Origin of the sequence: Lacihabitans lacunae, from assembly GCF_042649125.1 — a bacterium.
In the GTDB taxonomy this organism is placed as follows: domain Bacteria; phylum Bacteroidota; class Bacteroidia; order Cytophagales; family Spirosomataceae; genus Leadbetterella; species Leadbetterella lacunae.
Genome location: NZ_JBHRYQ010000001.1, coordinates 3,921,660 through 4,037,002 on the forward strand (window position 1 = coordinate 3,921,660; position 115,343 = coordinate 4,037,002).

The 115,343-nt window shown below is 36.1% G+C and carries 93 protein-coding genes and 3 tRNA genes (2 of these 96 cut by a window edge); 44 read left to right on the top strand and 52 right to left on the bottom strand.

The features are described 5' to 3' along the window. Window positions 1–701: the 3' portion of an MFS transporter gene (locus ACFOOI_RS16835; RefSeq protein ID WP_379839199.1), read on the top strand. It extends 517 nt beyond the left edge of the window; 701 of the gene's 1,218 nt are visible here — the last part of the coding sequence; its start codon lies off the left edge, out of view; it ends in the stop codon at window positions 699–701. A gap of 51 nt (window positions 702–752) precedes the next feature. Here ACFOOI_RS16835 and ACFOOI_RS16840 read toward each other — a convergent pair whose 3' ends face one another. Next, window positions 753–2,768: a protein-disulfide reductase DsbD family protein gene (locus ACFOOI_RS16840; protein WP_379839200.1), complete on the bottom strand. Its 2,016-nt coding sequence runs from the start codon at window positions 2,766–2,768 to the stop codon at window positions 753–755. 118 nt (window positions 2,769–2,886) lie between these two features. Then, window positions 2,887–3,930 carry a PorP/SprF family type IX secretion system membrane protein gene (locus tag ACFOOI_RS16845; RefSeq protein ID WP_379839201.1) on the bottom strand — a complete coding sequence of 348 codons (1,044 nt, stop codon included), beginning with the start codon at window positions 3,928–3,930 and terminating at the stop codon, window positions 2,887–2,889. Between the two features lie 310 nt (window positions 3,931–4,240). Here ACFOOI_RS16845 and ACFOOI_RS16850 point away from each other — a divergent pair, with 310 nt between their 5' ends. The 4 genes from ACFOOI_RS16850 to plsY all read left to right on the top strand — a co-directional run bounded on the left by ACFOOI_RS16850 (window position 4,241) and on the right by plsY (window position 10,772). Beyond that, window positions 4,241–6,895 carry a PKD domain-containing protein gene (locus tag ACFOOI_RS16850; protein WP_379839202.1) on the top strand — a complete coding sequence of 885 codons (2,655 nt, stop codon included), beginning with the start codon at window positions 4,241–4,243 and terminating at the stop codon, window positions 6,893–6,895. A 90-nt stretch (window positions 6,896–6,985) separates the two neighbouring features. After that, a complete protein-coding gene (gene ruvB / locus ACFOOI_RS16855; protein WP_379839203.1) occupies window positions 6,986–8,011 on the top strand; it encodes a Holliday junction branch migration DNA helicase RuvB in 1,026 nt (341 codons plus the stop codon). A gap of 185 nt (window positions 8,012–8,196) precedes the next feature. Beyond that, window positions 8,197–10,056, top strand: a complete 1,860-nt coding sequence (locus tag ACFOOI_RS16860) for a glycogen synthase (RefSeq protein WP_379839204.1) — start codon at window positions 8,197–8,199, stop codon at window positions 10,054–10,056. Window positions 10,057–10,166: 110 nt separating this feature from the next. Then, the gene (gene plsY, locus ACFOOI_RS16865) at window positions 10,167–10,772 is read left to right on the top strand and encodes a glycerol-3-phosphate 1-O-acyltransferase PlsY (RefSeq protein WP_379839205.1); all 606 of its coding nucleotides are present in this window, start codon (window positions 10,167–10,169) and stop codon (window positions 10,770–10,772) included. A 186-nt stretch (window positions 10,773–10,958) separates the two neighbouring features. Here plsY and recO read toward each other — a convergent pair whose 3' ends face one another. Continuing rightward, the gene (recO, locus tag ACFOOI_RS16870) at window positions 10,959–11,651 is read right to left on the bottom strand and encodes a DNA repair protein RecO (protein WP_379839206.1); all 693 of its coding nucleotides are present in this window, start codon (window positions 11,649–11,651) and stop codon (window positions 10,959–10,961) included. Then, a complete protein-coding gene (locus tag ACFOOI_RS16875; protein WP_379839208.1) occupies window positions 11,641–12,225 on the bottom strand; it encodes a cytochrome c oxidase subunit 3 in 585 nt (194 codons plus the stop codon). Before ACFOOI_RS16875 ends, recO begins: the two co-directional genes overlap by 11 nt. A 216-nt stretch (window positions 12,226–12,441) precedes the next feature. On the opposite strand from ACFOOI_RS16875, the gene ACFOOI_RS16880 reads away from it, so the two are divergent. The 4 genes from ACFOOI_RS16880 (at window position 12,442) to ACFOOI_RS16895 (ending at window position 19,245) form a co-directional block, all read left to right on the top strand. After that, on the top strand, window positions 12,442–14,544 hold the full coding sequence (locus ACFOOI_RS16880; protein ID WP_379839209.1) for a gliding motility-associated C-terminal domain-containing protein: 2,103 nt from the start codon (window positions 12,442–12,444) through the stop codon (window positions 14,542–14,544). A gap of 87 nt (window positions 14,545–14,631) precedes the next feature. After that, on the top strand, window positions 14,632–16,650 hold the full coding sequence (locus tag ACFOOI_RS16885) for a T9SS type B sorting domain-containing protein (RefSeq protein WP_379839210.1): 2,019 nt from the start codon (window positions 14,632–14,634) through the stop codon (window positions 16,648–16,650). Between the two features lie 37 nt (window positions 16,651–16,687). Next, window positions 16,688–18,169 carry a capsule assembly Wzi family protein gene (locus tag ACFOOI_RS16890; RefSeq protein ID WP_379839211.1) on the top strand — a complete coding sequence of 494 codons (1,482 nt, stop codon included), beginning with the start codon at window positions 16,688–16,690 and terminating at the stop codon, window positions 18,167–18,169. A gap of 74 nt (window positions 18,170–18,243) precedes the next feature. Next, on the top strand, window positions 18,244–19,245 hold the full coding sequence (locus ACFOOI_RS16895; RefSeq protein WP_379839212.1) for a sugar transferase: 1,002 nt from the start codon (window positions 18,244–18,246) through the stop codon (window positions 19,243–19,245). 13 nt (window positions 19,246–19,258) lie between these two features. Here ACFOOI_RS16895 and ACFOOI_RS16900 read toward each other — a convergent pair whose 3' ends face one another. From ACFOOI_RS16900 to ACFOOI_RS16960, 13 genes are all read right to left on the bottom strand, one after another. Beyond that, window positions 19,259–20,260 carry an NAD-dependent epimerase/dehydratase family protein gene (locus ACFOOI_RS16900; RefSeq protein ID WP_379839213.1) on the bottom strand — a complete coding sequence of 334 codons (1,002 nt, stop codon included), beginning with the start codon at window positions 20,258–20,260 and terminating at the stop codon, window positions 19,259–19,261. Then, a complete protein-coding gene (locus tag ACFOOI_RS16905) occupies window positions 20,260–21,360 on the bottom strand; it encodes a glycosyltransferase (RefSeq protein WP_379839214.1) in 1,101 nt (366 codons plus the stop codon). The genes ACFOOI_RS16900 and ACFOOI_RS16905 overlap by 1 nt, the downstream gene beginning before the upstream one ends. 52 nt (window positions 21,361–21,412) lie before the next feature. After that, window positions 21,413–22,531 (bottom strand): glycosyltransferase family 4 protein, encoded by a 1,119-nt coding sequence (locus ACFOOI_RS16910; protein ID WP_379839215.1) that lies wholly within the window; start codon window positions 22,529–22,531, stop codon window positions 21,413–21,415. Window positions 22,532–22,552: 21 nt separating this feature from the next. After that, window positions 22,553–23,788: a hypothetical protein gene (locus ACFOOI_RS16915; RefSeq protein WP_379839216.1), complete on the bottom strand. Its 1,236-nt coding sequence runs from the start codon at window positions 23,786–23,788 to the stop codon at window positions 22,553–22,555. Next, on the bottom strand, window positions 23,778–24,605 hold the full coding sequence (locus ACFOOI_RS16920) for an FkbM family methyltransferase (protein ID WP_379839217.1): 828 nt from the start codon (window positions 24,603–24,605) through the stop codon (window positions 23,778–23,780). The genes ACFOOI_RS16915 and ACFOOI_RS16920 overlap by 11 nt, the downstream gene beginning before the upstream one ends. 1 nt (window position 24,606) lies before the next feature. Beyond that, window positions 24,607–25,707, bottom strand: a complete 1,101-nt coding sequence (locus ACFOOI_RS16925; protein ID WP_379839218.1) for a glycosyltransferase family 4 protein — start codon at window positions 25,705–25,707, stop codon at window positions 24,607–24,609. After that, complete coding sequence (locus tag ACFOOI_RS16930; protein WP_379839219.1) at window positions 25,680–26,648, bottom strand: hypothetical protein; 969 nt, start codon at window positions 26,646–26,648, stop codon at window positions 25,680–25,682. The genes ACFOOI_RS16925 and ACFOOI_RS16930 overlap by 28 nt, the downstream gene beginning before the upstream one ends. A 298-nt stretch (window positions 26,649–26,946) precedes the next feature. After that, complete coding sequence (locus ACFOOI_RS16935) at window positions 26,947–27,696, bottom strand: glycosyltransferase family 2 protein (RefSeq protein ID WP_379839220.1); 750 nt, start codon at window positions 27,694–27,696, stop codon at window positions 26,947–26,949. A gap of 69 nt (window positions 27,697–27,765) precedes the next feature. Continuing rightward, a complete protein-coding gene (locus ACFOOI_RS16940; RefSeq protein ID WP_379839221.1) occupies window positions 27,766–29,196 on the bottom strand; it encodes a hypothetical protein in 1,431 nt (476 codons plus the stop codon). Between the two features lie 106 nt (window positions 29,197–29,302). Beyond that, window positions 29,303–30,337, bottom strand: a complete 1,035-nt coding sequence (locus tag ACFOOI_RS16945) for a Wzz/FepE/Etk N-terminal domain-containing protein (RefSeq protein WP_379839222.1) — start codon at window positions 30,335–30,337, stop codon at window positions 29,303–29,305. Window positions 30,338–30,355: 18 nt separating this feature from the next. Continuing rightward, window positions 30,356–32,665 carry an SLBB domain-containing protein gene (locus ACFOOI_RS16950; protein WP_379839223.1) on the bottom strand — a complete coding sequence of 770 codons (2,310 nt, stop codon included), beginning with the start codon at window positions 32,663–32,665 and terminating at the stop codon, window positions 30,356–30,358. A gap of 142 nt (window positions 32,666–32,807) precedes the next feature. Beyond that, window positions 32,808–33,347: a UpxY family transcription antiterminator gene (locus ACFOOI_RS16955; protein ID WP_379839224.1), complete on the bottom strand. Its 540-nt coding sequence runs from the start codon at window positions 33,345–33,347 to the stop codon at window positions 32,808–32,810. A gap of 142 nt (window positions 33,348–33,489) precedes the next feature. Then, window positions 33,490–34,743: a nucleotide sugar dehydrogenase gene (locus ACFOOI_RS16960; RefSeq protein WP_379839225.1), complete on the bottom strand. Its 1,254-nt coding sequence runs from the start codon at window positions 34,741–34,743 to the stop codon at window positions 33,490–33,492. 171 nt (window positions 34,744–34,914) lie between these two features. Between ACFOOI_RS16960 and ACFOOI_RS16965 the strand changes: the two genes are divergently transcribed. After that, entirely contained in the window at window positions 34,915–35,361 is a 447-nt protein-coding gene (locus tag ACFOOI_RS16965) for a peptidylprolyl isomerase (RefSeq protein ID WP_379839226.1), read from the top strand. Window positions 35,362–35,450: 89 nt separating this feature from the next. On the opposite strand, the gene ACFOOI_RS16970 is transcribed toward ACFOOI_RS16965, so the two are convergent. Genes ACFOOI_RS16970 through hisIE form a run of 3 tightly spaced genes read right to left on the bottom strand, consistent with a single transcriptional unit; the run spans window position 35,451 to window position 36,822 of the window. Next, window positions 35,451–35,837, bottom strand: coding sequence for a hypothetical protein (locus ACFOOI_RS16970; protein WP_379839227.1), 387 nt, complete (start codon window positions 35,835–35,837; stop codon window positions 35,451–35,453). Between the two features lie 38 nt (window positions 35,838–35,875). Then, the gene (locus ACFOOI_RS16975) at window positions 35,876–36,217 is read right to left on the bottom strand and encodes a phage holin family protein (RefSeq protein WP_379839228.1); all 342 of its coding nucleotides are present in this window, start codon (window positions 36,215–36,217) and stop codon (window positions 35,876–35,878) included. Beyond that, on the bottom strand, window positions 36,214–36,822 hold the full coding sequence (gene hisIE / locus ACFOOI_RS16980) for a bifunctional phosphoribosyl-AMP cyclohydrolase/phosphoribosyl-ATP diphosphatase HisIE (RefSeq protein WP_379839229.1): 609 nt from the start codon (window positions 36,820–36,822) through the stop codon (window positions 36,214–36,216). The genes ACFOOI_RS16975 and hisIE overlap by 4 nt, the downstream gene beginning before the upstream one ends. 147 nt (window positions 36,823–36,969) lie before the next feature. On the opposite strand from hisIE, the gene ACFOOI_RS16985 reads away from it, so the two are divergent. Beyond that, window positions 36,970–37,042 (top strand) — tRNA-Gly (locus ACFOOI_RS16985). A gap of 57 nt (window positions 37,043–37,099) precedes the next feature. Then, a tRNA-Leu gene (locus ACFOOI_RS16990) sits at window positions 37,100–37,185 on the top strand. 262 nt (window positions 37,186–37,447) lie between these two features. Here ACFOOI_RS16990 and ACFOOI_RS16995 read toward each other — a convergent pair. Beyond that, window positions 37,448–39,214 (bottom strand): alkaline phosphatase, encoded by a 1,767-nt coding sequence (locus ACFOOI_RS16995; RefSeq protein ID WP_379839230.1) that lies wholly within the window; start codon window positions 39,212–39,214, stop codon window positions 37,448–37,450. A 322-nt stretch (window positions 39,215–39,536) separates the two neighbouring features. On the opposite strand from ACFOOI_RS16995, the gene ACFOOI_RS17000 reads away from it, so the two are divergent. The 3 genes from ACFOOI_RS17000 (at window position 39,537) to ACFOOI_RS17010 (ending at window position 45,299) form a co-directional block, all read left to right on the top strand. Then, window positions 39,537–42,482: a SusC/RagA family TonB-linked outer membrane protein gene (locus ACFOOI_RS17000; RefSeq protein ID WP_379840229.1), complete on the top strand. Its 2,946-nt coding sequence runs from the start codon at window positions 39,537–39,539 to the stop codon at window positions 42,480–42,482. 14 nt (window positions 42,483–42,496) lie between these two features. Next, the gene (locus ACFOOI_RS17005; protein ID WP_379839232.1) at window positions 42,497–44,182 is read left to right on the top strand and encodes a RagB/SusD family nutrient uptake outer membrane protein; all 1,686 of its coding nucleotides are present in this window, start codon (window positions 42,497–42,499) and stop codon (window positions 44,180–44,182) included. Window positions 44,183–44,252: 70 nt separating this feature from the next. Continuing rightward, a complete protein-coding gene (locus ACFOOI_RS17010) occupies window positions 44,253–45,299 on the top strand; it encodes an alkaline phosphatase (protein WP_379839233.1) in 1,047 nt (348 codons plus the stop codon). 56 nt (window positions 45,300–45,355) lie between these two features. On the opposite strand, the gene ACFOOI_RS17015 is transcribed toward ACFOOI_RS17010, so the two are convergent. Both ACFOOI_RS17015 and ACFOOI_RS17020 read right to left on the bottom strand, forming a co-directional pair. After that, entirely contained in the window at window positions 45,356–46,645 is a 1,290-nt protein-coding gene (locus ACFOOI_RS17015; protein ID WP_379839234.1) for an aminotransferase class V-fold PLP-dependent enzyme, read from the bottom strand. Window positions 46,646–46,862: 217 nt separating this feature from the next. Further along, window positions 46,863–49,541, bottom strand: coding sequence for a hypothetical protein (locus tag ACFOOI_RS17020; protein ID WP_379839235.1), 2,679 nt, complete (start codon window positions 49,539–49,541; stop codon window positions 46,863–46,865). Window positions 49,542–49,725: 184 nt separating this feature from the next. Here ACFOOI_RS17020 and ACFOOI_RS17025 point away from each other — a divergent pair, with 184 nt between their 5' ends. After that, window positions 49,726–50,598, top strand: coding sequence for a hypothetical protein (locus tag ACFOOI_RS17025; protein WP_379839236.1), 873 nt, complete (start codon window positions 49,726–49,728; stop codon window positions 50,596–50,598). 909 nt (window positions 50,599–51,507) lie between these two features. Here ACFOOI_RS17025 and ACFOOI_RS17030 read toward each other — a convergent pair. From ACFOOI_RS17030 to ACFOOI_RS17060, 7 genes are all read right to left on the bottom strand, one after another. After that, entirely contained in the window at window positions 51,508–52,149 is a 642-nt protein-coding gene (locus ACFOOI_RS17030) for a transposase (protein ID WP_379839237.1), read from the bottom strand. A 545-nt stretch (window positions 52,150–52,694) separates the two neighbouring features. Continuing rightward, complete coding sequence (locus ACFOOI_RS17035) at window positions 52,695–53,453, bottom strand: SDR family NAD(P)-dependent oxidoreductase (RefSeq protein ID WP_379839238.1); 759 nt, start codon at window positions 53,451–53,453, stop codon at window positions 52,695–52,697. Between the two features lie 9 nt (window positions 53,454–53,462). Beyond that, window positions 53,463–54,812, bottom strand: coding sequence for a putative oxidoreductase C-terminal domain-containing protein (locus ACFOOI_RS17040; protein WP_379839239.1), 1,350 nt, complete (start codon window positions 54,810–54,812; stop codon window positions 53,463–53,465). A gap of 240 nt (window positions 54,813–55,052) precedes the next feature. Beyond that, the gene (locus tag ACFOOI_RS17045) at window positions 55,053–56,042 is read right to left on the bottom strand and encodes a VWA domain-containing protein (protein WP_379839240.1); all 990 of its coding nucleotides are present in this window, start codon (window positions 56,040–56,042) and stop codon (window positions 55,053–55,055) included. Beyond that, a complete protein-coding gene (gene murQ, locus ACFOOI_RS17050; RefSeq protein ID WP_379839241.1) occupies window positions 56,042–56,875 on the bottom strand; it encodes an N-acetylmuramic acid 6-phosphate etherase in 834 nt (277 codons plus the stop codon). Before murQ ends, ACFOOI_RS17045 begins: the two co-directional genes overlap by 1 nt. Further along, window positions 56,868–58,250: a dipeptidase gene (locus ACFOOI_RS17055; protein WP_379839242.1), complete on the bottom strand. Its 1,383-nt coding sequence runs from the start codon at window positions 58,248–58,250 to the stop codon at window positions 56,868–56,870. Before ACFOOI_RS17055 ends, murQ begins: the two co-directional genes overlap by 8 nt. 142 nt (window positions 58,251–58,392) lie before the next feature. Next, window positions 58,393–60,801: an alpha-ketoacid dehydrogenase subunit alpha/beta gene (locus ACFOOI_RS17060; RefSeq protein ID WP_379839243.1), complete on the bottom strand. Its 2,409-nt coding sequence runs from the start codon at window positions 60,799–60,801 to the stop codon at window positions 58,393–58,395. 268 nt (window positions 60,802–61,069) lie between these two features. Here ACFOOI_RS17060 and ACFOOI_RS17065 point away from each other — a divergent pair, with 268 nt between their 5' ends. The 3 genes from ACFOOI_RS17065 to ACFOOI_RS17075 all read left to right on the top strand — a co-directional run bounded on the left by ACFOOI_RS17065 (window position 61,070) and on the right by ACFOOI_RS17075 (window position 63,248). Further along, window positions 61,070–61,462 carry a DUF1573 domain-containing protein gene (locus tag ACFOOI_RS17065; RefSeq protein ID WP_379839244.1) on the top strand — a complete coding sequence of 131 codons (393 nt, stop codon included), beginning with the start codon at window positions 61,070–61,072 and terminating at the stop codon, window positions 61,460–61,462. Window positions 61,463–61,567: 105 nt separating this feature from the next. Next, window positions 61,568–62,773 (top strand): ATP-grasp domain-containing protein, encoded by a 1,206-nt coding sequence (locus ACFOOI_RS17070; RefSeq protein ID WP_379839245.1) that lies wholly within the window; start codon window positions 61,568–61,570, stop codon window positions 62,771–62,773. A gap of 25 nt (window positions 62,774–62,798) precedes the next feature. Further along, window positions 62,799–63,248: a 3-oxoacyl-ACP synthase gene (locus ACFOOI_RS17075; protein WP_379839246.1), complete on the top strand. Its 450-nt coding sequence runs from the start codon at window positions 62,799–62,801 to the stop codon at window positions 63,246–63,248. Here ACFOOI_RS17075 and ACFOOI_RS17080 read toward each other — a convergent pair. Continuing rightward, window positions 63,242–64,843, bottom strand: coding sequence for a hypothetical protein (locus ACFOOI_RS17080; RefSeq protein ID WP_379839247.1), 1,602 nt, complete (start codon window positions 64,841–64,843; stop codon window positions 63,242–63,244). The genes ACFOOI_RS17075 and ACFOOI_RS17080 overlap by 7 nt on opposite strands. Before the next feature lie 202 nt (window positions 64,844–65,045). Between ACFOOI_RS17080 and ACFOOI_RS17085 the strand changes: the two genes are divergently transcribed. From ACFOOI_RS17085 to ACFOOI_RS17105, 5 genes are all read left to right on the top strand, one after another. Further along, entirely contained in the window at window positions 65,046–65,948 is a 903-nt protein-coding gene (locus tag ACFOOI_RS17085) for a sugar phosphate isomerase/epimerase family protein (protein WP_379839248.1), read from the top strand. A 195-nt stretch (window positions 65,949–66,143) separates the two neighbouring features. Beyond that, window positions 66,144–67,181: a LacI family DNA-binding transcriptional regulator gene (locus ACFOOI_RS17090; RefSeq protein ID WP_379839249.1), complete on the top strand. Its 1,038-nt coding sequence runs from the start codon at window positions 66,144–66,146 to the stop codon at window positions 67,179–67,181. A 115-nt stretch (window positions 67,182–67,296) separates the two neighbouring features. Further along, complete coding sequence (locus ACFOOI_RS17095) at window positions 67,297–69,396, top strand: prolyl oligopeptidase family serine peptidase (RefSeq protein WP_379839250.1); 2,100 nt, start codon at window positions 67,297–67,299, stop codon at window positions 69,394–69,396. A 180-nt stretch (window positions 69,397–69,576) separates the two neighbouring features. Beyond that, window positions 69,577–70,659 carry a Fic family protein gene (locus ACFOOI_RS17100; protein ID WP_379839251.1) on the top strand — a complete coding sequence of 361 codons (1,083 nt, stop codon included), beginning with the start codon at window positions 69,577–69,579 and terminating at the stop codon, window positions 70,657–70,659. Window positions 70,660–70,764: 105 nt separating this feature from the next. Beyond that, entirely contained in the window at window positions 70,765–72,027 is a 1,263-nt protein-coding gene (locus tag ACFOOI_RS17105) for a sterol desaturase family protein (RefSeq protein ID WP_379839252.1), read from the top strand. Window positions 72,028–72,053: 26 nt separating this feature from the next. On the opposite strand, the gene ACFOOI_RS17110 is transcribed toward ACFOOI_RS17105, so the two are convergent. From ACFOOI_RS17110 to rpsJ, 3 genes are all read right to left on the bottom strand, one after another. After that, window positions 72,054–73,307, bottom strand: a complete 1,254-nt coding sequence (locus ACFOOI_RS17110) for an MFS transporter (protein ID WP_379839253.1) — start codon at window positions 73,305–73,307, stop codon at window positions 72,054–72,056. A 28-nt stretch (window positions 73,308–73,335) separates the two neighbouring features. After that, on the bottom strand, window positions 73,336–73,980 hold the full coding sequence (gene upp / locus ACFOOI_RS17115; protein ID WP_379839254.1) for a uracil phosphoribosyltransferase: 645 nt from the start codon (window positions 73,978–73,980) through the stop codon (window positions 73,336–73,338). Between the two features lie 169 nt (window positions 73,981–74,149). Next, window positions 74,150–74,455 (bottom strand): 30S ribosomal protein S10, encoded by a 306-nt coding sequence (rpsJ, locus tag ACFOOI_RS17120; RefSeq protein WP_379839255.1) that lies wholly within the window; start codon window positions 74,453–74,455, stop codon window positions 74,150–74,152. Window positions 74,456–74,800: 345 nt separating this feature from the next. On the opposite strand from rpsJ, the gene ispE reads away from it, so the two are divergent. From ispE to hemB, 4 genes are all read left to right on the top strand, one after another. Continuing rightward, window positions 74,801–75,619 carry a 4-(cytidine 5'-diphospho)-2-C-methyl-D-erythritol kinase gene (ispE, locus tag ACFOOI_RS17125; protein ID WP_379839256.1) on the top strand — a complete coding sequence of 273 codons (819 nt, stop codon included), beginning with the start codon at window positions 74,801–74,803 and terminating at the stop codon, window positions 75,617–75,619. 290 nt (window positions 75,620–75,909) lie between these two features. Then, window positions 75,910–77,487: a F0F1 ATP synthase subunit alpha gene (gene atpA / locus ACFOOI_RS17130; protein WP_379839257.1), complete on the top strand. Its 1,578-nt coding sequence runs from the start codon at window positions 75,910–75,912 to the stop codon at window positions 77,485–77,487. Between the two features lie 74 nt (window positions 77,488–77,561). Beyond that, a complete protein-coding gene (atpG, locus tag ACFOOI_RS17135; RefSeq protein WP_379839258.1) occupies window positions 77,562–78,446 on the top strand; it encodes an ATP synthase F1 subunit gamma in 885 nt (294 codons plus the stop codon). A gap of 131 nt (window positions 78,447–78,577) precedes the next feature. Continuing rightward, window positions 78,578–79,561, top strand: a complete 984-nt coding sequence (hemB, locus tag ACFOOI_RS17140) for a porphobilinogen synthase (protein ID WP_379839259.1) — start codon at window positions 78,578–78,580, stop codon at window positions 79,559–79,561. A gap of 65 nt (window positions 79,562–79,626) precedes the next feature. Here hemB and ACFOOI_RS17145 read toward each other — a convergent pair whose 3' ends face one another. From ACFOOI_RS17145 to ACFOOI_RS17160, 4 genes are all read right to left on the bottom strand, one after another. Then, window positions 79,627–80,598: an AAA family ATPase gene (locus ACFOOI_RS17145; protein WP_379839260.1), complete on the bottom strand. Its 972-nt coding sequence runs from the start codon at window positions 80,596–80,598 to the stop codon at window positions 79,627–79,629. 75 nt (window positions 80,599–80,673) lie between these two features. After that, a complete protein-coding gene (prmC, locus tag ACFOOI_RS17150; protein WP_379839261.1) occupies window positions 80,674–81,507 on the bottom strand; it encodes a peptide chain release factor N(5)-glutamine methyltransferase in 834 nt (277 codons plus the stop codon). Window positions 81,508–81,561: 54 nt separating this feature from the next. After that, the gene (locus ACFOOI_RS17155; protein ID WP_379839262.1) at window positions 81,562–82,356 is read right to left on the bottom strand and encodes a 3-keto-disaccharide hydrolase; all 795 of its coding nucleotides are present in this window, start codon (window positions 82,354–82,356) and stop codon (window positions 81,562–81,564) included. 89 nt (window positions 82,357–82,445) lie between these two features. Beyond that, window positions 82,446–82,982: an NADPH-dependent FMN reductase gene (locus tag ACFOOI_RS17160; protein WP_379839263.1), complete on the bottom strand. Its 537-nt coding sequence runs from the start codon at window positions 82,980–82,982 to the stop codon at window positions 82,446–82,448. Window positions 82,983–83,057: 75 nt separating this feature from the next. Here ACFOOI_RS17160 and ACFOOI_RS17165 point away from each other — a divergent pair, with 75 nt between their 5' ends. The 3 genes from ACFOOI_RS17165 (at window position 83,058) to ACFOOI_RS17175 (ending at window position 85,459) form a co-directional block, all read left to right on the top strand. Further along, complete coding sequence (locus tag ACFOOI_RS17165; protein WP_379839264.1) at window positions 83,058–83,765, top strand: DNA alkylation repair protein; 708 nt, start codon at window positions 83,058–83,060, stop codon at window positions 83,763–83,765. 112 nt (window positions 83,766–83,877) lie between these two features. Next, on the top strand, window positions 83,878–84,960 hold the full coding sequence (gene fbaA, locus ACFOOI_RS17170) for a class II fructose-bisphosphate aldolase (RefSeq protein WP_379839265.1): 1,083 nt from the start codon (window positions 83,878–83,880) through the stop codon (window positions 84,958–84,960). A gap of 94 nt (window positions 84,961–85,054) precedes the next feature. Then, on the top strand, window positions 85,055–85,459 hold the full coding sequence (locus ACFOOI_RS17175; RefSeq protein ID WP_379839266.1) for a Dabb family protein: 405 nt from the start codon (window positions 85,055–85,057) through the stop codon (window positions 85,457–85,459). Window positions 85,460–85,531: 72 nt separating this feature from the next. Here the strand turns inward: ACFOOI_RS17175 and ACFOOI_RS17180 are convergent, their stop codons facing one another. The 4 genes from ACFOOI_RS17180 to ACFOOI_RS17195 form a co-directional block, all read right to left on the bottom strand. Then, window positions 85,532–86,995, bottom strand: a complete 1,464-nt coding sequence (locus ACFOOI_RS17180) for a S41 family peptidase (RefSeq protein WP_379839267.1) — start codon at window positions 86,993–86,995, stop codon at window positions 85,532–85,534. 100 nt (window positions 86,996–87,095) lie between these two features. After that, window positions 87,096–88,316, bottom strand: a complete 1,221-nt coding sequence (locus ACFOOI_RS17185) for a DUF2130 domain-containing protein (RefSeq protein ID WP_379839268.1) — start codon at window positions 88,314–88,316, stop codon at window positions 87,096–87,098. A 163-nt stretch (window positions 88,317–88,479) separates the two neighbouring features. Beyond that, window positions 88,480–89,337 (bottom strand): fumarylacetoacetate hydrolase family protein, encoded by an 858-nt coding sequence (locus ACFOOI_RS17190; protein WP_379839270.1) that lies wholly within the window; start codon window positions 89,335–89,337, stop codon window positions 88,480–88,482. Between the two features lie 5 nt (window positions 89,338–89,342). Continuing rightward, on the bottom strand, window positions 89,343–90,116 hold the full coding sequence (locus tag ACFOOI_RS17195) for an SDR family NAD(P)-dependent oxidoreductase (RefSeq protein ID WP_379839271.1): 774 nt from the start codon (window positions 90,114–90,116) through the stop codon (window positions 89,343–89,345). Between the two features lie 223 nt (window positions 90,117–90,339). Between ACFOOI_RS17195 and ACFOOI_RS17200 the strand changes: the two genes are divergently transcribed. The 6 genes from ACFOOI_RS17200 (at window position 90,340) to ACFOOI_RS17225 (ending at window position 95,814) form a co-directional block, all read left to right on the top strand. Then, window positions 90,340–90,413: transfer RNA gene (locus ACFOOI_RS17200), tRNA-His, on the top strand. 239 nt (window positions 90,414–90,652) lie between these two features. Further along, a complete protein-coding gene (locus ACFOOI_RS17205) occupies window positions 90,653–91,612 on the top strand; it encodes an alpha-E domain-containing protein (protein WP_379839273.1) in 960 nt (319 codons plus the stop codon). Window positions 91,613–91,669: 57 nt separating this feature from the next. Continuing rightward, a complete protein-coding gene (locus ACFOOI_RS17210; RefSeq protein WP_379839274.1) occupies window positions 91,670–92,392 on the top strand; it encodes a peptidase in 723 nt (240 codons plus the stop codon). A 2-nt stretch (window positions 92,393–92,394) separates the two neighbouring features. Then, window positions 92,395–93,246, top strand: a complete 852-nt coding sequence (locus ACFOOI_RS17215) for a transglutaminase family protein (protein WP_379839275.1) — start codon at window positions 92,395–92,397, stop codon at window positions 93,244–93,246. 120 nt (window positions 93,247–93,366) lie between these two features. Beyond that, window positions 93,367–94,767 carry a phosphoglucosamine mutase gene (gene glmM, locus ACFOOI_RS17220; RefSeq protein ID WP_379839276.1) on the top strand — a complete coding sequence of 467 codons (1,401 nt, stop codon included), beginning with the start codon at window positions 93,367–93,369 and terminating at the stop codon, window positions 94,765–94,767. Between the two features lie 60 nt (window positions 94,768–94,827). Beyond that, entirely contained in the window at window positions 94,828–95,814 is a 987-nt protein-coding gene (locus ACFOOI_RS17225; protein ID WP_379839277.1) for a glycosyltransferase family 2 protein, read from the top strand. A gap of 24 nt (window positions 95,815–95,838) precedes the next feature. On the opposite strand, the gene lgt is transcribed toward ACFOOI_RS17225, so the two are convergent. Continuing rightward, window positions 95,839–96,657 (bottom strand): prolipoprotein diacylglyceryl transferase, encoded by an 819-nt coding sequence (gene lgt, locus ACFOOI_RS17230; RefSeq protein WP_379839278.1) that lies wholly within the window; start codon window positions 96,655–96,657, stop codon window positions 95,839–95,841. Window positions 96,658–96,897: 240 nt separating this feature from the next. Between lgt and argC the strand changes: the two genes are divergently transcribed. Further along, window positions 96,898–97,866, top strand: coding sequence for an N-acetyl-gamma-glutamyl-phosphate reductase (gene argC, locus ACFOOI_RS17235; protein ID WP_379839279.1), 969 nt, complete (start codon window positions 96,898–96,900; stop codon window positions 97,864–97,866). Window positions 97,867–97,879: 13 nt separating this feature from the next. Further along, window positions 97,880–99,001: an aspartate aminotransferase family protein gene (locus tag ACFOOI_RS17240; RefSeq protein WP_379839280.1), complete on the top strand. Its 1,122-nt coding sequence runs from the start codon at window positions 97,880–97,882 to the stop codon at window positions 98,999–99,001. 49 nt (window positions 99,002–99,050) lie between these two features. On the opposite strand, the gene ACFOOI_RS17245 is transcribed toward ACFOOI_RS17240, so the two are convergent. After that, on the bottom strand, window positions 99,051–100,613 hold the full coding sequence (locus ACFOOI_RS17245) for an alanine/glycine:cation symporter family protein (protein ID WP_379839281.1): 1,563 nt from the start codon (window positions 100,611–100,613) through the stop codon (window positions 99,051–99,053). A gap of 234 nt (window positions 100,614–100,847) precedes the next feature. Between ACFOOI_RS17245 and ACFOOI_RS17250 the strand changes: the two genes are divergently transcribed. Further along, window positions 100,848–101,411 carry a YceI family protein gene (locus ACFOOI_RS17250; protein ID WP_379839282.1) on the top strand — a complete coding sequence of 188 codons (564 nt, stop codon included), beginning with the start codon at window positions 100,848–100,850 and terminating at the stop codon, window positions 101,409–101,411. 67 nt (window positions 101,412–101,478) lie between these two features. Here the strand turns inward: ACFOOI_RS17250 and ACFOOI_RS17255 are convergent, their stop codons facing one another. From ACFOOI_RS17255 to ACFOOI_RS17265, 3 genes are all read right to left on the bottom strand, one after another. Continuing rightward, window positions 101,479–102,768 carry an ATP-grasp domain-containing protein gene (locus tag ACFOOI_RS17255; protein ID WP_379839283.1) on the bottom strand — a complete coding sequence of 430 codons (1,290 nt, stop codon included), beginning with the start codon at window positions 102,766–102,768 and terminating at the stop codon, window positions 101,479–101,481. A 21-nt stretch (window positions 102,769–102,789) separates the two neighbouring features. Next, complete coding sequence (locus tag ACFOOI_RS17260; RefSeq protein WP_379839284.1) at window positions 102,790–103,497, bottom strand: WbqC family protein; 708 nt, start codon at window positions 103,495–103,497, stop codon at window positions 102,790–102,792. A 126-nt stretch (window positions 103,498–103,623) separates the two neighbouring features. Further along, the gene (locus ACFOOI_RS17265) at window positions 103,624–104,895 is read right to left on the bottom strand and encodes a DUF349 domain-containing protein (protein ID WP_379839286.1); all 1,272 of its coding nucleotides are present in this window, start codon (window positions 104,893–104,895) and stop codon (window positions 103,624–103,626) included. A 137-nt stretch (window positions 104,896–105,032) separates the two neighbouring features. Between ACFOOI_RS17265 and ettA the strand changes: the two genes are divergently transcribed. Genes ettA through ACFOOI_RS17280 form a run of 3 tightly spaced genes read left to right on the top strand, consistent with a single transcriptional unit; the run spans window position 105,033 to window position 108,589 of the window. Continuing rightward, entirely contained in the window at window positions 105,033–106,697 is a 1,665-nt protein-coding gene (gene ettA, locus ACFOOI_RS17270) for an energy-dependent translational throttle protein EttA (protein WP_379839288.1), read from the top strand. 8 nt (window positions 106,698–106,705) lie between these two features. Further along, a complete protein-coding gene (locus tag ACFOOI_RS17275; RefSeq protein WP_379839289.1) occupies window positions 106,706–107,527 on the top strand; it encodes an aminotransferase class IV in 822 nt (273 codons plus the stop codon). 48 nt (window positions 107,528–107,575) lie between these two features. Further along, window positions 107,576–108,589: a TonB family protein gene (locus ACFOOI_RS17280; RefSeq protein WP_379839290.1), complete on the top strand. Its 1,014-nt coding sequence runs from the start codon at window positions 107,576–107,578 to the stop codon at window positions 108,587–108,589. Between the two features lie 26 nt (window positions 108,590–108,615). On the opposite strand, the gene ACFOOI_RS17285 is transcribed toward ACFOOI_RS17280, so the two are convergent. After that, the gene (locus ACFOOI_RS17285) at window positions 108,616–109,320 is read right to left on the bottom strand and encodes an SDR family oxidoreductase (RefSeq protein WP_379839291.1); all 705 of its coding nucleotides are present in this window, start codon (window positions 109,318–109,320) and stop codon (window positions 108,616–108,618) included. A 72-nt stretch (window positions 109,321–109,392) separates the two neighbouring features. Between ACFOOI_RS17285 and ACFOOI_RS17290 the strand changes: the two genes are divergently transcribed. Further along, window positions 109,393–109,896 (top strand): dihydrofolate reductase, encoded by a 504-nt coding sequence (locus ACFOOI_RS17290; RefSeq protein ID WP_379839292.1) that lies wholly within the window; start codon window positions 109,393–109,395, stop codon window positions 109,894–109,896. Between the two features lie 24 nt (window positions 109,897–109,920). Here ACFOOI_RS17290 and ACFOOI_RS17295 read toward each other — a convergent pair whose 3' ends face one another. From ACFOOI_RS17295 to ACFOOI_RS17310, 4 genes are all read right to left on the bottom strand, one after another. Beyond that, complete coding sequence (locus tag ACFOOI_RS17295) at window positions 109,921–112,476, bottom strand: phosphoenolpyruvate carboxylase (protein WP_379839293.1); 2,556 nt, start codon at window positions 112,474–112,476, stop codon at window positions 109,921–109,923. A gap of 230 nt (window positions 112,477–112,706) precedes the next feature. After that, on the bottom strand, window positions 112,707–114,074 hold the full coding sequence (locus tag ACFOOI_RS17300) for a Gfo/Idh/MocA family protein (RefSeq protein ID WP_379839294.1): 1,368 nt from the start codon (window positions 114,072–114,074) through the stop codon (window positions 112,707–112,709). Between the two features lie 413 nt (window positions 114,075–114,487). After that, window positions 114,488–114,736 carry a YHS domain-containing protein gene (locus tag ACFOOI_RS17305; protein WP_379839295.1) on the bottom strand — a complete coding sequence of 83 codons (249 nt, stop codon included), beginning with the start codon at window positions 114,734–114,736 and terminating at the stop codon, window positions 114,488–114,490. Continuing rightward, window positions 114,736–115,343: the 3' portion of a transporter gene (locus tag ACFOOI_RS17310; protein WP_379839296.1), read on the bottom strand. 298 nt of this gene lie beyond the right edge of the window; the window shows 608 of its 906 coding nt (coding positions 299–906); the start codon falls outside the window, past its right edge; it ends in the stop codon at window positions 114,736–114,738. Before ACFOOI_RS17310 ends, ACFOOI_RS17305 begins: the two co-directional genes overlap by 1 nt.

The window sequence follows — 115,343 nt, forward strand, 5'->3', positions numbered from 1 at the left end:
TAATCTTGGCAATCGGTATTTTAATAACCCTGATAATTAAACTAAAACCAGTAGATGAGCATTTGAAATTAAAAAACGAAAAGAATGTTTTTGCTCATTTCAAACATGTTGTTTTTCTCAAAAACTACCGAATTGCTTTTCTCTCCACCGCTTTGTTGTCTATCAGTGGGTATTTGATGATGCCATTTGGTAGTGCATTTGCGGTAAATAATTTGGGAGTATCGCAAGAGCAACTGCCTTTGATATTTATGTTTACGGGAGTTTCTTCTCTGGTGGTCATGCCACTTGTGGGGAGACTTAGCGATACTTACAATAAGTTCAAAATATTTGTCATTGGCTCTGTTTGGGCCATGATCGTAATTTTGATTTATACCAACCTTGGACCAACGCCTTTGTATTTAATTATACCTTTAAATATTCTCCTTTTTATGGGAATAATGTCGCGTATGATTCCGGCCACTACTTTGACTTCGGCTATACCGAATATGCAAGACAGAGGTGCTTTTATGAGTATAAATTCATCACTTCAGCAGATAGCGGGTGGTTTGGCTACGCTCATGGCGGGTTTAATTATCGTACAGAAAGACAAACACAGTCCTTTAGAAAACTATCCGCTATTGGGTATTATTGGGGTGATAGTTATGGGTATTGCGGTTTGGTTTATATATCGTGTATTTAGAATAGTTAAAGCAAACGCATAAAAAAAGCACATTCCGTTGTCTGAATATGCTTTTTCAAGGTCAGTATTAAAATTACTTTTTTGCCGCTTTGGCTTTATCTAAAAATTTCACAAAATCTTCTACCGTGCTATATCCCAATGGATTCACGATAGTTTCGCCATTTGCATTTACGATTATATAGTATGGCTGAGCGTTGTTGTTGTATTTTGTTATTTCTAAATCCATGTTTTTTTCGCCAACGGTAGTTTTTAGTTCTTGGTCGTGGGTAGAAACAAACTGCTTTTCTTTTGGAAGTTCTTTTTTATCATCCACATATAGTGATGCTATCACAAAGTCATTTTTAAGTCTTTCTAAAACTTCTGGTTTTGGCCAAACGTTTTCTTCCATTTTTCTACAATTAGCACATGCATAGCCGGTAAAATCTATAAGAATCGGCTTACCAACTTTAGCTGCGTGTTCTTTTGCGTCATCGAAATCATAAAACCCAAACAAACCATGAGGCAATGCTCTCATTTTGTCGCTTTCTGGAGCAGCCGAACTTGCAGCTACCGGCATTGGAGGTAAAATGCCAGAAAGTAATGAAAGCGATTTACCAGTGACACCGGGTAACATATATGCCGCTAATGCAAAAAACAATACTGCGAAGCTAATTCTTAGCCCGCCTCTTTTAGTTATTTTGTCATCTTTTGGCATTCTTAAATACCCCAAAATATATATACCAATTAGAAAAGCAACCAATATCCAAATAACAAGGAAAACGTTTCTATGGATTAAGTTCCAGTGATAAACCAAGTCAATGTTACTTAAAAACTTGAGTGCCAAAGCAAACTCTAAGAATCCGAAGACGGCTTTAAGTTCATTTAACCATCCACCAGACTTTGGTAGGGTTTTTAATATTTGAGGAAACATTGCCAACCCTGAGAAAACAAGGGCAAATGGTAAACCGAAAGCAAGCATACCATATAGAGGCCTCAGAACTTCGCCTTGGGCAGCAGCTATAAGCAATGTGCCCACCAAAGGCACTGTGCAACTAAATGAAACGACCACCAAAGTAAGAGCCATGAAAAATATACCAATAAAACCACCTCTATCTGACATGCGGTCTATTTTATTGACGGCATTGTGAGGCAATATTATTTCAAATCCTCCCAAAAGTGAGATTCCGAAAAGAATAAAAATTACGAAGAATATTAAGTTTGGAATCCAATGTGTACTCAAGAAATTTAGAAACGGAGCACCCAAAGACATGGTAACTAAGCCCATCAAGCCAAAAATAAACATGATAGAAACGCCATAAAAAACAGCCTTAGATTTTCCTTTTTCTTGTTTTGTGAAAAAGCTAACCGTCATTGGCATAATAGGATATATACACGGCATAAATATTGAGGCAAAGCCGACTCCGAATGCCGCCAAAAGGAACTTCCAAAGGTCCTCGGTAGAGCCACTTTGTGGTTCAGTTGGCGTAGAAGTAACATCGCTTTCAGTATTCACTACGGGAGTTTGTTGAGTTACTGATACCGAGTCTATTTTTGTCTCCGTGCTATCTTTGATTACGCTTGCTATTTCTTCTGTAGTGGCAATAGTTTCTGGAGCTATTTTGCTTACTTCTGCTTGTGAAGCAGCTGAAGTCTTGATGGAAACATTAATCTTTTCATCACCATTTATACATCTACCATCCACGTCTGTGCACGACTGATACGATATCTTTCCAGTAATGCTTGGGTTTTCTTTTAGGATTTTGACTTTTTGAATAAACTTAGCAGATTCTTTGTATATCAAAACATCTGATTCCCAAATGTCTTCGTAAACTTTTTTGGGAGCTTTGGCTTGAATTATTTTGCCTATTGGTTCAAAATCGGCACTTTTTTTAAAGTTAAATTCTGTAACTATAGGGCCAATATTTGGGTCCATGTTTGCCGCATATATTTTCCAATTTTTTTGGATTTTGGCAGTAAACTCTATCGATACCACGTCGCCCACTTTAGGGTTTTCGGGACTGACTTTAGTGCTCCAAGTGGTAGGAGTGTCTAACTGAGCAAAGGCTGAAACGCCTAGAAATACAAAAAATAACAGTTTTCTTAAGAACATATAATTTTACTTTTCAAAGACCTATACGAATGAATATTTTTTTTCGTGTGTATGAGAAACAAAAAGCCTCCTAAAATTATTCCATTTTAAGAGGCTTTTATTAATATTTTACGAATTCTTAGAATTTAGGACAAGCCAATTCTTTCTTTCTTTGTCTTTTATATGGACTAATATCGCTTTCAAATTTATCTAATTGATAAGATATAGAAATCTCATGTGAGCCGCCTGAAGTAGAGCCCAATCCCGAAATTGTAAGGTCATAACTATAGCCAACTGAGAAGTTTTCAAATCTAAATCCAACCAAAGCTGAGACGGCGTCTTGATTTGGGAAATTAGAAAAAACCTTTTTAAGTGGAATACCTCTATACCATAAACCCGCCGTAAGTGGCGTGTACGTTACATAAGCCCCCATGTCTAATTGAGAATACTGCCCTTGTTTTTTATACAAAAAAGTAGGGGTAAGTGTAAATTCTTTGTCTGGGCCAGCATTGTGGTCACCTAATGGAACTACCAAACCACCATTTACAGTAACTTTTCTGTTAAGGCAATCGCCATTCGCACAATCGCTGCTGCCACCTGGAATTATGTTGATTTTGGGTTGTAAAATATGATTTAGAGAGACTCCCAAAAACGCATTTGGGTTATAATATAAAACTCCCGAACCAAGGTCAAATATTTTCACAGTTTGATAATTAGCTGGATTGGCAGCAGGGTCAGATGAGCTTCCTCCTGTGCTTCCATTATTGTTTAACATATCTCCGAAAATCAAACCATTGGGGTCAAAGCCACGAATCGAGTATCCACCTTGAAGTCCCATTCTAAGGAAGTTTTTGGCACCTATTTGTAGTTGGTATGAATACAAACCCGTTATTTCGGTATTTTTAAAATGATTGCCTTGGTTATCGTTTAAGATGGTTAATCCTATTCCACTATTCGCTTTTTCTATAAAATGATCGATAGAAACTAACGAAGTTATAAAGTTAGCATTTAGGGATGGCCACTGATTTCGGTAGTTAAACATTACCCTAGGAGCATATCCACTACCAGTAAAGGCGGCGTTGTGATATAAAGGAGCAGCGTAAAACTGGGTAAACTGTGGATCTTGACCCTTTGAAATCAAAGAGCTACACAAGAGGCACAATATGATATATATTTTTTTCATTCTCAATAATTATGGAACCTTTTGATGTACCATTGCAAAATTCATTCCAAAAAAAACAATTCCAACTTTTAACGTTTTAAGGAGATCTTAAGTATGTTATTTAATATGAATTGATTAGCTTTTAATTCCTCTTTTTTGGGGAGCCGAAACTTTTTTTCTTAAAAAATCAAATAAAAATAAGCAAAATTGCAATTTGTTTGTTCTATTAATACGTATAGTAAATATATAACATCCATTATTTTAAAAATAAAAGCGGATTTAGTACGTTTTTTGTACACTAATTTATTAATGACTTTAAGGCCTTAACTGTTTGAAATTATTTAAAAAACATATCTCTCTTTTTATGTTTCTGTGTATGTTTGGCATAGGTGGGCGAAGCTTTGCACAGTTTTATTCTAGTCCAAATGTGTGTGTTTCCAATAAAGTGGTAGATCCAGTTTCGGGAGTTGCCTCTGGTTGCTCAGAATCCACGATATTTTTTGATGAATTACCCACTGCTACTTCTTGGGAGTGGAATTTTGGTGATGGTAGCCCCATAGTCACTACCAGAAATGCATCACACAATTTCCAAACCGTGGGTACATATACTGTTACTTTAAATAGGCCAACTGGCCCGGGTTCAGGTACTCCCACTACTAAAACTGTTACAGTAGGTAGCTATCCGCAGCAACCGATGTTTAACAAAAAAGAAGTAGCCGATACCACCGTATGTGGCGGGAAAACTTTAAAACTGGACCCATATAAAGGCAATCTGCTAAACGGTGGTGGAAATTATAGGTATTTATGGTTTCCAAATGGAGAGACCACTCCAACCATTTCGGTAGATTCCTCAGGTTGTTATTCCGTTCAGGTTTATGATGGTAACTCCAACTGTTCGCTTACAGCACGAATAAATGTTAAGTTTTGTTTACAAAATCCACCAAGTGGAAATGAGCCACAAAAATGGTATTTTGGTTTTGGGTCAACTTTAGAATTTAATCAAACGGGTACAGTAATACCAAGAGATTCGACGGCCTCCACAGGTGATTTTTTGTTAATTCCTGGAATAACCGATCCCGTTTTTAACGCTTCTGGTACCACCACTAGTAATCCACTGAATTTACAAGGAGCAGCAGGTATGGTTTACGGTCCAGACGGTAGGCTCGCTTTTGCTTCCGATGGAAAAAAAGTATACTCAGGCTTAGATGATTCTGAAATATTGATGGTGGATAGCTCGGCATATCAAGGTTTAACTACGGTTCCGTCTCAAGGTGTCGTTATTGTGCCAAAAAATTCGTGTAACGAATGTCAGCACCATCAATATTATTTGTTTACGGTTAATCCTACAAATGGCTTGCTTTCCTATTCGATTATAGATACCCGATTTAATAATAAAAAAGGAGCGATAGTAGCTACCAATATTCCAGTAATAATGCCTGTGGAAGAGCGAATTTCGGTCACGCCAAATGGTGATGAAACCGGTTTTGTGCTCTATGCCAACTCCCTAGATGGAAGTGGTTTTCAAACCATAATGATAGACTCAAATGGCGTTAGCGTAGTTCCTCAAGCAGTGGGCAATACTCCTGATCCTGGTTATGTGGCCTCTGGCCAAGCAACCGTATCTCCAAATAACAGGTTGATGGCAAGAGGAACTGTGATTGGAAACAAAAACTACGTTGAGATTTTTGATATAGACGCCAATACCAGTCAATTGCTAAATCCGAGATTGATAGATATTGGGGTTGATGCTCCACCCACCATTTATGGCGTAGCTTTTTCTAACAATTCGGATGTTTTGTATGTCTCTGTTAGTGGTGATCTACTTCTGGGGCAGGAATCTCAACTTATCCAACTTAATTTACTCGCTGGCACTGATGCTGCAATAGGAGCTAGTAAAATTATAATAGATAGAAGTGCTTCCTTTCAGTTTGGGGCAGTTCAATTAGGTCCTATTGGAGGCGACGGCTCTAAGCTAATATACTTGAGTATTTTAGATCAAGATTTCGTGCCTTATATTCAAAGACCTGATCAAGTTGGAGATGCTGCCACAGTAGGTTATTCAAATACACCGGGTTCGACAACGAAAGGTATAACTGTAGCTGGCACAACCAAGCTCGGTTTGCCAACAGTGGTAAAAGCTGTTCCACAGCAAGAGAGCGATGGCTTAAGTGCTAGTTATGACGGAAACTGTCATAAAAGCCCTACTATTTTGACTGTAAATCCGATATGTGACCCTCTAAAAAGTGAATTTACGTGGATGTTTGAAGATGGTTCTGAGCAAAAAGGTGAGCAAATTTCGTATACATTCCCTAAACTTGGATGGAATACCTTTAAGATAAAAGTGGTGATTTTTAATAAGTCTCCACTCGAAAAAATAGTGAATAATAAAACCATCAATTCATTATTAGAAACCGAATGTTTAGAAAGGATTTTTGTAGATAGTATTTATATTAAGCCTTCACCAATTTTAACATTGCCTTCGATCGAATATTTATGTGTGGTAGAAGGAGAAAGTAAGCTTATTGGCCCTGCCACTGTTGGAGGTAAAGGTTTTGAATATGATTGGCAAACAAGTGTTGGTACTTCATTGAATAGTCCAGATTCTGCATATAAGTTTGCTCTTCCAGGTTTATATTTATTAGAGGTAGAGAACGATTTGGGCTGCATAACCAATTCTAAGATTACAATTTTGGAAGGTTGTGAACCTCGGATTTTTATTCCCGATGCTTTTACTCCAAACGGAGATGCTATAAATGACCTTTTAGAGATACATGATGCCCACATAATAGAACCTGAGCTACAAATATATAATAGGTGGGGGGAGGTGGTCTTTACTACGGATAACCTTGATGTAAGGTGGGACGGAAAGTTTAAAGGTCGATATTTTGGCAACCAACTTTACACCTACACATTGAAATATAAATCTAAATATTTTCCCGAACGGGGCATCTTAACTGCAAGAGGAAGTGTGATTGTGTTGCACTGAGTAAAAAGTTATGTTTTCTGAAGGTTTTGCGTATTAGTATTCCTATTTTTGTTTGTTTAAAAAAGAGAGAATCAATATAGAAATAAAGGTATGCGTGAAGATTATTTAACCGGCGACGAAGAAAATCTAGATCCTATAGATAAAGATTTAGACAGAGCCTTACGTCCGATTTCTTTTGATGATTTCTCTGGACAGGATAAAATCTTAGAAAATCTTAAAGTATTTGTAAAAGCCGCCAAACTAAGAAGCGAGGCACTTGACCATGTGCTTTTACATGGCCCTCCAGGTTTAGGTAAAACTACCCTTTCACATATAGTGGCAAATGAACTTGGGGCATCCTTAAAAATAACCTCAGGGCCAGTTTTAGATAAGCCCAGCGATCTTGCCGGTTTATTGACCTCACTTGAAACCAACGACGTACTTTTTATTGATGAAATCCATAGGCTAAACCCCATCGTGGAAGAATATTTGTATTCGGCCATGGAAGATTACAAAATAGACATCATGCTCGATTCTGGCCCAAATGCCAGAAGTGTGCAGATTGGCTTAAATCCGTTTACATTGGTAGGTGCTACTACGCGTTCGGGTTTATTGACCTCTCCGCTGAGAGCGAGGTTTGGTATCAATGCCCGTCTTGAGTATTATGATGCAGAGTTATTGAGTAAAATTTTAAAGCGTTCGGCTTATATTTTAAATACGCCAATAGACGATGAAGGGGCATACGAAATAGCAAGAAGGAGCAGAGGAACGCCTAGAATAGCAAACAATTTATTGAGAAGAACTCGCGACTTTGCCCAAGTAAAAGGTAATGGTAAAATCACAGTTGAAATAGCCGAGATAGCATTGACCGCACTCGAGGTTGACCAAGATGGATTAGACGAAATGGACAACAGGATTTTGCTGACCATCGTAGAGAAGTTTAAAGGCGGACCGGTTGGTTTGTCTACAATAGCAACAGCCGTAGGCGAGGAGGCCGAAACCATTGAAGAAGTTTATGAGCCATTTCTGATTAAAGAAGGTTTTTTGAAACGAACAGCTCGTGGAAGAGAGGCTACAGAAAAAGCATATATCCATTTAAATATTGTTCCAAAATACAGATTAGGGGAGCTTTTCTGATATAAAAAGCTTGTAATAATCCTCAAAGCTGTTTTTTTTATTTCAAACTAACATTTACTTTAATGAATGTTATTATTTAATTAAAAATTATAATTATGTTTAGGCAAAATAAATAATTGACCTTATTTATTAAACCCAAAAACCTATCGGTATACCAAAGAAACCTAGATTAAATATAAAGAAGTATGTCTGTTCCTAAATTGAAAAAAGAATCTGAAGAAGTGATAAAAATAGAGAAGCGGGTAGGAGAGAAACCAATTCTTTTTGAATGTGCGTGGGAAGTTTGTAATCAAGTAGGAGGAATCTACACGGTTATCCGTTCGAAAGTACCTGCCATGGTAGAAGAATGGGGTGAAAATTATTGTTTAATCGGACCGTATTTTCCACAAACAGCAGCCATCGAATTTGAAAGACAAGACGATGATAATTCCATTTTTTCGGAAACAGCAAAAATACTTCGCGACGAAGGTTTTGATGTATATTATGGCAGATGGCTAGTAACCGGCAGGCCTAGAATAATTCTAATAGATTTTCATAAGCATCTAGAAAAAATAGACAGTATAAAATATGAGCTATGGGAGAATCATAATATTTCTACTATAAATTGTGAGGATCTTGTAAATAGTGTGCTTGCTTTTGGTGATTTAATTAAAAAATACCTAACCTTATTTGCTGAGAAAAATAGCCGTAAATATGAAATAGTGGCTCATTTTCATGAGTGGATGGCCTCTTCAGGATTACCAGACTTGAGGCTAAAGGGAGTTAACATAGGAACGGTATTTACTACACATGCTACTATGCTTGGTAGATATATTGCCGGCAATGTAAATGATTTTTATGAACAACTTCCATATTATAATTGGGAAAAAGAAGCACGCGAATATGGAATAGAAGCCCAAGCAGGCATAGAAAGGCAGTCAGCTCAACGCTGCCACGTGCTCACCACCGTAAGTGATGTTACGGCAAAAGAGTGCGAGGTGTTTTTTGGAAGAGTGTGTGATTTGATTTTGCCAAATGGTTTAAACATAACCAGATTTGCGGCTACTCACGAGTTCCAAAATCTTCACTTAAAGTATAAGCAAAAAATCAATCAGTTTGTGATGGGCCACTTTTTTCAAAGTTACTCATGGGATCTTGACAATACCTTATATTTCTTTACCTCAGGCAGATATGAGTTCAAAAACAAGGGGTACGATTTAACCCTTGAAGCCTTAAAACGCCTTAATTTTAAGATTGTGCAGGCAGGTATAGATACCACCGTAGTGATGTTTATGATCACCCGAAATCCTGTGTATTCTATTGATCCGCAAGTGTTGCAGTCAAGGGCTGTAATGGAAGAAATAAGACAAACCGTAGAGTCTATTGAGAAAGAAATAGGGGAGCATTTATTTTATGCTTCTGCCTCAAATGATGATGCAAAGCTACCAGACTTGAATCAGTTTGTGGAGGAATATTGGAGATTAAGGCTAAGAAGAACTATCCAAACTTGGAAAACCAAAACCTTGCCTCGCACAGTAACGCATTTGCTTCAAAAGCCAGATGAGATTACTGAGTTTTTTGAGAACTCAAACATGAAAAACCACCAGCAAGATAGAGTGAAGTTTGTATATCACCCTGACTTTATTTCACCTACCAATCCGCTGTTTGGTTTAGAATATAGCCAGTTTGTGAGAGGATGCCACTTGGGTGTATTTCCGAGTTACTATGAGCCTTGGGGCTATACGCCACTTGAGTGTGTAGTAAGAGGTATTCCAACGGTTACGTCTGATCTTTCTGGCTTTGGTGACTTCATGATGCAGCTTATGCATGACTACGAAAACGTAGGGGTATATGTGGTAAACAGAAAAGAGAAAACCTTTAATGAAGCTGCCGAGCAGTTGGCCGATATTTTGTTTAAGTTCGTGACCATGAGTCGTAGAGACAGGATTCGCCAAAGAAATAGAGTAGAGAATATCTCTGATGTGTTTGACTGGACCAATTTGAGGTCTTATTATGACACTGCTCACGACTTAGCCTTGAAGAAAAAAGGTATTGGAAAAAGTTAATTCAATTAAATATTAAAGTGTTGTTTATTAGTGGGTTGTTTGTATTTTTATTGCAAGTCTATTGAAATCGTACAATTTTGCTAACTTTGCATTCCTTTTTAAATTAATTGATGGTTATAACTATTTTACTTTTTATTCTAAGTTACTTTTTTGGCTCATTTCCTACTGCGGTTTGGTATGCAAAACTTTTCCATGGTATAGACATTAGAGAGCATGGAAGTGGAAATGCGGGTGCTACTAATTCATTGCGTGTATTAGGCAAAAAAGCCGGAATAGTCGTGTTGCTTTTCGATGTAGTTAAAGGGTATTTGCCTGTTTATTTATTTAAAACTTTTTCGGAAACTCCAGATCTTGCTTTTTTAGTGGGGATAGTGGCTATTTTGGGTCATGTTTACTCAGTTTTTTCTGGGTTTAAAGGCGGCAAAGGAATCGCGACTTCGCTTGGGGTTATTTTAGCGGTTCAGCCTGTAGGAGCTCTCATAAGCGTGGTTGCGTTTGTGCTTACAGTAGTTGTATCTAAATATGTTTCTTTGGGCTCGCTTTTGGCGGCTTTGGTCTTCAATATCTACATTTCATTTTTTACAGAAAGCCCGATTCTTATTATGGTTTCAGGATGGTTTTTGTTGGCCCTGTTGGTTTATACACACCGAACCAACATAAAAAAGCTAATAGCAGGAACTGAGAATAAAATTAACGCAAAAAAAGCGGGTAAGTAATTCGGTACCTGCATAGCCAACACTTCGTATTGGAAACTAAACCTATTTCTAGTTTTAAAATCTTCAATTCATTTTTTTTAATTGAATGTGTCGCAGTAAGGATGGAAGCGGTTACCCCACAGCGAGGCACGAGCGAGGAGTATGAGCGGACAGCCTGACCCTTTAGGGGACTGCCCAAATAGAGCATTAAGAATCAAGTACGGTTTTTAGCACCGAAACAGACTTTATTTCGCCAAAGCCTTCGATGTGTATTTGATAAAATCCGATTAGAATATCCAAAACTTGTGACCGATGTTCTCTTTTTAGGGGTAAAAAATCTTCATAGTTGGACTTTAATAGTAAGTTTATTGAGCTTTCGTGGACTTTGTCAATCGGTATTTGCAATGCAAATTCATAAAGCTGGTTTTTTATTTCGGTTGCCGATTCGGCCCCAAAACCTATATAAAACGCAAAGTGAAGCAAGAAAACAAGGTGGAAGTTTTCAAACTGTGTTTCTTTTTTGTCGAGGCTATCTATGGATGTAATCAAGAAATTATACATTTCGATGTTTTCTGCATGCTCTTTCAGCGACTTGCTTAATATCTCGTTTATAAAAAGTGCTATGCTCGATTTTTTGATGTTGTAAGGAATACTCAGTAGAGGATTAGGGCATTTTATTTCTGAAAGTCGATTGATGTCTTTTTTTGGGTCGTGGTAAACCACCAAATCAAGGATGGTTAAGGGTTGAAATAGGGCTATTTTGTTTTTTCCTTTCGAGCTCCTAACGCCGTTTTCGATGTAGGTTTGTATGCCAAATTTCTCAGTGTAAACTTTGACAATTATGGAGGTTTCTCTGTATAAAATGTAGCTGATTACGATGCCGGAGGTTTTATGAAGCATGATAAAGCATGAATAAAAAGATAATGAGCCACATGATATCTAAGAAATGCCAATAGATGCTGACTAGTTTAAGGCGAAGTTGATTTGGTGGGTTTACGTTATATACAAACGAATCCACATAGCTCGCGTGTTTGAATGCTTTAAAAACGGTCATAGCAAGGGCTACGAGGCCACCCAAAGTGTGAACAATATGCAAAGCTGAGAGTATAAACAAAAACGAAGCACCGGTGTGGTTTTGTATGGTGATGTTTTTCTGATAAAGTTGCTGCCAACCGATGATTTGGAAGGTGATAAACAAGATTCCGAGAATAAACGAAATGACTAATGCAAGTCTGTAAAGTGAGAATTTTTCGGCTTTAACGTAGCTTTTGGATAAGAAAAGCCCCAAACTACTTAATAATATAGTGGCCGTACTCAACCAAAATATTTTGGGAGTAGCTACGGGGATGTCTTGATTGCTGTATTCTTTTTTGAGAAATATTAAAAAAATAAACAAAAACAAGATGCTACTACCTATAATTCCTAGGTAAAGCATGTAGGTGAATGGTTCTCTTCTTTTGGTGAGGCTGTTCATTATTAATTTTTACTATAATATTTTAAACACCAATTTTCTTTAAATTGATTTAAGTTTAATATTTTTGTTATAGTTTTTTGAATATCAGTGGTATACATTTTTTAATACAAATGGCTTTCAAGGCCATTTTTGTAATGTAAACTTTCTACGATATTAATCTGTAATCAAAGATAATATTCGAAAGCGAAATAACCCATATTAAAAGTTACGAAGTTATTGAGAGAATTATTTAATAAAATAAAAAATGGCGTTTTGGTTTTTGCCTTGATGCTGAGCTTTGGTGTTGTGGCAAATGCACAGAACCTGTGTGACGATACACGCTACGCAAAAGCAGATTTTAATATTTCGGCCACTACCATTTGTACGCCAGATGTAGTTACACTGTCTAACTTGACTGCCGGTACGGGCTACAGTTTTGTGTATGACTACAAAGGAGAGCCTTGGGATTATGTTTATAAAAAAGGCACGGCCAGTTTACAGAATCAGTATACGACCATTGATAGACCAGCAGAACTCACAATACTATTTATGGGGGTTAATGCCAATAAAGAAAAAATGGTGGGCTGCAGAAATATTATCGTTAAACCAAGCACAAAACCTGTTTTTTCGTATCAAGTTTGCAGTAATAATGCTGTAGAATTGGTTATTCCACAGCATAAACTCAATGACTACGACACCTATTCGATTGATTTTGGACCAGGGATTGCAGTAAAAAATATTACAAAGGCAGATTTGCCTTATACCGAGAAAGCCACGTATACATTGCCGAGGACTTTGAAAATAAATGGCGGATATAATAATTTCAGTAAAAACTGTCCGAACGCTGATGCCGGAACCCAGGTAAAGCCAGTTGTGTATTCGCTCACTGGACCGGGGAGTTATCAAGAGTTTAATGCAAACATGACCAAGTTGGAAATGACGAGTCCTAACCGAGTGAAACTTACTTTCGATGGGCCTTATGTAACTAATCCAACGTACGAGTTTAAGTTGTTTCAGTATATAAAAGGCAATCCGGCAAACACGGCTACTTCTCTAATTAATAACCTCATACCAGGAACTTATGAGATAAAAAACCTGGATTCCACCAAGGCCTATTGTTTTTATGCTTCGAGAAAAGATGCTTGTTCAATTGGTAATGAAAGAACTGCGGAGCTATGTACACACCCGCTACAGCCGGCTATATTCTCTCCCATTAAAAATAATCTTTTTTGGACCAAGTATCCGCAACTACTGTTTGGTTCTCCTAGCTTTTTCTTTTTTGGTGCTGAGTACAATAACTCCCAGGAGATAATTAGAACTGAAAATGGGCTAGAAACAGCTATATCAATTCAAAAAGATAGAATTTCCTATACAGATAACTCCATCAACTGCACCAAAAGATATTGCTATCGGATAAAACAAACTACATGGGGCAAGTACGATTACATGCAGTTTAGAGGAGAGAGTTATTCGAATGAGCGATGTGTGGATAGGAGTGAGGTTCACCCGCCACAAATAGAGGACGCCTATGTGAGTTCTGATGCGGATAAAAATGTGGTTACCTTTACCAATAACGTGACGTGGTATTTGCCATTTAAACGTAATTTTTTATACAAAGAAGTAAATAATAAAACCGTAGTGGTTGATAGCGTAGATGCCACTGTCTTTAGTATTTCGGATAATAATTACTTGGGAAACGCAGTTAAGGCTTTAGAAAAACCAGAAAAATATTGGGTTACATTTAAAGATATTTGCAACTCTGAATCCGAGTTGTCGCCCATGGTCGAATCTGTTTTTTTAAAAGCCGAAGCAGGCGAAAGAGTTACCTGGAGTAGTGGAAATCCGTATTCGATGAGTACCCCAAGTACCTATGAGCTGATTCCTTTAGATGAAACCACAAAGGTGGCCCAGGCAGCAGTTTTAATGTCCGCAGGACAATTCACTTTTGGACCAGACTTAGATAGGTTTGAGGAGAATGCTTTTTTCAAAATAAAGGTAACACCTGCAGACGGAAGCGGTAAGGTGTCGTATTCTAATGTGTTGTCATTTCCAATAGTATCTCAAATCGTATTGCCCAATGTTTTTACACCTAATGGCGACGGGTACAATGATTTGTTGGTATTTAAAGGTAAAACCAAGAAGTTTACAAGTTTTGAATTTGAATTATATGACCGTTTCGGGGCACTTATTTATCAAAATAAAGACAAAAATGCAAGTTGGGACGGGAAGGTAAACGGGAGGCCTTTAGCTGCTGGTGTATACTTTTATAAATTTAAAGCCGATGTAGCAGGGGCAAGCTCTATTTATACCACTTCTGGAAGTCTCGAGATAATGAGATGATAAAATATTGCCGCTGAATAAAATTTAGGGATAGGGTATTCCTAAATTTTGTATTTTTACTCGTAACTATCCTCAAGAAATTCATAAATGTATCGGATTGGACATATCGTTTGTTTTTTGCTTTGGGCACTTACAGCACAAGGCCAAGCGAACCTATGTACGCCACCCGCAAATTCTGGAGTAGGTGGTTTTGATATAGTTGGAGGGATTAATGAAGGATGCTCGCCATTAAGAGTAGAAGTAATAAACACCTCAGGCAGCACAAACGTATATTATGACTTCGACTACAGAGGACAGGACCTAAGTACCCTCAAATATGATACTTTGTCTAAATTCCCGCTTTTTGCTAATACAGTTGCACGGAATTACGAAATATTACAATACGGCAAAGATGCGAGTGGTAAGGCCATTTATGCGTGTAAGACTGTTTCGGTTAGGCCTAATCTGCAGCCTGAGTTTAGTTATAGTACGTGCAATAATAATTTACTCAATTTAATTATTCCAGCCACTTCTGCTAATAATTTTGATTATTACACGATAGATTGGGGAGATACAAGCCCAATTCAGAACGTTTCCGCCTTGCCTTTTTCATTTAGTAAAAGCTATTCTACAAGTGATTTAACTAGAAATATAAAAGTCCAAGGACATAATACTGTGCCGAATGGGTGTGCTCCTCCACCTTTTAAAACTATTGCTATGGATGGTGGTGGTGATGTACCCAAAATCACTAGTTTAGAAACACTTCCTGGTGGCAAAAATGTAAAATTGACATTTACGGGACAATTTGATCAACATGATATTTACCAAAGAGAGGTTGATAAATCTTATACGTATCCTAATAGTATTTTAAAGTCAAATCCGGGTTCTATAACATTGCCAATAATTGGGAATAAGGCAAATTGCTTCATGGTGTATCGAAATCCTGGATGTATTCAGTTAAGTGGGGAGGCGTGCACAATATCTTTAGATTCTATTGTTCCGAATGGACCATTCGAAAATATTGTCAATTGGGAGAGTTTTGTAATTGGCGGCCCTCAGTTAATTTTGCAAACCTCGCAGGTAAATTCTGTTAATTATAAACTTAACATTCAAGAGATTGAACCAAACACTATTTTCAATAGGCTAAAGTCTCTTGCTGTGTCTCCATCTCCAGATGTGATTACTAAGTGTAATATTAAATATTGCTATCAGGTGGAAGCTCTGTTTTCAGGAACCTGGGGGCAGTCGCCTTGGGTTCCTTATACATCTAAAGTACTTTCAGAAGTTAAGTGTATTGATAGAAAGGCACTAAAACCTCCAAGTATTGAGAAAACGTGGGTTACCGTGGAAGATGAGACTTTAATAAAGTTTTTGTATACCAACCCAGTTAGCTGGCCAGTACCTATTGATTCCGTTTATTTATATGAAGAGAAAAATTCAAACACGGCTTTGTTCTCTAAAGCTGTAAATATCCCTGCCAGTCCGTTTTTTGAAATAAACAAAAACACCATTGATGATTCCTATTGTTTCAAAATGACTTTTAAAGATAAATGTGAAAGTGTTTCTCAATTTTCTGATTTGGTATGTACGGTAAACTTAAAAGAGAATAACGCTTTATTGAACTGGAGTGAAGAATTGCCATTTTCAAGTGAAAATATTCAATCCTATAAGATTTTAGAAACAAATGAAAATACGGGAATTGAGTCTGAAATTAGTAATTTCAATTCATCAGTATTAAGCGAGTTAGTTGATTTGTCAGGGTTTGACAAAGAAGCAAAATATCGTATTAAAACAATAGGTGACAATGGGGGTGAAAGTTTTTCAAATTCTGTCGAAATTCCTATTGATGTTTTATTGTTTCTACCCAATGTCTTCACGCCTAATGGGGATGGTAATAATGATCTATTACAAATAAAAGGTAGATTCGGTAGGGTGAAAAGCCTTAATTTTCAAGTTCTTAATAGGTGGGGGGAGGTTGTTTATCGCTCAACAAAATTTACAGATAGTTGGGATGGAATTATTAATGGAAAACAAGCATCGATAGGGACCTATTTTTACAAGGCTAAAATACTATTAACAGATGGTGAAGAGTTGATAAAAAGTGGTAGTTTTGAATTAATTAGGTAGCTTTACACACATATTTACACATGAATCTTTATTTAGTTTGAAGAAATTTATATTTTTCCTTTCTTTATTAATGTTTAGTTATACCACTTTTTCTCAAAAGTGGTACAAGAAAGCTAGGGCTTATACTGGCGTTGGCCTTGTAGTTGGGTCCGATTCCTTGGCTCCTTTTTTAATTAGAAGTAATCAATACGGTACACTTTTAAACACATCTAATTCGCTCTATTTTAATAGTGGCATAAAGAAACAATATGATAGTTTATATACCTTAAACAAAAAACTAAAAAAGTTTGATTATGGGTATGGAATAGAAGGTCATGTAAATATTGGTCGAACACAAGACTTTAGATTACCCGAAGCATATGCAAAAATCAGGTATGGCATTTTTGAGCTATATGGAGGCAGACGCAGAGAAATTCAAGGTTTGGTAGATACCCTAGGAACAATGGGCAGTTATATATGGTCGGGAAATGCTCTTCCTTTGCCTAAATTAGAAGTAAGTATAGCCAACTATACCCCAATCATTGGTAGGGGCTTAATATCAATAAAAGGGAACTTTGCTCATGGTTGGTTTGGAGATGCCGATTCCGTTAAAAACTATTGGTTACATCAAAAGAGTTTCTATGCCAGAGTAGGAAGGCCAAGTTGGAAAGTGAAATTCTATGGAGGCTTTAACCATCAAGTTCAATGGGGTGGGAGACCCGCAAAACCATTTTATGATCCTATATCTAATCAAACTATATCAAAGTTTGGGTCAGACTTTGCCACCTTCGTAAAGGTGGCTACAGGCGTAAGCTTGGCTAGTGGTGCGAATGATTGGACCAACCAAACAGGAGTTGCTGCAAATGAGGCTGGTAATCGATCGGGAAATCATTTGGGAACTGTAGATGTGGGGATGGAGATTTATTTAGCCAAAGCAAAGATATTTATATATCGTCAGAGTATTTATGAAGATGGGTCTTTGTATTATTTGACAAATATTAGCGATGGCTTAAATGGAGTTTCAATTAAATTGAATGATTCTAAAATTTTTAAAAAAATATGTGTCGAATATCTAAATACTACGTCACAAGGTGGAAATTTATTTAGTGATGTGGTTTCTGAATTAAGGGGGGTAGATAATTATTTTAATAATAGTTTATATAAAGATGCTTGGACATATAAAGGTATGGTGCTAGGAAGTCCATTTATGCAAACCAAAAATAATTACTATAAAAGAATTGGTTTAAACTATGTTGATTTATCGAAAAATATGTTTTTTAATAATAGAGTTCGGGTTTTTAAAATTGGTTTTGACTATCAGCTGAGTAATAGTATATTTATCTCAAAAATTTATTTTACTGAGAATAATGGTAGCTTTTTGACCCCTTTAAGATTTTTAAATAATCAAGTTTCTTTTTCTCAAAGAATTCAATTTGATTTGTTTAAGAACATAGTCTCAATAAATATTGCATCAGACCTGAATAATAATCTTTTTAAAAATAATATAGGGGCAAATTTAAGTGTTAAAAAAGTATTTTAGATTAACCGTATAATAATATTAAATGGGATATATAAAATTTAAAATTTAAATTTACACTTTACAAGAGCTTAGAAATGGTGAAAATACTACAAAAAGAAGATGTTTTTTTTCATTCCTTAAATGGAATTACTAGTAATAGTCAAGTATTAATAATTCTTCACTTTGATTATTTTATTAATAAAGGTGATTTGAAAATTTTAAAAAATAAGTATGAAAATATTATTCTAATTCCTATCGATGAATCGAAATCAATAACAAAAAATGCTGAGTTTATTTTCGAATTAATTGCCAAAGGAAATAAAATCACAATAGTATTCAATAGTTTTTACAAAGAATCATTTGGAGACTATTTTAATTTTGAGTTTAAAAATAATAAATTAATCTCATTTATTGAAGTTTCGAAGTTTTGTGAAAGCATGCTGAAAAAGTGTTATGTTTCCGATAATATTAATATTCATAATTCAGATATCGTTAATCTAAAATATTTTACGATATATCCAAGAATAGTAAAAAAAACAATAGATTGGATTTTCGGAATTGTAATTTATGTTATTTCTCAGCCCCTTTGGTTAATTAGTGCGATTAAAATTTATTTTGAATCTCCTGGTCCAATATTTTACATTCAATCCAGGATTGGGATAAATAATACAAACATTAGAGTTTTTAAGTTTAGGTCAATGAGAATAGATGCCGAACAAAATGGAGCACAGTTTTCAAATAAAAATGATGATAGGATTTTCCCCTTTGGAAAAATAATGAGGGCAACTAGAATAGACGAGTTACCGCAATTATTTAATATACTAAAAGGGGAACTCTCTTTGATAGGGCCAAGGCCTGAAAGAAAAGTATTCATAGAAACTTTTGAAGAACACATTCCTCACTACAATGAAAGGCATGCTATAAAGCCAGGAATTAGCGGTTACGCTCAGATAATGTATCCCTATGGAGCAGGATTGAAAGATGCAAGACACAAATTGATGTATGATCTGTATTATATTAAGAACTGGAATTTAAAATTGGAAGCAAAAATCATTTTTTTAACAATATATACAATTGTAACAAAGAAGGGTATTTGAAACAAAGTAGTCTTTAATTTTTACAATAATATTCCCGAAACCATTGGATATAAGATTTAATCCCCTCATGTATTTCTGTTACAGCTAAATAACCAAAATCGTCCCTAATTGAACTTGTATTAGCATTAGTACTTTTAGATTCCCCTTTATTCATTGAAACAAACTTTAAATTAGCTTTAATTTTTGTTTCATCCTCAATTGTTTTTATGAAATCAATAATTGAAACAGGATTACCAGAGCCAATATTATAAGTGTCCCTCAATTCAGCATTATTAGAAAAACAAATATTTAATATTCCAGTAACAATATCGTCTATATATGTAAAGTCTCTTTCTAAGTTACCATTGTTAAGAACTTTGATTACAGAACCATCTAAAATAGATTTAGTAAATATATAGGCAGCCATATCAGGCCTACCCCAAGGACCATAAACCGTAAAAAACCTTAAGCCTGTAGATTTAATACCATATAAATTAAAATATGCTTTTGCCATTAATTCATTTGTTTTCTTTGAAACGGCATATATATTTAAAAGATTATCAGTATTATCCCCCTCATGTAATCTTCTTTTCTCAATATTACTCCCATAAACACTTGAGCTGCTAGCATAAATTACATGCTTAATATTATTTTCACGTGCTAATTCAAGAATATTTAAAAATCCACCAATGTTTACTTTTATATACTCGGAAGGGTTTTCAAAACTATATCTCACACCAGCTTGAGCAGCTAAATGTATGATTTTATCTATTCTTTTTTTAGTAACGAACTTTCTTAACTCCTCTAAATTATTAATATCAATTTTACAAAAATGCAAATTCTCATATAATATAGAAGTTTCTTCTGTTATTCCTATTTGATTAAACCCGAGTTCAGAAAGCCTATCCAATTTAAGAGTAGTTGAATAATAATTATTAAGGTTATCTAAACAATAAATACTATTTTGTGTATTTCCAAGAGCTTTTGCAAGGTGAAAACCTATAAATCCTGCAGCACCCGTAATTAAAATATTCATTAACTAATATAAGTATTTTCAAATTGTTTAAAAATAATATTATTTGCAAATTCTTTCTTAGCAAGATTCCTACTAGAAGTTCCCATTTTATCCCATTTAAATTTAGACTTTAGCATATTTTTTATTGCGTTTTTAAGCTCTAGGACTGAGTGAGGTTCTACCAAAATACCATTCTGATTATTAACTGTCAAATTGCAGCCTCCTATGTTAGTTGATATAATTGGCAATCCTGTTGCTAGAGCCTCTAAACTTGACCTAGGAATGCCCTCCCTATAATATGAAGGACAAACATAAAAATCAGCTATGGCAAAATACTTTTCAATATTATTAATTTCACTTTTTAGAATTATTTTTTTAGAATTTTTATATTTTTGAAATATGCTAATTGGAATAAATCGGTTATTCTTTAATTTATGACTTCCAATAACACATAATTTAATATTAGGATAATCAAATGAAAGTTCCTCAATAGCTTCTATTAATTCTAAAATTCCTTTCTGAACTAATAATCTAGATACATATAAAATAAAGATATCATTCTCTTCAATAATAATTTCTTTTCTAATTTCAGCAATATTATACTTCCTTTTATCGAACCTAATCAAATCAACACCAGAACCTTTGATTAACTCATATTTTTTGTAAAATAAACCTTTAAACCTTAGCTCAAGTCTATCTTCCTCATTTTGAAATATAACTTTAAAACTTTTAATGATTAATATAAAATAAACTAATTTCATAAATAAAACTCTATAATATTTGCATCCTTTCTCAGAAAACAAATATCCTAATCCGGTTATATGCAATACAATCTTACTTTTTGAAAAAAAATTAACAACAACTGTTAAAACATGTAGTTCAAATTTAAATGAATGTATAATGGAGGGCTTAAAAGAGATAATAGCGTTAATAAGATTTAACAAATTATAAATTTTCGAATATTTAAAAACTAAAATCCCCTTTGTTTTTATAATATTTATTAACTCTGGATTAGTGTCTGGAATATAGGCTGCTACAGTATATCCTTTATGCTGAAGAAACTCCGCATATTTTAATCTAGAATTGCAAAACTCTTTAACATTTTTTTCTAATAATAACACTCTTAGCGAATTTCTAGGCAAAATAAATTTATTATTTGATTGTTTATTCGGATTATTTAGTAGCTATTTTAGAGTAAACTTTAAAAGTCTCTAAATACATATTTTCAATAGTAAACTTTTCCAAAAAAAGTTTTCGTGAATTATTTCCCATTTGTATTCTTAACTCTTCATTTGATAACAAATATCTAAGGGCATTTGAAAGTTCCGAAATGTTTTTTCGACCTACAAGGATACCATTATATCCAGCTATAACCTCCTCTTTAATTCCGTCTAAATTAGTTGCAATAATTGGTAAATTGAAAGACATACCCTCTAATATGGAAAGAGGCAACCCTTCCCAATTAGTAGATAACACCATTATTTTAGAGCTTTCCAAAAAGGCATGAACGTTATTTATTGCTCCAGTAAATATAATTCTATTTTCTAAATTTAGGGATACAACTAATTCTTTCATCTCATTTAATAACGGCCCGTCACCAATAAAATATGCTTCCCATTCAAAGTCTACAATATTCTTTAAAGACATAATTAAGGTAAAATAGTCTTTTTGAGGTCTAAAACCCGCAACCATAACTAATCGTTTATTTAATCCAGTTCTTACATCTTCTTTATTTATTATAGGCTCATTTCTTTTATTCAAATCATTAATACCATTGTAAATAACCTCAATTTTAGATTGATTTGCAACACCTTTCTTTATGGCATAAGATTTACTACTATGAGATACACAGATAATCTTATTTGAAATTAGACCCATTAGTCGCTCAACCTGCAAGAAAAAAAAGCGAGAGTAAGTATTTATGCCCTCCTCAAAAGACCACCCGTGAACAGTAAAAACATTAGGGATTTTATATAAAAAACAAACCAGCCTTACTAAAATTCCGGCTTTACTAGAATGAGAAGCGACTAAATCGGGTTTAAATTCTTTAAAAAGGATTATCAGTTTATAAAATGCTACTATATCATAATAAATATTAATATTTCTTTTTAAAAACTTCAACTCATAAAATGATATACCTCTTAAATCTAATTCATTTGTCATATTACCTTTCGATCCCACAATAACCAAAATTTGATGCCCATCATCTTTAAGTTTTTCTGACAAGTCTAAAACATGTTTTTGGGCACCATATAACTCATGACCCTGTGTAATAACTTGTATGATTTTCATAGTATATATAATGTAAATTATTTACATATTTATGTAAAGTTTATTAAATAAATATTTGAATCTTACGATTGTATAGTAAGATCCTAGTATTAAAGAAAGAAAAACTGATATAACTATTCCAATACTTTTAAAGAAAAAACCAAATATTAAACCTAATAAGATTATGACTATTGACATAATAATATGAGATATTAAATTAACATTAATATATCCCAATCCAATTGAACTAAAATAAGCAGGGGCTGATAATGAATTAATCATCCAACCTAAATTCAAAAGACCGAATATTATTAAAAATATATAATCGACTTTATCAAAAAAGTAAAAAGAAACAAATGGAGATGTAATAAATAAAACAACAAATGAAATCAAAGTGAATTGAAATATTCTTTTTGAAATATTCAGATACTCTTTACGGAAAAAGAATTTATCTCTGGCAGCAATAGGCCCAAGATATTGAACCGAAGAAACAAGAAGATTTCTAACCAATAGAATAAACTTATTGCTAATTTCATAATAAGATAGGCCTTCAATATTTCCAAAATAATTTAGAAAATATTTAATTGTAGGTTCGAAGAAAAAATTTAAAAATGAAATTATTTGACTTTTTCCTCCATATCTAAGAAATAAAACGATATAAGTTTTTCTAATAAAGTTTTTATTGTATGAAATTTCTTTTGAAAAATAAAAAAGAAGGGTTAGAATGACTGTATTTTGAATAATAGTGGCCCATAGTAAACCATAAATTCCATTATCTTTTAAAAAAATAAAATACACTAATATTAAAATTATGTTTCCTAGTATTTGAATATAATTTCTAGTATAAATTTTATTTTTACTATCAAGGTATGAATAGAAACACGAATTGATGGCTAATAATAGAATTAAAAAGAAATTAAATTTTAAGCAAATTTTTAATAAACTAAAGTTTACTATATTATATATTGAACTGAATAAATAAAAACTTAAAGACCCAATGATCAAATAGGTTATAATAGCAAACACAACAGAAAAAGATATGCCCATCATGAATAGTTTGCCTACATTTAAAGAATCTAATTTAGGTACATACTTAATGAAAACCGCATTCATATTTGAAGCAGATATATTAGCAATATTAGTAAATGATGAGATTGTTATCCACACAGAAAAGACATATAGCGGATTACTAGAAAGTATTATTTTATATAAAATAAATATTGAAGCCCCATTGACCAATACTTGGAGTACCGAACTACTTATGTTTTTATTTTTCAAATTTATCTTTTAACATTTTGATATGATTGCCTTTTAAGCAGATTATTTCAGAACCATTATAAGTCTCTAAATCAAACTGCTTCAAAAAAAAATTTTCTAAAATAAATAATTGATATGAATAACCGTTTAATATTTCTTGGTAAGATTCTATAGAGTGGCCAAAACCATAATTTGAATTTTTATTAAACTCACATAAAATAATGGGACCATTTTCATGAGATAACAAATCTCCTCCGCCTTCTAGTACTAGGAGTTCAGCACCTTCAGTATCAATTTTAATTACATCTATTTTAGATATGTTATTTTCTTTGCAATAATTATTAATTGTAGTTGATTTAATTTTGATAACCTCTCTAATCTTTTGAAGAGGCTTTTCTCCAATAGAATTATATGCATCATCTTCGCACAAATTAAACAACAATTCACCAGTGGAAGATGAAACTCCCATTTGGTTTACTTTAACGTTTTTGAATTTATTAAGATTAATATTTTGAGTCAATTTAGAATACGCATTTGGGGCAGGTTCAAATGAATGTACAAATCCAGAATTTTCCATCTTTTGTAACGCAATTAATGAATACAAACCTATATTTGCTCCAATATCAAATACGATCATATTTTTTTCAATGATTGAATTGAAAAAAAACTGCGAGTCAAGTTCAAAATAATCCAAATATATTTCTCTGTCAACTTGATTCTTTAAATTCAAATTCATTGCAAAGCCAAATTTAGTAAGATAATTTTGTTCCTTCGAAACAAAAAACAAACCAAATTCCTTAACTTTTCTAATGACAAATTTTGTTAATTTTCGAAACATTTTATTTTTGATTTAATATTATTTTTAGATTGTTTATTATTTCTTGTGGATAGTCTTTCGTTTTTGAAAAGCTATCAATAGAATTACATGAGATGAGATTAAAGAGTGCAGGATTTTTAATTATACTCTCAAATTTTAAAAAATTTTCTTCTAAAAAGATGTTTTGATTTTTAATTTTGAAATGTATGGCATTACTTAAATCTTTAGTATAGTTCGCTATTTCACCTACTGGAGTAACTATACATACGAGACCATTTTGCATTGCTTCAACAACTGACAATGCCTGGCCTTCGTATTTACTAAGTTGGATAAAGAAACTATAATCTTTAAGCTTATCATTTAATTCTTCGGAGTTCAAACATCCACCATAATGAGCAGAAGAAAAATTCAATTCATTACAAATTTTAAGCAATTTATTCAATGTATTATCTTCATCAGGTCCGAAAAAATCAAAAACTATTTTTCTACCTAATCTTTTTTCCAAATAACTTAAGAATCTAATAGATAAATCGATTTGTTTTACCGGATGTAGTCTTCCGTAAAAGATAAATTTAATTGTGTTATTTAAATTTAAAGTTTTTGGTTTAAGTTTACTAGATGTTGCTTTAATTACCATTGGAACAATAATACATTCAAATTTAGCATTTTTTAGGTTAATCGAATCCTTAGATGCTTGAGAGTCAGCAAAAACAAAGTCAACAAGTTTAAAAGAAATAAGATGAATTACACTATCTAAAAAGTGTTTATATTTAGAACTGTGTTTAAAAATTATCCATTTTGTTTTTTTATTAAATAGCCTATAAAGTAATCCAATAAAAACTGATCGCCATAATGAGGTAATAATAATTTCAGGTTTTTCTTTATTTAAATAAATTAATATTTTAATAATATTGATAAAATCTAACGGAAAATTACCAGTAAATAACTTAACGTTCTTTTTAAGAAAATTAACATCAAAGGTGATACTAGGATTTATTTTATCAATTACTAAAATTTCATAATTTAAACTATTCCTAATTAATTCATTGCCTGAAAACACTGCGTTTTCAACACCTCCAATTTTAAGGGAATGTATTATATGTATAGTTTTCTTTGGTCCCATCTAGCAATTAAATTAATTAAAGCTGCTACTATCCAAATCCACGGATAATAGTAATTACCGATAAATAGATAATGAACAATGCCTGACAATAAACTGATTAATAATGAATTTCTCAATGCTAAATTTTTTATTCGAAAATTATTAATAACGGTTAAAACGAAAAACATAATAAAGAAAAACAAGCCGAATACTCCTGTCTCAAATAAAAGAACAAAATACAAACCTATTACTGGGTCGATTAAGTTAGTATCGTAAGCTGCTGGACCAAATCCGAAAAATATATTAATTAAATTTGCATCTTTAATAATTTCTAAAGCATTTTCAATTCGGTAACTTCTATCATATCCAGAAGTAGTAGAATTAACTTTATCAACTGTAAGAGTTTGAAAAATCTCAATTAGGCTAAAATCTAATTCTAGAATTAAATATTTATTAAAAAAAATATAAGATAGAAACAAAAAAAATAAACCAAAAATTATTGTAATGCCAAATTTGAAATTTATAGCCCTAATTTTTTTTATCGAATATATAATAAAAAACATTAAACAAAATGTTCCGAAAATAACGATTCCTGCACTACTAAAAGTTAAAATAAAACAAACTATGAAAAGTAAAACATATAAATTTTTTAATGTTTGGGGAATCTTAGAAAAATCTGAGTAAAATAGGTAATAAAAAGTTATGGGAAAAAGGAGTTCCAAATAGAAAGCATAATGTCCAGATTCCTCTACAAAGGATCTCACTCTAATAAACTTACCCAAAAAAAATGGTGAATAATCTTCTACTATAGGCCTTGGTATTAACTCATCAAAACTAAAATTAAGGGTGTTTTTTAATACAAATTCAGAAAAACCAAATATTAAAGAAACTAATACTCCTATACTTACAAAAACAAGGAATTTTTTAAAAGAAATGTTATTGGGAAATATACAAATTTCCATGCCTTTTTTTACACCTAGATATAAAACTATAATAGTGAAAAAATATGCAAAAATGTGATTATAAGGTTTATTCGACCTAAAGCTATTATGATTTAAAAAAAAACTTACTAAAACACATATTAAAAATAATATTAAAAAAACATCCTCGAAATAAAACGAAACTTTTTTTTTTTTGACTTTAAGTATAATCAAAATAAAAAACATAATAACCGGTAAAACAATAGGAGCCGAAACAGTCCACGTTATCGAAAAAGCACTTGTAAGAGGTAAGACCAACAAAAATGCAAAAAACAAAAACCTATAGATTAACATATTGAATTAACTTATAATATAACCAGATTCTAATAAAAAGAAAAGACCGTACAATAAAATTGGTTTTATATAAGTCATTTGACTTTAAAATTAATTTTCTCTCATTATTTATTTTCCCTGATGATGTTATGCTTTCAGAATGGCTTCTAAAAACTGTTACTGTTATTTGTAAAAATTTCGATTCATACGTTTTAGCCAAATTTAATATGTAATCAAAGTCTGAGGCATATAAATATTTTAGATTATATATATGTTTTTGTGCAATTTTTTTACTAATAAATAGTGCAGGATGCGGAATGAAAGTACCATGGCGAGAATGTAAAATTTCTGAATATGAACATTGAAATGTATTTCTTTTACTAACTGTATTTCCTTTTAGTATACTTAAATTTCCGTAATAGAATTCAAAGCCAAGATTCTTTTGTATTAGATTTACAATTTCTGAAATTACATAACAATTTACTAAAAAATCGTCCGAATTTAATATTAGTACAAAGTCCCCTGTAGCAATTTTTAAACCTTTATTAATTGCATCGTACATACTTTTGTCTTTTTCAGAAATAACATTAGAGATGTTAGCTTTATATTGATTTATTATTGAAAGAGTACTGTCACTTGATTTACCGTCTATTACAATATACTCAATATTATTATAGGTTTGATTAACTACAGACTCAATAGTATCTTTTATATACCTTTCTCCATTATATACAACTGTTATTATACTAATCTTCATTTAAAATCTAAAAAATAAAGCTGCGGAAATGTTTTCCACAGCTTTAAATTATAAAATACATATTTATGATTATTTTTTCAATAATTCAATTTCCTTTTTTAGTTCTATAACATAAAGAGTTAATTCTTCAATTTTTTCCATTAACATCTTACTAGTTTTAGCCAAATCTAAACCTGATTTAACTAAATCGTCGGCAGAAGGAACATTTGGAAGATGCTTATTTTTTAAAATGAACTCTTCTACTTGATTCAAAGGCAAAAGATTATAATCTTTTTCAAAAACATAATCAGCCCAATCAGTCGCAGACGATTTTAAAGCTACCTTAACTTTTTCTGTTAAAATTCCATCTTGCACTATTAATCTGTAGCCAGTTGGTGTTGGCATTGGTGTGATTGCATCAAAATCTCCCACTGCTAAAAAACCTGTGGTTTTAGAATTCACTTTCAAAGTACTCGAAGAAAAATCACCTTTTATTAGAGGATTTGTTACATCGGAGTTTGAAATATAAAGTTTATCACTTCCAGTCTCATTATATCCTGCTCTTAATCCGATTAAAACGTTATTTGAACCTAGCACATTTTGACCTGCATTCCTACCTATTGCAACGTTGCCGCTTCCAGAAATTGTATTATATAAAGCTCCGTCACCAATAGCAACGTTCCTGTTTCCAGTTGTTGCACTTTTCATTGACTCATAACCTATTACAACATTTCCATCGCCAGTTGTATTATTCCCTAACGAAAAACCTCCAACTGCAGTGTTATAACTTCCGGTGGTATTTAAATTCATTGAATTATACCCCATAGCCAAATTAAAAGTTGCAGTAGTACTATTCTGTAAAGCCAATCCTCCCAGACCAACATTCCCGCTTCCTGTGGTATTTGAAAATAGTGATTGAGTTCCAATCGCCACATTATATTGTCCTGTACTAGTAGATCTCATCGCAGATCCACCCAATGCTACATTGTACGAACCAGAAGTTGCACTATTCAAGGCCTGATTCCCCATTGCTAAGTTATTTACTGCGGTTGTTAACGCTATTCCCGCTTGATATCCAAATAATGTATTCCCATTACCAAAATCAATAAATCCTGATCTTTGATTATTGACTCTAAATGCTAAAGAAGCACCATCTGTTGTTCCTAGGAAATTGGAGGAAGGATTCGTTCCAGCATCTCCAGTTTTTGACCAATTTGCAACGTCTAAAGTTACTGACTTAGCCTCTCCTTCAGTGAGGGCTCTATTCCATTTCTTTCCATCAAATGAATATTCTCCAGGAGTTCCATCTGTTTGATAAATCTTAAGTCCTATGGCTGGGTTTAAGATAGCATCTCTATCAGAGATACTCATTCTAGGAATCAATAGACCTTTGCTGCTTGATGATAAATCTAAAATTGCAGAATTGTCCGGTTTTACTGTGCCAATTCCTACACTCCCATTTTGGGCAATAGCACCAACTGATAACCCTGCTAATAATAAGGATAAAATTTTCGTTTTCATATTTTTGTAAATTTAATGTCTAAAATGTTTATCAAATATATCCTATATTTATTCCCAAATATATTTTTTTGATGAAATTTTATTAAATGGTGTTTAATGCTAAATGTTAATTGTAAATAAATTTACTGTAGTTTTTCTTTATTAATGCAGATGTTAAAACGCTAATTAACATTCCTGCAAATAAAAATAATGCTATTATTATTGCTTTTTTAGGCTCACTTTTTAAATTAGGTACAATAGGAGGTTCCAATACTTGAATCACTGGGGTTTCTTGTTGCATTTGAAGTTTGGCTTCTTCATATTTTTGTAAAAGTGTATTATAAAAAGAAGAGGATATTTTGTATTCGGATTCAATTCTTTCTCTTTGTAAGTCAGCCGATTGAAGTCTAAGTGCTCCTAATGGCATTTGGTCAGTATAGGTAGCTTTTTTGCTTTGGGTATTGTAATACTTGCCTTTGGCAGAAGATAATCTTTCGGCAAGGAAGTCTAAATCTCTTTTTTGTTTTTCTGTCCTATAGTTTATAATATAATCGGTTAAATATTTCATACTGAATGAAGCAATATTTGCCGCAATAACGGGATCTGGCATTTTTACCGATATGCCAATTACTCCAGTTTTTTTATCATATGAACAAATTATGCGTTTTTTTAGATCGGAAATATTTTTTTCCGTTTGTCTATTTAAAGCTATATAGTTTTTACTCTTTGGGAAGTTCAGCTTTTGGTCTTCTTTTTTTATTTTACCGTCAATAATTTCTTTCAGGTAATATTCGCTAAAAACCCATTCTTTATTCTTTTTGTCATTAAACTTTTCTGTTAAAAGTTGTAGAAAAAAATCTGTACTCTTTAATACATCTGGATATAAATCAGGTCTGATGGCATCTACGCCACCAGATGAGGAACCCAAATCAATTCCCGCTAAAGCCGCCAAGCCTGCGTATTGACCTAGGCCACTGTTTTTTCCTGATGCTTCTGGTAGTATTTTGCCTTCTGAAACAAATTCCTCTTTAAGGCTGAATGCATAAAAAGCTCCTAAGGCAGTAAATAGTGTTATTATAGCTAAAATTATCCATTTCTCTTTTTTCAGGACTTTGAAAAATTCTTTAATGTCAATTCTGATAATATCTGATTCTTGCTCCATTTATTTTACTTAAATAGTTTAAGGTATAACTCTTAAAACGATTGAGATTAAAACCGTTGAAATTGAAATAACTGCCGAACTAACTGATATTCGTTCTGCTGCTGTCCATCTTTGTTTTTTATAGATTGGAACAATTATTTCTGAACCATTTTCAATCTTTGGATAAGATTTGATGCCTAAAAAGCTTTTAGTATTGTTAAGTTTTCCATTTCCATACTTTACGTATATTTTTTTTACGTAGGCGGAGTCATTTGTGCCTCCTGCGTAGTTTAAGTATTTTTTCAGACTTAATCCTTCTTGGTAAGGTACTGTAATCGGATTATAGACATTGCCAGAAATAGTTACGGTTTCTTTTCTTCGTGGAATTTCAAGGACATCACCTGGTTCCAACAATAAGTTTTGAACATTGCTTTTGTCAATTTCTATTTTCTTTAAGTCCAGTCCCATTTGTATTCCTCCACGAACAAATTTGGCACTCGCCAAGTCCGCTAAACTTTTTACACCGCCCGCTTTTTCTAATAGGTCAGATATCCTTTCCTTCTTATCATTTAGAGCATAGGGGCCAGGGTAATTTATTTCACCTGTTATTGTAACTATTTTTTGAGTTTCGTAGCGTGCAAGCTTTCTTATATAAACCCTATCAAACGGCTGCAGTTTTGTTTCTTTGTCTTTAGGTAGAATTCCAAGTTTTGGGTCAATGTTTATTTTTAATATTTCAATATTTTGTTCGCTATCACCTTCATCCATGTTTATTCTTCTTGCTATCTCTATTCTAGATGGGTTTGCACCGTATTTCAATCCACCGGTAAGCAAAATAGCATCTGAGACTGTAAGGTTTTCTGTAAAAGGGATAAGCGAAGGTGTGTTTATTTCACCATCTACCTGAACGGTCATTTTTTCTCTTGTTTCATCAATAGACTTAATCTCTAATACATCATTTTTTTTCAACAATACATTTGATTTTTCATTGGGTAAATCATTTAAATTTAATGATATAATCTCAGTATCCCCATTAGCAGATTCTCTTCTTAAAAATGCTCTTTCTTTAAATGCAGTAGGCTTCAATCCTTCGGCTTGATTAATCAGTTGACTGATTCTCATCCCTTCCACTAATTCAAAATCACCATTTTTATATGCAGCTCCAGAGATGGAGACTTTGTTTTCATATTTTTCTAATAAAGAGTCCACCGTAATCATATCACCTTTTTCTAGAATAAAACTATTTAGTAGGTCTTTCGATACAGTAAGTATCTTTTTCTCAGTAAGTGTTGCTCTATTAATCCTGACTGACTTTGTATAGGCCATTTCATTGAAACCTCCGGCGTACTTTAGGGCATTGGCAAGTGTTTCGGATTGTTTGATTTCATATATTTTTGGATTTCTAACGGCACCATTAATTATTACCCTTTTGTCTACATATGGAATCATTACTACGTCTTGGTCTAGCAGTGATATGTCGTCTTTTAAATCTCCATGTAGTAAAAAGTCATACAAGTCTAAAGTTTTTATTTTTCTACCTTTTCTAAAAACCTCAACAGCCCTCATGGAGCCTATATCTGTAGGGCCACCTGCTGCATATAACAGGTTGAAAGTTGTGGCTAGGGAAGGAACTGTATATGTTCCTGGAAAAACAGCTTCTCCGATTACGGTAACTGAAATACTTCGAATTTTTGTTAGCGAAACATCTGCATTTAGCCCTTTGCTACCCAGACCGCCAAAAATTGATTTTAATCGTTGCGTTATTTTAGTTTTTGCTTGTTCCAAGGTTTGACCTGCCACAAATATTGGGCTTAGATTTTCAATTTTTATAGTACCATCTGGACTAACTTTAGATTCGTAGTGAGCATATGCATAGCCTGTAATGTCAATACTTATTTCATCATTGGTACCCAGTATATAATTTTTAGGAGTAGCAATATTTAGATTGGGCTCAAAATTTAATGTTTGATTATTGAAGATATTTAACCCAAAAATCTTGGATCTCCTTTCTTCTGCAGCCTTGTCTACCACACTCTCATTTCTAGTTTTATTTGATGAAATTATTTGAGTAGAATCTACACTTCTTGAGACTAACTGTGAGTTAGTGTTTGTAGTATTTTTAGGAGATTGAATTTTGTTGATTCTATCTTTAAACTTTGAAATGTCACTTGCTGTATACCCTTTTGTAGCAGCTATTGAAATTATCTGCTCTTCAGACATTCCGCTTTCTTGTGCTTTTTGTAAAAATGAAATAATTTCTTTGTCTGACATATCATCTACTGACTGTGCTGCAGTTGTAAATGAAATTATTAGAAAAAAGGAAAGAAGAATATAAGTTTTGGTAAGCATTCTTTTTGAAAGGTAGAAATTATCTAAGTGTCTTAATATAAAGTAATTGCGAAAATGTATTAATTCAAGCCTATTTAAAGCTTCGCCCTCTCAGTCCCAATTTTTGAGACCTACTGAAGGTGTTTGTGTTGAAAGTAAAGTTTTAAATTTTACTTAAAATTGTTTCTTCTAAACTGCAGATTACTCGTAAGCCTAGGCTGTTAATTTGCAAAATTAGGGAATTTCCGTTTTGTTTTACTATTTGAGCATTTCTATTTTTAAGAATTCCAGATTGGATTTGAACAATTTCGTCTTGTTTAAACTGCTGTAAGTGAAATTCTTTATTTATATTTTTTTCAATCCAATTTTTTATTTCTGTCATTTCTATGTCAGGAACTATAGCTGGTGATCCGCACCAATATAGATACCTCACCACCCCTGGTGTTTCTAAAACTTCTCTGTAATTGGATTGTGAAACTTTAACGAAGCAATATGATCTGAATATTGGAGTTTCAATTTTCTTAATTCGGTCCGACCAAACTTTTTGTTCGATTTTGATTGGGCAGTATGCTTCAAGCCCTTTGGAAGCTAATAATTGAGCTACTTTTTTCTCGTGTTTGGCTTTTGTGTATATCACATGCCAAGCGGTGGTTTGGGTTTTTACAGTGTTTTTTTCTAATAGGGGATCTTTGAAAACGGACATTTTTTATAATTCAGGATTCTTGATTTGCAAATATAAGCTTTAGTTCTTTAATGAGATATTTTAATAGGCTATTTTGATTTTAAGGTAAATCAAAACCCGTAGTTTTTATACTTTGGTTTAGGACTTTGCTTTTGATTAAAAGTTACAATGAAATATAAGTTTTATCAGAAATCGTGTTCTTTAAATTTTTATTTTTTGTCAAATTGAATAAAATTCCCGTTTGGTTTAAGTGAAAATCGATATTTATGCTTTCAAAAACAGTATGGTTAACGGCAAAAATAATCAAGTCATACTTGCCATTTGGGTTTAGGATGAACTTCTTGTTTTTTTGTATCGCAACTGGGTCAAATATTTCAGCATCAATTTGATACTCTGAAAACTCGTCTCCTATTTCGCTTACTTTCGTGTTTCTGGTGTCTCCTACATTTTCTTTGAATGTATATCCTAAAATCAAAACTCGGGCCTTTTTTAAATCTATTTTATTTTTCATCATAGACTTAATACTTTTTTCTACTACATGCTTGGCCATGCCATCGTTAATGGATCTGCCAGCTCCGATTAGTTTTGGGTAAAAGCCAATTTGCTCTGCTTTGTGCAATAGATAGTACGGATCAACGCCAATACAATGCCCGCCGACTAAGCCAGGATGAAAATTTAAGAAGTTCCATTTGGTGGATGCTGCATCTAATACGGCTTGTGTGTTAATATCAAGCTTGTCAAATAGGAGAGAGAGTTCATTCATAAAAGATATGTTTACATCTCTCTGGCAATTCTCAATTATTTTTGCTGCCTCGGCTACTTTTATACTGGGGGCTTTGTGTGTTTCAACTTCTAAAATGGATTTATATAGTTCGTTAATGTATTCGGCTGCTTCTGAGGTGGAACCCGAGGTTATTTTTCGGATTTTCTTTAAGGTATTTACTTTATCTCCTGGATTTACTCTTTCGGGAGAATAGCCTACAGTAAAGTCGCGATTAAAAATCAAGTTTGAATATTGCTCAAGAATAGGGACGCAAATATCTTCGGTACAACCCGGGAAGACTGTACTTTCGTAGATCACAATATCGTTTGGCTTTAAAAGTTGGCCAATTTTGGTAGAAATGTTTTCTAAATGACTTAGGTCTGGCTTTTGGAATTTGTCTATCGGAGTTGGTACTGTTATTATATAAATACTTCTTTTATTAGAATTTGGCAGTTTAGTGCTAAATTCTAGCAGATTTGCTTTTTTTATTTCATCAGCGGTAAGCTGATTGTTACGATCAATCCTATTTTTTAAATCTTCTATCCGGTTTGAATCAACATCATACCCATATGTATAGTATTTTTCGCCAAAAGCTACCGCCAATGGTAACCCTACATAGCCCAATCCGCAAATAATTACTTGAATGTCATTCATTTTGAGATTCTTAATTTTTTAAATTCAAAGTTAGGTAATAAGTGTCTTTAGCCAAGAAATACACTAAAAAGTATTTGTGGTGCTAAAATTAAGAATGCCGAAACCTAAATCCTCATTTTTTGTTACCAATGAGTATTATGCTTAATTTTGCACAAAAAACTAAATATAGATATGAGAAAAGCAGAAATGGTTACCGATAAAGGAACAATGGTAATTGAATTTTATGATACGGATGCTCCGATAGCAGTTCAGAATTTCATTGATTTATCGAAAAAAGGATTTTACGATGGGTTAAAATTCCACAGAGTTATCCCTAATTTCATGGTTCAAGGTGGCGATCCAGACGGTACTGGCGGTGGTGGTCCTGGTTATAGCATTAAATGTGAGTTGACAGGAGAACTTCAGTATCACGATAGGGGAGTGCTTTCTATGGCTCACCGAGGTAGAGATACAGGTGGTTCGCAATTTTTTATCTGTCACAACCGAACCAATACGCAACATCTTGATAGAAATCATACATGTTTTGGTAAAGTTGTAGAAGGCATTGATATTGTAGATGAAATTCGTCAAGGAGATAAAATTCAAAAGATTACAATTATCGAAGAAGAAGTAGCTTAAGTTTTTTAAAAATAAATGCCCCGAATATTTGAATCATAATTCTTGTATTCGGGGCATTTTTATGTTGTTGTCAAGAAAAGTTAAAAGTTTTATTGAGGATTCCCTTTCTGAAAAAGTACTTCTTTGGTTAATGAAACAGAGTTTAAGTAAATAACCATCGCCTCCGATGTGGTCGGATTTTGAATAAACTCACACTGTGGGCCTTTTTCTAAAAAATAGATAAATACCTTTTGGTTTTTCTTGTCTAAAATTTGGTAGTCATATCTTCCCAGTGTTTGAATAATCTGGTTTTCTGAAGCTCCCAATAAAAGGTCTTTTTGCTTTTTAAGGGTTTCGAATTGGGTAATTCTATAATTGTTACAACCTCCTCTATCCTTTTTGAATGCATCGCTATCAAAGCCAGGGATTTCAACTGGGCTATAAGAAGAACAGCTATTTAAAAGCAATAAAAATATGAATGCGAAACTGATTCTCATGAGTTTTTTTTAAGAAAACGTTTTTTGAAATAGAAGGTTTATTTTTTCTGAAAAACTCCTACTAAACTATTTACGATAGAAAGAATAAAGCTAAAAATTAAGGGAGGTAAAAAACCAGTCACCTCAAATCCTGCAATTAGGTAATCACAGATATAAACCATTACTACGGTTATAACTAAAGAAAATAAGCCTAAAGTCATGATAGTAATCGGTATCGCGATGATATTTAAAACGGGCTTTACGAAGCCATTTAAAATTGACATAGCAAGTGCTACAATTATGCTGGTTTGCAGGCCATCCACATATATGTCTTTTAAATAATTTGGAATAACCATCACGGCTAAGCCGCAGATTAAGAGTCTAACGATGTAATTTGTCATTTGGCTTGGTGTCTTTGTATTAAAACTTCTAAAACTTCGTCTAACGTATAATCCTTCGCTTCTATTAATACCAAATAGTGATACAGTAAGTCAGCTGCTTCTCCAAGGAAAAGGTCCTTGTTGTCGTCTTTGGCTTCAATTACTATTTCCACAGCCTCTTCGCCTACTTTTTGTGCGACTTTATTAATCCCTTTCTTAAACAGTGACGCCGTGTATGAAGTGTCAGTAGGGTTATTTTTTCGGTCTTTTATGATTTTAGTCAAATGATCAATAAACATTACTTTGCCGGTATTGCTTTCTTGCCAGCAAGTGTCGTCACCTGTGTGGCAGGTTGGGCCATCTGGAGTGGCTTTGATTAATATAGAGTCGCCGTCGCAGTCAATTTTGTAGTCGACAAGGTTAAGGTAGTTTTCTGTAGTTTCGCCTTTAGTCCAAAGTCTTTGCTTGGATCTACTAAAGAAAGTTACTTTTTTTGTGGCGATGGTATGGTCAAAGGCTTCCTGATTCATGTAGCCTTGCATTAAAACTTTGCCAGTAATTGGGTCTTGGATGATGGCCGGGAGTAATCCGTCGGAATTTTTTAAAAAATTTGGTATTCTATTCATTCGATGTAAATAATTGAGCAAAAATACGATAGCCTTCTGAAATTACCGACAGAATAAAAATTTAAATTATTTTTTTAAAATACGCTTGACAAATATAAAAACTCCTATTATCTTTGCACCCACATTAAACGACAGAGTTTAATAAACGCGAAAGTAGCTCAGTTGGTAGAGCGTAACCTTGCCAAGGTTAAGGTCGCGGGTTCGAGACCCGTCTTTCGCTCTGAAGTCAAAAGTTCCACTCTAAGTGGAGCTTTTTTTTTCAAAGGGGATATCACCCGCCGGGGTGGTGGAACTGGTAGACACGCAGGACTTAAAATCCTGTGAGCCTTATCGCTCGTACGGGTTCGATTCCCGTCCCCGGTACAAAAGAAAGGTCTTGAGACATTGTTTCGAGGCCTTTTTTTATGGAAAATAGGTTTGTTGATTTTTGAAATTTTTGAAAACTTGCGGTTTTTTATATCTTAACTTATTGAAAATAAGAAGTTTGTAAACTTAAAAGTAAACTAGCCACTCAAAAAGGAAGCATTGATTTTTTTTCTTTTAAAAAAAACAAGCTGAATCATTTTAAAACCTCGAAAAGTAAGATTTTTAATAATTTGTCCCAATTTAGGCACAGTTATTTTAATTATTTCCTTCCGAAATATTCTAAAATTTTATCAAAAATAGCGGTGTTTTCATAAATGCCACCGAAGTTTTCGGAGCCCTTGCCGTACGCAAACAAAGGAACTGGGATGCCGCTGTGGTCATTTGAATGAAATTGGATTTCTATTCCATCTTTATATCCATGGGGCAAAACCACACCTCCTGTTTCGTGGTCTGCCGTTATAACCAACAATGTACCCGGATTTAGATCCACATATCGCATCACTTGGCCTATGGTTTTGTCAAACTCAATAACCTCTGCTGCTAACTCTTTGGCTTTGTTGTCATGACCGGCTCCATCTATGTGCCCATTTTCTATCATTAGCATAAAGCCGTTTTCTTTTTTTGAAAGATATTCTAAGGCTGTGTTTGTCGCTTTTTCTAAATAGTTTTCTCTGCCTTGGTTTACGTATGGCAGGCTATTATCAATTACGAAAATTCCGATTTCTGATTTGGTTTGGGGAAGTTGAACTGGTATCTCGTCTAATATCAGCCGTGACTTCCATTCAAAATTTTTGAATTTACTTTTTCCTGCACCAATAAATATATCAATTTCTGAATTCACTAATTGCTCAGCGAGTTTTTGTGAGCTGTCGCGGTCTGCCACATGTCCGTAAAATGCCGAAGGTGTAGCTCCGGTCATTTGGTCGGTGGTGATTATGCCTGTTGAAATATTTTTCTTCTTCAATAAATTAAATATACTCGGAATCACTTTCTCGTTTTCATCTATTCCAATGTATCTATTTTTCGTTTTTTGACCTGAAGCCATCGCTGTACCGCCTGCAGCGGAGTCTGTAGTGAAGTCGTCTTTTGACTGCGTTTTTACCAAACCAATAGTTTTTATTTTTGTGATATTTAGTGGTGTTAGGCTGCTGTACATACCTGATGCCCATTGTGCTAAACCATTTCCATCGCCTATCATCAATATTACAGCTGGCTTTTTAGTGCTTTTTTGCCATGTTTTTGTTTCGGCCTGGGTAGTAGAAAATGACTTTACGAGGCCATCTTCTATAGTTTTGAGGTATGAAACGCATTCAAAAGGTTGGTCGGTGTTTATGTAGTCAATACCTAACTGCGACAAGCTAAACCAGGCGGTTTTAGAGTCGGGAGTAGCCCAAAATCTTATTTTTTTGTTTTTGGAATGAGCCAAACTAACGGCTTCTTTTATTTTATTTTCATCGGCTTCGGTCAATCGGCCTTTGCCATTCCATCTGCTATATTTATAAAAAGGCACACTCACCAAGGCTACCTTGCTCATGTCATTGGGCCAAGTATCTAAGGTTTGGTAATCGAAATTTATAAACGAAGGGTAGTTTTCGTACTGCTCAGGCTTGGGTCTGTTGCCTGAAATAACAAAACTGATTTTTTTAGTTGGCAAATTTCCATTTATCAGTTCTGGATATTTTTCAATTTGGCTTTGCAATACCGCCAAAGTAGCAACAGCCTCGGTTTTTAGATCAATTAAAATTTGAAGGTTAAAATTTGTATACTTGTCAGATGTGGCGATAATATGCAATGGTTTTAAATATAGATTCTCAAAGTTATTCTGGGCATTTATCCCTTTTACATCGTGCGAAACCATCAAGTCGTTATTATACAAGATTACATCTGCTTCTATGGATGTACATCCAGCCGAAAATGCTTTCCAAAACGGCACATTTTGTTCATAGTCATTGTGAGAATGAACCTCATTTTGAGCGAAAGCGACCGAATAAAAAGCACTAAACAAAAAAACTAAAAACTTACGCATACTACTATAATATAATGATTTGGGATACTATTCTATGTCAAAAAGCTATTTGACCTAAAACTAATGAAAGATTTTTAACCGACTACAGCTATTTGTATTATTAAATAATGAAAATAAAAATGGCGGGAAAATACATATCTAAGGTTCGGTTTCTATTTAGTAATTGTTATGTAATAATTAAGAATTTCGGTTTTGGGTTAATTCTTCGTTAAGCTTGTTTTTTGGGTCTGCTTGGCCATAGGTCTCGCTCTATTTTTGCGAAATCATAAAACCAAAAATCATTTTAACAATGCTTAAACATTTATTCAAAGTTGTTTTTTCGATGATTTGTGTGCTCAGCTTTGGGTTAGGTGAAGCAAAAGCAGTACATGCAAACATCGAGATTTCAGGTACAATCACAGAGGCGGGTACTACCCAGGCACTAATAGGCTGTTCGGTGGCAGAAAAAGGGACTACTAACGGAGTATTTACGGACGCAGATGGGAATTTTAAAATCAGAGTAAAAGACGAATTGGCCATTTTGGTGGTGACTTTTATAGGTTTTGAAACAAAGGAAATTTTAGTCGGAAGTAATCGAAACATTAATTTGTCTTTGAGTCCAACTGCCGCTAGTTTAAATGAGTTAGTGGTGATTGGCTACGGAAGCACTAGCTCAAAAGACGTGACGGGCTCAGTAAAATCTATAAAGTCAGAAAGCTTTAATAAGGGAATTATAAACTCACCTGAGCAGCTGCTACAGGGAAAAGTAGCCGGGGTAAATATTACGGCGGCAAGTGGTGAGCCAGGTTCTCCATTGAATATCAACGTCCGTGGGCCAGGTGGTATTCGGTCTGGAAGTACGCCATTGTTTGTAATAGATGGTTTTGCTCTTGATAACTCCGGAAGTGGTGGAGCTTTAAATCCACTTACGTTTCTAAATCCCGAAGACATAGCGGCCATTGATGTGCTTAAAGATGCATCTGCTACCGCTATTTATGGTGCAAGAGGTGCTAATGGCGTGATTTTAATCACCACCAAAAAAGGAAAATCTGGGACTTCTAACTTAAACTATACCACCTCTGTGGGTATTTCTACCATCGCCAGACCTATTGAAGTTTTTTCGGGAGATGAGTTTCGGGCTGAACTGAAAGAACTAAAGGTAGATTTTGTAGATGGTGGAGCTAACACTGACTGGCAAAAGGAAATTACGAGGCAAGCGGTTACCCAAAACCACAACCTGTCGTTGAGTGGAGGAAGTAATAAGTTGACGTATTTTGGTTCTTTTGGTGTACAAATGCAGCAAGGAATTCTAAAAGGAAGCGAGCTAAATAGATATAATGCTCGGGTTAATTTGAATCAAAAACTGTGGGAAGACAGGTTAAGTATTGACGTTAACTTAAGTGCTGCCAATACTAAAAATGAACGTCCGCCCATACAGTCTATGATCGGTGGTGCCTTGGTGGCAAATCCAACTTATAAAGCTTACGATGTTACGGGTAAACCAGCTGTTTATAAAGACGGAACTAATCCACTTTTGACGCTTGACTTACAAGATGATGTGACGAGTACCAATCGTATTTTAGGAAATATTAGTCCATCGCTGACGCTCTTCAAAGGCTTGGTTTATAAATTAAACTTTGGAATAGATTATACAAATACGCAAAGAGATTTGCAGACCTTGCCATTTGCTGAGCCTTTGCAGTTAGGTAGTTACGAAAACGTAAATACTAACAATACCAACAGACTTATTGAGAATTATTTGACCTATTCTTTTCAGCGAAACAAAATAAGTGCAACAGCTTTGGCTGGCCATTCGTATCAAAGAATTTACTTGCAAGGCAGAGGCTTTAGTATCAATAAATTCCCTCAAAATGGTATAGATCCTATGTATAATCCTGGTTTAGGTCAGGACCTTACTTTGGCCAACAACAAGCCAACAGGTTATGCGGTCATAAATGAGCTTCAATCGTATTTTTCAAGGGTTAATTTCCAATATGCAGACAAGTATTTGGCTACTGCCACAGTCAGAATAGACGGCTCATCTAAATTTGGGGCAAATAACAAATACGGAGTTTTTCCATCGTTTTCATTTGGTTGGAGATTGTCTGAAGAAGAATTTCTTAAAAATTCAGCTTTTAGCGACCTAAAACTGAGAGCAGGTTGGGGTTTAACGGGTAATCAAGAGATTCCTTCTAAAATCACCCAAGCTTTGTTTACTTCTACGGTAAATTCTACTTCGAGTTATCCGCTTACACAAAGCGACGTTTACCCAGCCGGAACTACATATTCACGTTTGGCCAATCCTAATATTCAGTGGGAAGTTTCTTCTCAGGCAGACTTTGGATTAGACTTTAGTTTGTTTTCTGGTAGCCTTTCGGGAGCCGTAGATTATTTTAACAAGGTTTCAAAAGATATTTTGCTTGAGGTGATACCCGCTGACCCGGTTCAGCCTGCGGGCACTTATTGGACAAACGTGGCCGATATGAGAATCAAAAACCAAGGCTTAGAATTGGATTTAAATTATCGTAAAAATGTAAGCAATAAGTTTAGCTACGAAATAGGAGGTAATATTACCTTTATTAAAAACAAGGTAACTAACTCGCCTTATTCTGTAATTCCATCAGGTTCAGCTTCGGGTTCGGGTCTTACTTCGGCTACCATAAATGGCTATTTAAACAATCAGCCCATCGGAACATTTTTCTTGAAAGAATTTATAGGTTTTGATGACAAAGGAATTTCAAAATACAAAGATACTGACGGCGATGGCATTGAAGGCGATAACGACAGAATTGCCGCCGGCACCTCACTGCCAAACAGAATATTTAACTTAAACGGTACGGTTCACTTCAGTGGTTTTGACTTTACTGCGAATTTTAATGGTGTGTCGGGAAACAAAGTGTATGACAACACAGCAAATGCGAATTTTTATAAACTTAGACTATCAAAAGGGCTAAACACAACTGCCGAGGCGGTTATGTACCCTGAAGAATCATTGAGTAATTCGGCTCCAATATCAACCCGATTCTTAAAAGACGGGGCGTTTTTTAGACTAAACAATGCGGTGCTAGGGTATAATGTAGATACTAAAAAATTGAAAATCAGCAAGTATGTACCTACGTTAAGACTTTCGGTAACGGGTCAAAACCTATTCTTGATTTCGAAATATAATGGATATGATCCTGACGTAAATACAGATAGGTCAATAAACGGAGTCTTGTCTTATGGAATTGATTATTTGACGTATCCAAAAGCCAAGTCGTTTATTTTCGGATTAAATGTTGGACTTTAAAAATTAACTTAACAATGAACAAATACATAAAAATACTTTCTCTCTCTCTTGGTTTTTGGGCAGTTAGTTGCACCAACTTAGAAGAGCAGGTTTTAGACGAGACCTTTAGCACTACACTTTCTGACAAAGAAGCCGCAGACGGCATTATTGCTCCTGTTTATGCCTTATTGCCTACTATTTATCAGCATACTACGTATTTTGCTTTACAAGAAATAAGCACTGACGAAGCCATATTGCCATACAGAGGAGGTACAGATTGGGGCGACAACGGGATATACTTGGACTTGCACAGACATACTTATAACAGCAACAGTGCAAACGTAAAAAACACTTGGAATGCTTTGGTAACGGCACTTTCGAGGGCCATTACGGCACTTAATACTCTAAAAGACAATCCAGACGCAAACGCCAAGGTATATTATGCAGAAGCAAAAGCCATGCGTGCATATTACAACCTGATGGTTTTTGACCTTTTTGGAATCGCATTTAAAAAAGACGATCCGGGCACGCCTTCTGTTATTTTGAGAGGAAAGACTGCATTTGACTATATCGCAGCTGAATTTGAAGCCGCCGAGCCAAATTTGCAAACTAGAAATGCAGTTGGTTCGGGCAGAATAACCAAAGCAGGCGTATGGAGTTTGTTGGCCAGGTTATATTTAAATGCACCCGTTTATAAAGATAGATATGCGGCTAGTTTCACTTTCGCAGCAGAAGATATGGACAAAGTGGTTACATACGCTGACAAGGTGATAAACTCGACTGATTATAAATTGTCAAATGACTACTTTTCTATTTTTGGAAATAATAACCACAATAATACAGAGTTGATTTTTGCGGTAGACCAAAGGCCAGAACTTAACGGACATAACCGTTTGGCCTATTTCTCACTTTCAGGAGATCAATATCCGCTTCCAGCTTTTCCGTCTGCGAATGGTACTGACGGCCCAGGCATTACCTCTGATTTTTATCAAACATGGGCTACTGCCTATGCACCCGCTGACCCAAAAGTAGATCCACGTTTTTTTCAAGACAACCTCAAAAAAGCCGATGATGGCTTAAGTACTTGCGTATCTGATGCCGATTTTAAAATAAATAGGGGTATTCTTCGCGGACAGCAATATGGTTTAATAAGAGAAAATGGCGTGTTTGTAAGATGTGCGGATGGAAAAATAAAAGTGGGTCCTCTGGCAAATCTGAATAGAAATAGACCGGATAAAAAAGTGATTTTTACTGAAAAAATTGACTTCACCACAGAAGGATCTGACTACAGCACAGGTTTTAGGGTAGAAAAATACGAGTTTTCGACGGAGTCAAATTCGGGTAGAAACAGAGGGATGGCAGATATCTCAATAGTGCGACTTGCCGATGTGTTTTTGATGCGTGCCGAGGCTCAGCTAAGAAAAGGAAACTCGGCGGCTGCACTTGCTGACCTCAACACGGTGAGAGCGGCTAGAAATATAACTACACCTCCGCCTGCATTGGCAGCTATAAACCTCGATGTGCTTTACAGAGAGCGTGGTTTTGAGTTTTATTGGGAAATGTTGAGAAGGACTGACATGGTTCGTTTTGGAAAATATGAGGGCGTATGGACAGAAAAAACAAATGCCGATAAAAACAAAAGGTTGTTTCCTATACCGCAGACGGCTATCGATGGGGCTTCAAATTTAGAAGGATATTTATCTCAAAATCCAGGGTATTAAGCTATCTGATTTTTTCCTATTTTTGCCAAAAGGTCAATGTCGACCTTTTGGCATTATTAATTTATTCAACATGAAATTTAAAATTCTTTTACTTTTGGGTTTAAGCACCCAAGTTTTTGCCCAAAAAAAACCAAAAAACGTCATCTTTTTGATTGGAGATGGTATGGGGCTTTCTCAAATTTCTACTTTGGTTTATTTCAAAGATTCAGCCTCTAATTTTGAGACATTTAAGCATATTGGTTTTAGTAAAACCTCTTCTACAAGTCACAAAGTAACCGACTCAGCAGCTGGGGCTACGGCTTTTACTACAGGACAAAAATCGTATAATCGTGCTATTGGGGTTTCTAAAGACACCGTTAGTTTACCCACCATTTTAGAGCAGCTTGAGGCAAAGAATTACAAAACGGGTTTGATAAGTTTGTGTACCATTACTCATGCTACTCCCGCGAGTTTTTATGCCCATGTAAAAGACCGTGACATGTTTGAGGAAATCGCAACGGATTTGTCAAATTCAGGCGTAGATTTTTTTGCAGGGGCAGGATATAAATATTTTACGGAAAGAAAAGATGGGCAAAACCTATTTCCGATTATGGAGAAAAAAGGTTTTGTGTTAGATACGGTTTCTTTAAAAACGAATTTAGACCCCAAAAAGCGTTATGGTTTTTTGTTAGATAGGTTAGACCACCCTGCAAAAGACAAAGGTAGAGGTGAGTTTTTGCCCGATGCTACCAAATTGGCATTGTCGTATTTAAGTAAAAATAAAGATGGTTTTTTCTTGATGTCTGAAGGTTCGTATATTGATTGGGCTGGTCATCAAAATAATGCTGAAATGCTGGTGATGGAACAGTTAGATTTTGATAAAGTAGTGGGCATTGCTTTAGACTTTGCCAAAAAAGACAAAAATACATTGGTAATAGTAACTGCCGACCATGAAACGGGAGCCACGGCCATAGAAAAAGGAAAGACTGCCGATAAAGTGCAGGTTACGTTTAATACCGACCAACACACAGGAACCATGGTGCCGGTATTTGCATACGGGCCTGGCTCAGAGTTATTTCAAGGTATATATCAAAACAACGAAATTTACCACAAACTAAAGGCACTCTTAGATTTTTAATGATTTTGTTAATTCAGATTTTAACACGCGACAAGCTTTTTGTCGGGTGTTTTTTTTTATAGTGTGTGGAGGTATTTTAATCCATCCAAAAGTCTGTCTAAATCGCGGGTGCTGGTATAAATATGTGGAGCTATCCGGATGCCATTTAGGGCTTCCCACTTGGTGGGGGAGGTATGCACTTTATATTTTCCAAATAGTTTTGACTCCATTTCGCCGGCTTCTAGACCTGCAATGCCTACATGTGCCAATGCACAAGAAAAGTTAGATTTGAGCGAAGTGTTTAATCTGATTCTTTCCATTTTTATGGCTTCTTTTGCCCAATAATCTTTTAGGTATCGTAGCCTTGCCTCTTTGCGTTCGTTTCCTATCGAATACTGAAAATTGAGTGCCTCGCCGATGGCCTGTTCTATCGGGAATGAGCGGGTACCCAGGTTTTCAAATTTCCTAATATCGTCAGAGAGCGGCGTGTCGTTTGGTATTAAAGGGTATATTTTGGTGATGTGTTCTTTTTTGACCCAAAGCATGCCTGAGCCTATGGGAGCACAGAGCCATTTGTGGAGGCTGGTGCCATAGTAGTCGCAGTTTAGGTCTGATATTTTGTGGTCAATATGGGCAAATGTATGTGCTCCGTCGCACACTACCTCTATGTTTTTTTTATGTGCCAAGTCTGCTATTTCTTTTACGGGCATTATTTGGCCGTTCCAGTTGATCATGTGGGTAACATGCACCACTTTTGTCTTTGCGGTCATTTGGTCGGCGTAAATTTTCACTAACTCGTTTTTGCTTTCAGACGGTAGTTTTAGGTCTACATATTTCAATACGATGCCTTCTCTCTGTTCTCTTTGTCGCCAAGCGTGAAGCATGTTTGGATAGTCATATTTACTCAAAATAACCTCATCGCCTGCTTTGAGTGTCATGCCCATTATGATGGTGTTCAAAGCCTCGGTGGCATTTCTGTTAATCGCTATTTCCTCGGGCGACACACCTGCATATTTGGCGAGGTTTTCGCGAAGGGGCTCTTTGCCTTGGCTCATGATTCGCCACATGTAGTAGGAGGGAGCTTCGTTGGCGTAGGTGTTTTGCCTAGCCAGCGACTCTTGCACCACTTTTGGGGCAGGGCTAACGCCGCCGTTGTTAAGGTTTATGATATTTGGTGAAACCGTATAGGCTTGTTTCATTTGGCTCCAAAAATCTTCGTCGGAGGCAAGTGCTTCAGGCGTCTTTTTTAGTGCTTCTATATTTAGTTCAGTCAGTTTTTCTTTGGGGAGCGAAATGAAAGAACTGTTTAAAACCAGTGCTCCTGCAGCAGAAATGCTTTTTGTAATAAAACCTCTACGGTCTGTCATAATTTTTGAATAGTTTGGCTATTACTAATCTACTGATTTAAAAGATATCAGACAATAGAGCTATGCCAAAAAGTAAAATAGAAACTTTATATTGTTTTATTTTAATTGCGGTAAGGTGGGTTTTAGTGGACCTAAATCTACTATTCAAGTCGCTGTCAAATGTTTTAGGTTTTATTAAGAAACCACGATGTGAAAAATCGTGGTACGCACATTTGTATTATTTTTTACGTAGTGTTTCAGGATAAAAAGTAATCTGAAAGCCTATAACCCGCGGTAGGTAATTGGTCGTTTGATTAGATTGAAAATTTGCTGATTGACTTACAGTCCATATTTTATTGTAGTTCACCAAATTCATTAGAAAAAAGCTGCCTTTAAAGTTATTATTTTTTAAAAAATACTTTCCTAGTTCAAAATCAATAATTGGTATTAAGCCAATGTCTTTGCGGAGGTCCATAAAGAATGGAGATACTATTTTGGTGTCAAAATACCATTTTTTACCCAATTCTAAATTGTTTGTTAGCGTAAGGTTGTTTGTGAAAATCAGATTTCCTTTTAGCCAGTTTAGGTTTGAGTTTAAAGAGAGCTTTAAAATAACATTTTTTGAATACTTAAAAGTGGCGTTGGCATTATTGTAAAGCACATTTGTTTTAACCTGACTAAAGGTTTCGTTAGTTTTTTGGTAACTTTTGATGTGGTTAAAACTGCTAATATTGAAAAATGAAAATTTACCATTCATTTTTATTCTAAAAATCCTTAAGTTGATGTTAAAGCTTTCGTTTGCATTTGGACTGTTTATATAGGTGTTTGATATTATATTAAATACCGGATTAAGCAGATTATCACTGATTATGGGACTTAAGTATTTGGTGTAGCCGATTGTGAAATTTGTCTGAACGCCATTTTTTAAACTAGCCGAAGTGCCGAATTCTAAATTCCTCTGTAAATATGGATTCAAGAAAATATTTCCATTGGTTATCTTATTTATATTGCTGCTATCTGGTAGGCTACCAACTTGACTCCATGAGGGTAAATTTACCTCCGTAGCAAATCTGAGCCACAGTGGTTTTTTATTGATTTTTGTTTCAATTTTTGTAAATGGGCTTATTAAAAAATCTTCTGGTTTATTGTTAATTTCTTGATTAGTTTGTCTTTTTATGTCCCAATATAAGTAGTTTATGCCCGTTATTACCTTTATTTTCGGTCTTTGATACAAAGCGTAAAGGCCTGTTTCTAGCAGTTTATTGTTTTCCGAAATACTTTTTAATACCGGATTTTCTAATTGGAGTTTATCTGTAAGTTTATTCGAATTTGAGATAAGAGAGAATTTTAGATTTGCTTCCAAAAGTATCCTTTTAGTGATAGGCTTTGCATGGTTTATTTGGAGTTTTCCTGTATTTAAAATTGGCCTTAGGTTTTGAGTACCTTTTTGTAGAAAATCCGTGTTACTGAAATATAGGTCATTTTCAAACTGATTATCATTCAAGTTTTGCCTAAACTGGTAGTTTATCAAAAATGAGGTAAGCGTTCCTGGTTTTTTGCCATTTAAAATCAAAGACGAATTAAATGCGTTTTCTATTTGTGTATTGTTATTTTTCAGTAGTAAATTATTTTCAGATCCTACCATATTTTTATCAAAAACACTAATCGTATAGTCTGTCCAATTTCTATTTCCTTTTGCTAAGTTTAGAACGTTGCTGAATCTGAATGTTGTTCTTTCCGAAAGTTTATACTTTAAACTAATATTGGCATTAAGTGTACGCTCATTGTTAAGTTGAGTTTGCTCATTAATTAAATGTTGGGTTTGGCTACCTAAAAATATTTGAGAATAGGTATGTTGATTAACATTCCCCATAAGGTTATTAGCTAAAAAAAATGAGTATAGTTCCAGTTTTGACTTTGTGAGTGTATAGTTTAAGCCCGCGTCAGAATACCGATTTGTACCTTGAAGTTTGGCCTCAAAATCGGAAAAGTTATCCTCAAAATCTATTTTGCCATTGTCGTACAAACCAATGACTGAGCCCGTGGTGTTCATGGCATCGCCGAATGCATTAATCCGCATTAGATCTAGGCTTTTAGTGTCTAATCCTCTTTTGTTTATAGTATTAGAGGTTACAAAAGCATTGAAAAAACCGGAATTCGTTATTTTATTGACGCGGCCATTAGCTAGGTATTCTTTATCAAATCCCCTTGCGGCGTCTATAGTGCCGTAGGCCATGTTTTTGCTGTCATTTTTTAGTTTAATATTGAGCGAATTTGTTGTTTGACCAGATGGCAATAGTTTCTCCACGAACTCCATGTGTTCGATCATGTCGGCCTTGATGGCATCTAAGCTTAGCGAAGGTTGGCCTCCGAAAAGTCTCCTGCCGTCTATGGTTACTTCTCTTACGTTTTTGCCTAAAACTGAGATTCTGCCCAAGTCGTTGCTCAAGCCTATAACCCTATCAAATAGTGAGGAGGCCGCAGCGTGTGGGCGGGTGTCGTCGGGATTGGTAAAAATAAATGTGGTGTCGCCCGATTGGCTGAATCTGTCTCGTTGCTCTTTTACCTCGAGTTCCTTTAGATTAATCAGTTTTTCTCCAAAATCTACTTTTATGATTTGTCCCTCTTTTAGGCTATCAGTATCTATTATCTTGTAAAACGGAACACAACAAGAGTGGTAAAAAATGAACTGATAAACTTGGGATGAATTAACGGTATATTCAAATGGAGATGAAACGTTTCTTTGTGCTTTATCAAATTCGAAATCATTTCCTTTAGACTTAAAAACCAATACACTGTCTAAGTTTTGGGTGAGTGGAGTCTTTTTGTCATTGGCAAAGACTATATTTTTTGATTTTTGCCCCAAACTTTCAGCGAAGCAAAAGCCTAAAAGAAGTATGAATATTATGTTTTTCAAGAGATACTAAAATTGCTGGTTATTCTAAAGAGTTGTTTTGCTAATAAGTTGCCTAGTTTAAAGTTCGTTATTCATTTTGTCAAAATTATGAAATTAAATGAAAGGATATTTATTGTTTTTTATATTTATCTTTTCTTCAAATAGAAGTAGATTCCATTTATTAATAAAACAACTTTAAACATTTATGAAAAAGCTTTGCCTTACAGGAATATTCGCACTTCAAACTTTTGTAGTTTTTGCTCAATATTCATTTCCAACCGAAAAAACTAAGATAGAACATGCGTACAGCTATAGCTCAACTCCGATTTCGGAATCATTTAAAATCCAGGACTTAAAAGACCAAAATATAAGAGTGGAAGTGCAAAAGCAATCTGCTGCAGATTATTACGCCACCAAGCAGTTTGAATTTAAACCATCTGGAGAGAATGTTAATCTGTCTATAAAAATCAAAAGGATAAAGACCAAAAATGCCGATATGGATATTGACACGGATATACCATTTGGTACCAACACTGGCAGTAAAATGGCACTGGACCATTACTTAAGTTTGTTAGAGAATACGTCCAAATTCACGTATGCACCCAATAAAATTGAGACTGATAAAACAAGAGGAATTAGTATTTCTGCCTTACCGCTTTTGCATCCTATCTACGAGCTTTCTGGTGTTTTACTATATCAGCAGACCACTTTGCCGATAGGCCAAACTTGGACAGATACGCTAGAAAACAAGGATGGGAAATTTGTAAATACGTATAAGGTCTTAAAAAATGATGGGAAAAAATCAACCATTAGCCTAGTCGGGTATTTAGAGCCCAATAATGAAAAAATAGTAATTGAACCTTTTGATAGAAGTAAACATATGACCGGTGCTCCAATCGAAGCTCAAATTAAGTTTTCGTCAATGGATTATAAGGGCGAAATGCTGGTATGGAATGAAAATAGGGTGATTGAAAAAGTCGAGTTAGACGTAAACAAAGATTTTACGATTATAACGCCAACAAGAGGTACCCAGCGAGCAAATAACTTTAAGATTACAATTAATAATACTATTAAATAACCAAACGTAAAGCGACATTCTAAGTCGCTGAAAAATACTCTTTAATCAAGTCTTACTTTGACCACGATTTAAAAAATCGTGATACGTGCATATCAAACGTAAAGCGACTTTTCAAGTCGCTGGAAATATCCATTTATCAAGCCTTATCTTGACCACGATTTACAAAATCGTGATACGTGCATATCAAACGTAACGCGACTTTTCAAGTCGCTGAAAAATTCTCATTAATCAAGCCTTACCTTGACCAAGATTTGAAAAATCGTGATACGTGCATATCAAACGTAACGCGACTTTTCAAGTCGCTGGGAATATACATTCATCAAGCCTTACCTTGACCAAGATTTGAAAAATCGTGATACGTGCATATCAAACGTAACGCGACTTTTCAAGTCGCTGGAAATATTCATTAATCAAGTCTTACATTGACCACGATTTGAAAAATCGCGATACACGCATGTCAAACGTAACGCGACTTTTCAAGTCGCTGGAAATATACATTCATCAAGTCTTACTTTAACCACGATTTGAAAAATCGTGATACGTGCATGTCAAACGTAACGCGACTTTTCAAGTCGCTGGGAATTCTCTTTAATCAAGTTTTACTTTGACCAGGAATTTCAAAATCGTGATACATGCATGTCAAACGTAACGCGACTTTTCAAGTCGCAGGGAATATACATTCATCAAGTCTTAGATTGACCATGATTTGAAAAATCGTGATACGTGCATGTCAAACGTAACGCGACTTTTTAAGTCGCTGAAAAATACATATTAATCAAGTCTTACTTTGACCACGATTTGAAAAATCGTGATACGTGAATGCGAAAGGTTACACGACTTTTCAAGTCGCTGAAACACAAGTAAGCATTTTTTATGGTTCCACTATTTACAAAATTGTAAATTTGGTATTCAAATCAAATTTTTAAAACGATCTGATATATACGTCCATTTGTATTCAAGTGGGCTTTCTGTTATTCCTGCTTTTACAGGATTTTGAGCTATATATAGGATTATCCTAAACAGTTCATCTTCATTTCTAACTAATCTATCGTAGCTCTCATGCTGCCAAAACTTCCCGGATTTAAGCAAGACTGAATTACACTTATTAGCGGAATATCGTTTTATAGAATGCATTACTTCTTCTAAATATTTGGGTTTATCCAGCTCATTTTCGTTATATAATCGAAAAACTACATGTACATGATTTGACATGATACAATATGCGATTAAATCTAAAATTTTTGTATCCCAATAATGTAAAGATTCTGCAACTATTCGTGCTAAATTATCATTACATAGGAGTTTTTCGCCAGAAACAGCTGAGTCCAAATACTTATCTCTTTTTGCAAAGTCAAGTTTTTCTAATTTCTCTAAATCTTCTTCTTGGTTTTTGGAAAAGAGCATAATTGACTTTCTTTTTACTTCCAGTTCTTTATTCCATTCTTTAAGAACTTTTAGAGGAATAGCATCTGCTAAATTATAGGTAACAAAAAACTCTCCTCCTAGCGGTTGATAGTGCGGTAGATTTCGTCTGTAGAATTCCTTTTTCATAAAATTAAAACGAATAGTAATTTTTTAATTCACTGGAAAATACGGAAGTAGAATTTTGTTTTTTCTACTATTTACAAAGTGATACGTAAATTACCAAACGTAACGCGACTTTTTAAGTCGCTTAAAATACCCTTTATTCTAGTCTTACTTTGACCACGATTTTCAAAATCGTGATACGTGCATGTCAAACGTAACGCGACTTTTCAAGTCGCTGAAATACTCATTACTCAAGCCTTACTTTGACCACGATTTTCAAAATCGTGATACGTGAGTGTCAAACGTAACGCGACTTTTCAAGTCGCTGGGAATACATATTACTTAAGTCTTACTTTGACTACGATTTACAAAATCGTGATAAGTGAATGCTAAAGTAACGCGACTTTTCAAGTCGCTGGAAAATACATTCATCAAGCCATACCTTGACCACGATTTGAAAAATCGTTATACGTGGATACGAAACGTTACGCGACTTTTTAAGTCGCTGGGAAAATACATTGATCAAGTCTTATTTGACCACGATTTACAAAATCATGATACATTTCTCATTAAAACCCAATTGCATTACCTCCGTCTACTCTAAGCGAAACGCCAGTTACGTAGGCTGCGGCGTCAGAAGCTAAAAATACTGCTGCATTTCCGATGTCTACCGGGAGGCCAAATTTCGCCATTGGCGTACGTCCAAGTGCTTTGTTCATTCTATCTGGATCAGACGACATCGCAGTTTGCATCATGGCGGTTTCTATAAATCCTGGGGCAATTGCGTTTACACGTACATTGTGTTTTCCCCAATCACTTGCAAGTGCTTTTGTTAGCCCTTCTATGCCGCTTTTTGAGGCAGTATAGGCAGGCACGCGGTCTATACCGTAATAGCCAGCCATAGACGAAATATTAATAATGTTTCCAGTTTTACGTGGAATCATGGTTTTGGCCACCTCCCTGCTAAGTGCAAATGCCGCGTTTAGGTTGGTTTGAATTATCCTTCCAAACTCCTCGTCTGTAACTTCTATTGCTGGCTTTTTCATATTTATACCGGCATTGTTTACCAATATGTCAATCGGACCGAAGGTATTGGTTATTTCAGTTACCAAAGCTTCCGTTTGGCTTAAATCTGAAACATCGTTTACTATAAAGTGAGCATTTGAGCCGAGTGTTTTTACTGCAGTCTCCAACATGTTCTGGCGACGACCGGTAATAATTACTTTTGCTCCGGCATCTAAGAGGCATTTTGTTATATCATAGCCTATACCTGAGCCACCACCAGTCACCAAAGCGATTTTATTATTTAACGAAAAAGGATTATTCATTTTAGTATATTATTTTTTTGCGAGTTCAAGAGCTTGAGTAGTGATATAATATTTCAAAAGCATGTTGGGTACTTCCCATGCAGGCAGTTTGTTGGCATCATAATAGTGTAAAAAACGCTCCATTACTTCTCCAAAATGCGACTCATGCCCGGTTCTGAATTTTGCCGGAATGTTTATCAAATAGCCCGATTCAGTTTTGGTGTAGCCAAGGCCTTCGTAAGTTTTGCTTAATGTTTCAATCGCTTTTTTGACATCAGCTTCTGAAAGATTTTTAGAATTTATGCTGAGTTGTGGAAGAGCATCTGTCTGCGTAATTTCGATTTCACTTTTTGTGCCTCTTATGATTGAGTAGTGCGTATCGCCGCCTTTGTCGGTGCTATAATTCCAGATAACTCGCACTTTGGCATGGTGTCCTTTTAGTGTATAATCTATTTCGCCGTTGGCAAATATTTGCAAAGTATTAGGGTCGCTGAGGTTGTTTTTCATATATGCCGGAAAGGCCTTTTCGCCTGTAATGGTGCTAAACTGGTCCAATGTCATGTTAGTAGCCCATCTTTTTGCTTTCAAGAGTTTTGCATCTTGTATCTGAAGAGCGGTTTCCGGAAATGCCGCCCATTGCACTAAATCTACCAAGTGAGTAGTAACATCTACTATGCCTTCGCCCTGCTGTTTGGTGTCCATAAACCAAGACGGTCGAATGAGCGGAGCACCAGAAACGAATTTGTAAAAATGATGCACACTTTCTTTAACTATGGCTGGTTTTTCTAAAGTGCCTTCCTGTAGTTTACCGAATATCTCAGGCATTTGAGAAAGTTCCTTTTGTAATACCGTCGTGATTTCAGAACGCTCCGTCATGATGTCATAAAGCAAAACATTGTTTTGTTTCGCCACCTTAAAAGCTTCTTTTAGTTGCTCGTAGCCTTTGGCGTCAATACACATCGGTTTATCGGCCAATACATTCATGCCTGCTTTTACGGTAGCCAATATTGATGCGGTTTTTTTAGCATTATTGCCTGACATTACCACTACATCGCCTTTCTTTTCAGAAATCATCTTCTCGAAATAGTCCAGTCCTTCGTACACGTTTTCGTGCCAATGTGTTGGGTTTTCTGAACGCGAGTTATATGCATTTATACGGGCCAAATGTTGCTCTAGTTCGGCACCTTTGGGTGCATACACATAAACTTCAGGCGACACTCCTTTTAAGTCTGTTTTTTGAACCAAGGCCGCATGGAAATGCCCCGGGTCTAGTGTTACTATTTTCAAGTCTGTTTTTTGATTATTGGCTTTCTTTTTAGGGGTGTTTTGGGCAGAAATGCTATGAAAACCCAGTAGAGCCAAGATGAGATATTTGTACATATTTTTATTTAGATTGAATATTTACAAACCTAAGGTATTTTTTCAGAAACTCGAATTTCTATTTTTTTAATTAATGGTGATATTTTGCCGAATCACTTATTTGCCAAAGACTTAATCGTGAATTATTAACCAATAAGTTAAATTTTAATTCAGTTTCGGAGTTTTTTGACCATAAACGCTATACACTCAAACTACTTTTTGGCGAGACTTTTATATTTGAAAAAAAAGAAATGCTGGTAGTTAGTCTACCAAAAGGTTGCCTAGCGGCGTAATTTTTAAGAAAAAAGCAATTAGGAAAAAAGTAATGGCCCAATTGAGATACACATAGTAGTAATCCGAAACGTCTTTTTGTTGTAAGTCGCTAAATTTTGTTTTTTCTAAACTATTTATTTGTTTAAAAATTTTATCAAGGGCTTGATTGTCAGTAGCTCTAAAGAATTGGCCGTTTGCCCCTTCTGCTAGGGATTTTAATGTCCTTTCGTCAATTTTTTCTTGACTATTATTGCTTCCTATGGTAATTGTGTAAATTCTAATTCCGAAAGTTTTAGCGAGTTCAAGTGCTATTTGTGGGTCAATAGAACCAGTTGTATTGTCTCCATCGCTGATAAGGATAGTAACTTTAGATTTGCCAGGCACGTCTCTGAGTTTATTTATGCATGAAGCCAAAGCTAAGCCAAGTGCTGTGCCAGAGGTTTTTATTAAGCTCGGGTTCAGTGCGGTCAGATATTCTTTTAAAATATTGTAATCGTTTGTGAGTGGGCTCAAAGTAGCCGTTTCACCTGCAAATGCTACCAAAGCAATGCGGTCATTAACCCTTCCTGCAATAAACTCTTTCGCTATATTTTTTGCGGCCTCAAGTCGTGTAGGTTTTAGGTCAGTAGCAAGCATAGAGTCTGAAATATCCAAACCTATGGCTATGTCAATTCCCTCGGCATATTTGTCAGGATTTTGGCTGAGCAGTTGTGGTCGTGCTAAAGCTAAAATCAAGGATGCAATTCCCAAAACAAAGAAAGCAGGTATCAGGTATCGTAGCCAAATCAAAAAGTTAGACTGGAACGAAACCTCTGAAATAGAAAGTACGAGCTTCGGTTTGTTTTGGGATGAAAATATCCAGTTAAGAAAAAATAAGACTGGTATTAAAAACAGCAAATACAAATAATGGCTATTTGCCCACGTGAAGCCATTCAGCGTAGAAGCATAAAACCAATATAGTGAATGCCAGTTTATCATTATTTATTTTCTAAATAAGCCGAAACCGCCATTCTTACACTTCCGTGTTTTAGTAGAAGTTCTTGAGCAGTGCTGTGATCGATATCGGTCTCTTGCATGATCATTCTGGTTCCACGTTCTATCAACTTTTCGTTGCTAAGCTGCATGTCTACCATTTTGTTTCCTACTACTTTGCCAAGTTTTATCATGACTGAGGTAGAAACCATGTTTAAGACTAATTTTTGGGCTGTGCCAGATTTCATTCGGGTGCTGCCTGTTACATATTCAGGGCCCACAATCACTTCTACCGGATATTGGGCCTCGGCTGCTACTCCACTTCCTGAGTTGCAAACTATGCAGCCGGTTAGTAGTCCATTAGCGTTTGCTGCTTTAAGGCCACCTATTACATAAGGTGTACGACCAGATGCTGCAATTCCTATCACTGTGTCTAGTGCTGTCGGCTTATATTCTTCTAAGTCTTTCCATGCTTGTTCTACATCATCTTCGGCATTTTCTACCGCTTTTCTTATAGCAGAATCTCCTCCGGCTATTAAGCCTACAACCATACCGTGCGGCACCCCATAAGTGGGAGGACACTCAGATGCGTCTACGATGCCCAGTCTTCCACTAGTGCCTGCACCAATATAAAAAAGACGGCCGCCTTGCTGCATGCGAGCCACTATTTGTGTAACCAATGCTTCTATTTTTGGCAATACTTTTTCAACTGCCAAAGGCACACTTTTGTCTTCTTGATTAATGCCAGTTAAAATCTCTAAAACTGATTTTTTTTCAAGATTATCGTGGTTAGAAGCGGCTTCTGTAGAAAGGCCGTCAAGATTAATTACATCAAGCATTTGAGAGTTCTTTGAAATATTTGTAAAATAAAGGAATGGTTTCTATTCCTTTCAAAAAGTTAAATACACCGTAATGTTCGTTTGGCGAATGAATAGAGTCAGAGTCTAAGCCAAAGCCCAAAAGGATTGATTTTAGTCCAAGTTCTTTTTCAAACAAGGCTACTATCGGAATACTGCCTCCACCACGAGTAGGAACAGGAGTTTTTCCGTAACCTTCCTCCATAGCTTTAAATGCTGCTTGGTACCCAATAGAGTCTGTAGGTGTTACATATGGCTGACCACCATGATGCTTGCTTACTTTTACTTTTACTGTTTTGGGGGCTATTTTTAGGAAATGAGAAGTAAACAAATCCGAAATTTCATTCCAATCTTGGTTAGGAACCAATCGCATCGATATTTTAGCAAATGCCTTAGATGCAAGTACTGTTTTTGAACCTTCGCCAGTGTATCCGCCCCAAATTCCGTTTACGTCTAAGGTTGGTCTTATGGCCGCTCTTTCTCTGGTGGTGTATCCTTTTTCACCGTTAACTTCAGCAATGTCTAAGTCTTTTTTGTATTCGCCTAAATTAAAAGGGGCTGCTTCTAGTGCTGCACGCTCCTCAAGACTAAGCTCTATTACTTTATCATAAAATCCTTCTACCGTTATTTTGCCATTTTCGTCATGAAGCGAAGCTATCATTTTGGTCAAAACATTGATGGGGTTATCTACCGCACCGCCATAAACTCCCGAGTGGAGGTCTTTGTTGGGCCCAGTTACTTCAACTTCCATATATGCCAATCCTCGTAGCCCGGTTTCTACCGAAGGGATGTCATTGGCAATAATAGCCGTATCTGAAATTAATATGATGTCAGCTTTTAGTTTTTCTTTATTGGCTTTTACAAAAGTGGCTAGGTTTTCAGAGCCAATTTCTTCTTCGCCTTCAAACATGATTTTTACATTGCAATTAAGCTCATTTTTGGCCACCATGGCCTCAATCGCTTTTATATGCATATATATTTGACCTTTGTCATCACATGCTCCTCTCGCAAAAATAGCACCTTCGGGATGTAGAGCTGTTTTTTTAATTACGGGTTCAAATGGCGGGCTATCCCAAAGATTAATAGGGTCAGCAGGTTGCACATCATAGTGTCCGTAAACCAAAATGGTTGGCAGAGACGCATCTATAAATTTCTCAGCAAAAACTATCGGATGACCGTCGGTTGGACAAATTTCGGTTTTATCCATGCCCGCTTCTTGCAGTTTTGTTTCCACAAATTGAGCTGCTGTTAGCATATCACCTTTGTGGTTAGAGTCCGCACTGATTGAAGGTATTCTTAAAAAATCAAATAGCTCGTCTAAAAATCTCTGTTTGTTTTCTGCAATGTATGCTTTCATGAAGTGTATTATGTTTTTTGTTGTAAAAAGCGGAATTTACGCCACTCAAAAAAATAAAATCAAAATTAGAGTATTTTGGTCGTAAAAAAAATCAGAGGCCATGGAGAAATTCCAAAGCCTCTGATAAATTATTTTTTATATGTTAATATAACTCAGGAAACTTGTTTGGCCTTACCTCTCGCATGAGCTCATAGGCAGCATCAAAAATGGTTTCAATGTTTGGTTTTGAAAAATAATCGCCGTCTGAACCATATGCAGGTCTGTGGTTTTGAGCACTGATGGCAATTGGTTTAGAGTCTAGGTAATGATAGGCATCTTGTTTGTCTAACACTTCTTGCATCATGTATGCGGTCCCACCACCTGGCATGTCTTCATCTGCAAATATTACGCGACTTGTTTTTTTGATAGATTTCAAAATTAAATTATTGATATCAAAAGGCAGTAGGGTCTGAACGTCAATAACTTCCGCACTGATACCATGTTTTTCAAGATCTTCGGCGGCTTCCATAACTATTCTACACATAGAGCCATAGGTAACTATCGTAAGGTCTGAGCCTTCTTTTATAACTTCTGGCACGCCTAATGGCTCACATATTTCGGAAAGGTTAGTCGGCAGTTTTTCTTTTAGACGATATCCGTTTAGACACTCTATAACCAATGCGGGGTCGTCACCTTTTAAGAGTGTATTATAAAATCCAGCTGCTTTTACAAAGTTTCTTGGTACTACTATGTGCATGCCTCTCAAGGCGTGAATCATAACCGCCATTGGCGAACCAGAGTGCCATATGCCTTCCAGTCGGTGTCCTCTTGTACGTACAATCAAAGGAGCTTTTTGCTTACCTACAGTTCTGTATCTTAGCGAAGCTAAGTCGTCTGTAAGCGTAGCCAAAGCATAATAGATGTAATCAAAATATTGAATTTCTACTATGGGTCTCAATCCCCTCATTGCAGCACCTACGCCTTGTCCAATAATAGTGGTTTCTCTGATTCCGGTATCGGTAATTCTTAGTTCACCGAATTTTTCTTGTAAACCTGCAAAGCCTTGATTCACATCTCCGATTTTGCCCACGTCTTCACCGAGTGCAAAAACCAAAGGATTTGTTTCAAAAATATGTTCAAAAAACGAATTAATAATTGTTCTTCCGTCTACCATTTCACTATCTGAGCTGTATTTGGCCGCAATGCCTGGTACATGCATCGGTGAAAATTCAGATTCACTGTATAAATGATCGCTGTAACGTTGTTTGTTTTTTTCTAATAAACTATGAAGTAACTTCGAAATCTGTTTTCTAGTTTTTTCTGTTTGAGCAAGTCTTGCAGCTTTTTTCAAAGCCTTTATCCCATCTTTTCTTTGCAGGTTTTGGCCTGTACTAAGTGATTTTTTAAGAATGGCTAACTCAGCCTTGTCATTTATTTCACTTTCTATTTGTCCAAGTAGGGTTAATATCTGTTTATTCTCTACATCTGTAGCTTTCCTAAAAGCCTCCCATGCATTTTTTCTTTCTGTTTTTGCAGTTTCCTCAGCTTTTAGCCTGATTTTTTCCAAATCTGCTTCTGTAGCTATGCCTTTTTCTAAAATCCAGTTTTTAAACTTGAGATTACAATCGTGTTCAATTTCCCATTTCAGCCTTTCACTGTCTTTGTATCTTTCATGTGAGCCTGATGCCGAGTGACCTTGAGGTTGTGTAAGTTCTGTAACATGCACAAGCACAGGTATGTGCTGGTCACGGGCAATTCTTGCTGCTTTTTGGTATGCCAAAAGCAACTTTTCATAATCCCAGCCATTTACTTTTATTATCTCTAGGCCACTACCGTTTTCATATTTAAAACCAGCTAAAGCTTCCGATATGCTGCTTTTTGTAGTTTGGTATTTTATTGGAACGGAAATTCCGTAGCCGTCGTCCCAAACCGAAACCACAAGAGGGATTTGCAAAACTCCTGCGGCATTTATAGCTTCAAAAAACATTCCTTGAGAGGTAGAAGCATCACCAATTGTGGCAAAACACACCTCATTACCGTTTTTTGAAAAATTTGTATTTGATTTTAAATCAGGATTTTCTCTGTAGAGTTTTGAGGCATAAGCCAGTCCAATGCTTCGAGGCATTTGCCCTGCAGTAGAAGATACATCCACTACGCCATTATAAAGTTCTGTCTGATTAAGCCATTGGCCTTTTTCGTCGAGCCATTGATTGCCAAAGTGTGCATTCATGGACCTTCCGCCCGTAAAAATATCGTGCTCGATATCGGCGTGGGCATATAGTTGAGCAAAAAACTGTTGCCATGTTAACCCTTCCGTGGCTGCTACCAAAGTTTGATCTCTATAATAGCCGGACCTGAAATCACCTTTTCTGAAAACCTTTGAGAGTGCCAACTGAGGAAGTTCTTTGCCATCACCAAAAATCCCAAACTTTGCCCTACCCATAAACACATCTTTTCTGCCCAAAAGGCTTACAGCTCTACTTTCACATGCCAAGGCATAATCTTTTAAAATCTCTTGTTTGCTGAGCAGTAGGTCTGTAGATGTAAAGTACTCGGTTAAAGTTTCACCCATTTTATAGAAGTTTTATAATCTTTATGGTTTTTAGACAATGCAATTGCTAATCTTAAGACACCAAGATGGTTAAAAATGTTCAGCTAAAAAATAGTTAGCATGACAAATATATATGTAAAATTAAAGTTATTTTTTTAATTTCAAACATTATTCACCTGCTTTTGTGTATTGTTAATACATTGTTAAAAATTTTAACTAATAAAAGAATGGTACTTACTTTGCATTCATAAGTTCAAGAAAAATATTGTAAACAAATAAATTTAATAAGATGAAAAAATTCTTTTTTACTCTAGTTAGTGTTTTTGTATTCGCTGCTGCTACGCATGCTCAAGGTGTATTGAAGTTTAACAAAGAAACGCATGACTTCGGAACATTGAAGGAAGGTCCTTTGGCAACTTACAATTTTGAAGTATCTAACACTGGTACAGCTCCTGTGGTAATCACAAATGCTCAAGCATCATGTGGATGTACTACTCCTGAGTGGTCTAAAGAGCCAATAATGCCAGGTGCTAAGTCGGTGATCAAAGTAGGTTATAACACATCTGGACGTCCAGGTAACTTTACTAAAACCATCACTGTAATGAGCAATGCTGAAAACGGTACTACCATCCTAACTATCAAAGGAAATGTAACTCCAAAAACAGCGGGTTCAGGTAAGTAATTTTCCTGCCAAAGATTTTAAGAGGCCAGTCAATATTTTGATTGGTCTTTTTTTATGCATTTTTGATTTTGCTTTAGTATATTTAAAAAAATAACCTTCAGCACTATGACCATTTTATGCATTTGTACATTTTTTAAGGGAGTAGAATTTCTGAAAGCCGCTAAAGCTGAAGGAAATAAAGTGTTTTTGCTAACAAACAAAAAGTTAGAAGAAAAGCTCTGGCCGTGGGAAAGTATTGACACCACTTTTTATTTAGATAATGTAGACAATACTTTCGAAACCTATAAGCAGATTTTGGATGGAATGGCTCATTTGATGCGGTCTGAAAAAATAGATTTAGTAGTAGCTCTTGACGACTTCGATGTTGAAAAAGCAGCCTTGGTTAGAGAACATTTCAGGATTCCGGGGATGGGCCAAACCACCGCTCGTTATTTCAGAGATAAACTCGCTATGCGAATCCAAGCACGAGATAACGGAATTCCTGTTCCTGAATTTACATCATTGTTTAACGACCTCGCCATTACACATTTTCTAGAAACCACCAATGCTCCTTGGGTTGTAAAACCACGCTCAGAGGCATCTGCAGCGGGAATAAAAAAAGTATATAACTTAGATGAGGCTTGGCAGCATATTCACAGTCTTGGAGAGGAGCGGCATCAGTTTCTGATTGAGTGTTTTAAACCCGGCGATGTATTTCATATAGATGCTTTAATAAAAGACAGCAAGGTTATTTTTGAGCGTTGCAGCCAATATCTCAATACTCCTTTTGAAGTAGCACACGGCGGTGGTATTTTTAGGTCAATTACGGTAGCTCATGGCAGTTTAGACGAAGAAGCTCTCACGATGATAAACCAGCAAGTTATGCAGGCTTTTGGCATGCGATTTAGTGCTGCCCATACCGAAGTTATCAAGTGCAAAGAGGATGGCAACTATTACTTTTTAGAAACTGCTTCGCGGGTAGGAGGAGCACACTTGGCCGAAATGGTAGAGGCTTCTTCGGGCATTAATCTTTGGAGAGAATGGGCGAAAATAGAAACTGCCGTTGCCGATAATAAGCCGTATTCGCTTCCAAAAGTAGAAAAACAGTATTCGGGAATATTAATTACCTTATCTTCGCAGCAGTGGCCAGACCTTTCGGTTTTTGATGATCCCGAAATAGTATGGAAAATGAACGAAGAGTATCATATAGGTTTGGTTGTAAAAGCTAAAAAGAGAGAGAAGGTAGAAAAGCTCCTTGACGCTTACACTCAAAAAATATATGAATTGGGACTTCATGCTTCTGCACCGTCGCCAGACAAGCCGGTGCATTAATTTTTTTTAAAGTAAAAAAGAATACGTGTTAGATAAAGTTAAGTTAGTAGAACTGCTAAAAGCAAAGATAGAAGATAGAATAGCAGAGTTAGATAAAGCCATAAAAAATTCGCAAGATTCTGCTAATCAGGAGTCTAAAAGTAGTATGGGCGATAAGTATGAAACTTCGAGGTCAATGGCTCAAAACGACATAGGCATGTACGAAGTGCAAAAAACCACTGCTTTAAAAGATAAAACCACCTTAGATTTACTTCAACTTCAAACCAATTTTGAGTCAGCCCGCGTAGGTGCTGTGGTCAAAACCTCTATGGGTACATTTTTTATAGGAATAAGTGTTGGTAAGTACGACTTCGACGGTCAGCCCTTGATGATTATTTCTACGGAGTCGCCTATAGGAATAGCCCTAAAAAATGCCAAAGCAGGAGAGATCATTCAGTTTAATCAAAGAGCAATTAAAGTTGAGGCTGTTTATTGATTTTTAAACAAGCCAACCAGCTCAGGTTTTACCCAAATATATCGTTTTAATGGCTCATAGGTTTTTATTCTTATCATCTTAGTTTTAAGAGAACCTTCTTTTAGGAATGCCCTATTTTCTGGAACTTCTAAATCTAAAAAATAAAAACTTAGCACATCGTAGTTGCCCGAGTTTAACATGTCCACCAAGTTATCTTTTTTAGGGTCCCAGCCCGTTCTATGATAGTTTTCATTGAAATAGTTTTGCCCAAAAATATCGTTGCTAAGTATCTCTATTTGTTTTTTGGTGCCTATTTCCTTCATGAAATAATAAAAATCTGTGTGCCTTGGTTCAGCTTTTTTGTAAGGATAATACCCAAAGAACCCCGCAATGAAAATTAAACTAAATAGCTTGGGAAGTCCATTCGTAAAACTGTTTTTTCTGAATGAAATAGACTTAATGAATATTGCTACCAAAAGCAAATACAAAGGCATGTGCATGATAACGTAGTGATGCCTTGGGTAAACTACCAACACGGCTATGCAAGTGGGCAAAAGAAATGCAATTAGGTAAGGACTAGTTTTAATCGCGTTTTTTAAACTTGTCAAAATGGCATTTACTGTCTTTTTATAATCAATGAATGCTCCGAAAAACAATATAAATACCAAGAAAAAGTACTTAGTTTTAAACTGAAAAAACGGGGTAAATAAATCATAAAATCCGGATTTCAGAATTAAAATAACCACCGATACGTAATTTTTAGCATTTGTTAAAACATGCTTAAAAAAGAACGTAGGGTTGGCCGTGATTAACTGTAAGTCGCTATTTGTTTTTCCAAAAATCTTCTCAAAAACTACAAACTCTTCATCGTAATCAAAGCTTTTGCCATACCAGTCGTAGTAGTTATCAAAAAAGTGCTGAATAAACGCCACTTTTAGTTTTCCTGGCTCGTTTATACCACCACCTATAAAATAAAATAAGGCTACAAATGCAGCAAATGAGAGCCCAACTGTAATTTTTCTTTTAGAGCTAATAAATGAGTTTGTGAATGTGTAATAGGCAAAAATCAAACTCGAAAGTACAAAAAACCAGAAAAACTCAGGTCTACTTACATAGTTGCATAAAAGAAGCCCGACTGAGGTTATTCCCCAGTTGATATATGCGGGCCTTTTGAGGTCTATTATACTTAAGAAACTCAAACCAAAAATTAAATTAAGGACCGTAATACGGGGTTGGAGGTTTACTTGAAAGTCCGAAAACAAGAAAGCCATTGCGACAAAAATCGCGATCCAAAACGATTGAATATTCTTTCTTAAAAACAAAAATAAGCTAAAAAACAAAGCCACGGAAAGCAGAAAAGTATAGCTATAGCTTAACAATATGTGGTCTTGGAAAAACTTTGAGAATATATAAATCCCCATCGGATACAAGAGGTTTCCGAAGGTTGGATAGGGCAATTCAAATAATAAACCCGTTTGGAAATAGACGTCGTCGTCAGAAGGTGCTAAATCAAAGTTACCGAAACTATAAAAATAGTAAAAAACAGGTATTAGTAGTAAAATGAATAGTTTGAAATACTTTTTTTGTACTAGCTCTTGATACCAAGGTGTGTTCATTCAGGCTTTGTTTTTTTTGCAAAGATAAATATAAAAGTGAGTAAAGCCCTTCAATAGAAAGTGTATTCTTGCTTTTTGCCGAAGAGTTTGAGAATAAACAAGTTTATAATAAATTAGAATTACCAAAAATTTAGAAAATAGTAAATAGAATTGTTTTTTTAAAATAATTTTAAATAACAATCAACCTTAAAAATATTTGAGCATGAAACGAAGAGATTTTATAAGCCAAAGCACCAAACTTGTAGCTGCTACAGGTTTACTGAACTTTGACGTACTGGCTGCCAAAAAGACCAGACATATGCTGGGTTTGCAGTTGTATTCTGTTAGGGATTACATGAAAACTGACCCCTTGGGTACCCTGAAAAAATTAGCAGAAATGGGTTACAAAAACGTAGAGCATGCCAATTATGTAAACAATAAGTTTTACGGATACTCAGCCACTGAATTTAGGAAAATACTGGATGACCTCGGCTTGTCAATGCCGAGTGGTCATACTGTTTTTGGCAAAGATCATTGGGACGAAGCAAAAGGAGAGTTTTCAGACGCATGGAAAAAACTGGTGGAAGATGCTGCCATTTGTGGTCAAAAATACGTGATTAGCCCATGGTTAGACCTTGCCTATCGCAAAGATTTTGAGCAGTTAAAAAGATTCATGGAAGTGTTTAACAAAAACGGAGAGCTATGCAAAGCATCTGGGATGAAGTTTGGGTATCACAATCATGATTTTGAATTTAGTTTAAAGCTGAGCAGTATAAAAGTGTATGACATTATGCTTCAAAATACGGATCCAAACTTGGTGGCACAGCAGCTCGATATCGGGAATATGTACGGCGGTGGGGGCAGAGCCATGGACCTTCTAAAGCAATACCCCGGAAGGTTTGAACTGATGCACGTCAAAGATGAAATCAAGTCAGAGAAAGAACACGGAGGCTGGGAAAGTTCTATTTTGGGGGTCGGAGTTATAGGCGTAAAAGAAGTGATAGATATGGGTAAAAAAATGGGAGGAACCACACAGTTTATAATTGAGCAGGAATCTTACCAAGGCATCGACCCGCTTGAGTCTATGCGACAAGATTTGGTGATAATGAAAAAGTGGGGATATTGATTTTGTGATATTTTAATAAGGGGAGTTAATCAGAATTTTAACTCCCCTTTTTTTATGGAAAAAAATGGCTTGTGGTATTTTCCGGAAAGTTTGCGGAGCTATTGATTTATTCTAAATAAATATTTACATTTGAAGTGTAAATGCTTGTATTTTAGTATAATATAAAGCTAAGCCCAAGTTTAAATCCCCTATAAAATGAAACCCAAAAAACCTACACTAAAACAAATTGCCACGCAGCTTGGCTTGTCCATTTCAACGGTCTCCAGAGCTTTAAGAGGAATGCCTGAAATAAATTTCGAAACTCGGCAGGCTGTTATTTCCCTTTCAAAAAATCTCGATTATAAGTCACCATCCGGTACTCCGAGTGGATTAGAAACAGAGAATAGCTTGGTCATTGCTTCTTTTATTCCTTGTTTTGATGCACATCATGTTCAAATGCTCAAAGGGATGAACGAGTCGACTTTAAATGCGGGTTTTACGCTTTCGGTGATAGAAACCGGGGACTCTTTTGGTAGAGAGGTGGCGGCTATTCAGCGTTTATTAAAAACTAAAGTAGACGGTTTTTTAATCTCAAAAGCTAATGAAACCACCACCGCTGATCATTTTCAAAATATCTTAAAGCTCAATAAGCCCTTGGTTTTTTTTGATAGTAAATGTGCCGACATCCAGGCACCTCAGTATTTTATTGATTACAGCAAAGGTGCTGTTTTAGGAACCGAATTGTTGATTGAAAAAGGTTATCGAAAAATTTGTTTTTTGGGAGCCAAAGCTAGTCATAGCTCAGTTTTTTCAGCAGAATATGGACATCTTAAAGCTCTAAAAGAAGCCAACTTAAGTGAATATGAAAAGAAAATAATTATGGGAGACTTTGACCAAAACCATGCCTATGAAAAAACTACAGAGCTGCTGAAGCAAGCCGAAAGGCCCGATGCTTTTTTTGCTGCGAATGAAGAGGTCGCTATCGGGGTTTTTAGGGCAGTGACAGATTTGGGGTATAATATTCCGAAAGACATAGGGATTTTGAGCTATTTTGATGCTCCATTCTTGGCTGCTTCAGCTCCCAGTATTTCTGCTGTAAGTGTGCCTTCTTACGAGTTGGGGAAGCAAGCTGTAAATGCTTTGATAGAAGAGATTCATTTAGGAATTAACTCCAAGCCAAAAGAAGTGATATTTGAACCAAATCTTGAAATCAGAGAGTCTACCAATCACCAAAGGAGGTTTTTCGGAATCTAAGTTTATCTTTGAGCGACCTTGATTTTGTGATTAAACATTTTCTTAAAAAAAGGATTTAAGTATTTATTATTTATTCAAAAAATTAACTTGCATTATCAACAAACCTGTTACAACTATGACATCAAAAATTTCACTTTTAATTTTACTAAGTACATGTATTTCTATGGCTCAAATTAAGTATCCTATAACAAAAAAAATAGACCAGACTGACAACTACCATGGCACTGTAGTCAGCGACCCTTATAGATGGTTGGAAGACGACAAGTCGGCAGAAACGGCAGATTGGGTAAAAGCTCAAAATGATGTTACCAACGATTATCTCAGCAAAATACCTTACCGAGCGAAGCTTCAAAATAGGTTAGAAGAAATATATAATTATCCGAAATATTCGGCTCCTTCAAAAAAAGGAGAATGGTTTTATTTCTACAAAAACAATGGACTGCAAAACCAGTCGGTGCTTTACCGTCAAAAGGGCCTAACGGCCAAGCCTGAGTTGGTTTTAGATCCAAATGCACTTTCTGCCGAAGGCACCACGAGACTCATGCAGTTTAGTATTTCAAAAAATGGCAAATACGCAGCATATTCGCTTTCAAGTGGGGGTTCTGACTGGATGGATGTGTTTGTGATGGACTTGGATACCAAGAAAAATCTAAGTGACAAACTCGAATGGGTTAAAATTTCGGGTTTGGCATGGCAAGGCGATGGTTTTTACTACAGCCGATATCCCAAGCCCGAAGGGAGTGCTTTGGCCGCAAAAAACGAAAATCACCAAGTGTGGTATCATGCCGTGGGTAGTAGCCAAGCCAGTGATAAGTTAATTTATGAAGACAAAAACAATCCGCAGCGTTTTCATACCCTAAGCACCTCAGAAGACGAGCAGTTCGCACTTTTATATATCAGCGATAGGGGTAAAGGCTTAGACGGCAATGCCCTTTATTTCATGAAAAAAGGGGAAAGTACGTTTAGTCCAGTGGTGGCTGAAGTTAGTAATTCGGCGTATTCGTTTATTGATAATATCGGAGGGAAATTCATGATTCAAACCAACGATGCCGCACCAAACGAAAAGCTGATGTGGTTTGATTTGAAATCAAAAAGTATGACCGAGTTTTTGCCTGAAAGGCCAGAGCCACTGCAAGGGGCAAGCACGGCAGGCGGAAAGTTGTTTTTGAACTATCTCAAAGATGTTACCACGCGTATTTATGTGTATGATTTGAAAGGAAAATTAGAAAAAGAAGTGGTTTTGCCAGGATTGGGAACTGCCGGAGGTTTTGGAGGTGAAAACGATGACAAGTTTGTCTTCTATTCATTTACTTCTTTTACTTTTCCGCCCACTATTTATAGATATGACATCGCCTCAGGGAAAAGCTCAGTGTTCAGAAACCCCGAAGTGAAGTTTACCGCTACTGATTTTGAAACTAAGCAAGTTTTTTATACTTCGAAAGACGGCACCAAAGTGCCAATGTTTATCACCTACAAAAAAGGCATAAAGCTTAACAGTCAAAACCCAACATTGTTATATGGATATGGTGGTTTTAATGTCAGCCTTAACCCTGCTTTTAGTCCGCTTTTAATTCCGTTTTTGGAGTATGGCGGTGTTTATGCACAAGCCAATTTGCGTGGAGGGTCTGAATATGGCGAAAAATGGCACGAACAAGGAATGAAGCTTAAAAAGCAAAATGTATTTGATGATTTTATTGCTGCTGGAGAGTATCTGATAGCCAACAAATATTGCAACTCGGAGCATTTGGCTCTTCGTGGAGGCTCTAACGGCGGGCTTTTGGTAGGAACCGTTATTAACCAAAGGCCAGACTTAGCCAAGGTAGCCATACCCCAAGTGGGCGTAATGGACATGTTGCGTTTCCATAAGTTCACTATCGGGTGGAACTGGATAGCTGACTACGGCTCAGCAGACAATGCCGAAGAGTTTAAGGTTTTGTACGGATATTCGCCACTGCATAATATAAAATCTGGCGTAAACTACCCGGCTACTTTGGTAACTACAGCAGACCACGACGACCGCGTTGTGCCTGCACACTCCTTTAAATACGCCGCCGAATTGCAAGCTACCGCCGAAGGAAGTACTAAAAATCCTTTACTGATACGCATAGATACCAACTCGGGTCACGGAGCATCAAACACCAAAAAGAACCTAGAAACCATGGCAGATATCTATGGGTTTATCTTTTGGAATATGGGCGTGAAGGAGTTGAAATAGTTTTTGTTTTAGTAATTGCATATTTTCTAATCCCCTCATTAATGTCACATAGTTGAGGGGATTTTTTATTTTATTCGACGCATTTTTCTTCGAGATAAACAATTTGAGTTGCTTTTTCTTTCTAATCAAATCAAAAAATGATTATATTTGAGGTGATTATATAATTTAATCCAATCATTTATGTATAATTGGCAAAACCCTGAATGGCCCGAGTTTCAATATGACGCTTCTGAGTTTGCAAAACATGAAAGAGAATTTCTGAAGAAAGCAGGTCAAATTGATGGCAAGTTTATGTATTTTACTAAACAGCAGTCTGAGCTTACATTAGTAGATTTATTGGTTTCGGAGGCAATCAAATCATCGGCAATTGAAGGAGAAATGATTAGTAGAACCGATCTTTCATCTTCTATAAAAAGACACTTGGGTTTTGATACGCCACAGTTTTTTATAAAAGACAAACGCTCAGCAGGTTTTGCCAAACTGCTAGTAAGTTCTCGTGAGTCATTTGAATCGCCACTTTCAGAATCAATGCTATTTGAGTGGCACACTTTATTGATGCAGGGGCAGTATATTAATAATGTAGGAGCATGGCGAAGTCATACTGAGCCGATGCGGGTTATTTCGGGCAGTATTGGTAAAGAGATAGTGCATTTTGAGGCACCGCCTTCATCTCAAGTTCAAAAAGAGATGAATCGTTTTTTCGACTGGTTTAGTCAGGCTAATCTTCAGTCGATATTAATTAAAGCAGCGATTGCTCATTTGTATTTCGAGAGTATCCATCCATTTGAAGACGGAAACGGTCGGATTGGAAGGTTGATTTCAGAAAAAGCACTTTCGATGGGCTTAGGTAAACCGGTCATGTTTAGCATATCCACAATAATTGAAAAAAAGCGTAACGAGTATTATGAGGCACTCAAAAATGCACAGCAATCGTTAAAAATAGGGGATTGGGTTTTGTGGTTTTGCGAAATGGTTATAGAAGCTCAAGATGCATTTGACGATATCGTAAGTTTTTCTATTAAAAAGGCTAAATTTTTTGAAAAGAATAATGCAAATTTTAATCTAAGGCAAAATAAAGCGATTGCTAAAATGCTTGAAAAGGGAGAGTTTTTTGAGGGCGGCATGAGTGCCAAAAAGTATGTATCTATTACAAGGTGTTCGCTTGCAACCGCCACACGTGATTTAGTGGAACTCGCTGAAAAAGGTATTTTGGCGATAAACGGAAACGGGAGAAGTAGAAACTATCAGATAATTTTTGATTGACTACTTGTAATTTAAGGAAGAATCGCCTCTATAAATTACCCGAATCTCTCAATTTTTTCAATAAATACTTATATTTGTGTATACTATTATGCAAGCATACTATTTATGGAAACTTACGCTCATATATTATTAATAGCCTCGCCAATTTTTCTTTTGCTGGTTTTGGCTGAGAAATTTTACGGATATCTAAAGTTTGGAGATGAATTTCACACCATGGATACCATCTCCAGTCTGAGTTCGGGCTATACCAATACGCTCAAAGACGTGTTGGGTTTGGGCATTACTATTATTTCGTATAAATGGTTTTATGACCATATCGCGTATTTTCAAATAAAGTCATCGGTTTGGGTTTATATCATTGCTTTTGTTGCCCTAGATTTATCGGGTTATTGGGTGCATAGGCTTTCGCATCAGATAAATTTCTTTTGGAACAAACACGCCATTCACCACAGTTCTGAGGAGTTTAATTTGGCTTGTGCTTTACGTCAGAGCATATCTTCGTTTGTTAATGTTTTTACCTTTTTTCTAATTCCCGCTGCATTTTTTGGCGTACCGCCTGAAGTTATTGCATTGGTAGCACCTGTTCAGCTTTTTGCTCAGTTTTGGTACCATACGGTCTACATTGACAGAATGGGCTTTTTAGAAAAAATCATTGTTACGCCTTCACATCATAGGGTGCATCATGCCATCAATCCCGAATATTTAGACAAAAACCACAGTCAGATATTCATTATTTGGGATAAATTATTTGGCACTTTTCAAGAAGAGCTACCCGACGTAAAACCTGTTTACGGCATCACCCGACCTGCCAGCACTTGGAATCCGATAAAAATTAATTTTCAACACTTGGCTTTATTGATTCAAGACGCATGGCGAGCACCCAAGTGGCAAGACAAATTCACGATTTGGTTTAAACCTACAGGGTGGAGGCCAGAGGGTTTTGAAGAGAAATATCCCGTAGCCAAAGTTCAAGATCCTATGCGAATGGTAAAATACACCACTGTTTTTGACTTAAAAGGAAGAGTTTGGATATGGACACAATTTTTAATGACTTTGGGCTTTCTTTCGGCTTTGTTTTATTTCATCGGTGAGTTTAATCTTACTCAAATGCTCAGCTACGGATTATGGATTTTCTTGGTTGTGTATGCGTATACCGAGTTTATGGACCAAAACCCCAATTTCCTGATTTTTGAAATTATAAAAAATGCCGCCGGAATATTCATAGTAACCCAAACCACACTATGGGACCCTATACTAAAAAATGCCAACTGGCTAGCTGGCATTTTTATTAGTTACTGTATAGTTTCTAGTCTTGTATCTGTTTATTTTCTAAAAGCTGAAAACTCATTTAAAACACAGAATGCCTAGGAAGCAAAATAGCTTTTAATTTGTCTCTACGCTTCCAAATAGTCTAGATCTTTATTGTGCGTTTCGCCGATGGTGTACGTCGAATAAAACCCGATGGCATAAATGATGATTCCGACAATGCTTGCGGCTATTATTACGCCTTGGCCTGTAGTGAAATACGCAAAAAGGATGTTCATGCCAAAAACCGAACCTCTCACCATGTTCGGAATAGTGGTGGCTGCCGTAGCACGTAGGTTTGTGCCAAATTGCTCGGCACCTACGGTCACAAACATGGCCCAATAACCCGTCCAGAAGCCTAGCCAAGTACAAACTGCATAAAGTGTTGTGGCGTTTTTCATTCCTCCATATAAATAATAGATAACACCCAAAAGTGACATGGCCATCATAATCATAATCGCTTTTTTGCGAGATTCCAGCCAATGACTAAAAAAGCCACTCAAGAGGTCTCCAGCTGAAATTCCGATATACGCCCACATAATGGCATTGCCGGGGTTTACTTTTTCGCTAAAGCCAAAATAGTCGCCAAATTGGTTACTGAAATAAACCAATATGCCGATACAAAACCAGGTAGGAAGGCCAATGCCGATACATTTCATGTATTTTACAAAACGGTCCCAGTCATTAAAGAAAGCGAAGAAGTTTCCCTTCGTTACATTTTTGTCGTTATGTACGGTCTTAAACATGCCCGACTCTATAACTCCAACGCGTAGCAATAGCAAGGCTATGCCCATTCCGCCACCCACAAAGTAGGCGATGGTCCAGTCGCCCGATAGTTTCACGGTGTAGTTGGCTACCACCGCACCCAAAAGGCCAACTCCAGCTACCAAAGATGTTCCTTTGGCTCTAAGGTTTGGAGGTAGCACTTCAGACACAAGCGTGATACCCGCACCGAGCTCACCCGCAAGGCCAATTCCTGCTAAAAAACGCAACCATTTGTAGGCTTCTACTTGATTCATAAAGTGGATTTGAGGCACAAAACCACAAAGGATATTGGCAATAGAATAAGTAATGATAGAGCCAAAAAGCACCGAAAGTCTGCCTTTCTTGTCTCCCAAAGTTCCCCACAAGATTCCGCCGAGTAGTAGGCCAATCATCTGTAGGTTTATAATGTCTTTTCCTACGGCGTCTACTTCGGTGGAGTTTAGGCCGAGGGCTTCTAAACTAGGAATACGCACAATGCCAAAAAGCTGTAGGTCATAAATGTCTACAAAATAACCAAGAGCAGCCACAATAACGGGGAGGCTAATTAGTTTTTTAAGGTCAGAAATCGAATTTTCCATTTAAAGGGTTTTGTCTATTAGGGTTTATTTAATTTTTCTCTCCAAAAGCCAAGTCGCCGGCATCGCCAAGGCCAGGCACTATATACGATTTTGTGTTAAGTTCAGGGTCAATGTCACCTATCCAAAATCTACATTCTGACATTCGGGCGGTTACATATCGTATGCCGCGTTGGCTTGCCACCACAGACACCACGTGTGTTTTGGCCGGAATGCCAAATCTCAACATGGCGTGGTAGGCTTTTTCTACCGACTTGCCCGTTGCCAGCATAGGGTCGCATATTATCAGTGTTTTGCCTTGTATGTCAGGGCTACTGATATAGTCCATTTCTATCTCGAAGTTTTCTTTAAGGTCATGAACCCCTCTGTAGGCTCCAATAAAGGCATTTTCGGAAGAATCAAAATAATTTAAAAAGCCTTGGTGTAAAGGAAGCCCAGCTCTGAGTATGGTCACTAAAACGGGAGCGTCTTTTATGACTTGGGTCTCTTTGGTGCCCAGTGAAGTGGTAATCTCAATGGTTTTGTAGCTTAGCGATTTTGATATTTCGTAGGCAAATATTTCTCCAATTCGCTCCAGATTTCGCCTGAATCTCATAGGGTCTTTTTGTATGTTTTTGTCTCTCAGTTCGGCTATAAACTGATTGGCTATAGAATTGGATTTTGATAGTACAAACATGGCTAGCGTATTTTTTTGAAACAAAAATACACTTTTTGGTCTTAACCCAAAGTTTGTTTTGGATAATCTCTAAAATTAAACCTGAAATGTATGTCTTTGAGTAAAAAAAGCAAATAAAAAACCTCCAAGCGTGAGCAAGGAGGTTTTTCGAAATGTCTTTAGCTAAAAACTACACTTTGATTTCAACATCAACACCTGCAGGTAATTCTAATTTCATTAGGGCATCAACCGTTTTAGGACTTGCAGAGAAGATATCGATCAATCTCTTGTACGTACATAATTGGAACTGCTCTCTTGATTTCTTAGATACGTGAGGAGAACGTAGTACCGTGAATTTCTCTACGCGAGTAGGTAATGGAATTGGACCACTAACTGAAGCACCTGTAGATTTTACAGCCTTCACGATTTTTTCTGCTGAGTTGTCAACCAACATGTGGTCAAACGACTTCAGTTTAATTCTGATTTTTTGTGACATTTGGTTCTGATTTTTTAAATGAAAAATTCAGAAATGTGAAAGAACCATTCACTCCACACTCCTATTTTGGGTTGCAAAAGTAATTCAATTTTCAATTATAAAAAAGTATTAGGTGTATATTTTTAGATAAAAGCTTTAAAGTCAAGGATTAAGTAGTATTTTTCTGTTTATTCAATATTTAAGTTTTTATAAATAATTACTTCTTTTTATTACTTTTAATTGCGTTCAGTCGGATCTAGCTGTTAAAATGATTCATTTTTTTTCGGTCACAAGTAATTCTAATTCCTGTATTTTTTTGGTAATCAATTCTCCTTTTCTCAATTTTGAAAAAATAATCAATCCTTAATGGTCTCTTTCCCAAACGCAAAAGTTAATTTAGGTCTCAATATCACCGAAAAACGTTCGGATGGATACCATAATATAGAGTCGGTTTTTTATCCGATTGCTTGGGCAGACATGCTGGAGGTAGTAAAGTCAGAAGAACAGCATTTTCAGACCACAGGCTTGCCAATCCCTGGGGATGCGGCAAATAACTTAATAATTAAAGCATTTGATTTGTTAAAAAATGAAGGTTTGATGCCCGACGCCCATGTGAATATCCACCTACATAAAATCTTGCCCATGGGGGCGGGTATAGGCGGAGGTTCGGCAGACGGAGCCTTTATGCTAAAGTTATTAAATGAGGTGTTTGAACTGAATCTCTCCATAACGCAACTGCAAGGCTATGCCTCACAGCTAGGGAGCGATTGCTCTTTTTTTATAGAAAACAAGCCCATGTATTGTTTCGGTAGGGGAAATGAATTTGAAACCGTAAATTTAGATCTAAGCAAAAAGACTTGGGTTTTGGTAAATCCTCAAATCCACATATCTACGGCCGAAGCCTACGCGAGCATAAAACCTCAAAAGCCCGAAGTTTCGATAAAAGAAATAATAGCACAGCCCATAAACACTTGGAAAGATACTTTAGTAAATGACTTCGAAATTGGCCTAAAAGACAAATACCCCAAAATCCTCGAAATAAAAGACAAACTCTATGGCCTAGGAGCAATCTACGCCTCAATGACAGGCAGCGGCTCCACAGTCTTCGGTATTTTTGATAAAGAATTAGAAGGCCTTTCCGAAATGTTCTCAGGATGCATCTGCTGGCAGGGGAAGGGCATATGAATATTCTAAAGAATTTAATTTACCTTTAATAGATTTTTAATCTTCAAATTAAGATTTTGAGAAGAAAGTCGGTGTTTCTTTCATCTTTTTTTAATCTCAATATTGAAAATTGGGCATTTCTAAAAAACACACATTCTAAAAATAATGCAAGGTTTAGATACATTTTTTTAGATATTTATCGGAATTATGAAATTTTTTTACTTATTTCGCACCCGAAATCTCTACCTAATCAGTTCTAAATGTATCAGATTGGGCTTTTTTAATTGTTTATAAATTAATTATCATATAGCATGGCATCAGTTAGACCAGACGAAGTTTCGGCAATTTTGCGTGAGCAATTGGCGGGTGCAAAAACCGAAGCGGAATTAGAAGAAGTGGGTACGGTACTCCAAGTAGGTGACGGGGTAGCTCGTATTTACGGATTATCAAAAGTACAACAAGGAGAATTGATCGTTTTCGAAAACGGTCTAAAAGGTTTAGCTCTTAACCTTGAAGAAGACAATGTAGGTGCGGTATTGTTAGGTGATGCTTCTGGAATCAAAGAAGGATCTGTAGCAAAACGTACAGGAGAAATTGCTTCTGTAAAAGTAGGAGAAGGTATCATAGGACGTGTAGTTAATACACTTGCTGAGCCAATTGATGGCAATGGCCCTATCCAAGGTGAGACTTTTGAGATGCCAGTAGAAAGAAAAGCTCCCGGTGTAATCTACCGTCAGCCAGTTACTGAGCCTCTTCAAACAGGTATCAAGGCCATCGATGCCATGATTCCAATTGGTAGAGGTCAAAGAGAGCTTGTGATTGGTGACCGTCAAACTGGTAAAACTGCCGTTTGTATTGACACCATCATCAACCAAAAAGAATTTTTTGATAAAGGGGAGCCTGTATATTGTATATATGTAGCTTGTGGTCAAAAAGCCTCTACTGTGAAAGCGGTAGAACAAACTTTGAGACGTTACGGAGCTATGGACTATACGGTAATCGTAGCAGCTAATGCTTCTGATCCATCGCCGATGCAGTTCTTTGCTCCGTTTACGGGTGCAGCCATCGGAGAGTATTTCAGAGATACAGGTCGTCCTGCATTGGTAATATATGATGACCTTTCTAAGCAAGCAGTTGCTTACCGTGAGGTTTCTCTTTTACTACGTCGTCCTCCAGGTCGTGAGGCTTATCCAGGAGACGTATTCTATCTTCACTCGAGATTGTTGGAGCGTGCCGCTAAGATTAACCAATCTGATGCAATCGCACAAGACATGAACGACCTACCTCCTTCATTGAAAGGAAAGGTAAAAGGTGGTGGATCGCTTACAGCCCTTCCAATCATCGAAACTCAAGCAGGTGACGTTTCGGCATATATCCCAACTAACGTAATCTCGATTACTGACGGACAGATATTCCTTGAGTCTAACTTGTTTAACGCAGGTATTCGTCCAGCTATTAACGTAGGTATCTCGGTATCACGTGTGGGAGGTAATGCTCAGATCAAGTCAATGAAAAAAGTGGCAGGTACACTTAAACTTGACCAAGCTCAATTCCGTGAATTGGAGGCTTTCTCTAAGTTCGGTTCTGACCTTGATGCAGCTACTAAACTTGTAATTGATCGTGGTCGTAGAAACCAGGAGATATTGAAGCAAGGACAGTATCAGCCACAGTCAGTAGGTGACCAAGTAGCGATTATTTTCGGATCTATCAACGGTATCATGGACTTAGTTCCTGTAGCTCGTGTGAAAGAATACGAAAACGAATTCCTTACAGTATTGAAATCTACTAAGCCTGAGATTCTTGCTAACCTTACAAAAGGAAAATTAGAAAAAGAAGATTCAGAGTATATCGTGAAGTTCGGAAAGGAACTTTCTCAGAAGTACGCATAAGAATTTAATGTTGAAATACGGAGAAAGGTGAGTTCGCTCATCTTTCTTCCATCATCAAAAAAGACAATAAAGAAATGGCTTCATTAAAAGAAGTAAGAAACAGAATAGTATCGGTAAACTCTACCATGCAAATCACCAAGGCCATGAAAATGGTTTCGGCGGCGAAGCTTAGGAGAGCTCAAGACCGTATCATTCAAATGAGACCATATGCCAATAAGCTCAATGAACTTATTGCTCAGGTATCTGAAGGTACTGAAGTAGGTGCCGCAAGCCCTTACACTCAAGTTAGAGAAGTAAGCAATGTTTTGGTTATCGTGGTAACTTCTGACAGAGGTCTTTGTGGAGCTTTTAATTCAAATGTTATCAAAGCCACTGCTGCTTACATTAGCGAGCATTATCCTGCTCAAGATGCTAAAGGCAATGTAACCATTTTCCCTTTGGGTAAAAAAGGTGACGAGGCTTTTGTAAGAAGAGGATATAAAGTAGACAAATCTTTCAGTGATATATTCCAAAGATTGAGTTTTGATACGGCAAGAGAAGCTGCTGAGCAAGTAATGGCTGCTTTTGCTAATGGTGTTTACGACGAAGTTGTATTAGCGTATAACGAATTCAAAAACGTAGCCACTCAAATTATCAAAACTGAAAAACTTCTTCCTTTAGTAAACGAGGTTTCTAACCAGACTTCTACCACCAAAGCTGACTATATTTTCGAGCCTTCTGAAGAAGAAATTATTTTGGAGTTAATACCAAAATCTATCAAAATGCAAGTATACAAAGCTGTTTTAGACTCTAATGCTTCAGAGCATGGAGCACGTATGACAGCAATGGACAAAGCAACCGAAAACGGTGGCGACTTGCTAAAAGCACTTAAAATTGAATACAACAGATCGCGTCAGGCGGCTATTACTACCGAGATCCTTGAGATTGTTGGTGGTGCAGAAGCCTTGAAAAATTCATAACATAATTGTTCAAAATTAGAAAAATGACGCTTTACTTTGTGAGGCGTCATTTTTATTTATTGACAAGTCCAAACTCATAAAACTATTTGTCTCAAAATAGCGTAATACTAATATCAAAAAAAAACAGTCACATGCAGATTTTACAAAGAAGACCAAGAAGAAATAGACTAAATGCAGGCATCAGGGCAATGGTGCAAGAAACTAGCCTTCAAATTGCAGATTTTATATTCCCGATGTTTGTGATGGAAGGCCAAGGCATAAAGTCAGAGATAAAGTCTATGCCTGGTATTTTTAGATATAGTTTAGATACGCTTTTGATTGAACTCAAAGAGGTGCAAAGTCTTGGAATTAAGTCTATCTGTTTGTTTCCAAACTACCCTGAGTCTAAAAAAGACAAATATGGCTCTGAGAGTCTATTGCCCGAAACGCTTTATTTGAGAGCTCTGTCGGAGGTGAAGTCTAAGTTTCCTGATTTGGTCATAATGACCGACGTAGCTTTAGATCCATACAGTTCTGATGGGCACGACGGCGTGGTAGAAAACGGTAAAATAATAAACGACGAAACAGTCGAAATTTTGACCAATATGTCAATAGCTCAAGCCAAGGCAGGTGCAGACATAATAGGGCCCTCAGACATGATGGATGGCCGCGTGGGTGCTATCCGTAAGGGATTAGACCGTGCAGGTTTTACAGATGTGAGCATAATGGCTTACACTGCTAAATATGCGAGTGCCTTTTATGGTCCTTTTCGTGATGCTTTAGATTCCGCTCCAAAGTTTGGCGATAAGAAAACTTACCAAATGAATCCTGCAAATATAAAAGAGGCTCTTTTAGAAGCACAGTTAGATTTCGAAGAGGGTGCCGATATCATGATGGTGAAACCCGCGTTTAGTTATTTAGATGTCATTAAAGCGTTAAAAGACAACTTCAATATTCCTATTTCAGCCTATAACGTTTCGGGTGAATATGCAATGATAAAAGCCGCAAGCCAAAACGGTTGGATAGATGGCGACAAAGCCATGATGGAGATGCTCCTAAGCATGAAACGTGCCGGTGCTGATATCATCCTTAGTTATTTTGCTAAAGAGGTGGCGGTTATTTTAAATGAGGGGTAAAGAGTAGTTAGTTTTGAGTTTCTAGTATTGAATTGCTTTTATAGTTTGTTACTTTTTATATACTATTATCCTCCAATCGCTACTTTTTTAAGGATTACATCAATGATTTGTCGGGTGGTGATACCATCCGCTTCTGCTTCGTAATTAAGTATTATTCTATGGTTAAATACGTCAGCCACCAATGCTTTGATATCTTCAGGTAAAACATAGTCTCGCTTATCAAAAAACGCGAGTGCCTTTGCTGCTTGGTGTAAGGCTATGCCCGCTCTTGGCGAAACCCCAAACTGAATGTATCTCGCTTCTTCTTTTAGTCCGTATTCTTCGGGGTTTCTTGTAGCAAAAACCAATTCTACAATGTAGCGTTCCAGCATATCCGAAATCGTGATATTGTTAATCAAGGATTTGATTTCAAGAATATCTTTTTTGCTCAAAATCGGCTTTATGTCTTCCACAAAATCTAAATTCGAGATTTTTCTAATCATCTCAAGTTCACTTTTTTTGTCGAGGTAGTTTACGAATACTTTCATCATAAATCGGTCTACCTGTGCTTCCGGTAGGGGGTAGGTTCCTTCTTGCTCCACAGGGTTTTGTGTGGCCATTACCAAAAAAGGCTTATCTAAAATATATGATTCTTCGCCAATGGTTACTTGTCTTTCGGCCATGGCTTCTAACAGAGCCGACTGCACCTTTGCTGGGGCACGGTTTACCTCATCTGCCAATATTAGATTGGCAAATATAGGGCCTTTTTTTACTTCAAAGTCGCCAGATTTTTGGTTATAAATCATTGTTCCTATCAGGTCCGAAGGGAGTAAATCAGGCGTAAACTGAATTCTCCTAAAACCCAAATCAAGGACTTTAGATAGTGTATTGATGGTTTTAGTTTTCGCTAAGCCCGGCACACCTTCAAGCAGAATGTGACCGTTTGTAAAAAGACCCACCAAAAGCCTATTTATGAGGTAGTCTTGCCCCACTACCACTTTGTGGACTTCTGATAATACGTTGTCTATTTTTGCGTAAAGCTTATCTATATTTTCCATTGTCAGGTTTTCAGCACTTAAAAAAGGTGAATTTATAAAATTATTGGCAATTAAGCGGCTCAAATTGGATAAAACCTATCTATTTATTTTGATAAATCTATCTCGTCCAAGAAAGTCCTGAATGAGTTCTACTTTCAAATATCCGTAACTTTCAAAACACGCTTTGGTCTCTTTTCCTAGATATGAATTTATTTCTACCACAATAAAGCCATTCTCGTTTAAATATTTAAGTCCAATTTGGGCAATGTGTCGGTAAAAAAGCAAAGGGTCTTCATTCTCCACAAAAAGTGCAAGGTGTGGCTCAAAGGCCAAAACATTCGCTCGCATTTCTGTTTTTTCATCGTTTTTAACATAAGGTGGATTGCTCACAATCACGTCAAATTTTTGCTCTTCAAAAGGTGAAACAAAGTTAAGTATGTCGCCTTTTTTAAAATTTACATTGGCTTTTAGGTTTGCATTATTTTGAGTAGCAACTTGCAATGCCCCTTCCGATATATCTATGGCATAAACCCCGGCATTTGGTATCTCTAAAGCTAAACTGATAGGAATACATCCACTGCCGGTGCCTAGGTCAAGTATTGTTTTTGGATTAACTGCTTTTATGAGGTCAATTATTTCCTCTGTTTCTGGTCTCGGAATCAAAACGTTTTTGTTCACTACAAATGGCCTATCTCTAAACCATGCCTCGCCCAAAATATATTGAATCGGCTCATTTTGATTGAGTCTTTGGATCGTTTCTTCAATGTTAAATGAATTTTCATCCACTTGGCTTTCGGAGAAATTAATATCTGTTTTCGAAATGTCTAATACCTTTTGAAGCCAAATAATGCCAATCTCTCTTGCTTCCTCAAGTGGGTAAGCGGTAATTTTGCTTTGCAGGTATGCCAATATTTGTTTTGGTGTTTTCATAAATAAAAAAAAGGAGAGCGTTTGCCCTCCTTCACATATAAGAAGTTTTTCTGATTACAGTTTCCTTACCCAGATATTTCTAAACTGAGTTTTATTATTATGGTCTTGAAGGGCAATCACGTCGTCGCCGTGTGCATCCGGATACATATGAAGTCCAATATAATTTGTAAGTCCTGCAATAGTGGTATTGTTTTGAACCAAAACACCATTTAATAATACTGTGATTCTTGCTGGAGAATCCACTCTACCGTCAGCTTTGTATCTTACAGCAGTATATATTACATCGTAAACATTCCACTCAAGTGGGCTTTTTAATGGATTTACTAAAGGGGCTACGTCTTTGTAAATACTCCCCGCTTGCCCGTTTGAATACGTACGGTTGTTGTAATTGTCTAATACTTGAAGTTCGTATCTGTTTTGAAAAAATACACCACTATTTCCACGTCCTTGACCTTGGTTTTCAACTACATCTGGAGCACTCCATTCTAAGTGCAGTTGGATATCACCGAATTTCATTTTAGTTTGAATTCCTCCGCTTCCTGGTTTTACTTCCATATAATCATTGTCAATAATGTTCCATGCAGCAGGTTTTGTTATATCCTTTTGACTTACCCACTGATCTAGATTTTTTCCGTTGAAAAGTACAATGGCGTCAGAAGGTGCATCACCTACGGTTTTGCCTGGTGTAACTACACGTACTTCAGGTGTCCATATTTCCGTCATTTCGGGTTTCATCGGCATCGGAGAGACCTCAGGAGGGGTGTTTGGGTATCCTTGGGCATTTGCAAGCGTAAATGCACCTAACCCACATAGGGTTAATAAGGCTTTAAATTGGCTAGAGTATTTCATTTTTAAAAGGTTGTTAAATATTTGATAAGCTCAAAGTAAATAAGTTTTTTTCGTAATTCTAAGTTTTTTAGAAGCTAAGAATCAAAAAACTAAAAGGCTAAGAAATATTCAATCTGCTTGGCTATGAAATTTTTGTAGGTTTCATTTGTTATTTCTCCGTCAATGAAATTTTTATCGGCCATCCCAAGCTTAATTCTTAGTCCTAAAATATTGGCATTGAGGTAACTCAAAACATCGCTGAGGTGGCTTAGACCCACTGCGTTTCCTAGCACACCTGCCGATAGTCCCACGAGACATATCTTTTTATGAGCCAAGCTGTCCGGGTGGCGAAGTCCGTCAATAAAAGTTTTTAGAATACCTGGGTAAGAGCCGTTATATTCGGGAACTATGAAAACTATTTTTTGGTAAGAATCGATTTTCTTTTGAAACTCATTGAAAGCCTCATTTTTACCAGAATTGTGATACAATGCCGAAAACGCAAAGTCTTCGGGAAGGTTTGCTAAATTTAAAATTTCAGTTTCGATGCCTTTATTTTCAATAGCTTTGGCGTAATATTGCCCTACTTTTGCTGAAAAAGCATCTTTTCTGTTTGTACTTACTATAATTCCTATTTTAGAATTTGCCATATAATATTAATGGGAGGTAATGTATATCATTGAACAAAAAATAAGTGAAAGGGTTCTTAAAAATTTGCTAAAAATATGAAAGAAGAAATTAAGTCTGCTTTGCTTTTCTTGAAAAGTGAAGAAAAAGCGAAGTTAAAGTCCCGATATTATAAAGGAAAAGAAGGCGAGTATGGAGCTGGGGATACCTACATAGGACTAAGCAATCCCGAAGTGCAGGCCATTTGCAAGGAATATAGAGAAAAGCTTACAGTGTATGACTTGACAACTTTGATTCAAGACCCTATTCATGAATTCAGGTTTGCGGCACTTACGATATTGGTTTGGAAATATAAAAAAGCAAAAACTTGGGAGGAGAAAACCGAGATTGTAGATTTTTATCTAAAAAATATCAATTACATAAACAATTGGGACTTGGTTGACTGCTCGTGTCATTTTATACTTGGTCCATATTATTTCGATAAAAAAGAATATTCGGTTTTACTGAAGCTGGCTAAAAGTGAGCATCTTTGGTCGGAGCGAATTGCGGTAATTTCCAGTTTATATTTTATCAGAAATGGCTATTATACGTTTACTTTTGAGGTAGTGACACTGTTGCTTGAGCATAAGCATGATTTAATTCACAAAGCAAACGGTTGGATGCTGCGAGAGATTTGGAAACGCGAAGGCAAGGAAGAAGTAGAAGATTTTATAAAAACCAATATTCGAAAAATGCCTCGAACCACCTTGCGATATACCATTGAGAAAATGGAGGAGGTAGAAAGAAAGCAATTTTTAAATTTATAAATGCTACATTAAAACATCATTTTTTCGTACTTTTGTGTTACAAATGTTAGCATAACATTCTTCAGCAGACGAAAATACAAGAAAATCTTAATTTAATTCTAAAATTTAATTTATGAGTCAATCTTTGATCAAGCCAGGTGTAGTTACAGGAGAAGCATTAAATCAGCTTTTACGTCATGCAAACGAAAATAACTACGCTCTACCTGCTGTAAATGTAGTAGGAACCAATTCTATCAATGCAGTTTTAGAAACAGCAGCAAAAGTAAATTCACCGGTTATTATTCAGTTTTCGAATGGCGGTGGGTCATTTTATGCGGGTAAAAGCCTTTCAAACGACGGTCAAAAAGCTGCAATAGCTGGATCTATATCAGGTGCTATGCATGTACATCAGATGGCCCAACACTATGGTGTGCCAGTTGTTTTACATACTGACCACTGTGCTAAGAAATTATTGCCTTGGATAGACGGTCTTTTAGATGCGGGTGAGAAACACTTTGCGGCTACAGGTAGCCCATTGTTTAGCTCTCACATGATTGACCTTTCTGAAGAGCCAATCGAAGAAAATATTGAGATTTCTGCTAAATACCTAGAGAGAATGGCCAAAATGGGCATGACGCTAGAGATTGAGCTTGGTGTAACAGGTGGAGAAGAAGACGGTGTGGATAACACAGACGTAGACAGCTCTAAACTATATACGCAACCTTCAGAAGTTGCTTATGCATACGAAGAGCTTGGTAAAATATCTCCAAACTTTACAGTTGCTGCAGCATTCGGAAACGTACATGGTGTTTATAAGCCAGGTAATGTTTCGCTTCAGCCAGTTATCTTGAAAAACTCTCAAGACTTTATCAAAGAAAAATATAACACAGGTGACTTGCCAGTTAATTTCGTATTCCACGGTGGATCAGGGTCAAGCCGCGAAGAGATTCGTGAGGCGATAGATTACGGTGCGGTTAAAATGAATATCGATACAGATATCCAATGGAGCAGCTGGGATGGTATTTTACAATACTACAAAAGCAAAGAAGGATACCTACAGACACAATTAGGAAGTCCAGACGGTCCAGATTCTCCAAACAAAAAGTATTATGACCCAAGAGTTTGGTTACGTAAAGCTGAAGAGTCGATGGTTACACGTTTAGAAGCGGCTTTCGAAGACTTAAACTGTATTAACAGATGCGAAGGGTTATTTTAATCCTTTAAACTAAAACCTATATATCCCTATCAGATTAATACTTGGTAGGGTTTTTTTTTGAAATTATATTAAATTTATATTCAATCTAAAAAGCATGAAAAACAACAGAAGAGATTTTATTATAAAGGCGGGTCTTGGTGCAGTGGCGGCATTGCCATTAGCAGCAGTTGCAAAAGCTCCTGAGTCAAAGGAGAGATTTGTGCACCACGTTTATTTTTATTTAAAAGAAGACAATGCAGCAAATAGAGCAAAACTTACTGAAGGCTTACTTAAGTTATCAAAAGTGCCTACTATTAAGCTTTTTCACATTGGCGAGGCTGCACCAACCACACGTGACGTTATTGTGCGTGACTACAGCCTTTCGTGGTTGTGTTTCTTTGAAAATTTAGAAGAAGAGGAGATATATCAAAAACACCCAATACACTTAAAGTTTATAGCCGATTATGGTTATTTATGGTCAAAAGTAAACGTGTATGATTCTATTGGGCCTAAAAGATAATTTAGGTCAATTCATCAAAAAAGCCCAAGTTCAAATATTGACCTTGGGCTTTTTAGTTTTATCTTTTGATTTTTATTTAATCGTATTCAAATATTTAACTGTAAAGCTTACCCAATCTGCTTCGCTTTCAGGTATTTCTACGTCTGGTTTGATTCCTACGTTTTCCATTGGTTGAGTCGGTAGTCTGTAGCTAATACCCAAAGGTATTGCCAATCTCCAACCAAAACATGGTAATCCCCAGTCTCTAACTTCTGTGTAGTCAGCGGCACCTTTGGTGTTTCTTCCCATAATGATCACCTTAGGGCTTTGTTTGGCTTCTAAACTAATGCTTTCGGCAGTACTAGCCGTGTTTTTATTTACCAAAACTACCACCTTTTTAGGCATTTGGTCGGTAGATTTATAGTTGAACTCCTTGTCTGGAGCAGTGATCATGGTGCCCATGTTAAGCGTCATTTCTCTGATAATCTGACGAAGCTTTGGTTCCAGAGTTAATTTAAACTGAGGGAAGTCTTGAATAGACCTTAGCTCGTGGTTTAATAATATTAGATTCTCTTGGGTTGCTCGCATTTTAGATCCTTTTCTGATGATTGGACCATCGGCTATGTACGGAAACAAAGCATCGAAAGCGTTGTCATCGCCTCCTGGGTTATTTCTCATATCGATGATGAGATTCTTTGCTCCAAGAATTAATTTTTCGTTTTGACTAACCAACTCATTGATGTACAAAGGGGCATTTGGAATAGTAAACGGAGGTAATACAATCAGCGTAGTAGAAGAGTCAATACGCTCCACTCGGTAGTCTGGCAGTGCATGGGTTTGCTCGTCTAAGGTTACAAATTCAGTGGGTGTAGGAGACACTTTCGTGAATTTGTAGATGTTGTCCATTGCCAAAATATTTTTGACCAAACGAGTCAATGTAATTTCAGCCGAAAAATCCGAATAGTAATACTTTGTTTTATATCGGTCGGTTCCAATTTTTTCAAGTTCAAATTTGGTTTTTCCCTTCACCCACAGTTTGTCTCTGTCTGTCAAAAGGAAACCGTAAAGTTTCTTTGGGTTTGTAGCGTCTTTTATTACACCTAATCGGTATTCTTTGTCATCGCTTTCCCAAACTCCCTCTGCAGGATCAAGGTTAGCTTGGTTATCTTTTAAATATCTTTCAAAGGAACTTTCAGATGTATGTTTTTGGACCAAAACTTTTGTTGCTCTTGCGGCTACTACTTCAGGTGAGTCTGCTACAGAGAATGAGGTCTGGAAGTTGATAAACAAATGGTTATCTTTGAAGAAGTCTGTCCATTCTTTCAAAATCTCAAAACAAGCTTTTGGGTCTTTTACTCCTTTAGCTTTTGAGGCTATTTTTTTATTAAGAGCATCAAAAGCTGGTTTGGTAGCTGCGTTGACTTTCATGTCATAGGCAGCGTAATTATCCCTTATTTTTTGATAAACTTCATTGTAGTTTCTTTCGCAGTCGCAGTCGTTTTGACCAAAAGCCAAAGAGCTTAGTAGAACTAAAAATAGAATTTGTAAGTGTTTCATATTAGAAAATTTGTAATCGGTATTAGGAAGTAATCCAAATTCGTGCCTAAAAACAGAATTTGGATATTTTTTCAATAAAATCGTAAAAGAACGTTTCGTTTTACTCTAATAATTTGTCCTCTTTGTCGTCGTCAAGTTCTAAATATTGAATAGGAGCGATGGCATTTCCGGTGATTCCTTTCACGCTACCATACATGTCAATGGTGTTGCCAATTACTTTATCTATTTGCATTTCGCGTTCTTTCCAAATTCTCGCCATGGCTCTTTTTTCGCGGTCAAGTTCGCTCTTAAGGTTACTGAAGCCTTCTACAATAGCCTCAAGTTGCTGTCTAAACTGCGAGCCCGTAAGGTAGTTATAGAGCATGCCCATTTTGTCTGCTTTGTTTTCTTGGGCTGCTTTTGCACCTTGGGTTTTAATTAAAATTTGCCTTAAAACTGACACCAGGCTACTTACTTCTAAAAAGTTACAGATCCATACGCCGTCTTTTTGTCCAAATCGGTCCATGTCTTTGGGCATAGTTTGCGTTACCAATACTGCAATTTCAGACGTCAGGCCACGTTGGTCGTCCTTAAGTTTGTCTATCCAGTCGTTTGAAAAATTTTGCGTGCGTTTGCTTTCGTATACTATTTTGCCACATTCTTGTCCAAACTCATTTATTACAGTTTGTATTACATCTGCCCCGCGTATTCCTTTACCTACTTCTTCTATTTTATCATAAATATAGGTTTTAGCCAAAAGCTCTTCTAGTGCAAGCTCTTGAATTTCACCTTGCAACTGCATAGAACCTTGTTCGGCCTTTCGCTTCATTTCGTTTACGAGGTTCATCTGGTTTTCCAGTTTTTTCTCATATTCTTTTTTTACAAGTTCAAACTCTTCGTCTTTTCTCTTTTTAGCAGCCTCCTCTATATCTCTGGTTTTCTCAATCATTTGTTTTTCGAGCTGAATCTTCATCAATTCTTGCTGGTTTTTAAGTTCCTGCTCTTTTTTCATCAGCTCTAGTTCTTTTTGCTGACTTTGAATGATTTGTTTCTGTTTCTGCTCGTTATCTTCTTTGAGTGCAGCTAGTTGCACCGAGTTTTTTTCGTCTGCACGTTTTTGGGCTTCAGCTTGTGCTATAGCCCACATTTTTTTCTTTTCTTCTTGCTCAAAAACCTTTTTCTCTTCGGCCATTTTTCGCTTCAGCTCCTCTATCTTCTTTTCATTTTCTTTTTCTTGGGCTTCAATACTTTTTTTAAGTTCTATTTCCAAGTGTTTTTGAAGGGCTTCGCCGGCGTCAAATTGGTGGCCGCAGTTGGGGCAGGTAGTAAGGTTTTGTTTCATTTTTGTCAATTCGTTCTTTTTTTTCGGAGAAAGACAAATTTAGTTAAAAATAAAAAGTTAGGGGTGAGTATGGAGTACTTTATAAAGATGTAGTTTAAAAAACACAGTTTGGAGAAAAAAAAAGCATTGGAGTGACCCAATGCTTAAATTAAATTTCAATGTTTTACTTTGACCAAGCTACTGCAACTTGATGTTGCTCGCCCAGACCTTCTATCCCTAGTTTTACTTCGTCTCCAGGTTTTAAATATATCGGAGGCTTAAATCCTAATCCTACACCTGCTGGCGTTCCCGTAGAAATTACATCGCCTGGAAGTAGCGTCATGAAATTGCTCAAATAACTCACAATGTGCGGGATGTTAAAAACTAAATCGTCAGTGTTTGAGTCTTGTATTCTTTTACCATTAAGCTCCAGCCAAAGGTTGAGATTATGTGGGTCGGCTATTTCGTCTTTTGTTGCCATAAATGGTCCCATTGGAGCAAACGTGTCGTTTGATTTTCCTTTTACCCATTGGCCACTTCTCTCAAGTTGAAACTCACGCTCAGAGTAGTCGTTGTGCAAGCAGTATCCCGCTACATAATCCATAGCGTCTTCTTTTTCTATATAAGATGCTTTTTTGCCAATTACCACGGCTAGTTCAACTTCCCAGTCAGTTTTTACTGAGTTTCGAGGAATAATTACGTTGTCGTTTGGTCCACAAAGTGCGGTAGTAGCTTTAAAAAACACAACAGGTTCTACTGGCAAATCCATGCCTGACTCTGCTGCGTGTTTTGCGTAGTTTAATCCGATGCATATTATTTTTGATGGTCTCGCTACGCAAGAGCCAAGTCTTGCATCTCCAGGTACCTCTGGGCAGCTTTCAGCGTTTTCTACCAACCAATCAGCGAGCCTTTCTATTCCGTTTGACTTAAAAAAGTGTTCGTTATAGTCTTCGCCAAAGGCCACTACGTTTATTTTTTTGCCAGAAGGTAATATTACCCCCGGTTTTTCATTTTCAAATGCCCCAAATCGTATTAATTTCATTAATATTAGTTGTTTAATTTTATAAATCCTCCATCTATTACATAGTCGCTTCCTGTCACAAAAGCCGCTTCGTCTGAAGCTAAATATACCGCCAGTGCCCCAATCTCCTCTGGTTTTGCCATTCGGCCTATGGGCTGAGTAGCAGAGAGTTTCTCAAACATTTCGGTTTCTTTGCCTGGGTAGTTTTTCTTTATAAAGCCATCTACAAATGGCGTGTGTACTCTTCCTGGCGAGATACTATTGCATCTGATGTTTTCGCCTACATAATCTTTGGCTACTTGTAGGGTCATACTGTAAACTGCTCCTTTCGACATAGAATATGCAAACCTTTCGGCAATGCCTACAGTAGCTGCTACCGAACATAAGTTTATGATAACGCCTCCTTTATTTGATTTCATAAACGGAATGACAGCATGAAGACAGTTGTATACACCTTTAATGTTTACATTATAAATTTTATCCATATCGGCTTCCGTAGTTTTTTCTACATCGCCAATATGAGCTATGCCGGCGTTGTTTACCAAAATATTGATGGGTTGAATGGCATTAATTTTAGCCATTTTTTTCAGTACATCGGTTTGGTTCGAAACGTCGACTTTATGGCAGTATGCTTTTCCGCCGTTTGCGTTTATTAGGTCTGCTTCTCTTTCGGCAAGGTCAATGTTTAATTCGAATATATGAACAATTGCTCCTTGCTTGGCAAACGCACGCGAAATTTCAAGGCCAATTCCACTTGCTCCTCCAGTAATCACGGCTACTTTTTTGGTGAGTCTAAACATATTAAAAGGTAAATTGAAAATTAAGCAGATTGAAAGATTAAAATTTATGGCCTAAAATTAAGGTGCTTTTTTTTAAGAAAAAATTATAAATACGCATATTATCAGGCAGATAAGGATTAATATAAATTTGGGTTGAGTTTTTTTTATATATATTCAAAAAAATATGAGGTTTTTGTTTTGATGAATACAAAAAATGCATAATTTTGCACTCCAATTCGATACGGAGGTTATAGCTCAGTTGGTTAGAGCATCGGTTTGTGGTACCGAGGGTCGTGGGTTCGAGCCCCATTAGCCTCCCTAGAATTTTTAAGCGAGTCTTTATGGCTCGCTTTTTTTTGTTTTGCTCCAATTTTTACAAATAATAAACTCACATTAGCTGTGATTTTGTATTATTTCTGCTTAAATTGTAATCTTCACAATAGTTATTTTAGTAATCAAAACAGATTTTTAGGATCTCCACAAAAAAAAGGTTTATTCTCTTGGAAATATTCCTTGGCTTGCTAAATTTGATTACGCATTACCATAAACCAAAGAAAATGTTAAGTAGAGTTGCTAATTCCATTTATTGGATGAATAGATATATCGAAAGAGTAGAGAATTACTCCAGATATATAAGTGTTAATATCAATTTGTCATATGACCTTCCGGGAATTTTCTCAGAGAAATGGTCACCGCTAGTTGCGGCTACAGGCGATAAAGATTTATACCTTAGTCTCTATGAATCTGACACCAAAGAGAATATTATTGAGTTCATGACTTTTGATCTCAAAAACCCCAATTCAGTTTATAGTTCGCTTTCTTATGCGAGAGAAAATGCGAGGACCATTCGTGAGATTTTGCCAAAAGAAGTATGGGAGCATTTGAATGGGTTTTATCTTAATTTTAAAGATTTTGCTAAACAGCCAAATCGTGAAATACACGATATTACGCTCTTTTATGAAAACCTCAAAGAGGAGTGTCAGTTGTTTTTTGGTATGTTAGAAGCCACAATGTCGAGAAATGAAGGCTATTATTTCGGTACGCTTGGGCGTTATATCGAAAGGGCGGATAAAACCTCACGTTTTTTAGATATTGCTTATTTTAACTACAGCAATACCAAGGTTAAAAAAATAGTTGACCCCAATGATTTACTAGTGTGGGCCGCTGTGCTTAAATCGGTAAGTGCATTTAACATGTACCGTCAGCAGTATAAATCACTCAATCAAGAATCTATCATTGACTTTTTAATTAAAGAAAGAGATTTTCCAAGGGCAATTTGCTACAGTATAAAAAAAGCAGAATATTCGCTTTACAGGATATCGGGTGCAAGGCCGCAAGATAGCTACACAAACTCAGCAGAAAAGGCTATAAGCCAGCTTAAACATGAAATTGATTTTACCGAAATTTCTGATATCATCAAATTTGGACTTCATGAATACTTGAATGAGTTTCAAACCAAAAATAATAACATTGACGATGAGGTTTTTAAAGTTTATTTTGACTCTGAGCTCAAATAATTTATATGAGTTGGCTTAAATTTTATAAATTTGGACTCAAAAAAATCAAAATAGACTATGACGTTTTGTTTAGGGGTAAAGACTGATAAAGGAATCATTGGTATTGCAGACAGGAGAATCACATCAGGTAGTGAGGTTTCAAGCAAAAAAAAGGTTTTTACTCATCAGATAAAAAATCATTCGCTATTTATAATGACAGCTGGGCTTAGGTCTGTCAGAGATAAAGCCATCACGTATTTTCAAGAGGTGCTAGAAGACGAAGATGGCTCGTTTGATAAACTATACAAAGCCGTAAATTCGTTTGGAAATCAAGTAAAACGAGTTGCGGCTGAAGACAAAGAGAGTTTAAGTAGTGCTGGATTAAGGTTTGACCTTTCGGCTATTGTGGGTGGGCAACTTGAGCACGACGATGAGCATAAGCTATTTTTGCTGTATCCAGAAGGAAACTGGATAGAAATTAATTCTGGTTCTCCTTTTATTATTATTGGAAATTCGGGATATGGGAAGCCAATTTTGTATAGAAATATAAAATATACAACGCCTTTTGAAGAAGTGCTTAAGTTAGGTTTTCTTGCTTTTGATTCCACCCGGGTAAGTGCCAACGACGTAGATTTTCCTTTGGATGTATTAATGTATGAAAAAGACTCTTTTTGTATGCAAGAACATACCTTCGAAAAATCAGATTTAGAGCATATTTCTTACCAATGGAATGCTTTACTTAATGCTTCAGTCCAAAAGCTTTCAAATGATTGGATGGACCCTTTATTAAGAAAAAAATAATTATGATTCTGGAAATAGAACATGTTTTAACATACAGCTATTCTGCCCCAGTCAGTTTAAATCCACATTACCTATATCTTACCCCTAAGTCTTCGCCATATCAGCAGATTCTGGATCATCAGATGAATATTTCGCCTAAGCCAAGTTATTTGGTGAAAAATTTAGATCAAGAAGATAATCTGCAGCATGTGTGTTATTTTCAGGACAAACATGAGGTGTTTGAGGTGGGCACGTATACCAGAATAAAGACGGAGGATTTTAATACTTTAGACTTTGTGCTTTATCCATTCGAAGCGGCCAATATGCCTATTAATTACAGAGGTAAATTGGGCGTTTTTGGAGATAAATATATAGCGAATAAAGTTCTGGATTCGGAGGTTTTAGCGTATGGTAAAGCCATAGCTGATAGGACCAATTACAAGACGATGGATTTTTTGATGGAGGTGTGTAAGTGCATTAAAAAAGACTTTAGCTATGTGTCAAGAGAGAGGGGAGATGCTGAGTCTTCCTTGTATACTTTACAGCACAAAGAAGGGTCTTGCAGAGATTTTTCTGTGCTTATGATGGATATTTGTGCTTCATTTGGAATTTTGGCACGATTTGTAAGTGGTTATTTGTTTGGAAGCGAACTTCACGAGCATGATTTACATGCTTGGGTAGAGGTTTTATTGCCCGGTGGAGGTTGGAGAGGTTTTGACCCCACAGAAGGCCAAGTTGTAAACAAGAATTACATAGCACTTGCATCTTCCATTGAGCCATTAGGTTTAAATCCGGTTAGAGGAACTTTTAGAGGGCCACAAGGTGTTGATTCAGTACTAAAAACAAAGGTAAAAATCGCGAAGAGGCTGTATTGAAATCACAGTGATTTTCGGTAGATAATACCTTTAAATAAATATAAATGAATTGCTAATTTTTTTAGATTATTTTTGGTAATAAAAAGTGTATTTTTGTATTTAAAATTTAAAAATTTCTAAGTGACGTTAATTAAATCAATTTCGGGAATAAGAGGTACTATTGGAGGTGAGCAAGGGGAAGGATTAACACCGCTTGATGTTGTGAAATTTACGGCAGCTTATGCTACAATGTTAAGCAGCAAAGAGTTAGTAAACAAAAAAGTTGTCATAGGTAGAGATGCCCGCCCTTCTGGCAAAATGGTCAACGATTTGGTTTCTGCTACGCTTTCGGGTATGGGGTTTGATGTGATAGATTTAGGTTTGTCTACTACTCCAACTGTAGAAATAGCGGTTCCACTCGAAAACGCAGCAGGTGGAATAATTTTGACTGCAAGTCACAACCCAGTTCAATGGAATGCACTCAAATTATTAAACGAGAAAGGAGAGTTTATCTCAGGTCAAGATGGCGAAAAGCTACTTGAAATAGCTGAAGCAGGTAACTTTAACTTTGCTGATGTAAAACATTTGGGCAAATATGCTACAGATGATACCTACCTTCAGAAACACATTGATTTGATTTTAGCTTTGCCCGAAGTTAATGTAGAAGCTATTAAGTCGGCGGAATTTAGCGTTGTAGTTGATGCAGTCAACTCGTCAGGTGGAATAGCAGTCCCGATGCTTTTAAAAGCACTGGGAGTTAACAAAATAAAAGAAATTAACTGTGAGCCTACAGGCCACTTTGCACATAATCCTGAGCCGCTTCCAGAGAACTTGAGAGAAATTTCAAGTGAATTGTCTAAAGGTGATTTTGATTTAGGAATAGTGGTTGATCCAGACGTTGATAGACTAGCCTTTATTTGTGAAGACGGTGAGGCTTTTGGTGAGGAATATACGCTTGTGGCGGTTGCAGATTATATCTTAAGTCAAAATAAGAAAAAGAAAAACACCACAGTTTCTAATCTTTCGTCTACACTTGCATTAAAAGACGTTACTGTTAAGCATGGTGGAGAGTATTTCTCAGCGGCAGTAGGAGAGGTAAATGTGGTAGAAAAAATGAAAGAAGTAGGTGCTATCATTGGTGGTGAAGGTAACGGCGGAATCATATTTCCGGAGCTTCATTATGGTAGAGACGCACTTGTGGGTATAGCCTTATTTTTGTCTCACTTAGCAAAGTTTAATAAGCCTATTGGCTTTATGAGAAAGCAATATCCAAATTACTTTATTGCTAAAAAGAAAATTGAATTAGGATCAGGAATAGATGTAGATGGAATTTTAGAAAAAATTAAGTCTAAATATTCGAAGTATGAGATTGATATTCGCGATGGTGTCAAAATTTATTTTGACAAAGAATGGGTTCACCTTCGCAAGTCAAACACAGAGCCAATTATTCGAATATATGCGGAGTCAGAGTTTGAAACCAAAGCTGTGAATCTAGCAGATAAAATTATCGCTGATATAAAAGAATGTATGGCTAGCAAATAGTCATTTATAATATTTAAATAAGAATACGGCAGGTGAAAACCTGCCATTTTTTTATACTGTATGTCCCAAAATACCCATAAAAGTACGCCTTTAGTAAGTGTTCACTTGCTCACCTACAATCATGCAAAATTTATTGCACAGTCTATCGAAAGTGTTGTTAGTCAGATTACTTCTTTTCCTTTCGAAATAATAATTGGTGATGATTGCTCCACAGATGGCACTAGCCAAATAGTGGATGAGTACGCTCAAAAGTATCCGGAATTAATAAAAGTGGTACGAGGTGCTACAAATGGAGGTCCTCAGCCAAACTCTATTCGGATATTAGAGAATTGCTCGGGTAAATACATGGCCGCTTTGGAAGGCGACGATTATTGGATAGACCCATATAAACTACAGAAGCAAGCTGATTTTATGGAAGCAAATCCTGATTTTGCGATTTGTTTTACAAATACCCGGGTAGAGTTTTTTGGAGACACAGAGGCACCTTATCAGTTAAATGACGATATAGCCAAAGATGTATTTGAATTAAACGACCTTATCGCAGACAAGGAAGTGTGGTTTATGGGTACTGCTACATTATTTTATACCATGAAATCCATATTTCCGGTGCAGCCGTGGTTTCCCAAAACCAAGAGTGGCGACATACCTATGATTATATTGGCCGCTAGGCACGGTAAAATCAAGTACCTCTCGGATGTTACAGCGGCATACAGAAGGCATGCTGCAGGGGCAAGTAATACTGACCACAAAGACGATGCCGTTTTTCTGGAGAACCGTATTATGATGTACACCAACTTGGATAAAGACACAGGCCTAAAATACCACGATAGGTTTAAAAAGAACCTAGGTGGGTGGTATTATTTATTGATAAATTCGAAACAATACAGAGATGATTATTTTAAAAAACTACCCAAAATTTTAAAATATATCCAGCTGACATACCCAAATGTTCCTAATCTTAAAATCATTATAAGAGACCACCTTTTACCTCAACAAATTTTGGAATTTAGTAGGTGGCTAAGACGAAATCTTGGTTTAATAAAGTAATGAACTTAAATAAAAAGATTTGATTTATTGTGCTAGTGAGCTCCTTTTGAAGGATTTAATTAATACATATATACCAAACAATACCACTGGGATACTCAAGATTTGGCCCATATTAAGAGTCATATTGTCTTCGAAAGCCTCTTGGTTTTCTTTCAGGAATTCGTAGAAGAACCTTAATGTGAATATCCAAATAAAGAAAATGCCAGTCAAAGATCCTCTTGGTGTTTTATCTTTCCACTTGTTATAAAGTGCGTATATGATTACGAATAGTATAAGACAAGAAATTGACTCATAGAGCTGAGCTGGGTGCCTTGGTACTTGTTCGAATTCAAAGTTTTTCTTAAATATTACTGCCCAAGGTAGGTCGCTCGCTTTTCCTACTATTTCAGAATTCATAAAATTGCCGAAACGTATGAATGCCCCACCCAAAGCTGAAACTATAACGATACGGTCAGTAAGCCAAAGGTAATCGTATGATTTATTTCTATTTTTAAAGATAAATAGGCCAATCAAAACTCCAAATGCAGCACCATGACTGGCTAAGCCCGAATATGGAGGGATAAGCATATCCCAAATAAACCCACCCGGGTTTTCAGCAAAATGTTGTCCTTCATAAAAAACATAATGGCCAATACGTGCACCTAATACGATAGATAATATCATCGTAAGTAGGAGTTTGTCTAAGTCGTCTTCTGATTTATGTTCTATTTTAAAAATGCGAGACATTATTTGAAAGCCAATGAGGAAGCCCATAGCAAAAAGTAAGCCGTACCACCTAACTTCGAAACTTCCAATTTTTATAATGGTGGGAGACATATCCCATACTATTTGTGATAAGAGCATATTGTTTTTTATTTCTACTATAATATAATGTTCTGGTAAAATTATCATTTAAGATTAAAACAAACTAAAATAATTAAAAATCTTATAATTAATTAACTAATTTTGTGGGGTATTTAAGATATAACGTTTCATAACCAAAATGGCTTTTACAACCTTTCGTTTTTTCTGCAATAGGTTTCTTCGACGATAAGCTCTTCGTTTGGTTATTTCTTTTTTTTATAAACTTCAATATTTTTTTTAATGAAATCCATAAAAGTTGGAATCATAGGAGGGGCTGGCTACACTGGCGGCGAACTTCTCAGAATACTTATTAATCACCCTCATGCCGAGATCGTTTTTGTAAACTCTCAAAGTCAAGTAGGTAAACCAGTGTATAGCACACATACAGACTTGCTTGGTGATACAGACTTGTTGTTTTCAGATTCATTAGATTTTGCTGCTGTCGATGTTATTTTTCTTTGTTCTGGTCATGGCCAATCCCGAAAGTTTTTGGCTGAAAATGAAGTTCCAAAGCAAGTTAAGATAATAGACCTTAGCACTGATTACAGAGATGAGTCTGATGGATTTGTTTATGGATTGCCAGAACTTAAACGAGAAAAAATAGAGCGTGCTACTAAAATAGCCAATCCGGGTTGTTTTGCTACTTCTATTCAGTTAGGGCTTTTGCCATTGGCTAAAGCTGAGCTTTTGCAAGATGATATTCATGTTAGTGCTGTAACCGGTTCTACAGGAGCAGGACAGGCACTAAGTGCTTCTACCCATTTTAGTTGGAGAAACAATAATATTTCGATTTATAAAGCATTCACCCATCAACATTTGGCTGAAATAGGACAGAGTTTGGTTCAGTTGCAAGGTGAGTTTGAGCATGAAATTAATTTTATACCATACCGAGGAAACTTTACCCGAGGTATAATGGCCAATATTTATACCCGATTTAATGGAAGTTTGGAGGAGGCACAAGAGTTGTATCAAAACTATTATGCCAATCATCCGTTTTGTCATGTTTCTTTGGTGCCGATAGACCTAAAACAAGTGGTAAATACAAACAAATGTTTGATTCAGTTAACCAAGGAAGGCGATAAGTTATTAATAACCTCTATTATTGATAATTTAACAAAAGGAGCATCTGGTCAAGCTGTTCAAAATATGAACCTTGCATTTGGCCTTTCAGAAAATTCGGGGTTAAAGTTAAAAAGTGTTGGATTCTAAAAATTAAGAAAAAATGAAATTATTTGATGTATATCCTATAAATTATATTGAACCCGCTAAAGCCCTTGGGAGCACTATTTGGGATAAAGACGGAGTGGAATACTTAGACCTTTATGGCGGACATGCTGTAATTTCTATTGGGCATTCGCATCCGTATTATGTTAGAAAAATGACCAAACAGATTAAAAATTTAGGTTTTTATTCTAATTCGGTAAAAATATCACTGCAAGACGAACTTGCAGATAAACTTGGTAAACTATCTGGTTTGAAAGACTTCAGCCTTTTTCTTGCTAACTCTGGTGCAGAAGCAAACGAAAACGCTCTTAAGTTGGCTTCTTTTCATACAGGAAGAACCAAAATTGTGGCCTTTACCAAAGCTTTTCATGGCAGAACATCCGCAGCAGTGGCAGTTACAGATAACCCCGCTATCAAAGCTCCGATAAACTTTGACCACCACGTTGAGTTCATTCCTTTTAATGACGTGGAGGCTGTTAAAAGAGCAGTAGATGACCAAACCTGTGCGGTTATAGTGGAAGGAATTCAAGGTGTAGGTGGAATACAAGTTGCAACAGATGAGTTTATGAAAGCCATCCGGATCGCGTGTGATAAAACAGGAGCAGTTTTTATTCATGATTCGGTACAGTGTGGATATGGGCGTTCGGGAAAGTTTTTTACATTTCAGCATTCCAAAGTAAAACCTGATATTGTTTCAGTAGCCAAAGGTATGGGCAATGGCTTTCCTGTGGGTGCGATACTTATTTCACCTAAATTTGAAGCTAAACACGGCTTACTTGGTACTACGTTTGGTGGCAATCACTTGGCTTGTGTAGCGGGTATTTCGGTTTTAGATGTAATCAAAAAGGAAAAGCTGGTTGAAAACGCAGCTACTTTAGGAGCTTATCTTTTTGAAGAGCTGGGTAAATTTTCAAATATTAAAGATTTAAGAGGAAAAGGCCTCATGATTGGGATTGAACTTGAAGAACCCGTTAAGGATATTCGGAACAAGATGTTGTTTGAAGATAAAATGTTTACGGGCGTAGCAGGTAGTCATACCATACGGTTGTTACCTAGTTTGGCCTTGAAAAAAGAAGAAGCAGATCGGTTCTTGGAAGTTTTTAGAAAATATGTAAAATAAAAAAAGAGGGGTTTCGGCCCCTCTTTTTATGTATATTCCAATTAGTTTTTTATTCCTTTATCGCTTCGTAATATTTCTTTAATTCCGCTTTAACTTTAGGGAATAATAAAAGCAACCCAATCATGTTTGGGAATACTAAAGCTAAAATCATAGCATCGGAGAACTTGATAACCGAGTCTAGTTTTGCTGCTGCACCAATAATTACAAAAAGTAAGAATAAGACTTTATAAACGATATCGGCTGTTTTTCCCTTACCGAAAAGATACTTCCAAGACTGTAAACCGTAGTACGACCAAGAGATCATGGTTGAAAAGGCAAACAGTACGATTGCGATTGTTAGAGCATATGAGAAGTGGGGAATAACAGAGTCATACGCTGCGGCAGTTAAATCTACACCACCTATGCTTTTACCTGTGCTATTAAGCACTACTTGACCACCTTCCCCTCCATAGTTAAATACGCTGTCTTGATTAAACATGATAATTACCAAGGCTGTCATAGTACATATAACTACAGTGTCAATAAATGGCTCTAATAAGGCAACCACACCCTCAGATGCTGGATATTTAGTTCTAACCGCAGAGTGAGCAATCGCTGCCGAACCGGCACCTGCTTCGTTTGAAAAGGCCGCTCTCTGAAAACCAATAATCAAAACTCCCAACATTCCTCCAAGACCAGCTTGTGGATTAAACGCTTGAGAGAATATTAAGCCAAATGCATCGTCTATGAATCTCCAATGGAAGCCAATGATTACCAAAGAGGCAATCACGTAAGTTAAGGCCATAAATGGAACAATTTTTTCAGTGATTTGGGCAATTCTTTTTATTCCACCTATAATTACGATGCCGACTATTATTGCCATTATCAAACCGATTATCGTTTTTATGGCTCCCCCTTCAAGTTGGAAAAGTGAGGTTATCTGCTGGGTTGCTTGGTTTGATTGGAATGCATTTCCTCCCCCAAATGAGGCCCCAACACATAAAACTGCAAAAACTGCCCCTAGTACTTTTCCTAAGGTAGCCATATTGTTTTCAGCCAGTCCTTTTTTAAGGTAATACATCGGTCCTCCATGCACTGTTCCGCTTGCGTCTATGTCTCTATATTTTACTCCTAATGTACATTCTACAAACTTTGAGGTCATACCCAAAAGTCCGCAAACTATCATCCAGAAGGTGGCTCCTGGGCCGCCAATCCCTACAGCTATGGCCACACCGGCTATGTTTCCTAAACCTACAGTTCCTGACACCGCAGTAGCTAAGGCTTGGAAGTGACTCACTTCACCGTCTTTAGATTCGTCTTTGATGGTGTCTACTATATCACCATCTACTATATTTAGCAATGGGTCATTTGGTGCTTCATGTTGGTCAAGGTGATCATAGTCGCCTTTTACTACACGAATAGCAAAAGGTATTTTTCTTAAATTAATAAAGCCGAAGTATATGGTGAAAAATGCTGCACCCAAAACTAAGAATAGTACCACAATTGGCATGTTTTTTCCTTCTGCTATCGGGATACTAGTTAATACCAAAGACTCCCAAGCATTAGCTATAGGAGCAAAAGCATTATCTATTTTTTCGTCGATGCCAGGTTCAAAGAAAAGAGAATTTGTCATAATGTAATGTGTAATTGAAATTTAGGGTTTTTTAGTTAATTGATGATAAAATACAAAGTAATCAAAAAATAGTTACTTTTTTTAGTTTAAACCTTTAAAAATGACACTGTTCAAACCTTATTTAATGAAGATAGTAAAGAAATAAACTTTTAAAAAATCTTTTGCAAAGTTTGAACTCTATTTTGTTAATATGTGTATATACATTAATCAAATTAAAATTTAATATTATTATTTATGAAAAAAGTATTTTCTGTTCTTGCTTTAAGCTTAATTTCTTTCGCTTCTATTTCTCAAACTTGGTCTTTAGACAAAGCACACTCAAACGTAAGTTTTACTATCACACACATGATGATATCAGAAGTGGATGGTAAGTTTAAATCTTTTGACGCTAAGATGACTTCTGCAAACGCAGATTTTTCAGATGCAAAATTTGAGTTTTCTGCTGAAGTTGCAAGCATCAGTACTGGAAACGACATGAGAGACGGGCACTTGCAAGGAGCTGATTATTTTGATGCAGCTAAATTTGCCACCATGACATTTAAAAGCACTTCTGTAAAGAAAGTTAAAGGCCAAACATACACCATTGTTGGTAACTTGACTTTACATGGTGTCACAAAGCCACTTACGCTTACAGCTACTTTAAAAGGACCAGTAGAAAACCCAAGAAGCAAAAAAATGATGATGGGAATCACTGCTACTGGCACAGTTAACAGAGTTGCATTTGGTGTAGGAACTTCAGGCCCTTCTTTGGGAGATGACGTAACTATTAAAGTTTCGGGTGAATTTACAAAAGACTGATAGTTTTTATATCAAACACATAAAAAGAGGAGGCCAAGGCCTCCTCTTTTGTTATATAAGAATGGTGTTATTCACGCCAGTCTATCAATGTGCATATAGCATCCACATCAAAAACCGGTATGTTTAATTTTTGTTTTATTTTAAAACGCTCGCCATACGCATTGTCAATGAAAATCACTTTTTCGGTTTCTTTGATATACTTGTATTTGTCATCATCCATTTTTAAGTGAATGATTTTGTCAAAAATACCGGTGTGAATTGCTAAACGATCCAAGGTATCTCTGAGAACTAACTGATGTTTTGTAATCAATTTTATGATTTTTCCTTTGCCTTTTTGGTGATACAAAAACTGCATTACAGTGCCATTTACTTTGTTGTTTTTAGTAATAGTGTCGTCAAAGTCGATGTAGATAGTGTCATACTCAACTTTAGCATTGTATCGGCTCAATAGTGCTCGGTCTACCTCAAGGGTGTAATTGTTAGCAAACACATTAACGTCATAGTCGAGGTAATCATAAACCATCAGCAGCGGAAAGTTTACGCCCAAGCCCCTAAATACATTCATATTGCCAGCAATCTTAATAGATGCTTCTAATAGTTTAAATTTGTCGTTTACGTCTTTTTTTAACTGGAAATACCACGATCCACGTATTCCAATTTTGTCCGAAACTATTTGTCCTATTTTTACTATTTCTTCGGTGGCTTCTACAGTTTCAGAGTTTACACACACGCCATCAAATACGCGTTTCCTTATTCTTGGTCCTACAAATTGCAATTTTCCTTTTCTATCTGTAAAGCAGTCAATCGTGAGTTCTTCTCCTGGCAAAAACTCCGTTACCACGTAGTTTTCTGGATCTTCTAAGGCTTGTAATTGCTCTTTTGATTTTACTATAAATGCACCTTTACTGCCTTGGCCTTCATCTAGTTTGGCATAAACTGGAAAACTCTCGATGCCTTCTAAGTCAGGAAAAACAGTTGGGCAGAAGTCATATTCTGCAAATAGGGCATATATTTTCTTTTTACTACGACAAATTTCTGCTTGTTTTAGACCCGCAATTGCTAGCTTGGTGTTTATTTTTTCGGCGTTTTGAGCCATGTAAACCAGCACGGTGTCATGCGTTGGCAATATAATGTCTATAGACTCTTTTTCTATAAGTTTATTAAGTTCATCTATGAAGTTTTCATCTTGGATTTTCGGAAAATCACCGTAATAATTTTCATAAACCATTCTTCCATGGTCCGTTTTGCCCGATGCCCCTACCACGCGGATGTTCATCACATCTTTAAGTGCGAGGTGGATTTCTAGTCCGCTTTCAGCACCGCAAGGATAAACTAATACGTTTGTTTGTTTATTCATCTTATATTATGTTCCAATATCTTATTTTTCTACAAAACTAAAATCTTCTAAATATTTCTTTATCGTGTCTTTGTCATTAAACATCATGACGTCTATCATTGAGAGCCACGGCACAAAAGCCTTACCCAGTTGCGGATATTCTATTGGGTTAGATTTCATGAAACTAAGCTTCATGTTTTTGCTTTCAAAACTCTCATTGTCATATAGTTCTAAGCCGCCGATTGGATTGTAGTACGCACTTGCTTTTAAGTTTTCACAAATAGCAATTACCTTGTCTTGGCTTTTTAGGGTGTGGTCAACTTCTAAACTTGAGGAAATAACCACTTCGGTAGAAATCTTTAAAAAGTCTAATTGCAATTTTAGAGAATGAAGTATAAAATCAAATAAGTTTTCTGATTGATAATTAAATGCATTTTCGATTAAAGGAAAAACGGCTTCAAAAAAAGGAGCTTTTCTGTAGCATTCTTTTATTTTTCTAAGTGTTTTTACTTTGTCTTGATCAAAATTATCACTCAGTTTTCTATCTACCACATTTAGGTAATCAGAGTCTTTTTTTAACGGAAGTGTAAAGTATTCGTCTTTTCCATTGGTTAAAATCCTGTTTCTGTTTATCCATCCTTTTTTCGAAAATTGTATATTGTCATAAATCACGAAAATATCAACGGCCTGCAAAAGCTGAAAATATCCGATATAAGGAAAGAAATAGGGTTGCATTATGGCAACTTTCATTCGCGGGATTGTTTTTGTGAGAACTGATGTCCTCTTTATTTTTCTAAATATATTTACAAAAATAAAAGGTGATGATTTGATTTACACCAATATCACCACCTTTTTATATAATCTTAAAATCGATAATTAAGAATTCGCTACTTTTTGTCTTAGCTCTTCTAGAATTATTTCTTTCATCAGTAACTTTCTTTTTTGTGTCTTTAAGTTAGACTGCATCATCTGCTCCATTTCAAGGCTTTGATTTTGAGTGTCATAACTTAAAACTAAATCGTCAAGGTCCGTACGAGCACGCTTCACGATGTTTTCCATTTCGCGGTATTTCGTCAAATCTTTTTGTCTGTCGCTTAAGAAATTGAACGTAGGATATTTTCTTGTAATTACTTTGTATAAATACGAAAGTTCAAATATTTTATCACAAGCAGCTCTAAATCTTTCTGCGAGGTTTCTGTCTGCCAAATGTGAAGGAACACGAATGGTTTTCCACTCATTCAATAGATATTTGGCTCTATTAGTAGCCGCAAACATATCGTCAGATTCAGAAAGTTTTTCAACCTCTTTCACCATTCTTGCTTGAGCCTCTACTCTTGGGTCAACTCGGCGTTTTGGCTGAATACCTTTAGCTCTACAGTATCTTTCGTAGAAATAAGTAGTGAACTTTTTGAAATTTCTATAAAGAACTTTAAGAACTTTTGGTGGTATATCACCTACTATTTTCCATTCTGTTTGAAGGTTTTTCAGTTCTAAAAACGCCTCATCCCAGTCTGTTCTCCTTACCAAAGCATCGGCTTTCGATATCAGCTCGTTGTATTTAGTAATTCTTTCGTCAATAATTTTATTTTGCTCTTCGTAGTAAGACTTTCTCGCCTGATAGAACGTGTCTAAAATATCTTTAAACTCGGTCTCTATTTCTTCGTTAATGGCTTTATCTACCGGACCAGTTCTAATCCACTTGGTTCTTATTTCTTGCAGAAGATCGCCGCCATTTGCCCAGTCATCGCTTTCTTTGAAAGGTAAAGCTTCTTCAATTAGAGCTCTTTTGATTTCAAGGTTAGTAGCTTGATTTTCGGTTATTAGTCCTGTTAGAACCCCTTCGAGTTCGTCAAGTTTATCTAACAACGGAATAAAATTACCAATTCCATCAAAGTTTAATAGTCTTTTACGGAGCTGAATAAGTTTGGTTAAATAAGACCCTTTGTTTTGGGCTTCCTCTATTTCTCTAGCTAACTGATTTACCTTGCCTACGGCAATGTCATATCGGTTTACGAAATATTGGAAAGCTTCCTCTTCGGTTCTTTTTACTTCCCCTATTTGTCGATCGGGCATGTCTAAATACCCTTTTAAAAATACCTTACTGTCAGCGATGTAAGCGTATTCGTTTTCTAGTGTAACGCCTTTCATAATTTTTTTAGGAGTGGCTACTTTTATGTTATAATTAAATGGTTTTAAAAGCGTAAAAATCGTAGTTTTTTTGCATATTACAAAGGAAGCTAACGATATTTGTGTAAAAAATAATATAGTTTTAATAAATTTATCTTATGAGCGAACAAATTATCTTCTCGATGGCAGGCGTAAATAAAATTATACCTCCTAATCGACAAGTTTTAAAAAACATATATCTTTCATTTTTTTACGGTGCCAAAATAGGTGTTTTAGGTTTAAATGGTTCTGGAAAATCCACTTTGTTACGAGTGATAGCTGGAATAGACAAAAGCATTCAAGGAGAAGTTGTATTTTCTCCAGGCTATTCGGTGGGTATGCTCGAGCAAGAGCCCGTGCTTGATCCAACTAAAACTGTAAAGGAAGTAGTAGAGGAAGGCGTACAAGAAGTAGTTAATTTATTAAAAGAATTTGATGAGATAAACAATGCTTTTGCTGAACCAGATGCTGATTTTGATAAGCTAATGGAACGCCAAGGCGATGTACAAGAAAAACTTGACGCAGCAGATGCTTGGGAACTTGACAGTAGGCTTGAGCGAGCAATGGATGCACTTAGGTGTCCGCCATCTGATGCCTTAATAGGTACTTTGTCAGGAGGAGAAAAAAGACGTGTGGCTCTTTGTAGGTTGTTGCTTCAGGAGCCAGATGTTTTGCTTTTAGATGAGCCTACTAACCACCTTGACGCTGAGTCAGTTCTGTGGTTAGAGCAGCACTTGAACCAATACAAAGGAACGGTTATTGCGGTTACCCACGATAGGTATTTCTTGGATAACGTAGCAGGTTGGATTTTGGAATTGGATAGGGGAGAGGGTATTCCATGGAAAGGAAATTATTCTTCTTGGTTAGAGCAAAAACAAAATCGTTTGGCTCAAGAAGAAAAGTCGCAGTCTAAAAGACAAAAAACCCTTGAACGCGAGTTAGAGTGGGTAAGAATGAGTCCGAAAGGAAGAATGGCGAAATCTAAGGCCCGTTTGAATGCTTACGATAACTTGATGAGTCAAGATGTTAAAGAAAAAGACGAAAAATTAGAGCTATTTATACCCCCGGGTCCACGTTTAGGAAACAAGGTGATCGAAGCCACAGGAATAAAGATGGGCTTTGATGATAGATTGTTATACGAAGAACTTAATTTTAGTCTTCCACCTGCAGGAATTGTCGGAATAGTTGGGCCAAACGGAGCAGGTAAAACCACTCTGTTTAAACTTATTACTGGGCAATTGAAACCTTTGGAAGGAACTTTTGAAGTTGGAGAAACTGTGCAGATAGCTTATGTGGATCAAGAGCATGATAATTTGGATCCCAATAAGTCTGTTTATGAACTTATTTCGGGAGGAAATGACTGGATTATGTTGGGTAATAAACAAATAAATGCCCGAGCGTATGTGAGTAAGTTTAACTTTGGAGGCGGCGACCAAGAGAAAAAAATTGGTGTTTTGTCTGGAGGTGAGCGAAATCGTGTACATTTGGCAATGATGCTCAAAGAAGGCGGCAACTTGTTGCTTTTAGATGAACCAACCAACGACTTAGACGTAAATACACTAAGAGCTCTTGAAGAAGGATTAGAGAATTTTGCAGGTTGTGCGGTAGTTATTTCCCACGATAGGTGGTTCCTTGACCGCGTGTCAACACATATTTTGGCATTTGAAGGAGACTCTAAAGTAGTCTGGTTTGAAGGCAATTTTTCGGAATACGAAGAGAATAGAAAGAAAAGATTAGGCAACGACCTGACACCAAAGAGAATTAAATACAGAAAATTACAATAAGCGTTATTATGCACCACAGTTGGTTTAAAGGCGATTTTAGTCCCGCTAATGAAACTAAAGTATTCATAAACGACCTTGGCCTCTTAAGAGGCTATGGTCTTTTTGATTATTTCAGAACCTATAATTTGAAACCATTTCAGTGGGATTGGTATTGGGAAAGGTACGAGCGTTCAGCCAAATTGCTGAGAATTCCAAATCCGATTACCAAAGAAGAGGCTTTTGAGGTAGTTACGAAACTCATTGCGATGCAAGGAGTTCAAGACTGTGCCATCCGTTTTTTGCTTACTGGTGGATATTCCACCGATTCAGTAACTTCTCCAGAACCAAATCTTTTGATAGTTTCAGAAGAGTTACATCCTTCCAAAGAAGCTGACTACGAGCATGGGATAAAAGTCATCACGCATGAGTATGTACGCGATTTGCCTACTATAAAAAGCATCGATTATAAGCACTATATGATTTTACAACAAGACCTTAGAGAGCAAAATGCTTCTGATGTTTTGTTTGTTAAAAATGGCGAAATAAGTGAGTTAAGTCGTAGTAATGTTTTTTTAATTAATGGCAAAAAGCTTATTACTCCCAATGAAAATATCTTGGAAGGTATCACGCGTAAAACAGTTTTAGAATTAGCCAAGGCTGACTTTGAAATAGAATTGCGGGCCGTTACATTGATGGAACTTTTGGCAGCAGAGGAGGTTTTTACTACAAGTACTACCAAAAGGGTTTTGCCAATTTCAAAAGTTGATGAGCATATTATTGGTTCAGGTAAAATAGGGGCAAAGACTCAAGCGTTATTAGATAAAATAAATGCTTTGGTCGAGGCCTGGTAAATAATTTTATACAAAACCATTAAATATAAACACACTATAAATTTTAATATGAGAACACCCCGATATTTTTCGATAGCTATTTTTACTATTCTAGTTATTTTTTCAAATACATCTTTCTCTCAAAAGATAAATGAAAGTCTATTATTAAAGAATTGGGAAAAAGTAGACATAAAAAGGCCTGATGGAAGTAAGATTTTTGACGAGAGCCTCTTAAATGTCAATTTTGATTTAAATTTTATGTCGAAAGATTCGGTTCGAGTAAACTTTGGAGGGCGAGCTCAGGATTTTCATTTTATGGTAAAAGATAGTGTTTTGAGTTTCAATGACATGAAGTTTAAAATTGAGGTACTTGAAGATATTTCATTGGTTTTGTTACTTCAAAACGAATACGAGCCTTCTCAATCTTACAAATTCATTTATATACCAAAAAAATTAAATGACCTTACGTTTACTCCGAGGAGCTATGTTTCTAAAAATGGAGAAATAGTGTACGACTATGTGCCAAATCGTTTGGAGCCTTATTTTATGAGTAAAAAAATGATGGCTATGGAATATATATTTGAAAATTTCCAGTTTCCAGATTTTAGAAAAGGAGGTTTTGTGGTGAGATTTGTAGTTACCGAAAAAGGAGATGTAAAAGGCGTAAGAATAGTAGCTTCGTCAAACGATAAGTTTAATAACAAGCTAATTATGGCCGTTAAAAAGACCCAAGGAAAATGGAAGCCGGCAGAATATTTAGGAGAAAAAGTCAGTGTAAATATGGAGTATGATTTTAATCTAGACTTTACCAATGCGGAGGTTTCATCTGGCGATTCTTTGGAATTTTCTAAAATGAATTATGAATATGCCACTGAGTTTTTTCAAAGAGGAGCTTATATGCAAGCCGAAAAATACTATTCGAAAGCTTTGAAATACAATGTTTTAAATATAGATGCCTATTATCAAAGGGCGGCTACATATATATTATTAAGGAAAAAAGACGAGGCTTGTCAAGACTATCAGCAGCTAATATTTCTTGAGCAGAAAAAAGCAAAGACTCTTCACGATAAATATTGCAATTAATCGTGAAGGGTCTAAAGCCTAATGTGTTATTTTGTTTGAGAAGGTCTTACTTCTATTTTGCTTGGAAGTGTACGCGGGTTCATTTTTAGTAAATCCATCACCATTTGACCGATATCCTCAGGTTGAATTTTCCAGCTGTCAGAATCTGACGGTACGTGATCGTTAAAGTGCGTACTCACCGACCCCGGCATTATAGTCGTTACTTTCACCCCATATTTTCTTAAATCGAGCATAATGGCTTGGCTAAAACCTACTAGGCCAAATTTGCTGGCATTGTAAGCAGATCCCTTTTCAAAAAAGTTTGTTCCTGCAAGGCTTGATATCGTAATTATGTATCCTTTGTTAGCTTTAATTTGTTCCAAACAGATTTTTACGCTGTTAAAAACTCCCGTGAGGTTTATATCGATGGTATCGTTCCATTGCTCCGAGGTCAGGTCTTCTATACTTCCAAAGTGGCCCACACCAGCATTCGCAATTAAGTAATCTACCTTGCCCCATTTTGTAAGCGTTTCTTCTAAAGCTCTAGACATAGAATTGTAATTTCTTACATCTGCTGATAGCCCTAATGCTGAGTCAGGAACTATGGTGTTTAGGTGTAGTTCAGCTTCCTTGATATTTACAGCATCTCTGCCGGTAATAGCTACTTTAATATTATTTTTAATAAGTTCTTCTGCTATTCCTAGGCCAATACCTTTTGAGCCTCCTGTGATAAACGCTACTTTAGTTTCCATATGTGTTTTTTATTATTCTGATTCGATATTACAATTATTTAAAGGATATTTGCATAAAATTAGTTTCAAAAAATGAAGGTTTCAATGATAGTGGCGGTGGCAAAAAATGCTGCAATAGGGAAAGATAACCAATTACTTTGGAGACTTTCGGAAGATCTGAAGTTATTTAAAAAACGAACGATGGGTCACCCCATAATAATGGGACGGAAAACCTTTGATTCTATTGGGAAAGCCTTGCCCGGAAGACTTAATATCGTGATTTCTAGAAACAAAACGCTAGAGATACCCGGCTGTACAGTGGTTTCTTCTGTAGAAGAGGCTATTGACTTTGCGTCAAAAGAACCGAACGTGGAAGAAGTATTTGTGATTGGCGGCGAAAAAATATATGACTTGAGCAGGTCTTTAGCAACTAATCTTTACCTAACGGTGGTAGATGTAGAATTAGAAGGAGATGCCTTCTTTGAATATCAAGAGTTTTTAGATTGGAAGGTGTTGTCTAAAACAGTATACAAAAAAGACGAGAAAAACGAATATGACTTTGAAGTATTTGAATTAGAAAAAAATCCCACCTCGTAGTAGATTTGAGGTGGGATTTTAGCTTTATGCTGAGTTTCTTGAAGCATTAATATTACCAAACAGCGATCGAGTAACCATTTTTTCGAAAATTAGTCTAATCTCTTCACTTTGAGTTTCTTCCACTTTTTGTAGGGCATATTGTTGTATTGCCAAAAGCGGAAGGACTATCTGTTCTCTGTAATTTACCGAAAGCATTCCGATTTGTTCAGTTTCCATTAGTTCTTTCTGTCCTGATACTAGTAACATAGAGTCAAAGCTTTTTTGATACTCTTCTTTCAGAATTTCCCAGAACGGCCCATAAACAGGGTCATTTTTCATGTAACTTGTAAGTGGGAAAAATGATTTTGAAAGTGCCATCATACTGTTTTGCATGAGGGTTTTAAAATAAAGCGAGTTTTGGTACAGCGAACGAAGTTCTTCTAACTTTCCTTGATTTATTTTTTCTAAAAGAGCAGTTCCAAATCCATAGTAACCCGGTACGTTTTGTTTTAACTGCGACCACGAGCCCACAAAAGGGATGGCTCTAAGGTCTGTAAGTTTAAGCTGACTTGAGCTTTTTCTCTTACTTGGACGGCTACCAATCTTGGTTTTACCGTAATATTTCAATGTACTCTTGTTTTCTAGGTAAGGCACAAACTGCGGGTGATTCTTTAAGTCTATGTATTTCTGTCCACCAAGCTCAGCAAGCTCTTCTATTAAGGCTCTTTCTTCAGGGTTAATGATAGACATATTGTTTGTAAATACGTCATTAATAATACCCGCCGAAAGCAATTGTTCAAAATTAAATATCGCTTGAGGAATCGAGCCATACATTGACGAAATAGTTTGCCCTTGTATGGTTATTTGAATCTCATTGTTGGCAATTGTAGGCCCTTGAGATGCATAAAACTGGTGCGACTTGCCACCACCACGTGCGGGAGGTCCACCTCTACCGTCAAAAAAGACTACCGCCACATCGTTTTGGTTGGATACTTCTGTTAGTTTTTCTTTGGTTTTGTAAATCTCCCAGTTGGCTTTTATATAACCACCGTCTTTGGTTCCGTCTGAGAAACCAAGCATGATAGTCTGAGCATTTTTTCTACTCGCCAGGTGCTTTTTGTAATACTCCATGGTGTAAAGTTCACCCATGGTTTCTTGAGCTTTATCTAAGCCCTCAATAGTCTCAAACAATGGCACAATGTCAACTTTTCTATCGGCATCAGAAATGCCACAGAACCTAAACATTGCTATAACCTCTAGCACTGCACAAGAAGTCACCGAGTTAGATATTATGTATCTGTTGCATGCCTTTTCACCGTTTTTGGCCTGAATTTCTTGAATAGTGCGAATAGTTTTAAATGTATCTCTGATCAGCTCATCTTCAAACTCATCTTCGTTTATCAATACATCAAATGTAGTCAAGAATTTCACTCTTTCTTCGTGTGTCCATTCTGCATATGGAGTTTTGGAAACTTCATATTTTTCTACAATCGCTTGGAATACTCGCTCATGAATACTGCTGTCTTGTCTGATGTCAAGACTAGCGAAGTGCAAACCAAAAAGTTTAACTCTTCTGATAAACTTATCAAGTTCGTCTAAAAACATCGAGCTGTGTTTTTCAATCATCAAAGTCCTTACTTCGTCAAGTTGAGCCAAAAGCTGCTCTAGGGTAAGGTCGTCTTTTAGACCAAACATGTTGGTATAAATACGGTTGTTTATTTTATCTAAAAGTGGAATTACACCTTTGAAAGTAAATCTCCTTCTGATTTCTTTGAAATGGTTGTAGTAACACTTAAGTATGGCAGTGCGAAGCTCCTGAGCTACTTTTTTAGTGATTTCTGCAGTTACAAAAGGGTTTCCGTCTCTGTCTCCTCCTGGCCAAAAACCTAATTCTAATATGGAATTAAAATCATCGTTATCATTTAAAATATCATTGTGGATTTTTTCGTGTAAAAATCCTAAAGATTCATAATATACGTGCCTCAAAAAGAATATTATACTTTGAGCTTCCTCTACAGGTGTTGGTTGTATATCGTTGATAAATGGCGTTTTGCCCAATTGCTGTAGCAATGAATCTATGGTAGTGATGTCATTGTTTTTTATACAAACTTCTAAGTCTTGAATGATTCTCAAAACACTATTAGGGTAAAACTGAGTAGGGTGAGCCGTAAATACCACGCGTACTTTAAAGTTTCTAAGCTTTTCTTTGACCTCTTCAAGTTTGTTTTGCTGATTTGCCAAGGCCATTATGTTATTTAATGTTCCGTTGGTATTTCCAGCATTCAATTTTTCGAAAGCAGCATCTTCTACTGAATCAAAAAGAACAACTTGTCTTTCTATATAAGTAATGAACCTGAAAAGTAAGTCTATTTTTTCTTTCTCAGTTTTTATGTTTGTAAATTTTTCAATAAACTGATCAATGATTTGTTTTGGAGTCAACTGGTTTTCAAAACCTTGTTTGGCGTTTTCATAAAGAAAAGGCATCAAGGTCCCTATATTCGTCATTTTGTCATAAGGCAATCTCGAAAATAGGGTATTAAAAACTAAATACTTATTGTGGACTTCTTGAGTGAAAGTGGTTTCCAAGTTAAGTTTCGACATATTATTTTTTCTATACGTTTTATATGAAAAGTAACAACAAATATACAAATACAAATACTTGTATGTGAATATGAGCTATTTTGTTTTTCAATGTGCTTTTAAAAATTACTTAATCCAAATAAAATATTGAAAAATTTCTATTTAGGAGAATAAAGGAAGGTTTTTGAAAAAAATAAGCATTTGTTTTATTTTCAAATTGACTTTTCCCCTTTATTATTATTTCTAAAAGTTTATATTTTTTGCATTTTTTCAGGGTCCCAACCCACTATTTTTTTATTGAAATAGCTTTCATTACATGCTATAACTGGAGCTGCAGCTCTAAATGCAAAAATTGGGTCTTCTATGGTTTTTTGGCTGCCACTTCTCACATTTTCGAAGAAGTTGCCAAAGTGGTTTTTGTGCTCATCGTCGCCTTTCGATGCAAAAAACTTATAGTCTTTTATGCTTTCCACTTTTTTGTCAGCATCACTATATATTTTGTTGTAGTTTTTCTCAAACTCTTTTTGCTGTTCATCCGAAAAAGTAAAATAGCTATCATAGTTTCCAAATCCTGGAGCTTTAGGTAGTTTTTTCTTGCTGAGCACCAGCCCATTTCCTGAAAAATCAATTTGACCTTCCGAGCCAATTATTCGGGTGTTGTTATTTATGTTGCCAGAGTTTGCAAAATTTACTCGCAATACCATCTGAAATGCCGCATGCGTATTTGATTTTGGGTAATCTAACATGGCCACCATCACATCGGGCACATCTCTTCCTTCTGTCCAATATCGGGTGCCGCCAGATGCATAAATTCGCTCGGGTCCTTTGGAGTCTATCACATAATGAACGCCCGTAATTAGGTGAACAAAAAGGTCTCCAGCTACTCCTGTGCCGTAATTTTTATAATTTCTCCATCTAAAAAATCGATTGGCATCAAAAGGCATTTTGTGTGTGTCTTTTAAAAACACATCCCAATCTACGGTTTCGGGCGATGCATCAGTAGGAATTGAGTAGTTCCAAGCACCAATAGCACTAAAGCGGTCGTAGTTTGATTCCACAAAATTAATGTCTCCAATTTCGCCTGCTGCCACCAACCTTTTGGCTTCTTGAAAAACGCTTCCACTTATTCTTTGGCTGCCAACTTGCATAGTTTTACCAGATTTTTTCCATGCCTCTATTACAGGTTTGCCTTCTTTTATATCCTGTACCATGGGTTTTTCGCAGTACACATGTTTGCCTGCTTGGAGAGCATCTATGGTTATTTTGTCGTGCCAGTGGTCAGGTGTGGCTATTATAACCGCATCTATGTCTTTTCTATTTAATATTTCTCTGTAGTCACGTGTAGTAAAAATGTCTTTTCCGAAGGATTGTTTTACACGATCTAACCTGCCTGTGTAAAGGTCAGCAGCTGCTACAAATTCAACGCCCGGGTTTTGCAAAGCCGCTTTTGTGTCGTAATGGCCCTGTATACCCATACCGATTGTGGCAAACCTAATTTTGTCGTTCGGGCTGTTTTTTAAGTCTTTAATAATATTGAATGACTTAGCAGAAGCTTCGAGCGATGTGAGTGCTACTAGTCCGCCCAAGTTTTGGAGAAATATTCTTCTATTTGATTTCATAATATAGGATTGATTATGATTCAAATATAAAAAAAATACACCTCATTGACTAGCAACGAGATGTACGTATTATATAGGTTTAGGGGTAAAATACAATAAACTTTATCTATGGGGAATTAAAATCTCGAAATCTGGTTTTTTGAGCTAATAAATAGTTTAAAACCTAGATTATTTTTTAATATTTAAGATTTTGGTTAAAAGTATTTCTCCGAAAATTAATATTTTTTATCAAAATAAAGCTAATTTTTTTCTAAAAATCTGAAGAAAATTTGCTCTTTAGGCAGAATTTATCTTGAAATAAGATGATACCGGGAGTTAAATTATATTATTTTAAGGTTTGCTTAATATGCAAAAAGTGCTTTTTGGTCTACAGAAACCAAAGAGCACTTCAAAAAAAACGAAAATGTTAGAGCTTAGTCTTTCTTTACATATTTTTCTGGATTATCCACAAATCTTGTTTTGCAACTTTCCGAACAAAAAGCATATTGGTGATCTTTGTGGGTCGTCACTATTTTAGCATCTTTTGATACTTTCATATGGCAAACCGGGTCTTTAAGTTCCATTTTGGTTTGCTCTTTTTTCTTTTTTGTAGGCTCTTGTGCTTGTGCATTTGATGTATTCAATGCAAGTAATAAGGCCGGTATTATCAATAGTTTTTTCATTAGAATAAAAATGTTAAATGTCCTGAAAATGTATTTTTTAGTTTAAGTTCTCCATCTGATAGTTTTTGAGAAATAGGAACTTGGTAATTAACCCCCGCCACTATTCTTTTATAGTAAACTTCTGAGCCCAATACCCCATTTAGTGTATAGCCGCCCGAAAGGCTAATGGCTTCTTTGTTTTTAAAATCAGACTTTGAGTTTTCCGCCAAAGCTCCTAAGTTCGGCATAAAGCTCAGGTCTTTGATTGTTATTTGTTTAAAAGCACTCGCTAAAATCCGTGATTTGTTTCCAAATCTAAATTTGTTTTTGTTTTCACCGTTTATCTTATAGTATAAATCCAAATTTAGTCCATTAGTTCCTTTTCTAATGGTATAAATAGCATTTAAAACGTAATCTACGCTACCCGTGCCTTTTTGGAAATTGGCATTTGAAACTGTGCTTGCATCTTGGCTATAGTCATATGCTCCTGTTGGTAGCTTTATGCCGCCGCCTAACAATAATACGTGGTCAAAAGTGTGTGCCGTGGAGTCAAAAAAAGTATTTAGAATATTATAGTGCATCAGTGCATTTACATCACCAATTCCCGAAATCGATTTTTTACTCATGT

What these genes read in the sequence shown, in the direction of transcription:
- ACFOOI_RS16860 (WP_379839204.1), top strand. Translation starts at nt 8,197, where the DNA reads ATGTCTGTTCCTAAATTGAAAAAAGAATCTGAAGAAGTGATAAAAATA.
- ACFOOI_RS17300 (WP_379839294.1), bottom strand. Translation starts at nt 114,074, where the DNA reads ATGAAATCAAATAGAAGAATATTTCTCCAAAACTTGGGCGGACTAGTA.
- ACFOOI_RS17055 (WP_379839242.1), bottom strand. Translation starts at nt 58,250, where the DNA reads ATGAAAGCATACATTGCAGAAAACAAACAGAGATTTTTAGACGAGCTA.
- ACFOOI_RS17090 (WP_379839249.1), top strand. Translation starts at nt 66,144, where the DNA reads ATGAAACCCAAAAAACCTACACTAAAACAAATTGCCACGCAGCTTGGC.
- ACFOOI_RS17070 (WP_379839245.1), top strand. Translation starts at nt 61,568, where the DNA reads ATGACCATTTTATGCATTTGTACATTTTTTAAGGGAGTAGAATTTCTG.
- ACFOOI_RS16840 (WP_379839200.1), bottom strand. Translation starts at nt 2,768, where the DNA reads ATGTTCTTAAGAAAACTGTTATTTTTTGTATTTCTAGGCGTTTCAGCC.
- ACFOOI_RS16920 (WP_379839217.1), bottom strand. Translation starts at nt 24,605, where the DNA reads ATGTTTCGAAAATTAACAAAATTTGTCATTAGAAAAGTTAAGGAATTT.
- ACFOOI_RS17005 (WP_379839232.1), top strand. Translation starts at nt 42,497, where the DNA reads ATGAACAAATACATAAAAATACTTTCTCTCTCTCTTGGTTTTTGGGCA.
- ACFOOI_RS16960 (WP_379839225.1), bottom strand. Translation starts at nt 34,743, where the DNA reads ATGAATGACATTCAAGTAATTATTTGCGGATTGGGCTATGTAGGGTTA.
- ACFOOI_RS17045 (WP_379839240.1), bottom strand. Translation starts at nt 56,042, where the DNA reads ATGATAAACTGGCATTCACTATATTGGTTTTATGCTTCTACGCTGAAT.
- ACFOOI_RS17290 (WP_379839292.1), top strand. Translation starts at nt 109,393, where the DNA reads ATGAAGGTTTCAATGATAGTGGCGGTGGCAAAAAATGCTGCAATAGGG.
- ACFOOI_RS17110 (WP_379839253.1), bottom strand. Translation starts at nt 73,307, where the DNA reads ATGGAAAATTCGATTTCTGACCTTAAAAAACTAATTAGCCTCCCCGTT.
- ACFOOI_RS16940 (WP_379839221.1), bottom strand. Translation starts at nt 29,196, where the DNA reads ATGAAAACGAAAATTTTATCCTTATTATTAGCAGGGTTATCAGTTGGT.
- ACFOOI_RS16925 (WP_379839218.1), bottom strand. Translation starts at nt 25,707, where the DNA reads ATGGGACCAAAGAAAACTATACATATAATACATTCCCTTAAAATTGGA.
- ACFOOI_RS17285 (WP_379839291.1), bottom strand. Translation starts at nt 109,320, where the DNA reads ATGGAAACTAAAGTAGCGTTTATCACAGGAGGCTCAAAAGGTATTGGC.
- ACFOOI_RS17010 (WP_379839233.1), top strand. Translation starts at nt 44,253, where the DNA reads ATGAAATTTAAAATTCTTTTACTTTTGGGTTTAAGCACCCAAGTTTTT.
- ACFOOI_RS17105 (WP_379839252.1), top strand. Translation starts at nt 70,765, where the DNA reads ATGGAAACTTACGCTCATATATTATTAATAGCCTCGCCAATTTTTCTT.
- ACFOOI_RS17185 (WP_379839268.1), bottom strand. Translation starts at nt 88,316, where the DNA reads ATGAAACAAAACCTTACTACCTGCCCCAACTGCGGCCACCAATTTGAC.
- ACFOOI_RS16900 (WP_379839213.1), bottom strand. Translation starts at nt 20,260, where the DNA reads ATGAATATTTTAATTACGGGTGCTGCAGGATTTATAGGTTTTCACCTT.
- murQ (WP_379839241.1), bottom strand. Translation starts at nt 56,875, where the DNA reads ATGCTTGATGTAATTAATCTTGACGGCCTTTCTACAGAAGCCGCTTCT.
- ettA (WP_379839288.1), top strand. Translation starts at nt 105,033, where the DNA reads ATGAGCGAACAAATTATCTTCTCGATGGCAGGCGTAAATAAAATTATA.
- ACFOOI_RS16875 (WP_379839208.1), bottom strand. Translation starts at nt 12,225, where the DNA reads ATGAACAGCCTCACCAAAAGAAGAGAACCATTCACCTACATGCTTTAC.
- ACFOOI_RS16945 (WP_379839222.1), bottom strand. Translation starts at nt 30,337, where the DNA reads ATGGAGCAAGAATCAGATATTATCAGAATTGACATTAAAGAATTTTTC.
- ACFOOI_RS17155 (WP_379839262.1), bottom strand. Translation starts at nt 82,356, where the DNA reads ATGAAATACTCTAGCCAATTTAAAGCCTTATTAACCCTATGTGGGTTA.
- ACFOOI_RS17255 (WP_379839283.1), bottom strand. Translation starts at nt 102,768, where the DNA reads ATGAATAAACAAACAAACGTATTAGTTTATCCTTGCGGTGCTGAAAGC.
- ACFOOI_RS17085 (WP_379839248.1), top strand. Translation starts at nt 65,046, where the DNA reads ATGAAACGAAGAGATTTTATAAGCCAAAGCACCAAACTTGTAGCTGCT.
- ACFOOI_RS16950 (WP_379839223.1), bottom strand. Translation starts at nt 32,665, where the DNA reads ATGCTTACCAAAACTTATATTCTTCTTTCCTTTTTTCTAATAATTTCA.
- argC (WP_379839279.1), top strand. Translation starts at nt 96,898, where the DNA reads ATGAAATCCATAAAAGTTGGAATCATAGGAGGGGCTGGCTACACTGGC.
- ACFOOI_RS17250 (WP_379839282.1), top strand. Translation starts at nt 100,848, where the DNA reads ATGAAAAAAGTATTTTCTGTTCTTGCTTTAAGCTTAATTTCTTTCGCT.
- hisIE (WP_379839229.1), bottom strand. Translation starts at nt 36,822, where the DNA reads ATGAATAGAATACCAAATTTTTTAAAAAATTCCGACGGATTACTCCCG.
- rpsJ (WP_379839255.1), bottom strand. Translation starts at nt 74,455, where the DNA reads ATGTCACAAAAAATCAGAATTAAACTGAAGTCGTTTGACCACATGTTG.
- ACFOOI_RS17025 (WP_379839236.1), top strand. Translation starts at nt 49,726, where the DNA reads ATGAAAAAGCTTTGCCTTACAGGAATATTCGCACTTCAAACTTTTGTA.
- ACFOOI_RS17180 (WP_379839267.1), bottom strand. Translation starts at nt 86,995, where the DNA reads ATGAAACACTTACAAATTCTATTTTTAGTTCTACTAAGCTCTTTGGCT.
- ACFOOI_RS17190 (WP_379839270.1), bottom strand. Translation starts at nt 89,337, where the DNA reads ATGAAATTAATACGATTTGGGGCATTTGAAAATGAAAAACCGGGGGTA.
- ACFOOI_RS16975 (WP_379839228.1), bottom strand. Translation starts at nt 36,217, where the DNA reads ATGACAAATTACATCGTTAGACTCTTAATCTGCGGCTTAGCCGTGATG.
- ACFOOI_RS17080 (WP_379839247.1), bottom strand. Translation starts at nt 64,843, where the DNA reads ATGAACACACCTTGGTATCAAGAGCTAGTACAAAAAAAGTATTTCAAA.
- ACFOOI_RS16970 (WP_379839227.1), bottom strand. Translation starts at nt 35,837, where the DNA reads ATGAGAATCAGTTTCGCATTCATATTTTTATTGCTTTTAAATAGCTGT.
- ACFOOI_RS17225 (WP_379839277.1), top strand. Translation starts at nt 94,828, where the DNA reads ATGTCCCAAAATACCCATAAAAGTACGCCTTTAGTAAGTGTTCACTTG.
- ACFOOI_RS16935 (WP_379839220.1), bottom strand. Translation starts at nt 27,696, where the DNA reads ATGAAGATTAGTATAATAACAGTTGTATATAATGGAGAAAGGTATATA.
- ACFOOI_RS17060 (WP_379839243.1), bottom strand. Translation starts at nt 60,801, where the DNA reads ATGGGTGAAACTTTAACCGAGTACTTTACATCTACAGACCTACTGCTC.
- ACFOOI_RS17000 (WP_379840229.1), top strand. Translation starts at nt 39,537, where the DNA reads ATGATTTGTGTGCTCAGCTTTGGGTTAGGTGAAGCAAAAGCAGTACAT.
- ACFOOI_RS17195 (WP_379839271.1), bottom strand. Translation starts at nt 90,116, where the DNA reads ATGTTTAGACTCACCAAAAAAGTAGCCGTGATTACTGGAGGAGCAAGT.
- ACFOOI_RS17040 (WP_379839239.1), bottom strand. Translation starts at nt 54,812, where the DNA reads ATGTACAAATATCTCATCTTGGCTCTACTGGGTTTTCATAGCATTTCT.
- prmC (WP_379839261.1), bottom strand. Translation starts at nt 81,507, where the DNA reads ATGAAAACACCAAAACAAATATTGGCATACCTGCAAAGCAAAATTACC.
- ACFOOI_RS16845 (WP_379839201.1), bottom strand. Translation starts at nt 3,930, where the DNA reads ATGAAAAAAATATATATCATATTGTGCCTCTTGTGTAGCTCTTTGATT.
- ACFOOI_RS17275 (WP_379839289.1), top strand. Translation starts at nt 106,706, where the DNA reads ATGCACCACAGTTGGTTTAAAGGCGATTTTAGTCCCGCTAATGAAACT.
- ACFOOI_RS17265 (WP_379839286.1), bottom strand. Translation starts at nt 104,895, where the DNA reads ATGAAAGGCGTTACACTAGAAAACGAATACGCTTACATCGCTGACAGT.
- ACFOOI_RS17160 (WP_379839263.1), bottom strand. Translation starts at nt 82,982, where the DNA reads ATGGCAAATTCTAAAATAGGAATTATAGTAAGTACAAACAGAAAAGAT.
- plsY (WP_379839205.1), top strand. Translation starts at nt 10,167, where the DNA reads ATGGTTATAACTATTTTACTTTTTATTCTAAGTTACTTTTTTGGCTCA.
- ACFOOI_RS17295 (WP_379839293.1), bottom strand. Translation starts at nt 112,476, where the DNA reads ATGTCGAAACTTAACTTGGAAACCACTTTCACTCAAGAAGTCCACAAT.
- ACFOOI_RS17095 (WP_379839250.1), top strand. Translation starts at nt 67,297, where the DNA reads ATGACATCAAAAATTTCACTTTTAATTTTACTAAGTACATGTATTTCT.
- ACFOOI_RS16965 (WP_379839226.1), top strand. Translation starts at nt 34,915, where the DNA reads ATGAGAAAAGCAGAAATGGTTACCGATAAAGGAACAATGGTAATTGAA.
- recO (WP_379839206.1), bottom strand. Translation starts at nt 11,651, where the DNA reads ATGCTTCATAAAACCTCCGGCATCGTAATCAGCTACATTTTATACAGA.
- ACFOOI_RS17015 (WP_379839234.1), bottom strand. Translation starts at nt 46,645, where the DNA reads ATGACAGACCGTAGAGGTTTTATTACAAAAAGCATTTCTGCTGCAGGA.
- ispE (WP_379839256.1), top strand. Translation starts at nt 74,801, where the DNA reads ATGGTCTCTTTCCCAAACGCAAAAGTTAATTTAGGTCTCAATATCACC.
- ruvB (WP_379839203.1), top strand. Translation starts at nt 6,986, where the DNA reads ATGCGTGAAGATTATTTAACCGGCGACGAAGAAAATCTAGATCCTATA.
- ACFOOI_RS17260 (WP_379839284.1), bottom strand. Translation starts at nt 103,497, where the DNA reads ATGAAAGTTGCCATAATGCAACCCTATTTCTTTCCTTATATCGGATAT.
- ACFOOI_RS16995 (WP_379839230.1), bottom strand. Translation starts at nt 39,214, where the DNA reads ATGCGTAAGTTTTTAGTTTTTTTGTTTAGTGCTTTTTATTCGGTCGCT.
- upp (WP_379839254.1), bottom strand. Translation starts at nt 73,980, where the DNA reads ATGTTTGTACTATCAAAATCCAATTCTATAGCCAATCAGTTTATAGCC.
- fbaA (WP_379839265.1), top strand. Translation starts at nt 83,878, where the DNA reads ATGAGTCAATCTTTGATCAAGCCAGGTGTAGTTACAGGAGAAGCATTA.
- ACFOOI_RS16910 (WP_379839215.1), bottom strand. Translation starts at nt 22,531, where the DNA reads ATGAAAATCATACAAGTTATTACACAGGGTCATGAGTTATATGGTGCC.
- ACFOOI_RS17215 (WP_379839275.1), top strand. Translation starts at nt 92,395, where the DNA reads ATGATTCTGGAAATAGAACATGTTTTAACATACAGCTATTCTGCCCCA.
- ACFOOI_RS17245 (WP_379839281.1), bottom strand. Translation starts at nt 100,613, where the DNA reads ATGACAAATTCTCTTTTCTTTGAACCTGGCATCGACGAAAAAATAGAT.
- ACFOOI_RS16885 (WP_379839210.1), top strand. Translation starts at nt 14,632, where the DNA reads ATGTATCGGATTGGACATATCGTTTGTTTTTTGCTTTGGGCACTTACA.
- ACFOOI_RS17240 (WP_379839280.1), top strand. Translation starts at nt 97,880, where the DNA reads ATGAAATTATTTGATGTATATCCTATAAATTATATTGAACCCGCTAAA.
- ACFOOI_RS17165 (WP_379839264.1), top strand. Translation starts at nt 83,058, where the DNA reads ATGAAAGAAGAAATTAAGTCTGCTTTGCTTTTCTTGAAAAGTGAAGAA.
- ACFOOI_RS17175 (WP_379839266.1), top strand. Translation starts at nt 85,055, where the DNA reads ATGAAAAACAACAGAAGAGATTTTATTATAAAGGCGGGTCTTGGTGCA.
- ACFOOI_RS17145 (WP_379839260.1), bottom strand. Translation starts at nt 80,598, where the DNA reads ATGGAAAATATAGATAAGCTTTACGCAAAAATAGACAACGTATTATCA.
- ACFOOI_RS17305 (WP_379839295.1), bottom strand. Translation starts at nt 114,736, where the DNA reads ATGAAAAAACTATTGATAATACCGGCCTTATTACTTGCATTGAATACA.
- ACFOOI_RS17065 (WP_379839244.1), top strand. Translation starts at nt 61,070, where the DNA reads ATGAAAAAATTCTTTTTTACTCTAGTTAGTGTTTTTGTATTCGCTGCT.
- ACFOOI_RS17210 (WP_379839274.1), top strand. Translation starts at nt 91,670, where the DNA reads ATGACGTTTTGTTTAGGGGTAAAGACTGATAAAGGAATCATTGGTATT.
- ACFOOI_RS17205 (WP_379839273.1), top strand. Translation starts at nt 90,653, where the DNA reads ATGTTAAGTAGAGTTGCTAATTCCATTTATTGGATGAATAGATATATC.
- ACFOOI_RS16955 (WP_379839224.1), bottom strand. Translation starts at nt 33,347, where the DNA reads ATGTCCGTTTTCAAAGATCCCCTATTAGAAAAAAACACTGTAAAAACC.
- atpG (WP_379839258.1), top strand. Translation starts at nt 77,562, where the DNA reads ATGGCTTCATTAAAAGAAGTAAGAAACAGAATAGTATCGGTAAACTCT.
- hemB (WP_379839259.1), top strand. Translation starts at nt 78,578, where the DNA reads ATGCAGATTTTACAAAGAAGACCAAGAAGAAATAGACTAAATGCAGGC.
- ACFOOI_RS17100 (WP_379839251.1), top strand. Translation starts at nt 69,577, where the DNA reads ATGTATAATTGGCAAAACCCTGAATGGCCCGAGTTTCAATATGACGCT.
- ACFOOI_RS17030 (WP_379839237.1), bottom strand. Translation starts at nt 52,149, where the DNA reads ATGAAAAAGGAATTCTACAGACGAAATCTACCGCACTATCAACCGCTA.
- ACFOOI_RS17280 (WP_379839290.1), top strand. Translation starts at nt 107,576, where the DNA reads ATGAGAACACCCCGATATTTTTCGATAGCTATTTTTACTATTCTAGTT.
- ACFOOI_RS16895 (WP_379839212.1), top strand. Translation starts at nt 18,244, where the DNA reads ATGGTGAAAATACTACAAAAAGAAGATGTTTTTTTTCATTCCTTAAAT.
- ACFOOI_RS16930 (WP_379839219.1), bottom strand. Translation starts at nt 26,648, where the DNA reads ATGGAAATTTGTATATTTCCCAATAACATTTCTTTTAAAAAATTCCTT.
- lgt (WP_379839278.1), bottom strand. Translation starts at nt 96,657, where the DNA reads ATGCTCTTATCACAAATAGTATGGGATATGTCTCCCACCATTATAAAA.
- ACFOOI_RS17035 (WP_379839238.1), bottom strand. Translation starts at nt 53,453, where the DNA reads ATGAATAATCCTTTTTCGTTAAATAATAAAATCGCTTTGGTGACTGGT.
- atpA (WP_379839257.1), top strand. Translation starts at nt 75,910, where the DNA reads ATGGCATCAGTTAGACCAGACGAAGTTTCGGCAATTTTGCGTGAGCAA.